Source organism: Paenibacillus puerhi, from assembly GCF_009846885.1.
GTDB lineage: Bacteria > Bacillota > Bacilli > Paenibacillales > NBRC-103111 > Paenibacillus_G > Paenibacillus_G puerhi.
Genome location: NZ_WUWM01000003.1, coordinates 57,672 through 173,014 on the forward strand (window position 1 = coordinate 57,672; position 115,343 = coordinate 173,014).

Below are 115,343 nucleotides of genomic sequence, written 5' to 3' on the forward strand. Positions count from 1 at the left end.
GATCCGAGGCCCAGCGCGGAAGCCGCGCTGCCTGTAACTGCGCCGATCGAGCTCGAGCTGCCAGTCAGACTGTTCGTAATGACAAGCTGGTTGTCAGCGTTGAAAGACGCCACTGCGTTGCCAGTGCCGAAAGCCGTATCCAGCTTGCTGTTCAGATCGTTCAGGAATGTTGTGCGATCGCCTGCATTAGTAAGATTATAGTTGCCGTCAGCCAATGTAATGTTTTTCGTGGCGCCGCCAACTGTCACGGACAGTTGATTGTTGCCCGAACCTTGAGTGCCTGTTGTGAACGACGTTCCGATAAGCGCAGCTGCGCCGCCGCCATCAATCGTGAACTGATCCGAAGAATCGGCAGTTGTGAACACAATATGGTTGTTGTTATCGAAGCCAACCGTGACGCTAGCGAAATCGCCGCCCAGCGCCTGGATTTTCGCTTGAATATCAGCAACAAAATCGGATGCGCCGTCAGTCCCGCCAGCGCTATAATCAGTTGTAGCCAGGCTGACCGTATGCGTTTGATTGTTCAGCGTAACCGTCAACAGGTTTTTCTCCGTACCTTGTACGTAATTCGCATTGCCTGCATCCAGACCGAGGGCAGCCGCTGCGGAACCGGAGATGCTAGTAATGGTGCTGGAGATGCCTTTTGCGTTGTTCGTCAGAACGAGCTTGTTACTGCCGTCGAACGTAGCGACCACGTTGCCTGTGCCGAAAGCTCCGCCCAGCTGTGTGTTCAGATCGGCCAAGAAAGCATTGCGTCCAACGGCACCCGTCATATCGTAATCGGCTGCGGTCAAGCTGATGGTTTGCGTAGTGCCGCCTACGGTCAGCGTGAGTTCGTTGTTAGGCGTGTCGGCACCAGATACGAGGTCAGAACCATCGCCAGCAGTGGACAAGTGATTCAGCGCATTACCGCCTGTGAGCGAGAAGGAATCAGTTGCGTCGTTTGTTTTGAACACAATTTTGTCGTTTGCATCAAAGCTTACCGTCACATTCGCGAAGGCGCCGCCCAGCGCCTGAATTTTCGTTTCAAGGTCAGCAACAAAATCGGCTGCACCTAGAGTCCCGCTTGAGGCGTAATCCTCTACGGTCAACGTAATCGTTTTAACAACGCCGTTGAGATTAATGGTGAGCTCGTTATCTCCCGCTGTTACGTTAGGGCCGGTACCTGCAGTAGCTGGAGTCGCATAAGCGATACTGGAGGTAATCGTTGCACCTTGTGTCGCAGCGGAAACAACACTAAAGTCCGCTCCCAAAGTTGCAGCAGCATTCACACCACCCGTAGCAATCGCGGACGTAACGGTAACATTCGGACCGCTGTTCGTTGTAGACGGGTTAGCGTAAGCCACGTTGCCTGTTACCGTGCCGCCGCCAACTGACGAGATGTTAACATTGCCAAGCGCAGAGCCTGTAGCCGATGCAGCCGTATTCGAATTCGTAATCAAAATATTGCCGGAGACTGCTCCGCCCGTAACATTGGAAGTGGACACCTTCTTTACGTTCAGTTCGCCTTTCAGCAGGCTCTTGGTGTTAAACTCCGTCGTATTGCCGATCCGGTTGATTTCGGAAGTCAATTGATTGATTTCCTCTTGAATCGCCTGACGATCTTCGGTGGAGTTCGTGCCGTTCGCCGATTGGGCTGCCAGCTCGCGCATACGCTGCAGGATAGAATGCGTCTCATTCAACGCGCCTTCTGCTGTTTGAATAAGGGAAATAGCATCTTGGGAGTTGCGCTGCGCCTGCTCCAGACCGCGGATTTGACCGCGCATTTTCTCGGAGATGGCGAGACCTGCCGCATCGTCACCCGCGCGGTTGATACGAAGACCCGAAGACAATTTCTCTAAAGATTTGCCTGTTGCTGCTGTGTTACCTGCTAATTGGCGGTGCGTGTTCAGTGCTGAAATGTTGTGGTTAATTCTCATTTCTCATTACCTCCATGTGGTGTATTAGGATGCCTATCCGTTTGCATCCTTTGAAGCGCATACTCTGTACTCACAAGTCATTGATGGATTGCGCGCTAATCCAAAACAACGATTTGTAAGTCAAACTGTTATCTTCCTTGATTACACCACTCGTCCTTAAGTGGCAGAGGCTTCGACCTTTATTGCCGGCCTAAGGCTATATTGTTTTCTTCCCATAATTCTCCGCGAACAATAGAAATATGCTTCGGTGCTTCAATCGCCAAGCGTAAATGGCCTTCATCGCTCTTAATGACCTTTACCATAATGTTGTTGTCGATCAGCACATATTCTCCGGGTTTTCTCCCTAACACGAGCATTAGCTCATCCCCTTATCCCGCATATTATATTGAAAAAAAAATGAGCAAACAGATCGCTGTCCTTCTTCCTCCTGAAGAATGACGGCGACTTATTTGCTCATCCTAAGTCTCGTTAATGATTTAATAACTTATTCAATTGTCAAAAAACGACGTGAAACAGCAAAAAGACGAATAAATAGGCATCAGTTTCAAATGTTCCTCCTTGAAACTACATGCGAATTTACTCGTCCATGAGTAATCGAATATGAGATTAATATATATATCGGCAATTGGTTTGAAATGTTTAGTCTTTTTTTGAAAATTTTTTTGAAAGTTGAACATACCTTCTTTGGCCGAATCGCTTACTTGTGCTTATTCTTGATTAAGCAATTCTCCGCGAATGATAGAGATATCCTTTGGAGCTTCAATAGCCAAGCGTAAGTGCCCCTCTTCGCTTTTAATTACCTTTATGATAATTTTTTCGTTGATCACAATGTATTGTCCGGGTTTTCTACCAACGACCAGCATCAGACCAACTCCTTACCGTGAAAGATCTTTATTTGATTTGAACAACTATTACGAGAATTATCATAATTCGTTGTATGCCTTTCCATAGAGTTTTCCCCCCTGATGTATGATAAACTTTATTGATTGTCCTACTTGTATACTATCATGGTAGATTAGCCCATTAATGAAACTCAAAGAAAACTTTAAGTTCGCGCTTAAGATAGTGGGGCTCCGGATTACCTTCGACCAGGCGGCTCTTTTATTATCCTGTGCCCTACCCCGTTCCGAATAAAAACTCGTCACAATACAGGAACATACGTTTGTGTTTACTGGGAGTTAATGGTATAGTTGATGTTAGAATATTATTGAAGGAGGAATTGCGGTGGCTGATCAGCAAAATAAAGGTTTGAACGAGTTCTCAGATTATTTACTTTGGGTCGAGAATCTGAAGGAAACCGCCCAAGACTTATGGCTGAAGCCTATATCTACTGGGAAATGGTCTCTTAGGGAGATTCTAGCCCACATTATGTATTGGGATAGAAACAGTTTGGAAATAATGGTTCCAAATATGTCAGAGGGGGCCAAATTATTCTTCGTAGACATCGAGAAATACAATCAAGAAGCCGCAGTATTTGCACAATCGTACAATTCCCTAGAAGTACTTATTGATGACCTCATTATGACGCGGAAACAGCTGCTCAGTCTGTTGGAGGAAAAATACAATAATGCTACGAAATTCACTATCGACAACCAAAACTATACCTATAAGAAGTTTGTAAATGTTTTCATACATCATGATGAACATCACAAGAAACAAATCGAAGCCTTCTTGCAGCAGGAAAATAGTGCAAAAGACCGCAGCAATTCAAAAGGAGTGAGCTGATTTGGTGCGTAAAGTATGATGTTTATTGTTTGCCGTGGTCATGTATTATTTGTCTCAAGTACACTGGGTCAAAATACTGAGGGTACATAATTAAAGGAGAGTTACAGTTGTCTGTACTCTCCTTTTGCTATTCATTCATGATTCTCAATTAGGTGCTAATTCGACCAATATACTTATGGGGGAGTCCGCTCCACCGTCTCCATCATCTGACACAATTGTAATCTCGTAACTTCCTTCCTGTTGTGGACTAAAAGTATCTTCTAACAAGAAGTTGTTTTCTTTGCTGGTGTGTCCTTCACTTACGATATTACTCTTATTCTTAGAGTAAATTATGAATGTCATTCCTCTCTTGTTTTTATCTGAGAAGACGTAGTGTATTTTTCTGTTATCTTTATTTGAATAACTAAATTCATAATGAGCTTCACCTTTATATTTGCCGCTCTCCGTTAGTTGCTCATCTTTTTGTAAAAGAATATTGGTTACAGTTGCTTCAATAACTTCAGTGGGTTGTTGTTTTTTTGAAATAAATTGAGATAACATAAAGATAATCACCATTAATAAAATACCACTTACAATCAATGCTTTTAATTTCATAATATTTTCTGAATCCTCCAGAAAGATGTTATATAAATAAATCTTACATTACCATGAGTGGATAAAAATGTATGGTAATAGACTTTATCACAGGACAAACAAGGACCGTAAAAAGCGTTGACTTTAAGTTGCACTTATTTTACAATCACACTTATTGCGATACTTATAATAAGTTAAGTTAAGCTATGGTAATAATCAGTAGGTCTAATGTTTTGGGGAAGGGATTTGATTATATTGTTCATTCAAAACACAATTCAAATAAAAAAAATGAACATTGAGATGATTAAGCAGCAATTAAAGTCCAATCCGCTTGTTACCAAAGCATCTATCGCCCAGGCAACAGGCCTCAGCGTGTCTACCTGTAATACGATTCTTAATGAGCTGGTAGCTGCAGGCGAGGTATTTGAAATGACACAGGAAGAATCGAGCGGCGGCAGACCTGCTATGCGATACAAGTATAATGCCGATTTTGGTTGTGTAGCCTGTTTGATGATGCTGACTGCAGGAGGAAGGAGCAGTATTGCATATCAAGTGGTCAACCTTTTGGGAGAGGTATCAGCGGCCGAAGAAATTGCCATGGATGTCATTGACCCGGAGGTCATTGAGCGTCTGCTTGACAAGCTGATTGCCGATTATCCGAATATGGCTGCCATCGGTATCGGCATTCCTGGGGTTGTTCATCAAGGGATCATCGGGGTATGCGATGTGGAGCAATTGGCCGGCCAACCTCTCGGCTTGCGGTTGGAACAGAAGTACAAGCTGCCGATTACGATTGAAAACGATATGAATATGACCGTATATGGCTTCTTCTATTCGCATATCGATGCGGATGCCGGATCGTACGCAGTTGTTACTTTTCCAAGAAACCACTATCCAGGTTCCGGCTTTATGATCAATGGTCGGGTGCTGTCCGGCAGCACGACCTTTGGCGGCGAGGTGTCTTTCCTGCCATTTGGTATGTCGCGTGAAGAGCAGCTGCGCAAGCTGCATACCGAAGAAGGCTTCATACAGCTGGCTGTACACACACTTGTTTCCATTATCGCGATTGTCAACCCTGCTACCATTGCGATTACAGGCGATTTGCCGAGGGAGGCGCAGCTGAAGCAGCTGCGTCAGGGCTGTCAGGAGTATATTCCTGCCGAGCATATGCCCGTTCTATTTGTCAAAAATAATACGAGCGACGAGTACATGGGTGGATTGATACAAGCTACGTTGGACAGCTTGAGCTTCAAGTCAATTTACACGCAATAAGAGTAGTCTCAACGATACTAGAGGTAGGAGCAAATACATCATGGGAAAAAGAAGTGCCACATGGAATAAGCCATATATTTTACAATTGGCCGTTATCTTTATCGGTTTTATCATTTTTGGTTTTTCGGAGAATATCAAGGGACCAGCTATCCCTCGTATTCAGTTTGAATTTTCGTTGAGTGAAGCCCAGCTAGGTTCCTTGCTGTCGTTGAACGCACTGGGCTATTTGATCGCGTGCTCCTTTACCGCTTTTTTAACCCGCTTATGGGGGATCAAGCGTGTTATGGTGATAGCTTTTGGATCCATGGCGTTGTCTGGCATATTCATTTACTTGTCGCAGCAGTATACGATGTTTTCTGCATCCTATTTTTTAATGTACATTGGCAATGGCATGCTGGAGATTGGCCTGGCGGTTTTGGGCGCGCGCATTTTTGTCAAAAACACGGGGATGATGATGAATTTGAGCCATGGCTTTTACGGGCTGAGCTCAGTTGTTGCACCGCTCGCTGCCGCTGGCCTGATGAAAGTACAAATTGGCGACTACCTGCTTGATTGGCGAGGAATGTATCTGGTTATGCTGCTGTTGTCGATAATCCCCATTATGTTTGCTTTAATCAGCCGGTTTCCGGGTGATGATATTAAGCAGGAGGATCGGCTTCCCTTCAAAACCTTGCTGAAGGATCCTGTTTTGTGGTTTTTGGTTTTTATTCTGACCTTTGGCGTAGTATCCGAGCTTGCAGTCGGAGGCTGGCTCGTCAACTTCCTAGAAAAGGCTTATGGATGGGAAACGGTTTCTGCATCCGGAATGCTGTCGGCTTTCTTCTTATGCTTTTCGTTTGGGCGCATTTTTCTAGGTATCATTACAGATAGAATCGGATATGTGTTGTCACTGGTGATTTTTTCCGCTATTTCGGCAATTTGTACCTTTATTGCGATATTTGGCGGTGAAAGTGTGGCTTATTTGTTTGCTGCTTCGGGAATTGGAATCGCGATGATTTATCCAACGGTCATGGCCTTTATTGCCAAAAGGTATCCGACGGGAAGTGATACCGCTGTTACCTTTACCGTGACAATGATGGGTGTGGGCAGCGTGATCGGCAACTATGTGATTGGGATTGTCAGCGAGCTGGTCAGACATTCTTCTGGTATGGATTCCTTTGAAGGTTTGCTGCGAGGCCTGCAGGCAGGCTATAGCGTAATTGGTCTTTGCGCAGCTTTATGCACCATAGCCGGAATGGTACTGCTGGTTTATTTGTCCAAACGTAAGGAGGTCATCTGAAGCAGTTCTGCAATCGGCTCGGTCCGCTTATTTTTTGATTGACTAGTAAAGCAATTTATCCATACAATGGATTTTGGGGCGGTCCATGCCAACGTAGAAGTTGATTTGCAGCAGAGATTAACGTGAAGAAGGGAAGCATTTATTAATGAGAACATGGATGAAACATGAAGATCCGAATAATAAGTACGGGGCAACTTTTACACTCGGCAACAGGGAAATCGTATTACCTCCTGGCGCAGTTATTTCCGTAACCAGAGGGGAGTTCTTCAATATTCCAAGGCTGATCATTAATGGGCTCATCAATCAACTTATTATGAAGGCAATGACAAAGAATGAAGATTTACTTTATGCGGAGCTTAGCGGCCAGATGCAAGGAGGAATTGGGCAAACGTTAACCGTGTGGAAAGACGGAAAGCGAATGAATCAATTTAGAACAAGCGGTTCGCACAATTTTGCGCGGAAATTTTTCAGTTGGGTTTTTTATAGCGGGAAGGTGCAGTCATACTTTTTGACATGGCCGCACGAGGGGGGCCTTCCGTCCTCGGAGGATATAACGAATTTCGTGAAAACGTACGGTCGGCATTTTGACGGTGGGAAATTAAAAAAGAAAGCAAACCCGCCTCAATTTAAACAAGATGCGTAAAAAACGGTAAAGCTGATACAAAGGGCGGTATAACATCAAAAGACAGGCCATCCACATTCTGGGTGGCCTTTAAACTTGCCGTTAGTAAAGCGTAGGTACTGGAGGACATGAAACAGCAGTGATTAAACTTGAGTTAAATCCATAAAACGTCCAATAAGCCCCATTCCATCGATAACCTGAAACCTCTCCATATTCAACCCGGGTTGGGTAAAACCAAAAGCTTTGCCCATTCCGTAACCAGAGATAAGTGTAGTTAAATAAGCAGTCAATGATATAGGAAACAGCTGGTTTTGGCGGGACGAAAGTTGGGGGCGGAGACTGTGGCATAAAGGTCATTTTCATTTCACTCCCTATACATGGTTAATTCCTTTGGAAGAAACCGAACTCAGCAGGATTGGTCGTCTTTTCCTAGATAGGATATGTAGGTGAATAACTAAATGAGTGTGCAGATGCCCAATTGTTGAATTGACTTATCCGAAATATTCCGCTAAATTTGGTATAATTTATAACAAGAAAGGAAGCGGGTTATGATTACCATTTATGATTGGTTTGGCTATGAATTGCCGATTAAAGAACGTTATCCGTTAATAAAAGAAGCCGGATTTGATGGCGTTTTATTATGGTGGAGTGAAGACTTTAATCGGAACGATTACCGCAACGGACCACAACTTGCGCGGGAAGCGGGTCTTTTTATAGAAAATATCCACGCGCCTATTAAAAACCAACACAGCCTCTGGCTTGACAATCTGGACGGTGAAGCCTTGGCCGATCGTTATTTGCAATGCGTTGCCGATTGCGCCGAATTTGAGATTCCAACCATGGTGGTCCACCTGCCCAAAGAAGACTATCCATATACCGCATTGGGACTGGATCGAATCAAGAGAATCACTGAAAAAGCTGAACAGCTTGGCGTCAATGTTGCCTTGGAGAATCTACGGAATCTTACCAATTTGGCATATGTGCTGGAGCAAGTGGATTCCCTGCGTATCGGGTTCTGTTATGACTGCGGACATCACTATCGCCACTATCCAGGCCTAGATTTGTTATCCATGTACGGTTCCCGGCTGATGGCCATACATTTACATGATAATAACGGAAGTCATGCCCAACACGGTTTACCCCTTGACGGCACGATTGATTGGTCTACAACCATGAGGAAAATTGCGGAAACGGGTTATTCAGGCGCGATTGCAATAGAGGCTATGAATTGGGATTATGAGGATTTATCGGCTAAACAGTTTTTACATAAAGCGTTTGAGCGAGCAAAAAGGCTGGAAGCATTAGATTCTCTATCATCCATAAAAACGGAAATAAGCTGCAATAATCTTTGATATATGCGGCATAGCGTAATTGGCCTCATCTTATGAAACCGCTTTAAAAATGACCGCCATTTTAGATTTAGGCGGTCATTCCTGTCCACTCTTCCCATTCATTAATCGTTCCATGGACAGTACCCAAGCAATCCTAAACACCCCTTTCATCTACTTTAATAATCCGGCGACCCAATTATAGCATTCTCGCAGTTCATCATCAGTTACATATTCTGATCGATGCTCGAACATAATGTTGACTTCTTGATTCTCTTGGTTCATTATTCGCAAATATTCTTCTATCGGCGCCCAGCCATCTTGTGGGTTTAGGCTGGGTAGAACGGGCTGGCGAGTTTTTAATATAGCGCCAGCAGCATTTATTTGAACATTTGACAAGTGAATGACCTTTGCATATTTGGCATACTGCTTGATGACTGATTTTGAATCAAAATTGTAAGTGCTCTTCTTGATAGATATATTTATTTAATGCGTCAAATTCTAAAACAGGAGTGAAGTTATATTCTTTGCCTTTGCAGGAAAGCCACTCAAATAAATCATCGCTCTTCTCTTGGAACGCATGATAAGAATATAAGCTCTCATATTCATATTCGCTTCGATCATCAAACCGCCAGCTGCTCCAATCGACTCTGTCGTCTAAAATAACAGGCTTAGGATAGTGAAAAAGGATATAGCTCGGTTGTATGGGGGATAAATAATCCAGCTCTTGTTGAATAATAGTAAAGGCTTGTGCACGGGTTACCTCATCCATGGATAGGAAAAGTGCATCTCTTAATTTCGTAATCCCGGCTCTAAGCGGAAAGTGAATACCAATTCGGAATCCATCCTTTTTCGATTCCTGCAATAAGTTCACCGTGTCGTCCTCATGTCCAAATAGGCAGGCTTCCACCCCATAAAATCCGTTAACAAAATCTCGGTGATATTTGTTATAGTCGAAGGTACCGTACTGCCCAATCATAAATCTGTTCATCTTCATTTTTAACCCTTTATTCATTTTAAAGTACAAGGAGGATTAAAATGGCATTAGAACATGAGTTTTATCTCATTCCCTTTTTGATATGGATTCAGCTATTACGTTAAAACATATCTTTTCCTCCTGGAGAGACTTATTTCTGAACTCACCGACAGTATTAGAGCTTACAGGTGAATATGTTATGGTTACGGGTGAGGAACAATCGGGTTACTATGAAAAGCTAGTTTATAATCGAAATGAAATCATGAATCAATTTGAAAAGATAGTTTCATTTTCCGATAGATTGTCCGAAGGTAACTTTTATTTATACCATTGTGGAATTTAAAGCTTTGCTTTCGATTGACTTTTATTATGTTTAGAAAACTTAGCGAGGTGATGGGAATGGAGAACTTATATCTGAATACGGCTAAACTGTATGATGCTGATAATCGTGCGGTATTCTCTGCCGATATTCCCTTTTACCAGGAACGAGCAAATAGGCTTGGAGGTAAAACGCTTGAATTAGCATGTGGCACTGGGAGAATAACCATTCCGCTCGCCGAGAAAGGCATCCACATATGGGGTTTGGATTATTCAAGCAGTATGTTGGAAGTTCTGGAAGCCAAGGTGAGTAAGCTATCTGAGGAATCGCAACAAAACATACATTCCCTACTTGGCGACATGACAGATTTTACATTGTCCGAACAGTTCAAGCTTATCTTTATTCCTTTTCGTAGCTTCCAGTCTTTAGAAAATGACGAAGAGGCTTTACAGTGTCTCTCTTGCGTTCACCGCCATTTGGAGGATGATGGGCAGTTCATAATTAACGTATTTAAGCCCATAAAAGAGATTGGCGAATGGTGGATAAACCGTAATGAACACTTAGATTTTGAATCCACCCTAGAGGGCGGCGAAAAGGTTAGAAGACATTCCATTAAGAAGGCTTATGACTTACAAAAACGTCTGCTATTTACGGATTTTATATACCGCCTGTACAAGAATGACGGAATAATTGAGGAATACCATGACAGTATTAGACTCAGGTACTTCTATGGGGATGACATAAGGAAACTAATTACTTCTTCGGGATTCACGATAAAGGAAGAGTATGGTTGGTATGACGGAACTCCTGTTAATGAAGGTAACGAATATATTTTTGTTTGCAGTAAAGCTTGATTGTATTCCCCACCCCTACGGGGTGGGCTCTTTTTTTCCAGGTGTCCGACCTACTCGGCTCTCCTTTGCCGTTATCATGCTGCTCACTATACTACGCTTTTTGCGAATCTATCATGTACACCCACCCGATCAGTCCGCTTAAGACAAAACCAAACGCATGCAGCGATCCGTAAATCGGGATGAAATCGAGTATGGTTAAGGAAAACATGTTTTTCAGCAAAGGATAGAACATGGAGAGAACGACAATTGAGTAAAAAGCCATGCAAGAAAGGATTAAAAAGAAGGCTGACTTGTTGGGCACTGAATTTTTCTTCAAATAAGCTAGGAGATATGTGGTGTAAATCGCAATGTTACATGCGAACAAGGTGACGCCTATGTACTCCAGCGGCTTCGAGAAAATAATACCGACAGCGATTAGTATGGGTCCGACGATATCGAAGGCGACGACCCAGGGATACCAGCTTTTCTTCGTCATGATCCGTCCCAGTACACCGATAAAAATCGGAACAATCGCAGAAGAGAAATGAAAGTGTACTGAACTCAGGGCGTGCGTTGCGGGATTAGCGCGGAAAAGGTCGATTTGGTATTGATATAGGACGAACCATATGCCTCCGATAAAAAAGTAAACGAGCCCCGCACCAATCGCTATTTCCGCTAACCTTCCCCTATGATTCACAATAAGAGTCAGGCCGTAGATGCAGAGCAGTAATGTGAACAGCAGCCATCCCAGGGAAAGGGCTCCTGGTATTGCCGTGCTTTCCAGCCCTAACGCCTTGCTGCTAATGACGGAGACTAAGGCAAAAAGCGCCGCGGGAAATTGAAGCAGCCTAATGGCGGCAAAAATGATCCGTTGATGGTTATTTTGTTCATCATATCTCAATAGTATTATCACGAGAGGTACAATGACGAGTGCGGCAAACAGAAGAAATTTCTCGACAAGATTGAATAAAAAGTAATCTTGAAGAAATATAAGGATGATGAGGATTCCACCGAAAATCACTGGTACTGCCATTCATGAATGTTCCTTTCTACCTGTTCTAGCAAAGCATCGTATGAAGGAAAAGACTTTTAAATAAAAAGTGTACCATTTGAAATCAGAATCTAGCAACTGCCGGGCCGCAATCCTCATTTATTAGTAAAAATAATGCATTTTATTGGAAAGACTAATCCCCCCTCCTACCCTATACGTGGTAAGCTCTAATTAATCCAAGTTTTAACACATGAATAATGTAAATTGATCTTCTGGGGGCGATTACATGCTTTTATCTGAACGATTGCCATTGGCAGCAAGTTTGTATCCCGAAGCGCCAGCGCTCATACGTCATGGTCAGCTGCTAACTTACGGGGAACTCTATCACCTTGCTAAACAGCTCAGTTACGCTCTGTATTCCGAAGGTCTCAGGCCCGGTGATCGACTCGCCCTTCTAGGCGATCCTGATCCCAAACTTGTTCTAATGCTCTATGCTGCGGTTGAAATCGGTGCAATCCCGCTCGTTCCATCCCCTTTGCTCACTGCAATGGAGATCGCAGCCATTCTTGAAGATGCGGAACCGAAGATCTTGATCCATGACAAGCGTTATGCCGATTTCGCTAACTCCACGGTACAGCTTCTCTCTAATCCTCCGAAAATGTTAACAACCGATGAAGGTTCTACGGCTTCCACATCGCTGAGTTCTCTTTTACGGAAGGATATTACCCCACCTCCAACCGGTGCTTGCAAACGAAGTGCAGACGATACAGCCGTTCTGATCTATACAGGCGGAACAACGGGCAGACCGAAGGGAGTCATGCATTCTCATCGCGGCATGTCAGCCTGGAATCAATTTACTCCCTTGGCCGGATTCGGTTATGATCAGGGACGTCGTGTGCTGGTACTCAACATATCGCATCTTGTTGGACAGTTTCAGCTGTGGGCAACCATCGCTGCTGGAGGCTGTCTGGTGTTTCTGGACGAGTATCCGGCAAGCGTCCACCGCATCCTTGAGGCAGTGGAACGGGACCGGATTACGCATCTCAGCACGGTCGGCAAGCTGCTTCGTGACCTTACACGCGAAGCAGCAGCAGCTGGCTCAGATATGACAAGCCTGAAGGTGATCGGTTGTGGAGGCTCCATCATGGCGCCGGAAACTTTGCGAGAATCGATTGTTCAATTTTCAGGAGCGTTGGTCGTCAACAACTATTCGCAAGCGGAATGCGGAATGTCTATCAGCCGATTATTTCCCATCCATCATCTCAATGATCTGACGCGTCTTCGATCCGTAGGCCGCCCTGCCGATCTAGCTACCCAAGGAGAGCTGGCCTTTCAAGTTCGGATTATTGACGAGGAAGGCCGGGAGGCGGAAATCAACGAGCCCGGTGAAATCATTGTTCGTGGTGCGCAAACTATGACCGGGTATTGGCGCCAACCGGGGACGTCTAACGAAGCGATGTTGGGCGGCTGGCTCCGGACCGGAGATGTCGGTTGTCTGGATGCCGATGGCTATCTTTATGTATTGGATCGACTGAAGGACATGGTTATCGTAGGCGGCTCCAACGTATACTGTGCCGAAGTGGAGCAGGTGATCTCAACTCATGAGATCGTTAGTGATTCGACGGTGATCGGACTCCCCCTGCCCTGCGAAGGCGAGAAGCTTGTCGCTTGCGTCGTTCTGCGGGACGGAGGCAGCCTGACTTTGGAACAACTGCAGGCATTTTGCGAACCGGCTCTCGCCAGGCATAAATGGCCAACCCAGCTGTTCATCCTAGATTCTTTGCCTCGAACGGTCGTGGATAAGGTAGACAAAAAGCAGCTGCGCAAGCAATTATCCAATCAAGCTGCCGTGCAATCTGAATAGCTGTCGAACTCGTGTCGGTCATTTTCAATATGTTGAACAGGTCAAAGGACCATGTATGGAGAAGTACTATGGAGTAGTTGAAATCACGTCGACAGGAGAGTTACTAATGGGAAATACGGATAAGTTTGAGATGATAGCTAACATGTATGACACTCCGGAAAGAATCCATATTGCAAAGGTATCGTCAGATGCCATTCGTAGCTATTTAGTTGACGCTAAGGATAAGCATGCTATTGATTTTGGTTGTGGAACTGGTCTTGTCGGATTGAATTTGTTAGACGATTTTCATTCTATACTATTTCTGGACACATCCCAAAACATGATTAATCAAATCAAGCAAAAAATTACGGATTTAAATATTCAGAATGCAGATACATGTGTCTTTGATTTTGAACAGGAAAGCCTGTCGGATTTTCATACTGACTATATTTTCATGGCTCAGGTTCTGCTTCATATTCATGATGTTGAATCCTTGCTATCCAGGTTATTTCATGTTCTGAATGAAGGCGGACATTTACTAATCGTAGATTTTAATAAAAATGAGAACATAGTCTCGGATCTCGTTCATAACGGATTTCATCAAGTAGAGCTGACTGACACGATGACGAAGATAGGGTTTAGGGATATTCAATCCAAAACTTTTTATTCTGGAAGTAACCTATTCATGGGACAGGATGCATCTATGTTTGTTCTTGATTGTCGGAAGTAAACTCATATCGGAGGATGAATGCGGTGACCATTCGGATTTATTCCATTGATGAACAAGCTTCAGGTCAATTTGATGAAGGTAAGATTACGGAGCAAAAACCGATCGGGTTTCCCGGGGAAGGGTCAGCCGTTGATCGTGTTGGAACGTTGTTTTATTGGGCGTGGTTTCGCACAAAGGAAGAAGGCAATCTCCCTATGCACCCCCATCGCGGATTTGAGATCTTGTCTTATTTGTTAGCGGGCTCTGTTCATCATCGGGATACGCTTGGGAATGAGCGATCGATCCAAGCGGGTGGTTTGCAGCTCATGCAAACAGGCAGCGGGGTTCAGCATGCCGAAACGTACGGGAAGGAAACCTCCGGGTTTCAAATCTGGTTCGAACCCTTTATGGGCGAAGCGAACTATGCCACGCCAACTTATGTGGATTATGAAGACCGGGATTTCCCTGTTCAAATCCGAAACAAGGCAAGAATCAAAACCATTGTAGGTCCAGGCTCCCCGGTTCAAATGGTAGCAGACGCTCAGATGTGGGATCTTATACTTCCTGCGGGGCAGTCCTTTGAGCATGAGATTCCCGAAGGATATTCTATTGCGGGGCTTACTGTAGAGGGTGAGTCCACTTGGCAATTCGAGATCCATACGTATCAAGTAAGCGCCCATGAGTTCACAGTCTGCGCAGCGGAAAAGACGCAAACCTTGCATATCCAGTCCAAAGAACGGGCGGATTCACGGATCATCCTCATTCAAGTTCCTAGCGTCCTCCCATATCCCTCCTATAAAGAAGTCAAAGTTCGCTTATAACTTGAATTTAAGCGGAACCGATTGAAGACATGGTGTAACATGTTACCGAGACGGAGAAGGGGTCATCCGTTACGGATCCTAAAACTTGCCATTACAGATAGCGCGGAGAACCGTATCACCGCTGAGTATAACGTTTTTGTCGTTATTCTCATCAGCATGTTGATTGGGCACTTAGAACTTGAACTCGATGCTCTTTAAAGTCTTATCCGGGTTGAGATTGATGCGCTCGATCAGCGACTCCAGAAGCTACTTTTTAAGCTGTACGTCAGCGTTTTCCATGAGCATATCGAAGTTTCGAGAATTAGGAGAATCTCATTTGCATCATATGACGTGTTCAGCGCTTTTGCGAGCTCAAGTTCCATTTGTGCGAGTTTAGGCGTTAACTCTTCCAGCATTAAATCGATTTCTTTCTTAAAATCTCTATACCCTTCGATGGTGATTTGTTCCAAGATTTTCTTGTTTCTAAGTTCAGGCAGCTTGGTTTTAAGTTTTTGGATTTGTTTTTCCGTTTCCATGATCTATTTTTCAAGTAACTTTGTATCAATGTTGCTTTCAGAATTTAACTCTTGGATGATATCTTCAATGATTTTTCGATTGGTGACGATATTTTTGATACGTGCTAACACTGTATGTTCCAGCGCTTTTGCTCTTATCAAATTTGGATTGCAGCCTCGAATATTCTTGTAAACGCTGCAAGTGTAGTAGCGGCCGTGATTGTCATTGTTTTTGCGTTGTCCTGTGGGCTGAAAATTCATCCTGCCGCCGCATTCAGGCAGGAAGCAGTCCGGACAGCAAATGCGGATTCGACGGTATTCTTCGCGTTGCTCTGCGGTTGCTGCGCAGGATTTCATGCGCTTTACCAAATAGGTCTTTACTGATGATCGGATCGTGTTTCCCTTGCACCAAAATGTACTCCTGTTGCTTCTCTCGCTTTTTTCTGACCTCATGATGTTTGGTTTTTCTGTATCGAATGCAGCCTTTGTAAGCCGGATTTTCAAGAATAGTCAGGATTGCGGTATGCGTGAACGGTTTGCTGTTCTTTGTTTTCAAAATCAAGAAACCCCAGATCATTCAGCCACTTGCCCTGAATTCTGATCTGAGGTATTTGTCGGTTATTCACGAATGCGCTGGAGACGGTCAGGAATCGCATCTTCTTGTCTATCGTCATGCGCACGTTTTCCTTTTCTCTTCTCGAAGCGCCTGCACCTTATTAAATAATTGCTTGGATACGATTGCCGGAATCGAAAGCTTTCACCTGAATTTGATTCTTTTCTTTCTTGCCGTCATAGGTGAGTACGCCGATATAGGCTCTATTTCGCAACATGTAGCATAACGAAGTCCTTGACCCAATTTTAGTCGTATCAGAGCTTCCAGAATCGTCTCCAGACTGTTTTTGCAGCGAACTAATATATATTGCAATATAACCATAGCTCTTGCCCTCAGCGTACATCAGGATCATCTGACGAACGAGCTTTACTTTCTTTTCGATTACCGTAAATTGTCCATCTGTTATGGTGTAGCGGAAAGGAATTTTTCCACCTGCATACTTGCCTGATTTTGCCGTGACGATGCGGCTAGAACGAGTTCTTTCGTTGATCAAGTCGCGCTCAAATTCCGCAAAGCTGCCAAGCATTTGAAGCGTGAGCATACCTTGCGTTGAGGTGTCGAAGCTTTCAGACACGCTTATGAATGCAATATCGTGCGGTTGCAGGTCGTCTTCGATCATGATGAGGAAATTTTTGAGATGACGGTGAATGCGATCTGATTGGAAGACGATAATCGCGTCAATCTCATTGCTTTTGTCTTGCGCAAACTCAAGCATTTTCGCATATTCGACTCTTTTGTCAATCTTCGAACCGGACTTTGCTTCATCGACAAACATTTCTTTAAATTTCCAATCTTGGCTGGTACAATAGGCATAGATTCGCTTCTTCTGTTCTGCTACTGAAGTGTTGTCTTTTGGGGAGTCGGAACTAATGCGAACGTAGCCAACGACTGATTTGATGAACTGTTTTATGCGCTAACCTCCTCTAAGTAAATTCCATAAAAATCCGTGTGGACATTTTACTGAGCGGGAGATTATTTGTACATTGAATTGCTAATTGGACAACACTTATATTGCCTTCAAGGAGTTTGAGTAGTGAAAAAAGAAGAACTGCTAGACATATTAACTCATGATAGAAAAACACCTATAAAGTTAAGAAGAAGGGCTATATTAAAGAGGGTATTTGCATTTTTAGCCGTCGGACTGGGTCTGCTGCTAATCATTTCGCTTATTAAATTTCTTGTTTTGGGAGTAACCTTGCAAAGCTCGAAGATGAACTATCGGGAGTTTCTCTTAATAGTTGGGTGGTTTATTTCGATTATCGGCTTAATTATATCGGACAGCTACAATCCACTAACCAAAATCAAGGGGTTCAACAACCAATTTTTTGTGCTAATTGAGTTGGTTATTTCTGAAATTGAAAGCAAAAAAAGGACTCGTTTTAACTTGAATGAATTAATTATGCTGTTCAAAAGATATTTACACAACATGAATGATCATGCAAAATCCCTCTATATTTTTGAAAGCAGCGACATTTCTTCAGTAACATCCAGACTCTCTAATATCCCATACAGTAAGTTTCACAGTTTAATTGATAACAACCAAGAGCAAATATTGGCCTTTTTTAAATCTTTGAATAGCCAGTACGAAAACAAAATTAACGATCGGGCAGTCGTAGAGAAGGAGTATGCCATACTACTGGATTATATAAATCAGATCAATAATTATACACCCGTTAATCCAGATAAGATGAAATGGATTTCTGAAATATTTGAATTTTTAAAAAGAAAGAAAAAAGGCATATTAATTTCGCTAATTGTGTTTTTTGCAATAGTTGGAATTTTACTTGATTTGCTGGGAGTAAGTGATTTGAAATATGTCAAATATTTTGCATACATCACCGGGGCTATTGGTTTAATTTTGTCAGTACTATCATCCAAAGATAAAGAGTAGGCGTCTAACTAATTACAATTACTTGGACAAATATGACTGCGCGGCGCAGGAATGGCGTGGACTTTGAACAGACCGTTGCAATTGTCATTCATCCTTCTTCTTCTTTTCACTCTGCCAAACAAAAATGATATTACAAGTAGTCATTAAAAAAGTGACTACTTGTAGTATCATTTTTGAATAAGCTATGCAATTAAAATAGATGGCCGCTGAATCCCCGAATGCTATTCTTCTGCAATTTCCACTTCGATCATTCTGCCAACTAGATCGTTCATTTCGCTGTTCAATAAAAGCAGCTTGTGCAATTCGTCTTCGGTCAGAGCTGTGATGCCCTGCTTTTGTAGTAGCTGATCTTTCTCCTTGACGCTCCTGACATACTGGCTGATTAGCTCATTTCGTGAGTCATCCACTATGTTCAACTCCCTTCCTTCAATTAATGAAGCAGATTTTACTGCGCTGCATGCTGAAAAGTATACAGCGACTTGAGGTGGAGGGGGCGGGTCTGGTAGGCTGATGCCCGGCGCGAGAGGTGTCCATGACATGAACACAATCAAGCCGATCAGAAGTGCCAGACTTAGCATAATCACGTTATAAAACACAACCGGATGCGTTTATGCCTGACCCCGCAATGAGGGCAAAACACGAACCGTCAAACCTTCATCAAGATCGCAGCGGAGATCATCAAGGATGCGTTAGCTAATCAACAAGCAGGAGCCAAGACAAAAGCAAAACAAGGGGAGCGATAAGCCCCTTTTTGACTAAGCGTGCTACTAACATGTTAACGAATCCTATGTTATGCTAGAGAAATATGAAGTAATATTATGGAAGTTCGCAAATAACCCAAATAATCCTTCGTAATTCAAAGGAGATAAGTTGATGAAACGATATAGAGTTATTGGAATGGCTTTCGATTCTCGAGCAATGATTCTAAACACTGAGATCAAAGATGATTGGACAGAAGACATAAAGTTACAGTGGCAGCAAAATAAAAATACAATAACAGAAGGTGTTCAGTACCAATATGGAAATCATAATTTCCAAAATAAATTAGAGAACTTCAAAGAGTTCGGACCGATTCCATTTTCAATTATCGCTTACCATAATAAGTTTTTCGATCAAATTAGAAACGCTTATGTAGTTGGTTCATACTATCCTGCACTTACTGCAACTTGTTCATTAGGTGAAAGAATATTAAATCACCTGATCATAACACTGAGAGATGATTTTAGAAAAACACCGCAATATAAAGATGTTTACTCCAAAAACTCCTTCGATAATTGGGACAGGGCAATAAAAATATTAAACGAGTGGAATGTATTGCTACCGGATGTGATTTCTCTATTTCATCAGCTAAAGGATCTAAGAAATTTTTCAATTCATTTTAATCCTAATACAGAAGCCGAAGATAAAAAATACGCGCTTAATGGTATTCAAATACTAAAAAGAATTATTGAACTTCAATTTGGAATTGGTGGACAACCATTAAGGCCATGGTTTATTAATACGATTCCAGGTGCATTCTATGTGACTAAGGAAGCTGAAGAATGGCCATTTGTCAAAAGAGTCATTTTACCAAGTTGTGTTCAAGTGGGCTATAAACATAGACTTGAGATATCTGGAAATTTATTTAAGGTAATTGACGATAATCAGTATGACGATAAAGAAATCAGTGATGATGAGTTTAAAGATTTGTTAGCTGTAGCGACTTGATGAAGAGAACAATGTGCCGTATTCACGCTTCGGGCTTACTCGTACGCCTTCGATGCAGCGGATAGTCCCTCAGGGGTTTATGAATGTGAGGACGTTAAAAGAGTTTTTCGAGGAAAAGCTTATATCAACAGAATTGGTAATTGTGATAATAAAAACAATTTGAGAGGAGCAATTTTGTGGAGCATAGCAAGCTTTCTGATCATACATTCAAAAAAGGGAAATTTATTACCCCATGGAATGAGTTGTTGACGGAAATTACACGAGAGAACTCTTGGTACCATGGAAGGTTGCCAGAGTATCTATGGTTAGCTTTAATTATTAAGTTTTATGGAAGAGATGAAGGGTTGTCAAAATGCAACATTATTCTAAAAAAAATAAAAGAACAAGCCCCTGCATTAACTACCCCAAGATTTTCAAAAATACTTGAACTGGATACTGATAAACAAACTGAAGTATTTAATTATATTTCAACGGTTATAACTGCTCGAGTACTAGCACCATTGACGGCTATTTTTACTTATACTAGCTATCCAATATTCTCCTCGAAATTTCATTCCTCTATTTCAGTTGAGGAAAGAATTGCAACGATAAACAGCTTAATGAAGGAGACTAGCGATCATCAAACACACCTCTCAACAGATGTACGTTTTATCGTACTTTACTTTCATTTAATGTCGGGAAAATTACAAATGCCAAGAGAAGAGCTGGAAGTGCTCTTGAAGTATCCTCAATTATCCCATGAAGATGAACTGATGAGAAGAATTCGACCAATGGTACGTTCATTGGAAATGATGTTACTAGAGTTTGAACCTTTTGATGCGAGATATCTAGATATATTTTGGGAGGCTGTTAGTAGAATGAGTGATTGCGAGTTGTTTTATATTAAAATTTCCGACGATCTTCCCGACACACAGGATTATATGAAGCAGATCAAAGTAATACTAGAGTACTATACGGATTTGCTAACTTCAGCGAATCCACTTGATAATAAAATGCTGGTGTTATTAGGAATTACCACTTATTCCTATAAAAGGTTGATGGAGTTAGTTGATCATGAACTCTTCAATACAATTTCAGGGAGAAGTATTGTACGCACTCTAATAGAGGATTGTATTATGATGAAATATCTACTAAAGCATGAAGCATCGCACAGTGATATATGGACTGAATATCAGTATTATGGAATTGGCCAATACAAGCTGATTGTAGAAAGGTACAGACAATCGGGTAAGGAGTTACCTAACAGTCATGTTGCTTATAATTACATGGATATTTTAGTTGGTGAATATAAAAACAAAGAGTCTATCGACATGGACACTACATATTTTGACAAACAAAATATCAGGGGGAAAGCTATTAGTGTGGATGAAAAAGAACTCTTTGATTTTTATTATGATTATGATTCAGCGTTTGAACATGGGCTCTGGGGAGCGATTCGCGAAAGTTCCTTAATAAAGTGCAATACACCTTCGCATCAGTATCATTGTGTTCCAGATATCGAAAATAATCAGATATTAAATAGCGTTTGGCATGATTGTGTTAAGATTATGAATAATACTCTTGGTATTCTAGAGGATGTGTTTGGACTCCCTCCACATTTATCGAAAGGTGTAAAGGAATATGAGCAATAACATATTAATTGATGAGTTGCATCGTATTCAAATTGAATATAAGAGTGTTTTGGAGACCGCATTAACAAACATCTATAAAAAAGAATCCAGCGCCGTTATAGATGAAATCGGGGTATTTTGGGAGCGAAATAAGAAAGTTGTTCAGTGTATTTTGCGGTATCTATTTCCTCCATATGAGGGATATGTCTTTACTTCGGCAACGATTCTGGACTTAGATGATAGTGAGCATTACCCATTTATATCACTAGGTAAGTTTCATTTCTGGGATGATCCCATATATAAGTATGTAACGATGCTTCAAAGTACAGAAATAAATAAAGAATTTGATCAAAAAATGAGAAAACAGATAATATCTACAATTGGAGATAATATAAAGATTGTCGATCAAGCATTTGGGGTTATCTACATTTTGCCAATTCGATTGGTTACGGAATCCAATCAGCTAGCTCATAAAGCCGCTACACAGGCCTTTTTTAGTTTGTTTAAAGATGAACTTGATTTTACAACTTATAAAAACAATTTTAAAACAATAAATGATGTAAAGAACGGGTTATTAGCTGGTGTAGAAAAGAGTATTATTTTAACAGAAGCTGAAGAAACAACACTAGATCTTGAAACCCGATTCAAAAATTACAAGGAGACAACAGTTATACCATTATCTCCTGAAGCTACAGATGCAGAAATTTTTTGGTTTGCTGTATATAGTTATTTGTTACAGGCATTCGATACGATACTTGTTAGCATAGAACATAAATTGGTTCCATATATCAGGTATGAAGTAGCTTTTAAATATTTAGTAAAAATCTCTGGAAATTTTGGTGACAACGAGGAACTGTCAGATATGTTGCTTAAATGTGTTGTAGCCCATCTTTTACATCATACCTTTGACAAACAAATAATAGAAGATATTGATTTTAAAGAATACTATAGGTCAGTTCAAAGTTACGATATTGAAAATAAAATATTTGGAGGCCTAAAACAAAAAAAACTTAATTTCGCTGATTTATCACTAAGGGATTTAACAGTAGTAATTGATAATGCTTTTGAATGTTTTTTTACTTGGTTTCATAAAGGACGAATTACACCATGATCTAGGCAACCAGTGATTCTGGGGGTAAACAATACGTTACTGTTTATGGTTGCAGGAGAAAGAAAAGACAATTATCTACATTTGAGTGAAAATAAATAATAAACTAAATATTATTTGGGAGGTATCTTTATACCGAGATATAATATTGCATACATTAGGGAACAAGGTATTGATCTCATTATTATTCCTCTTAACGATTCATTCAGATTTATGAATCGGACTGACCAACAGCAGATCATTTCTGAACTTCAATTGAGGGCTTCTAATGCTGGTCTAAGGGGAACGGTTGTACCTGTATGGGATAACGGTAACGGGCGTATGGCATTTATCGCTCCGGAAAAATGGCATCCATTTTTCAGAAGTATTAGTTTGCAATTTGTTATTTCCAATATTAACCGCGAACTACATTGGTAAACCTCCCAAAATATTTCAAGGAATAATTATTAGAGACTAGGCAGGAGAACGGTTCAGTTTATGGCGGATTTTTAGATGAATTGCTAAATCAGTTTGCTCCGGAGTAAATCAAAAAAGCAGCTCAAGTAGCTGCTTTTTTGATCTATACAACAAACCGCACTTCAAATTTCTCCAAAACGTTATACTGAGACGCAATACGATGAAGCGTGCCATAAGTAAGCTCATCGGCGTTTTCAGAAGCTTCGAAGAGCAATTGAATGCCCTACGTGACTTCTTTCTTGTAGCTTATCGGAGCGAATGATGGTGACTTGATCCTTCATTTCTTAACCAAGCCATGAAACCAGCTTGAGAATTTTCCCCTTACTAGCTTCTCGGAGGGAACTCGTTTTCCATTAATAACAATGGCTGGAAGCGAGGTAATTCCATACTCACTTCGTTTTAAATCCATGTCCGCTTTCGAACCTGTGTCGTTAGCGTCATGAACGAGAATGGAACACCTCGAACAAGCATATTCCTTCACGCGTTCGACCATGTCATCTTCGTTTAAACTGCTGTCTATAAAAATTTCTATGGTTTTACCCATGGCTACCTCATCTCCTTTATTTTAGTTAGAACGGGACATTCCTGTTTCGGCAGCGGAAGCGACTGAACCGGCATTAGGGTCACTTGCTCCAATAACGATTTAAAGCTCTCTAATTGAGCGATTCTTTCTTCAATCTCGTTTACTTTGGCTGTTGCGAATGTGTACATTTCCTTTGATGGATAATAGTCCTGTTGATTAAATAAAGCTAATAGATGTCTGATCTCGTTAAGGGTGAACCCGATGCTCTGGGCTTTCTTAATAAAAATCACATCGTCAACTGCGGATTCCGGAAACATCCGGTATCCCGATTCGTTTCTATCTGGTTTCGCTAGCAATCCTCGTCTCTCATAATATTTTACCGTCTCCACATTCACCTTGGACGCCCTCGCAACCTGACTTATGGTAAGCCCCTTCATGGTATTAGCCTCCTTGCTGTTTATTCTATATCCGGTACTATACTACCGGGTCAATAGGTTTTATAAAAATCCGAGGACGGCACCTACATTCCGCTTCCCTACAGAATAAATAATACTACTTGAATTTCCCATTAACGAGAGGTAAGATTGTGACAACAAATGAACTGTGTGTTACTGGCGTAAACATGGATGACCATGAGGGAGCACACAGATATCTGCCGTACGCCTGGGCAAAGTATTTGATCTTTCGATCAAATGCTTTTTTTTGTATTCAAAAACTCTGGAGAGGTTAGGTGTTTCTGAAATGAAAATGGCGTACATTTTGTTTGACCAAATGACAACTTTGGATTTTGTCGGCTTCTATGAAGCCGTAACATGGATGGGGATTCTAGGGGCGAAAGAAAAGGTAACGTGGGATTTCTGTTCCAATAAAGAGGAGGTCACGGATGACCGCGGATTGACCATCAAAATTAATCATGTTTATCCGGATTTATCCGGCTATGACCTGATCTTTTTACCCGGAGGACTTTCGACCAGACAGCTCAGATTCAACACAGAGTTTATCTCATGGATTCAAACTGCACGCAATGTTGAATATAAAGCTTCTGTTTGCACCGGGTCCTTACTTCTGGGAGCCGCTGGGTTTTTGAACGGAAGAAAGGCAACCACTAATCCCTCTGCGTATGAGCTTCTGGCCCCCTACTGTTCAGAAGTAGTGAAAGAGCGATTTGTACGGGATGGAAACGTATTTACGGGCGGAGGAGTTTCGGCTTCCATTGACCTGGGTTTATATCTAGTTGAATCCCTAACGAATACAGAGGTTGTTCGGCAAGTTCAAGAAAAGATGGTGTACCCTTACTATAGTCCGAGAGGATGAGAAAGATATGCAGATTCGTCCGCTTGAAAAAGATCATCGCCATCAGGTTATGAATGTAATGGCTGAGCATCCTCTTCAATTTCCCGAATTCATCATTAGAAAATATCCTGCACGCTGGGACGCTTATTTAAGTAATGAGGAGGAGGACAATCAAAACTGCGGATATTTTGTGATGTTGGACGAAAATGAACATATTATCGGGCATGCTGGATACCTCTTTAATGATGAGGTAAATCTTTATGAGATTGTCGGCGTGGTCGTCAAGAAGGACCAGAAAAGACGAGGGATAGGAAAAGCTTTAATCAAAGCAGTCTGTAAAAAAATATCGGAATGCGGCGGAGACAAGGTTATTCTTTATACGCTTGGTCATGTGGACAACCAAGACACGTTAATTTTCTATAATAGCATAGGGTTTGAGCAAATAAGCGATGAGAAAGACTATTATTTTCCCGGCTTTCATCGAGTTACTTTTATTAAAGTGCGGCACGGTTGTTAAAAAAAGGCTGTCTCAGAAGGTCATCAAGCGACCTTTGAGAGACAGCCCTTTTTCATAAGAGAAACTCTGCTGCAGTCTTTCTCATCCTCCGCTGCAGCCTCAGTTAAGCGGGATCGCTCCCGAGCAGCACCTTCTCGAAGAACCGCTCGCCGCCTACCTGTCCCCCCTTCAGCACCAGCTCCAGCCCCTCGAATCTGGCATCGGTCGAATACGCCGTGACCAAAGGAGCGCCCGGATCCAGCGCCGCCTTGCAGGCGAGCGCGTAAATGCCGAGCTCGCGCGTAATATAGCCGGAGGTGTCCCCTCCGGCGATCAGCACGCGCGTCAGCCCCGCCTCCGCGACCAGCTCGCGGGTCAGCGCGCCAAGCGCCCGGCCGAGCAGACGACTGCTGTCCTCGGCCTGGAGTCCTTGCTCCGCAAGCACTTCGCGGAGCAGAGCAATGCTGGCGTCGCCCGGACCCGACGCCGAGTACAGCACGACGCTGCGCCCGCTGGCAAGCAGCGCGCAAGCTTCTTCCCGCAGCTGTGCAAGGGCTGCGGGCGCTTTGTCCGGGTGTACCAGCTCCCCAGCGGGTACCCGGACAAGTGCAAAGCCCGCTTCGGCTGCGCGCCCGATCTGCTTCTCGGTAATCGGGGAGCAGCTCCCCGATACGACCAGCAGCCGCTCCGCCGGTGCCGCCTGCAGCGGCTTCGGTGCGGCATCCGGCAGCAGGCCGTTCTGTCGCCAGCAAGCGGTCAGCGCGTATTCGACGCCCGACGAGCCGACGACAAACAAGCTGCCCTCGCTATCCGCTGCGGCTTCCCAGATCAGGCGGCCAGCCGTCTGCAGCCTTGGCTCGTCGAGCACATCGAAGAGCAGCCCGTCGGGACGCTCGGCCTCAAGGATGGCGGCCAAGCGCTGCCGAACAGCTTCGTACGGGCCGTCCAGCGCCCTGATATCCAGCAGCGATACGCTGAGCGGCGTCTGCTTGGCCAAGTGCAGGCGCAGGTCGGCTTCGTCCATCGGCGTAACCGGATGACGCGACATCGTGGGATGACGGTCGAGCCGGTACACGTCCTCGCTCCCCGCAGCAAAGTGATTGCCGAACAAGGTATATCTGCGCAGGTAAGGAACGCCAGCCAGCACCGGCACATAGGGGCTGCCGCCGAACACCTCGCGGCCGAGCTCCATCGCCTTGCCTATGCTGCCTGCTGCAGGAGAAGAATCGAAGGTGGAGCATACCTTGTAATGCACCACAGCAGCCCCGGCGGTCTTCAGCGTCTCGAAAATCGGCCGCAGCTCCCGCTCCATGCGCTCCGGCGAAAGGGAACGGCTGATTCCTGCTACGCCAAAGCAGGAGACGTCGCGGAACCGGCCTTCCAGCAGCTCCCGGGTGGGAGGCTCCAGGAACAGCACAGCGGACAGCCCTGCCAGAAACAACGACTCCAGCACATCGGTCGAGCCGGTAAAGTCGTCGCCATAGTAGCAGAGCAGCCTGCCGCCGCCCTGTCCCTCGCGTCCTTGCTCCGCGCGATCCAGCATCGATGCCGTTCTGCCCATAGCCTGCTCAGCCCTTTCCATATTTCCCGATCGCTCGCAGCAGCTCCGGATGATCGGCCGCATAGACGTCGAGCGGAATGCCTTGCACCGCGGCCTCCCAGCCCTGCTGCATGCTTGCGAATCCGGCTGCCGGGCCATCCGGGTGCGCAAGCATCCCTCCGCCCGCGAGATGCATGACATCGACGGAGCGTAGGGCCTCATAAGTAGGAGCCGCTGTTCCCGCCCACTGCATGGAGGAGACGACCGGCATCGTCTGATAGCCGCCAAGCAGCGGAGCCGTGCAAGCCTCCATCGACCGGATGACCGACTCGTTGCTTTCGTAGAACTTGCTGTTCAGCCCGTTCACGTGAAGCTGATCCGCACCCGCCAGACGGCACAACTTCTGGAAGGCGGTAAATTCCATGCCGAGTAACGGACTTCGGGTCAACATCCCCCACTGATTGCGGTGGGCGTGGATCGGCACTTCGCTGAATGTATTCAGATAGGCCAGACCGCTGAGCCCGATGCTCATCACGCTGACCATCACGCAGCTGCCGCCCGCCTTCACGACCGTATCATGATTGCGACGCAGCTCGTCGATATCCCCGGTGATGTTGAACGCATACATCAGCTTCTTGCCGGTCTTATCCGCCGCCCGCTCCACCGCTTCCATCACCGCCTGAACCTTGGCCGCAAGCGGAGCAAAAGGCGGATTCCCGTTCAGCTCGTCGTCCTTAATAAAGTCCATCCCGGCCAAGGCCAGCTTCATCACGAGCTCCGACAGCTGCTCCGGCGTCAAGCCTATGCTCGGCTTAACGATGGTGCCCAGGATAGGGCGGCCGGTAACCCCCGTCAGCCTTCTTGTTCCCTCGATCCCGAACTTCGGTCCGGGGTAGAGGGCTCCGAAGGCTTCCGGGAGCTCAAGGTCCAGCAGCCGCAAGCCCGACAGCTCCTGCAGCTCATACAGATTCCCCGCTACCGCCGAGAGCAGATTCGGGATCGAAGGGCCGAAGTTATGCAGCGGGAAGGATACCCGGACGACCCCCCTGCGGAATTTCCCGTCGTGACGGGCTGGCGGCTTCGATCCGGGCAAGGACGGCTCCCCCGCTTCGCCAAGAGCCTCGATGCCCTCGACTCTGGCACCATAGCGCTCCTTCAACTCATCCGTTTCGCCCGGAACGGCTGTGAACGTCCCCGTGGATTGCTCGCCCGCGATGACGGCCGCCGCATGCTCCAGCGTATAGGGCGTTTCCACCAGGTAAGACGCGATGACCCGCTCTTCGCTCATCCCGTTTCCCCCTTGCCTTGCGCGGCTGAAGGGGCCGAGGTGGCGGAGACGGCGGTGGCTGTCCGCTCTTGCTCTTCCAATACCGCCTTGACCGCCTCAACGCCCATTCTCGGCGATGACAAGACAGGCTTGCCGGTCGCCTCCCTCAGCTTAGCCTCCATCCTCGCCATGGACCCCTGCGCCAGCACCAGCACATCCGCCTCTTCGGCTATCCGCTGAGCGGTTTCCAGCAGGATCCGGTCATGTCCAGCCGGATTCCCGGATACCAGCTCATCGAAGGCTCCTTCGGCCAGCCCGCTCAGCAGGGTGACTTCCCGCCCGGCCAGCCCGGCCTGCCTGCGTACCAGCCTCATCGTCGGCTCCAGTGTAGACGAAAGCGTCGCCAGCACCCCGATCCGCTCATAGCCCGCCGCCGCAGCCGCGGTCATCGCGTCGTCGATCTTGACGATCGGCACGCCGATAAAGCGGCGCGCCTCGTCTGCGATCTCGCCGACGGAGGAGCAGGTATTCAAAATGACATCGGCTCCAATCTCCTCCGCATGATGAAAATATTGAACCAGCCGGCGCGCCACCCCGGGCGGAACTTCACCGGCGCGCACGACATCGCCGATCAGGCTGTCGTCGATGATATTCACCAGCCTGCAATCCGGCAGCAGCTCCTGGACAATAGCTTTCAAAGGCTCGGCCAGGCCTTGCCCTGTAAATACGGCAACGATCGTTTTCATCTTCCGCCTCCTCCGAATATCCTCATGCCTTCTTCCAAACCTTAACCCTACCAGACAAACTCGCGCTCCAGCCGGCGGTAATCGCCTTCCCGCATCGGCGCCGTGTCATACACCTTGCGGTCGCTGTACAGCGGCTTCTTGGTCCCCTTCGGAGTGATATTCACCACATCGTCGCCCCGCCATTCCGTTTCGAACGTTTGGCCGACGGCATTTTCCAGCGTTTTGCGGAAGCTAAGCGGGAAGGTGACCGTGATGGTCTCGCCCGCCTGGGCTGCCCCAAGCAGCAGGAAATGCTTGTGAACCCAGCGGCTCGGCTCGCTCCCCTTGCCTTCGGTCACTTCGCCGTTCAGCTCGCGGACGAAGCGGATTTTCGTAAATCCGGCCCATTCGGGAATACGGATCTGAAGCCGCTGCACATCCTGGCGGACATGGATAACGACCTTGCCCTCATGAGGCAGGTAGCTGCTGACGTCGAGCCATTTGGAGCCGCGGTTCAGCAGGAAGTTGATGCTGACCGTGCCGTTTTTCTCCGTTACGCTGTTGCTCCAGCCCATAAACAAACCGCGCGTCCCCGAGCCCAGGCAGCAAAGCTGCAGATCGCTCGTGTGCCCGCGCCCTTCATTGACATCGCAGATAAAATCATTGGGCGCAGAATAGCCGGCGAAGGAGCCTCTCGTTCGCTGGGCGACCTTATAGAACGATTTATTGAGTGGGATGTCCTGAGACTTGTCATCCGACTCCTCCACCCAATCCAGATCAAGCAGCTGCGATTCGGTCAGGTGGTTGCGCAGGAACCGTTCCACGACGCCCCAATACTCGACGTAGCCGCTTTGGGCGAGCGAAATGCCGCAAGCGATCAGGTCGACGAGCGAGCACGTCTCATGCTCATAGGCTTGCTCGTGCAGATCGCCCGGCGTCCAGCCGAAGGCGGTGCATTTGGTCAGCGCCCAGTCGTAGCATTTCTTGACCCAGGCGATCATGGCCGCATCGCCCGTAAACATGCCGAACCGGGCGATCGCGTCCAGCGTGCCGAGCCGAGTATGGAAGTGGCCGCTCCGGTAGGCCAGGGAATCGTTGAAGCTGCCGTCCGGGTTGAATACTCCGCTGCGCTCCATGATCATCGCCGTGAAAAACTGGCACAGCTCGAAGGCATCCTCATTGCCGGTCAGCTCATGATACTTGAGCAGAGGCATCACCAGACGGCCGCAGAAGGCGGCGGGGTCGGGCGCCAGCCGCAGCTGGATGCCGTTGGCCGATGGCCAGCCCGTCTCCTTGTATTCCGACGCCGGATAATACCAGACATCCCGCTCCTTGACCGCGATCCGCTTCAAGGCGGCGACGTGGCGGTCGGCCGCTTCCTTGACTAGCGGATTGCGCGACTCCATATACCAGGTGGTCAGGGATAAAATAACCGCGCGCTGGTCGATCAGATTCGCATTGGGCTCCCAGTTGCGGGTCGGATTGACCTGCCGATAGCTCATTCCGTCCTCCTTGAAGAAGGAAAGCAGGTTCTTGCGGTAATGCTCCTCAACATCCTCGCCGTACGTTTCCCCCGACATATGCCGGGCCAAAATAAGTCCGTCGATCATCCGCCCGTGGGAGGAGCCGTAATCCCAGTCCCCATGGGTCATGAAGGCGGGCTTGTGCATCAAATCCGCGTTAAAGAAAGGAATATACTGATGGTCCCGGTCCGCCATGCCGATCATTGCATTGATGGCGTGTCCGGCCCGCTCCTCCAGCATCAGGGTATCGGGTATAAGACGTTTTTCCATGTGCTATCGCTCCTTAGGTTTCGTATTCCGCCACGCCGGCTGCGCTGCGGTATTCGCCGATCGTCATGCCGGTGCGTTTTTTGAAAATTTGACTGAAGTACCGGTAATCCTCATAGCCGACCTTTTGCGCGATTTCATAATTTTTATAGCCCGGCAGCCGGAGCCATTCCTTGGCCTTGTTAATGCGGTAGTCGGTCATGTAGTCAACGAAATTTTGGCCGGTCGTCTTCTTGAACAAGCGGCTCAGGTAGTCCGTGTTCATATAGTGGCTTCCGGCGATCTGCTGCAGGGACAACGGCTGCGCGTAGTGCGATTCGATCAGCTGGCGGATCTCGCGCACGACCTTCTCTCCCTGCTTCTCGCAGGAACGGCCATAGAAGGCAAGTACGCGGGGGATGATCTCTTCCGCAAAAATCCGCTTCACGGAAGCGGCATCGTGACGGACTTCGATCATGCCTGTGTACACCGTGGAGCTGCCGCCGCATATGTCCTGCAGCAGGGTATGCTTGGCTCTCAGCTGCTTGTCGATCGAATGAACCAGCAAAAACGCGCTGCGCTGCAAGTCATCCACGGTCACCGTATCCGCGCTAAGCACGGCAAACAGCCGTTCGAACTCCCTCCACGCCAGATCCCCGCCTCCCATCTGCAAGGAGAGCAGGAACGCATTCTCCAGCTCCTGCGGGTAGTCCCGGGCGGAAGGCGGCTTCTTCCGGTCTGCGGACAGCAGGCTTGCCGATTCGCCGAGCCGGCGGCTTTTGAGCGCAGCCTGAGCTTCGAGATACATCGGGCGCAGACGCAGTCCGCCTGGCTTTCTCCGGCTCACGCCGAAGCTGTATGTCCCGCTGCCCGCCTGCTTGAATACCTGCTGGAGCGTCTGATTCAACCGGTCCAGCTCCTCCTGCCGGAAGCTCGCGGCGTTCAAGGCCAGTACGATCTCGCGGGAGGCGTCTGGCGCGGAGGCAAGCATGTACGTCCAAGCGCCGCCGAACAGAAACGGCCTGCTGCGATCAAGCTGGTCGCGCACAAGCCGGCTCAGACGCTGCGGCTCCAGACTCTCCCGGAAGGCGTCCTGCCGGCCGACAAGCATCAGCAGCTCTCCGCCGGTCCATTCCGGCGGCAGCTCGGCTTCCAGCGTCCCGCTATCGTCGGTCCAGTCCGCCTCGGACCGATACACCGCACGCTGCAGCCAGTCCTCCTGCCGCTCCGCCTGCTCCCTCCGGAGGGCCGACTCCCTGCGCTGCAGCTCGGCCTCCGCCTTCTCCAGCACCGCGTACAGCTCATCCTTCTTAACCGGCTTCAGCAAATATTCGTACGCGTTATGACGAATCGCTTCCTTCGTATATTCAAAATCGGAATATCCGCTCACCACGATCGTAAGCATCCCGGGGAGTTCGCGGTTCAGCATGCCGATCAATTGCTTGCCGTCCAAGCCCGGCATCCGCATGTCCAGGAAAAGCAGATCCGGCTTCTCCGCCATCGCCAGAGCGTAGGCTTCATGTCCGTCTCCCGCTTCTCCGACCAGCTTGAAGTCGAAGCGCTCCCAGGGGATCGATTGAATCAGACCCTTGCGAATCCATTTTTCATCATCGACGACGACGACTTTTCTCATCCGCGCTTCCTCCCTTCAAGCTCAGCCCTTCATCGAGCCGGCCGTCAATCCGTCTATAATGTACCTTTGCAGAAATAAATACAGGATCAAAACCGGAGCCACGACGACGACCATAAACGCGAACACGACTCCCCAGTTCGTGCTGTACATCGTGACGAAGTTAAAGATTTGCAGCACAATCGTCCACTTGGTGCTGTCGGTCATCAGGTAGAAGGGTCCGAAGAAATCATTCCACACCGACACCATCACGACGATGGTAACCGTGACGAGCACCGTGATGATCAAGGGCAGGATGATCTGCGTATACAGACGGAAGTAGCTACACCCCTCCAGCAGCGCGGCCTCGTCCAGCTCCCGCGGGATCGACTTCATGAAGCCCACGAGCAGGAATACGGCGAACGGCAGCAGCACGGCCGTGTAATACATGACCAGACTGAAGTAGCTGCCCCGGATATGAAGATCGCCCATCAGCTTGATCGTCGGCACGATCGACACCGGCACGATCAGCCCCATGATGAACATATAGTAAGCCCCGCGCAGAAAGCGACTGTCGCGCCGCTGGATGATAAACGCCGCCATCGAGGCGAACAGATTCACGCAGACGACGACGCAGCCCGAGATCAGGAAGCTGTTCATGAATCCGCGCATAATGTTGGCTTGACCGAAAATATCCTTGTAGTTCGACCACTGCCACTGCGAGGGCAAAGACAGGCCGAACAGCGCCGATTCCCGGATATCCTTGAATGAGTTGACGAAAATCATAAAGAACGGGATAAGAATCAGCAAAGCCAGCGCGATGGCCACCGCCTCCAGAAGGATGAGCCCTTTTCCTTTATTCATAGCTCAACCTCCCGCTTCTTCATCTTCATCAGAACGGGCACCCCGACCGCCGTGACGAGAACGAACAGGACGACGTTAACGGCTGTCGCGTAGCCGAACTCCCCGGAGCTGAACATGCTGCGGATGTACGTGTAGAACACTTCGGTCGTATACCCCGGTCCGCCCTCCGTCAGCACCATCACCATCTCGAATACCTTCATCGAACCGATCAGCGAAAGCAGCACATTCACGGTAAACGCAGGCGCCAGCAGCGGGAATACGATGTGCCGGAAGCGGCTCCAATAGTTCGCCCCGTCCATGGACGAGCTTTCGATGAGATCCTTGGAGATGAACTGCAGACCGGCCAGATACACGACCATGGAGAACCCGGCTACCCGCCAAATATCGGTGACGATGATGGAAAATAACGCGAGCCTCGGATCGTTCAGCCAATCGCCCGCCAGTCCTCCGAGCCCTGCTGCATGCAGCGCGACATTGACAATCCCATGCTCGGGGTGGTAGATCGCGCGGAAGATATACCCGATCACGATCGGAGCGATCACATACGGCATGAAAAAGATCATGCGCAGTACATTGCGCAGTCGAAGCGCTTCATTCATCACGAGCGCTAGCCCGAGTCCCGTTACGTTCTGCAGAACAGTCACCGCTGCGGCGAAAACCAGCGTATTTTGAAGCGCCGTCCGCAAGCGTGGCTCCTGGAAGAGCGCCGTATAATTGTCGAAGCCGATAAATCGGATATCCTTCGCATTGATGTTCCAATCGGTAAAGCTGTAGTAGAACCCGATGAGGGTCGGGGTTATAAAAAACAGCAGGAACACAGCCAACGCGGGAAACGAGAAGTAGAGCGGATATTTATGATTTCCCATGCCCTTCACCTCCTGTGCGTATCGTGCCGACCGAAGCCTTGAGACTCCGGCCGGCCCTGCGCTCCCTTATTCGAAACCGGTTAACCGTTTGGACTTGCCGTCTTTTTTATAGTTCGCGTCGAATTCCTTCAGAGCCGCATTGACATCTCCGCTGATGAAAAACGTTTGCAGCGTTTTTTGGAAATCGGCAAAGGTCGGCGTCAGCCGGTTTTGAATATTGATCTTGGCCTTGTTCGCATCGATCATCGCTTTGACGGATTCCTGTACGGAATACAGCTCGCTCTTCGCATCCTTGAAGATCGGAATGCCGGGCGCCGCCTGGTAATACAGGTTGACCATCTCCGGGGTGATCATGAACTTGATCAGCTCGATCGCTTCCTTGGCGTTCTTCGCTTTTGCCGGGACCATCAGCTGATTGGGCGGCGTGATGAGCGCCGTGCCCGCATCGCCTGCGGCAGGGAACGGGAAGACGCCGAGCTGGTTCTTCACGAACTCCTTGCCGAATTTCTTCTCAAGCTGCGGGATAATCCCGTCCAGCATGAAGGCCATGGCTACCTTGCCCTCGCCCATCTTGTTCTGCAGCTCATCATAGGTGCCCGCCATAATATTATCCTGATACAAGCCCAGATCCTTCAGTTCCTTCTGCTTGACGAACAGGTCCTTGACCTCGGGAATATCAGCGAGATTCAGCTGGTTCTGCTCCAGCTTCAGCACGCCCTCGTCCTTGATCGCCGGGTCCACCTGCGAAACCCAGCCCGTGAGATAAAAGACCTGCGCAGGCCAGCCGTCCTTCACGCCTTCATAGAAAGGAGTCACGCCGGCGGCTTTGATTTTCTTGGCAATCTCGATCAGATCGGCATAGTTTTTCGGCGGCTGCACCCCAGCCTTGCTGAATACTTCCTTATTGTAGAACACCCCCATCGTACCGGTTGCGCCGAACGGAACCCCATAAATTTTCTTGTCCGGGGTCGTCTGGAACTCCTTCATCGAGGGGATGATCCGGTCCCATACCGCGCTATCGCCGCTCCACTCGTGGAGCGTTTCTTCCGCTCTCAGCTTGACGTTCTGCTTGGTGCCCGGCTGCATCAGGAACAGATCCGGGAAGTCGCCTGTGGAGAAGCGGGTTTTCATCATATTGTCAAAATCACCGCCCGGCAGCGCCTGAAGCTCCACCTTATTACCGGTTTTTTTCTGATACTCCTCGAAAATTTTGGTAAAGGGCGCCGTATCCACCGTATTGGCGATCACAAACGTCAAAGTGACGGGATCCTTGGCTTTGGCCGGAGCAGCCGGAGCGGCAGACTCCGCAGGCGCTTTCGTTTCGGGCGCGGACGCCGGAGCGCTGGAGCCGCCCCCGCCGTCTGTGCCGCAAGCGGCCAAGGCTGCCGCCGTCAAGCAAACGGTAATCGTGGAGAAAACGTTTCTTTTCGTTCTCATCTTGTGTAACCCTCCTTTAGAAATCGCTTACAAGTTGATTATATGAAAACGCTTACCGTCTCTCTATTCACGATTTCGACTCTTCATGTGGAGATTTCCGACTTATCCGGGTAGGGGGATAAGAAGCGAGATCGCCGTCCCTGCTCCGGGCTCGCTTGCGATTTCGAAGCGGAACCGGTCCCGGAAGCGGATCGTATAGCGAGCGTACACATTCCGAATTCCTATCCCTCCCTCCTCCGCAGAGAAGGCGGTGTCCTCGTTGAACACGGACTCATTCAGCCGCTCGCGCAAGCTGCGCAGACGCTCCGCGTCGATCCCTACGCCGTCGTCGCTGATCGTGAGCCGCATATGTCCGCCCTCGGTAGTAGCGCTCACGCGGAGCCGGCACCGTCCCAGCTTCGGCTCGATCCCGTGGAAAACGGCGTTCTCGACCAGCGGCTGAAGCGTCATTTTCAGGACCGTAACGCTCAATAAAGCTTCCTCGATCTCCCGTTCGTAGGTGATCTTATCCTCGAAGCGGATGCTCTGAATGCTCATATACGCCTCGATTTGCTCGAGCTCTTCCCGGAGCGTGACGACCGAGCTCGTATTCTTGATGTTGTAGCGGAACATATCCGCCAGAGACTGGGCCATATCGCCGATCTTCCCGGCCTCGTAATAGTCGGCCATCGCCTTGATGCTGTCCAGCGTGTTGTACAGAAAATGCGGATTGATCTGCGAGTGAAGCATGGCCAGCTCCACCTGCTGCAGCTTGATTTGATTGATATATTTGGACTCGATCAGCTGTTGCAGTTCATCCTGCATATCATTGAAATTCGAAGCGATCAGCCCGATCTCATCCTGCCTTGTTACGGCGACGCGAACGGAAAAATCCCCCCGCTTCACGCGGTTGATCGTTTTATAAAGCACAAGAATCGGATTGGTCAGGCTGCGGCCGAACAGCACGGATATGAAGAAGGTAACCATAAAGGCGATAAGCGCAGTAAGCAGCGTCGCCGTTTTGATTTGGTCAAGCGGTCCGAAAATATCCTTCTTCGGCATGATAAGTACGATCTTCCAATTGGAATAGTCCGAACGGGTGTAAGTCACCAGTTGACTGTCTTGTTCGCCCTCCAGCCATAGCTTCCCGTTATGGTTCGTGAGCTGAGAAAGAAGTCCGGTCTCGGCTGCGGCCTCCCGCGCTCCGGGCGAAGCGTAGATCGGACGGTTGTTCTCGTCGAGAATAAGCAGCCTGCTGTTCGCCGAGAGGCTGTCGTTCTGGCCGACGCTGTCGAACAGCGCCGTATTGTATTCAACTCGAACGACTATATAATAGTCGGGATTGGCAAAGTCACGGATCAAAATCGATGAGGCATAAGCGGCCGCCTCGTTCTTGCCGGCTTGTCCCCCCTCAGGCGGACTGCTGAAATAAACGCGGCCGTCGCTCGCGACCGTACGCTGGAACCACTCCGACTCCCTTACCTCCCGGGATGTCCAGGGGGCTTGGTTATCGGAGGAGTTCATCAGATCGCCGTTGCTGAAATAAATCTGAAACCGGATAAAGTCCCGAATTGGCGTAATATTAAAGCTTTTCAAATACAAATCGCCCAGCTTCCGCCGAAATACGAACCGTTCCTGATCGTCCATCGTCGGATAGGCATTGATGCCGTCGATATACTCCTGCGAATAGTAAGGAGCCAGCAGCAGGTTGCGCTTATTTTGGAAATCATTGTCCATGTTGTTCTCGATTTGTCTGACGATCTGAAGACTCGAGGTTTCCACGCGTTCGGACATCGAGCGATAGGAAATGTAGAAGGAGATCGTTCCGACAAGCGCGATGCACAGCAAGATGATGACCAGGTAGCTGAGCAGCAGCATCGTCCGGATTCGGGTAAAGAATGCCCAGCCCTTCATGCCTATTCCCTTGACCAAACGAACTCCCTGCATGGCGACCACCCGCCCTTCCCCCTAGATACCATACAACCGGACGCGGAAGGCCGCTGCGCCTCCAATCGCGCATGCGGCCCCTTCCGGTCCGGCCTGTGTAGATGTGTAGATGTGCAGATGCTTACCCCTGCTCGGGGGCCAGCTCGCCCTCAAACTCATATTCGCCGCTGCCGATGCGGAATACGCCGGCCTGCTGCGTCTGCTCCAGCAGCCGCCATCCGCTGCCGAGCGGCGCTGCCGCTTCGCCGTTCTCTGCCGGAAGGCTTCCATCGATACGGATGCTGCTTCCCGGAACATGGACCGTCGCCGTCGTATTGGCCGGTATACGCACCCGCAGGCTTAGCTTGCCCTGCGGTGATAGCTCCCAGGCTGCGGCAATCGTGCCGTAGAGAGATTCGTACTCCGCCTGCACCCGGGTAAGACCGCCTCCCGGCTGCGGGCGGATGACAGCGTGACGGAAGCCCGGCTCGGCCGGATCGGCGTCGATCCCTGCCATATACCGGAACATCCACTCGCCGACCGAGCCCAGCGAATAGTGATTGAAGGAGTTCATCGACGGTGTCTGGAAGCCTTGCTCCTCGGTCCAGCCGTCCCAGCGCTCCCAGATCGTCGTCGCGCCATGCTTGATCGAGTACATCCAGGATGGAAACGCCTCCTGCCTCAGCAAGCGGTACGCGACATCGAGTCGGCCATGCTCAGTCAAGGCCGGAAGCAGGTAGCCTACGCCGAGGAAGCCCGTCGACAGCCGGTCGCCGCGCCGCTCGATATCGGCGGTCAGATGGCCGAGCGCTTGCGAGATCTGCTTCCCGGTGAGCAGCCCGAACTGCAGCGCCAGCACGTACACGGTCTGCGTATCGCCGTGGATGCGGCCTTCCCCGTCCACGAAGGCGCCGCGGAAGGCCTCGGCAATATCCGCAAACAGCGAGCGATAGCGGGCCTCATCGTCAGCCTTGCCGAGCACGCCTGCAATCTGCGCCAGCAGCTTCGTGCTGTAGGCGAAGTAAGCCGTAGCCAGCACTTCATTGGGCGTGTCCGCGTCGATCGACAGCCAGTCGCCGTAATTGGCGTAGTCCGGCCGCACCAGTCCGTCAGAGTTCGCCTTCAGATAATGCACCCAGCGCACCATCGCTTCATAATGCGTGGACAGTATGCGCATGTCTCCATACATCAGATAAAGCGTCCACGGGATGACCATCCCCGCGTCTCCCCAGCCGGCATTATCCGGGGCAAACCAGTTCAGCCGGGTGCTCCACATTTTATGACGGATCCAGCCCCCGTCCGGCGCTACGTCCGTGAAGGCGCCCGACGGCTGCTGCGCATCGATCATATCCCACATGTATTTGCTGAAAAACCGCGATACATCCATATTGTAGGAGGCCGTCCGCGCGAAGATCTGCGCATCTCCCGTCCAGCCCAGCCGCTCGTCGCGCTGAGGACAGTCCGTCGGTACGGACAGGAAGTTGCCGCGCTGCCCCCATGTAATGTTCGAATAGAGCTTGTTCACCATCTCGTCGGAGGTGATCAGCCTGCCTGTTTCCGGGGTATCCGAATGGACAACCTTGCCGGTCACCGTCTCCAGATCCGGCTCGCCCGGGAATCCGATCAGCTCCACGTAGCGGAAGCCGTGAAACGTAAAATGGGGGTCGTAGCGCTCCTCGCCGTCCCCTTTCAGAACATAATGGTTCTGCTGCACGGCGACGCGCAGATTATCCAGGTACAGCGAGCCGTCCGGGTTCAGCATCTCCGCGTGGCTCAGCGTAACGCGCGTTCCCCGGTCGCCCTTTACCCGAAGCTCGGTCCAGCCGACCATGTTCTGCCCCATATCGTAGATGTAGGTGCCTTGCTCCGTTTTGGTTATCGAGATGGGCTTAAGCGTCTGGGTAATGCGGATCGGCGGCTCCATCGCCGCCACGAGAAGTCCGTTGTAGCCTGGCCGAACGTCCGGCGATTGCCATCCGGCATCGTCATAATCCGGCTGATCCCAGCCCGTAAGCTCCAGACGGGCGTCGTACGTCTCGCCCTTGATCATATCCGAGTAAACGATCGGACCCGAAGCCGTTCTCCAGGAAGCATCGGTGCATACGCGCTCCCGGGCTCCGTCTTCGTAGTCGATATGAAGCTGCATCAGGAAAAACGGCCGCTCGCCGTATACCTTATCCCCGAGAAAGCCGACCGTACCGGAATACCAGCCGTCGCCCAGTATAACGCCTATGGCATTGCCGCCTTCCCGCAGCAGCTCCGTCACGTCGAAGGTCGATACCTGGACGCGCCGGTCATAGTCCGTCCAGCCTGGAGCAAAGCGGTCGCCGACCGGCTGGCCGTTCACCCGCAGCTCGAACAAGCCGAGCGCGGTAGCATAGGCGGTGGCGCGCCGGATCGGGCGGCCGACCGTGAACTCCCGGCGGAAAAACGGCGAAGGCTGCATCTCTGCCTCCGGTTCCGCTTTGCGCCCGATCCAGACAGCCTTCCACTCGTCTCGCGTCAGCAGCCCCATCGTCCAGTAAGCGCATTCACTCCATGCCGAGACACGGTCCTGCGCATCCCAGACGCGCACCTTCCAGAAGTAGCAGCCCTCCGATTCCAGCGGTTCTCCATCGTACTCCACCTGAACCGACTGAGAAGAGCTCACCTTGCCCGTATCCCACATGTCGGCCATATCCCCGTCCAGCCGCTCGCGCGAGGAGGCTACCATCACTTGATAGGCCGACTGTGCGGCTCCCCTCTCCGCCGACTCCAGCTTCCAGAACAGGCGAGGTCTAAGCTCGTCAAGGCCGAGCGGGTTGGTCATATATTCCGTCATGCAGGCTTTCACTCGAATGGTCATGTTGAGACCTCCATTAGGCTATAGTCATACAATTCTCTAAGCAGCTTGCGGAATCCTTCGCGGCAAATCCCGCATTTCTTGCGATATCCTGTCAGTAACGCAAACACCCGGCTTCCGGATTCCGACTTCCGGCTACCGCTGGCGGTGGTTAACAGCTGGCCGGACCGGATACGGGCGTCAGGCTCAGTCCGAGCTTCATCGGCTGCGCCGGAAGCAGGTATCGCTCCAGCGTAGGCGCGTAGCCGCAGCTGTGATTGCCCAGACCGCTCTGAGCGGCGTCGACGCGCACGATCGTCCTCTCCTGCCGCATAAGCTTATGGACATGCGTCGCGCTCGCCAGGTCTTCCGTCGCATAATGGCTTACGCCTACCTGCAGGAGCGAGGTTCCGCGGATCCGCAGCCCCCGTCCCGCCGCGTCCGTCACTTGAGCCCAGCGGACATCGGCCTTGCTTCCATTTTCCTGCGGCTTGATGTAGGGGACGAACTGCTCCTGTACGGTGCCGCTGTAGATGCCCAGTTTGCCGCTTTCCTTACGATCCGCGTAGCATTCATGCGGCCCGCGGCCGAACCAGGCGAATCGGTCGAAGGCTGCCGGCATCGACAGCTCCAGCCCGAATCTTGGCAGAGGAGGTAGCCCTTCCTTCCGCTTCGGCTCTATGGCCGCTTCAATGTGCAGCTCGCCGAGACGGTTGACGGTATAGCTGAGCTTCACTTCAAACGCCGCCGGTTCGCCGCGGGCTCCCAGGATGCCTTCTACGGCGATCTGGACTTGATCGTCATCCCGCTCCTCGATGCTCAAGCTTCGCCAATCGGCCATCAAGCGGTCGTAGCCGGCCTTGCGCCATTCCTTGGCGGTATGGACGTCATTGTCGACGGGAGCCCGCCATAGACTGATCCTCGGTCCGTCCGCCAGCAGCTCCTCGCCCTGCACCCGCCAGGATGTGAGCGTTTCCCCTGCTCTGCTGAAGCAAAGCTCGAACCTATCGCCGCGGATCTCTATCCCGCTGGCGGTTTCGGCTACTTGCAAAGGCGCAGGCTTACGAGCCTGCCCTTCTGACAGAGCCGCCCCTGCCTCCTCCGCTGCCTCCGCCTGCACATGGCCGATAGACGCATCGGTCCAAGCGACCTCATGCCCCTCCCCTGCCCACAACGCGGCCGAGCGCAGGACGAAGCGCACATGGACGCCGTATTCAGCCGGCGCATCCAGCAGCTCCCGCGAGAACGGGATGCGGATCTCCTCCTCTTCGCCGGCCGGCGTCTCTAGCTGCTCCAGCTCTCCCCGCTGCAGGACGGCTCCGTCGCGCATCAGCTGCCATTCTCCCCTGAGGTGGGCCAGCGTCGAGAAGTCGTACCGGTTCTTGACCAGGAATCGTCCCTCAGCGGCCTGCAGGACCTCCAGCTTGACAGGCTCGATAACCTTTTTATATTCCAGAATAGATGCCTTCAGGCTGCGGTCGGGAAACAGCAGGCCATCCAAGCAAAAATGTCCGCTGTGCGGCTCCTCGCCGAAATCCCCTCCATACGCATACCCCGTCTGGCCATCCTCATCGGTACGAAGAATTCCTTGATCGGCCCACTCCCAGATGAGACCCCCGAGCAGCCTCGGGTAGCGGTAAACCGCTTCCCAGTATTCCTGAAGGTTGCCCGTCGAATTCCCCATCGCATGTCCGAACTCGCACATCAGGTACGGACGGGAATCCGATTTGCGGCCCTCCTCAATCAGCATCTCGACCGAAGGGTACATGCTGCTGACCACATCGACGACCGGCGCATCGTACGCGCGTTCATAATGGATCGGCCGCGTCGGATCGGCCTGGCGGATCCAGGCCGCCATCGCATCATGATGGGGCCCGTAGCCCGATTCGTTGCCCAGCGACCACATGATGACGGAGGGATGGTTTTTATCCCGTTCCACCATACGCCTCGCTCTCTGCAAGTAAGCCTCCCGCCAGTCGGGATGCCGCGACAGGTAGCTCTCATCGCCTACAAAGTGAAACCCGTGCGTCTCCAGATCCGCCTCGGCTATCGCATAAAGCCCATAGCGGTCGCACAGCTCCAGCCATCTCCTGTCGTTCGGATAATGCGATAGCCGCACCGCATTGATGTTATGCCGCTTCATCAGCACGATGTCCCGCTCCATCGACTCCGGTGTGGTTACGTAGCCCAGCTCGGGATCGAACTCATTGCGGTTCACTCCTTTGATCGTGATCGCTCTGCCGTTGACAAGCAGCTGTCCGGCCTCGATCCGAATATCGCGGAAGCCTACATCGGTCCGCACAACCACATCGGGATTGCCCTCCCGATCGCTGAGAGTCAGCAGAAGCGTGTATAAATAGGGCGTCTCGGCGGTCCACAGCTCGGGGCTGTCTACTGCCTCCGAGAACTGGATCTCGATCTCCCCGTTGTTCTGCTCCCAAGTTCGCTGGGGAAGAAGCCGCTGGCGCTCCAACAGAACGCGGCCCTGTTCATCGAGCAGCGTCAAGTCCAGACGGTAGGTCCCGTTTGCGGGCGCACGCGCCGAGCCGGCCAATCGTACTGCGACATCCAGCTCCGCCCGTTCATAGCTTCCCGCAAACGGTGTCCGCACCCGATAATCCTGAATAAACACCGCTGGCAGCGCAGCCACGTAGACATCCCGGAAGATGCCGCTTAGCCGCCATTTGTCCTGACTTTCCAGATAGCTGCCGTCGCACCACTGGTAGACGCGAACGGCCAGCGTATTTTCCCCCGGCTGCACATAATCCGTAATCGAAAACTCGGTATGATAGTGGCTGCCTTGGCTGTATCCTACCGCATGCCCGTTGATCCATACATGATAGGCCGCATCCACGCCCTCGAAGACGAGCCGGATCTCGCGGGACTCCCAGCTCTCGGGCAGCGAGAAGCTTCTCCTGTAGCAGCCGATCGGCGTATGCTGCGGCACGTGAGGCGGATCGATCGGAAACGGATACGGGCAGCTGCTGTAGTGAGGACGCCCATAGCCTTGCAGCTGCCAGTTGGAAGGAACCGGGATGAGCGGCCACTCCGATGTGCTGTATGCAGGTTCCATGAACAGTTCGGTAGCGATCAGCGGGGAATCGGCGTAAAGAAAGGACCAGTCCCCATTCAATAACTGAAAGAACGGAGAAGCTTCCCTCTCTCCTTTAAGCGCCTGCTCCCGGTTGGCGAATGGAATCCGGCTTGCACTCGGCGGTTCGGCATTCACTTCCAGCACGTTCAGATTACGCCAGTCCGAGCTTGGATCGATCGTCCCCTGCTTGTTTATTGCCGCGGTGTCCCAATCTTCCAGCGGCCTACGTTCCTGAGCGAACATCTCCACCACACCCTTTTAGACCGTAATCGCTTTCATAATGATCTTGCAGCTTGCCTTGCCTGAACGATTCTTGCCTTCAGCATAAAAAAATACGGTCGTGGCGGCAATGGAAAAAACCGACCTCCGGTGTTAAGGTTTTTGATCTAGCCGTGTACAGCCTCTCTCGCGGAAGAGAAGAGCCGCTGATATGTGCAAAAAGCCCCCCGAACACTCAAGTTTCGGGAGGCTATTGGCTTTTAATCGGGGAAGCCGCGGAGCGGGCTCTTACATCTTGGCTAGTGTACGACCGTCTCCGCAGCGGCATCGGTCCCTTCCTGATAGGCGTACGTATTCGATCGGACCACAATCTTTTCCTTGGAGTCCTTGACAACGACCTCCACCTTGCACGGAAGCTGCCCCAGCAGCTCCGGCTTCACGATAGCGGTCAGCTGTCCGGCAGCGTTTCTTTCCGTATGCACCGGCTGCCCGTTGATGTGCACGATGCCCAGAGCCGGAAGGTTTCGGCCTTCCACCGTAACTAAACGGTCCGCGCCGGAAGGCTCCAGCTTGACGTGATCGACCTCAAGCCGGCCGGTTCCGATGACATAATTCGGATCCTTGATTGACAGTTGTCGTTCCTTATAAGCATACTGCTTGCCGAACATAATGTCGTATTGCAGCCTCTCGTAGCCTTTCAGTTTTTCCTCGGAAATCCCCATCTGCGCATACATGTTCTTGGGAGGGATGACAGGCGTCGTCTGAGCCAGCTGATTCAAATAATCGGTATAATAGCTTCCTTCCCGCTCTGCCAGCTTCAGTACATACGGTCCGAGGAATGAAGGACTCATGTCCAGCTTATCCTGATGGGCCGGCAAGTAGTTGTTCCACACGAGCAGAGGGACCCGGTACATTTTATTCGTAAAGTCCGGATCGTTCGGCAGCAGGTACCCGCTGTCCCGGTAAGCCTGATAGTCGTCGCCAAGACTTGGCAGATGATCGCCGAAGAAAACGATGATCGTCGGCTCGTCGCTCTTCTCATAATGCGTTACGAGGCTTTTCAGCATATTGTCGGCGCCGGTCAGTCCTTGGGCCAAAGTCTCAAACATCCCCTTGGACTCGCCGGTTACACCGGTCACTTCGATCGTATTCTCTTTAAACTTTCCCGGGTAATAATGATAATGATTTTCCATCGTATTGGCAAAGATAAAGTCAGAGCCTGCCGATGCTTGGCTCGCCTGAATAATCTGCTTGGCTACGCCCCGGTCGGCCAAATACGGCCCCTCGTAATCCGGCTCGAAAAATTCCTGGGAAATATATTTCTGAAACCCGAAATTGTTATATACGCTCTTGCTGTTGTAGAACCAGCTATGAAACGGATTGATGGCTGTCGAGGCATAGCCCTGGCGAGTCAAGATGCTGGCCAGCGAATCGACGCCCTTATCGATATATTGGTTATAAGGCGTAGAGCCCTGCGGCAGAAAACGCATCGAGTTTCCGGTCAGCACCTCGAACTCCACATTAGCCGTCCCCCCGCCATATTGCGGAGACAGCATCGTACCGCTGGAATACTTGGCGGCCAGCTCGTGATAGAACGGCAGCGGGTCGCGGCTGAAGGTCAGCCCCTTCACCTGGGTGGGGTCCCAGAACGACTCGCTCAGCACGACGATAATATTCGGCTTCATATCGCCCGCCTTGGTAACGGCCGGAACGGCGGATGACGCCAAGGCAAGGATCGATTTTTCATCGTAGCCGCCGGGCTCATCGAGGAATAAATACTTGATATTCATAACGGTTGTCAGCAGAAAGCCGTTCGTTCTTACATTTTCCGTCTGATCCCAGGCAATATTTTGCACGTTGACAAGCTTCTTTAGATTAATAGCGCCGTCGTTATAGATAACAACCAGCAGCAGGGCCGACGCCAGCCCCATCGTAATGCGATGCTTCCAGCCCAGGCGGAGCATGATCCGCGGCAGCTTGTAGAGCAGCAGAATACTGATGACGATAAACGCGACGAAGCCCGAGATGATCGTAAAATTGAAAATTCCGCCGAGATATTGCGTCATATCCTGTGTCTCGCTCGTTAGAAGCAGGTCCCAAGGAAGGAACGGAACGCCCAAAATACTAAGCTTAACCCCGCTTACCAGCCCAAAGCCCAGACAGACGCTTGAAACGAGCCAGAACGAGATGCGTACGCTGGCCGTGATGGCCGTCAACAGCAGCAGCAGTCCCAGGACGAGAAGCGCATTCAAACCAAGTACCGGAATCGCGGTAAAGGTCCAGCCGAAGGATTCTCCCCATTGTCCGCGGCTGAGCACCTCTACCAGAAAAACAATCCATACGGCCCACAGCAACAAAGGCAGACGTCTGGCCGTCCTGCGACCATAGTTGAGCAACGCAAGCTGCAATTCTCCCATGTATATTCCCCACAGTTTTCTTTATTAATTTCTTGTAAACACTGCACTAGTATAGCATACTTTAGGCCGGACTTCTTTATCAAGCTTTGTCTTTTTCACGAAGTAAATAATGGGCCGTTTTCTATCGGTTCGCTATGCGAAAACAACAAAAAGGCAGTCCTTCCTCCCATCGTCCACATCGGAGGAGTGACTGCCCTTAAGGTCCTATTCTTCTATCGCGCGAAGTCTAACGCTAAAGCTAATAAAATCGCCGGTTTCCGTCGGCGCATGGAGACCGACATGCATCAGGCGGTCCCCCCGGACAGCCTCGCCGGTCGTCTGTTGCAGGTACGTGTACTCGGGATTCAGGCCTTTCAGCTTCAAGCGGCGTAAAGGGGCATTGGGTTCGGCGAGCACCCGGAAATAGTAGACCACCGCTTCCTTGCGATCCTCTGAGACGAACATCCAAGCGGTCTCATTGCCAAGGAACGGACTCTTCAGCCGGAATAGATCCCCATTCTGCACAAGCGAGCGGATTTCCTTATACTCGGCCACCTGCCGCTTAATCATGTCCTTCTCCTCTTGCGCCAGCTTGGTCAAGTCCAGCTCATAGCCAAAATTACCGGACATGGCTACATCTCCACGCGTGGTGAGCGAGGTGATTCGCCCGACTTGATGATTCGGGACGGCCGAAACATGCGCCCCCATGGAGCTGACTGGGTATACGATACTGGTGCCGTACTGGATTTTTAACCGCTCCACGGCATCTGTATCATCACTCGTCCATGTCTGCGGCATGTAGTAAAGCATGCCGGGGTCGAAACGTCCGCCGCCGCCAGAGCAGCTTTCGAACAGAATATGGGGAAATGCGGCCGTCAGCCGCTCCAGCAGCTCATATAGGCCCAGTATATACCGGTGAGCAATCTCCATCTGGCGATCTGCGGCCAATGCGGCCGAGCCAATTTCGGTCATGTTGCGGTTCATATCCCATTTCACGTAGGCGACCGGCACCTGCTTGAGTATGCTGCTTAAGGCTTCAAAGATATAGTCACGAACGTCTGCCCGCGAGTAGTCCAGGACAAGCTGAGAACGCGCCTCCGTCCGGCGACGTCCCGGCACATGCAGGCACCAATCCGGATGAGTCTGGTATAAAACACTTTCCGGCGACACCATCTCCGGTTCTACCCAAAGGCCGAACTGAAGCCCCAGCCGATTCACGCGTTGCGCCAAATCCTCTAGCCCTCCTGGTAGTTTGGCACGGTCCACGGTCCAATCACCCAGCGAGGTGGTATCGTCATCGCGCTTGCCAAACCAACCGTCATCAAGCACAAACAGTTCAATACCGAGCTCTGAGCCTTCGCTGGCAATGGCTTCGATTTTCTCCGCATCGAAATCAAAGTAGGTCGCCTCCCAGTTGTTCACCAGGATCGGCCGTTCCTTATCCCGGTGCACGCCCCGGCAGAGCCGCTTCCGGTAGAGCCGGTGGTACGTACGCGACATCCCCCCGAGGCCTTCATCCGAATAGACGAGCACCGCCTCCGGCGTCTGGAAGGCTTCCCCGGAAGACAGCTCCCATGCGAAATCAAAGGGATTTAGTCCGATGGACACGCGCGTCGTATCGAATTGATCGACTTCTGCCGCCGCAGCAAAGTTCCCGCTGTACACGAGACTGAAGCCGTATACCTCACCTTGTTCTTCATTCGTTGCAGGGCGAAGCAGCGCCATAAACGGGTTATGCTGGTGGCTGCTGGCCCCCCTTCGGCTCTCGATGCTGATGCAGCCCGGACCCAGCTCACGTCTTTGAATATGACGCTCCCTCGTCCATGCCCCAGACAAGTGCAAGCATTCGTAATCCGAATCGGCAAAATCAACACTTGCGCTGAGTCCTCGCAGCAGCTTTAACGGCTGTCCCCCTTCATTTATAAACCGGACGGAGCGTGCAATCGCATTAAACTGCTCAAATATCGTATAGCTGAGCACAGCCTTCAAACCGCTATAGGGATCTGCCAGTTCCAGCTCGAGCGTTTGAGCTTCTTTGTCAGACTCGACGTAAACAGCTGGAAGCCCCTCCAGAGGAGGCTTTCCCGCAGTGATCCGATGGCCGCTATACTTTAATTCCGTGATTCTGCTCCCGTCCGCAAGCTGAACATGATACGCCGGATTGCGAAAGTCGCTTGTCCCATACTGAGGATATTCCTGCGGCAACGTATCAAGCGAGATACTCCGGTCCTCGGCTACCGGATTGGGGGAAAACGAGCAGCGCTCGACTCGCATCAGGAGGTTACTCAGGTTTCCCCGCTCATCCAGCCGCTTTCCCCAATAGGCATGGGCCGGATAGCCTTTAACCAACTGAATCATATAACTCATATCCTGCGACTGCAGGTGAAAAAGCTGTTCTTGCTCGTTGTAAAAAATAGCCATGATCGTTCTCTCCTTAAGATTTCAATGCGCCTCGAAGGACGCCGCTAATGATCCAACGCTGCGCGATCAGATACACCAACACCATGGGGCTTAGCGCCATGAGATAAGAAGCAAAGGCGTAATTGTATTGAACGCTGAATTGGGATTGGAAAATATATTGCGCAAGCGGAAGTGTCGCCATTGTCGGTTTGCTTAAAATAATGAACGGCAGCAGAAAGTCGTTCCACGCCCAGATGCAGGTCAAGATGCCTACCGTAGCGTTGATCGGGCTAAGCAAAGGGAATATGACCCGCCAAAAGGTGCTCCACACCGAGGCGCCGTCCATCATTGCGGCTTCCTCAAGCTCGGCGGGAATGCTCTTCAAATAACCGACATACAGGAACATGTTGAATGAAATGCCGTACACCACGTACAGGACAATCAACCCAAACTGATTGTTCATCCCGAGTGCGGACATTTCTTTGACTAACGGAAGCATGATAATGGGAAATGGAACAAACAGCGCGCTGACAAAATAGTAGTAGAGCGACCTGAACAGCCGTTTATCCATGTTCCTTGCCACCGCATACGCAACCATTGAGTTCGTCAGCAGCGTGAAGATGAGCGAGCAGATGGTAATGACGGCGCTATTTCGAAACACATGGAAAAAGTTAGTCATCCGGATAGCTTCGGAAAAGTTACTCCACTGCCAGACGCGAGGCAGGGCGAATACGGATTCAGCGAGCTCCTGCGGGCTTTTCACGGCTATCATAACCGTTAAATAAAGCGGTAGAATAACAACTATAGAGCCCAGAGCGATCAATAGCGTAACGAGCCAATTCGTTTGTTCACGCTTCACTACAAGCTCGTCTCCCTTCTTTGCAACACCTTAAGCTGAAATACCGAGATCAACACGATGATGATAAAATAAATGACCGAGTTGGCCGACTGATAGGCGAAAGACCCGCCTTGAAAGCCATCGGAATAGATGAGAAAAGAGATCGACATGGTCGCTTTAGCTGGACCGCCGCCGGTCATGGCTACAATTTGATCGAACACCATTAGAAAGTTCTTCATCGCCAGCACCATGTTGATGGTGAAAAATGGGGCGATCATAGGAAACGTTATATGCCAGAATTCCTTCCATTTATTAGCTCCATCAAGACTTGATGCTTCATACAGGTCTGCCGGTATAGTTTGCAGTCCCGCTAAATACAAGATGATGTTAAAGGCTGTCGCCTGCCAAACCGTGACAAGCACGATCCCGATCCACGCGGTTTCCACACGTCCCAATATATTGAAAGCCAGGCTGTCTGCTCCTAAATTCTTCATCAGATCCGGGATGATATTCGAAAAGAAGTAGTTAAAAATAAAGGCAATGATCAGCATGCTCAAAATATTCGGCAAAAAGTATATGGCTCGAAACGCGTTCTTTAGCTTGATCCTTGCATGTAAACCCATGGCCACCAACAGGCTGATCGCATTCACGATGATCGTAGTAAGTATGGCAAATCGAAAAGTAAACCAGTAGGCGCCGTACACTTCCGCATCCTTAATGACATTCAAATAATTTTTGAAGCCTACAAATTTATAGCTTGGAGCTAAGCCGTTCCAATTTGTAAAGCTATAAAAGATACCCATTATGACGGGGAGTGTATGGAAGGAGAAAAACAGCACCGTGGCAGGAATCACCATAAGGTAAAAAGCCGTCATTTTTTTGTTCACTGGAAGACTCCCTTTATGAGAGAAGGGAATGAACTGGAGGCTTTCATTCCCGTCTTCTCCATCTTTATTTTCTGCTTTGCGCCTTATCCCAATCATTATCCATACTCTTCAGTACGGATGGAATGTCCTTCTTGGCCACCAGTTCCTGTAACAGCTGATCCAGCTTCAGGTTGCTTGGAATATAGTGATCGATGAAGTCGGCTACTTGCCCTTTTTCAAAGTATGGCGCTAAATCTGCAACCGACGGATCGTCTTGCGTCACTCCTTTAATGGCTGAGAACGTGTTGACACCCTTCGCATATTCCTTTGCTTGTTCAGGCTCCAGCAGGAAATCAATGAATTTCTTCGCTTCTTCCGGATATTTGGTCTTCGCAGAAATCGAGAGCAACTGGTCTACGCCGGAGACGAGCATATTTTTGCCGGGGTCGTTAGTCGCAGGGTAAGGGAAAACGCCCAGCTCTATGTTCGGGTTTGCCTTTTTGATTTCGGCAATTGCCCAAACGCCTTGGGCATACATGACCGATTCACCCTTCGCGAATGCCACATTGCCGTCATTATAGCCCTTCTCGAACAGATCCTTCTGGCCGAAGGATATTAGCTGGAGCAGCTTCTCGGATGCTTCCTTATAGTTGCTGCTGTAGGTGACCTGGCCGTCTCTATGCTTCTTATAAAAATCATCGCCCTGGGTGCTCGCAGCCAACGCGTTATACGCAGGCAGCGTAGTCCATGCATCTTTAAACGTAAAATAAAATGGCAGCTTACCCGCATCTTGAATTTTCTTGTTAAGCGCTATGAATTCGTCCCAGGTCGCCGGAACCGTCAGGTTTAGCTCCTTAAACAGCGTTTTGTTATAGATCACGCCGTTCGCGTTAACACCGTAAGGAATCGCATACGTCTTGTCCGTCTCCGCAATATCCTGAAGCGTCTTTATATACGCTGGCGGTATGTTAGCAAGCTGAGGCGCGTTCGTCAGATCCATCAGGACGCCGGACTGAACCAGGACGGCATAGACGTTGTCGCCGCCGTTGGCGATAATATCCGGCACCTCGCCTGCCGCAACCTTCGTTTTCAGAGCAGTGGAAGCATCCGGCGGGTTGTCTTGAATAATCTTTATATTCGGATTTTTCTGCTCGAACTTGGCGATCAGCTGATCGAACGTGTTTCGAGCTTCCGGCTTGTACTGAAGAAACTGCAGCTCTACGTTTCCTTTTGCCGCTGCCCCCGCCTTGTCCGTCACTTGCTTATCATTGCCGTTTGTGCTGCAACCGCTCAGCATGGAGATCGCTAACAACGATGCCGCCGTAAATTGATAGACATTTTTCAAGATACCTATCCCCTTTAAGGTTTTTAATTGAAACTCATCTTGGTTTGTCTTACAATAAGAAGTGAATTGTTTTTTCTTGTGCCCCTCTGGCCTATTGGCCGGGGGCTTTTTTTTCTCTCTTGTCCGCTGCCGGCAAAGCTTTGCCTTCCCTAACGCCTTTTCCTACCGTGTTACTATCTCTGATCATGTCTCACCCCCTTTACAGAGTTTCTTGGGCAAACAAATCTCTTATCGCGAGCTTTGGCGAACGATCAATTCCGTTTCAATGACGGATTGCACCGCCGTTTCCCTGCCCTCCAGACGTTCCATCAGCAGCTGGACGGCTGTTCGGCCGATTTGCTCGGGAAACACGCGGACGGTCGAGAGAGGCGGGTTAACGAAGGAGGCTACCTCGATATCGTCGAAGCCCACGATGGCCATCTCCTCCGGCACCTTGACGTTGCTTTCGATAAGGGCGCGTACAGCGCCGATCGCCATGGGATCGCTCCCGATAAAGCAAGCCGTCGGTCTTTCTGATTGAGACAGCAGCTCCTTCATTTTCAAATATCCATTCACCGTTCCCCAATCCTCGGTAAAAATCCAGTCAGGGTTATAAAGTCCCTTTGTTTGTAGCAATTGCTCAAAATGCACCTGCCTGGCTTCGGCTATCACTTGCTGCCTCGTTGGGGAGCCCAGTTTATAAAGGTATTCGCGCCCCGAGATCATGCCAATCCGCTCATGACCTCCAGCGATCAAATGATCTAACACATCCTCCATCGCCTGTCTAAAGTGGATGCGCACGGTGTCATATCCCCTTGTCTCCAGCTGGTGATTAACTAACACGATAGCTTTTCGGTTGGGATAAATGTTAGACACTTCTTCGATATCAACGGACCCAATGATAATAAGTCCGTCCATGTGCTGAAAGGTATGACTTTCCACATCGGTACCTCTAATCGTCTTTCCAATAGGAATACCAAGCTCTTCACAGCGCTGCTCAATACTCAAGCGAACCTTGGAGAAATAGGGGTCTTCATTTTCTGTGTCGGGCGAAGTCAGGAACAGAAGGCCGATTTGCTTGCTAGCCAGCTCGGTTTCATATTTAACCCGCTTGGTACGGTTCGGTTTATATTCAAGCATTTCTGCGATTTGAAAGATGCGTTCTCTCGTTTCTGCACTGACCGATAGGCTTGGGTCGTTATTCAATACCCGGGAGACGGTAGCCGAGGAAACATTTGCATGCTTAGCGATTTCTTTGATGGTTGCCACAACCTCAACACCTTTAGTTAATATTTTTACTAATATATTTTAGATTATAACAAGGTCATTTTATAGATGCAAGCCCTTTCATCTTATTTTTTGGATGAATACACATAATCGCTTGTACGACATAGACATTTTCAAAGGAAACCTATGCATTCAGATACCTGTAAAAGAATGAATGTCTGATTTCTTTAGTAAATATTTTACTAAAACTGCACAAGCTCGTATCGCGAATAACGTGTGAAATCAACAAAAAAATGGCTTTGATGTGACTGGTTCACCTCCTTCTGACCATAGAGAAAGGTGATAGCCCAGAACATCAAGCCATTTTATGTGACGAACTCAGGATTCCGGCTCCTGCTCATAGCTGTGCTCCTGATCCATAGCTGCTTCTTCCACGACCATCTGAAGGTCATACATATTCATACAATGTAAATAGTAATCGCTTTGGATCGCCTTTGCTTGCGCTAATTGCTTCATATACCTTGGGGAGCTGTCTGGATGCGCCTCTTCGTCAAAGAGCAGCAACATCCCGTCCGAATTGCGGATCAGAAATGTATTTAACTGGGTAAACTGCCATGGCCCCCTGTATACTTCTTTAGATGCCGAATCTACAAAGTCGGCTTGTTTAATAATTCGATTGAAGTATTCCTGCTTCTCTTCGTTCCATTTTTCTTGTATCGATAGAAAGGGAGTAATGACAGCCAGCTTAACGTCCGGATAATCACTCTTAAGCTTTAAAACCACTTCCCCGGCCCATAATTCTACTCCCCATTGTCCCGTGATAATAACCCACTCCAGCCCTTCCTCTATCAAAGGGATTAGCTTCTTCTCAATTGCCTTTTGGATATAGGTTACGGCTATGTTCTTATTAGAAAAAATACCAATTTCACTTGCCTTATATCCCGAAATGATAAGTCTTTTCATAGCCCACTTACCTGCCTTACTATCTTTTTACACCATACTTAATTAATATACCTTATCCGAACAACAAAAACCACGAACTTAGGCCCTCCTGATTCCACTGGAAACCAGAAGGGCCCGCCGAAGAAATGCCTTCGTCCTTACATCGACTTCTTACGCCCGATCATCAGAAATGCTCCGGCCGCGATCAGCACGATCGCTACGATCGGACCGCCGGACGAAAGCCGGCTCAGGATCGACCCGAGCGTGAAGACGGCGAAGAAGATGATCGACAGCGCGCCCAGGATGTTGATCGGAATCAATAATCCTCTTTGGCGCCCGCCGAACCAGTACAGCTCGAAAAGCCCTATCGCTACCGCCAGTATGAATCCCGGCCACATGAACGCCCAAGCGTCAAACAAGGTCGCGATCTGACACACGACACCCGCTGTGAAAAGGATCCCTCCCGGAACCAGCAGCCCGACTCCTCTTCTTCTTGTCACCGAGAAATACATCCAGTGAAAGAATAGCCCGAGCGGTATGAGGAACATGCTGGGCCAATAGTACTCGAACAGCGTACCGACTCCGAACGTCTCCCCTCGGGTCAAGAACATGCTCGCTCCCAGTAAAACCAATGCGGCTCCCGCCAATACCTGTTTATTCATCCATAATCTCTCCTATGTAAGGTTACTCACTGGCTTCACTTTACCACAGGGTCCGAGCCACTGTCCCCCTTCTCCGGTAAAGATTCGATGCTGGACTTTGGTCCAGTTCCCCGCAGCCCCCATTTTCCCCTTGATTTCGACAAATTCTGTCAATTTTCACCCGTTTACAAGACCAGTCGCCAGCGGGGATAATGAAGACAAGCCCTTTACACTTAAAGCGAGGAGCGTGAGTATCGATGTCCAAGAAAGTTTTGCTGCTTACTGGCGACGCCGCAGAGGTACTTGAGGTGTATTATCCTTATTATCGGCTGCTGGAGGAAGGCTATGAAGCCGTCATTGCCGCCCCCGCCAAAAAAGTGCTGCATACCGTCGTACACGACTTCATCGATGGCTGGGAGACCTACACCGAGAAGCCGGCCCATCTCCTGCAGGCCCATGTGGCTTTTGCCGACGTCGATCCATCCGAGTATGACGGCCTGATTATTCCGGGCGGAAGAGCGCCCGAGTATATCCGCTCGGATGCGAATGTGCCGCGTATTCTCCGTCATTTCCTGGAGGCGGACAAGCCGGTGGGCGCCATCTGCCACGCCGCTCAGGTATTCGCTTCGCTGAAGGATACCAGCTTCTTTGAAGGCCGCACGCTGACTGCCTACACCGCTTGTCGTCTAGACGTGGAGCAGCTTGGCGCCACCTACGCAACAAATCCTCTGCATGTCGACGGCAAGCTGGTTTCGGGCCACGCCTGGCCGGACCTTCCGGGTTTCATGCGTGAGTTTCTGAAGCTGCTGCGCTGAGCAACATCCGGCAGCCATTCTTCTAGCAAATCAAAAGCTCGCTCCCCGATCCGCCTGCAAGCGGACAGAGGAGCGAGCTTTCTTGTTAGCAGCCTCCACACGGAAGGGAGTCTCTCCTGTCCCTACCAGCCGGTCAGGCTAAGCCCGTATCCAAGCAAGCCTCCTAGCGCAAGTCCCCCGATGACTTCAAGCGCCGAGTGGCCCATGCTCACGCGCAGCTTTCGACCCTCGGGCCTCAAGCCATTCAGCGCTTCCGCATGGCGGCCGACATGCCGCCTTAGACCGGTCGCATCGATGATGACGATGAAGACCACGGCCACGCCGAGTCCGAACGCGGCGCTATCGAACCCTTCGCCAAACCCGATCAGCGCGGCTGTCGTCGCTACGATCGTTGTATGCGTGCTTGGGAAGCCCCCGTTGCCGATGCGCTCCCTAGCGTTGCCATACCGCAGATGATTGATCGCGAATTTGAGCGATCCGGCTACCAGCCAGCCGATGAGCGGCGCTAAAGCATACACAAGCCATCCTCCTTCTATTCCATACTCTCCGTGCAGTACGATCCTATCGTATAATAAAAGCGCTGCGGCTGTCCGCACAGCTCCTCCCGCGACACCAGTTCGTAAGGAATGCCATACGTTTGGAGCCTGTACTCAATGGAGGAAATCCCCTCGGTGAGCACCCGCAGCGGAGCTTCCTCCGCGGCCTGAAGGCTCTCATATTGCTCGTGAATCATGAGGCTCTTGAACATTTGACGGGCTGCGCTGATGCCTCCTGCGCCCGTCGCATTGACCAGGGCTACCAGCAGAAGGGCCCAAGCCCCTATCCGAAGCAAGCGACGCATTGACAAGGCTGCCGTCACGACGAGTACAAGCGGCAGCAGCCAGAGCTGGGGCACATATCGGGCCCACCAGCACTCGGGATTGATGAATACGGTCGCCAGCAGCGCGGCCGCTATCCATGCGCCGGCTGCCGTCCGGCGCGGGTCCAGCGCCAGCATAAGCGCGCCAAGCCCCATCGAGCCAATAAACAACCATAGCGTCAACGGCCCGAAGCCCCCTGTGCGGGTGTCCACCTCCATCTTCAGGAACGCCCCAAGTCCCGGCTTCCATATCGAAGCCCGCCTCGACTCCCAGGGGGTAATCGGGTCTTCCGTCTTGGCCGTATAAGACAGAATGAATTTCTCTAAACGGTTCTTCCCGATGAAGTCGGCGGGGGAATTAAGGGTCATAATATCGAGCTTTCCCGGCCCTGCGAGGGGATAAAGCGGATGCCCATGACTGATCCAATTCGTTAGGTAAGGATTGTACCCGAACACAGCAACTGCCGCGATACCCACAGCTCCAAGGAAAAGGAGCGGCGCCTTAAGACGGCTGTCCGGACTCCAAAGCTGCTTCCACCGCTTCTGCCCGCCGGATGACCTTTCTGGGCGTTTCAGCTCGAGCAATGCCAGGTACCCGAGGAAAAACAGACAGATAAGTCCGGCATAAGCAATAACCGTAAACTTGATATTGATCAGCAACACGATGCATACTGACGAGCTCGCCAGCGCCCTGCGATCAGCCTGCAGGGCGTAATAGCCAAGCGAGGCCAGGAGCGTCAGCAGCAAGCTGCCGATCAATCCGTCATTGTAGTGAGTGAACAATTGGATCAGGGTCACCGGATTGCAGGCAGCCGCGGCTGCCACCAGCCAAGCAATCGCCGGAAGTCCTCTCAGCGAGAGGGCTGCTCCGTCTGTCGCTTGATTCCTCCGCCCTTCCATCCGCTCGAGCAGGCGGCATAGAAAAGCAAACGCAGACAGAAAGGATGCGCAGATGGCGATCAGATTGAGCGACTTCCCCGTATCCGTCATCCCCGATAATAGCCCGGCGGACGCCCCTGTCAGCCAAGCGGCCTTCGGATAATGCATGACCCAGAGCGAATCGTCAAATCGAGGCTCGTACAACGGGTTCCAGCCGTGCTGCAGACTCCAGATCGCCAGTTGATGGTAACCCTGGCCATCGAAGGAGGAATCATATACCCAGCCATTCAGAAGGACGGACGCCACTGTAAGACAAAGGGCCAACAGGGCCGGGAGCAACGGACGCCATCCGGCTCTATGCGTCATCCACGCAACAACAGCCCCGAAGATAAGAAGGATGAGCAAGGCCAGAGGCCAGGGGCCTATAGGCAGCCGCAGAGCCAGCAGAAGCAGCATGGAGGAATAAGCGGCGCCCTGCAGGCCCAGCAGAAAAAACGACGTGTTCAGCGCAAAGGCCGCTCGCCGGGAAAGCCCCGAGTGCAGACTATTTGGCAAGGACAATCACCCCCGCCACGATAAGCATCATACCGCCTACCTTGGGGAGGGTGACGGCTTCCTTGAATAACAGCACGGAGACGACAAACACGAGGACATAGCCTGCAGCCACCATGGGGTAAGCCTGGGACAGCGGCAGACGGGACAATGCGAATATCCATGCTACAGCCGATAAGCCGTAACAGGCCAAGCCCCCGAGTATGTAGGGCTGTGTAAACATCATGATGAGCTTGCCCAGCAAGCCTTCGGCGTCGGCGACGGAGATTTTTGTCGTCCCCAGCTTCATCAGCACCTGCCCGGCCGCGCCAAGGACGACAGACATGACCACGTACAAATAAGCATGCATTCTGTATTCAACCCCGCTCTCTCTTGTCAGTTCCACACGCCAAGTATAATAATGACAGCTGCCCCGAACAGCACGACGGTCGTCAATATTCCTTTATCCTCAAACAGCAGCGCATCCGGCTTCCCCCCCTTGCCCAGAACATGAATCAGATATAAATATCTGAAAATGCCATAGAGCACGAATGGAATCGTCCACATCAAATAAACCGTCCGTCCGGACATAAAGGTAAAAAGCGAATAGCACATGATGCAAAGCGTCGTCACGATGCCTGACATCTGATTCAATAACGGCTCCGAATAATGCTCGAGCACTTGACGATGCGAAGCCTTGCTGCTCTCCAGCAGAAGCAGCTCATGCCTGCGTTTGCCGATTGCAAGGAACAGGGACAACAGGAACACGCACAGGAGAAACCACGGGGTAAAGCTTACCCCGATCACCAGACCGCCGCCAATCGCCCGGATAACAAAGCCGGAAGCGATAATCATCAGATCAAGAATGACGACATGCTTAAGCTTGAGCGAATACGCGATATTCAGGACGCCGTACAGCGAGAGTACAAGCCCGAATAGCACTTGCTGGATAAAAGCCGCACTGAGCGACAGGATCAGCAGGAAAACTCCGAACGCGAGCGCCGTCTGCGGATTCAATCTTCCGGAGGCCATCGGCCTCTTGCGCTTCTCCGGATGATGCCGGTCAGCCTCCCGGTCCATATAATCGTTAAAAATATATACGCAGCCGGATACAAGGCAAAATAAAATAAAAGCTTGCACATTGGCCTGCAGACTCCATAGCTGGACGCGGTCAACGGAAAATATGAGTGCGCTGAAAACCAGCAAATTTTTACTCCACTGCTTCGGTCTTAGCTGAAGAAAAAGCAGCTTCATCGTTTCCATAGTCGAAGGGACTGCAGACTCTCTCTGTTTGGCCTGCACAGAAGATGGACGGGAGGACATAAGCTCGGGCACGCTCCTTTAAGCAAGCCGGCTTCCTATTCCGGCCGGGTAAGGCACAGAAAAAAAGCCAAGCCGTAATCGTAATGCGTTGGATGTTACTCATGGCCATGATTCTTAATAACGGGAAATACTGGAAAAAGGTTGCGGATTTCTTACAAGTTACTGTTTAAACTGGTTGTTTTAGTAAAACATTTCGGTATAACTATACCATTAGCTGTAAAAAGCTGACCATGTTCTGCATGTTATGTTTTTGTAAACGACGTTTTGATTTTGCTTATTGACAGAGTGCCTAGCTTCAACTTAAAATATATTAAACACATGGGAAATATCGGATTAAATTCCAAGCTTCCTATCGGTTGACCAGTTCTCTGGAAACCAAGCTGTGCGTGTTCCTGTCCGGGACATCTGCGGCTTGGTTCTTTTTTTCTCCGTACCCTACTTCAGTAAAGCGGGTGAAGGCATGATCGCGGTCTCTAATCTTACGAAAACTTTCCGAACGGGCCATCAAACGACGACCGTACTGGATCGCATCCATCTCCAGGTGAACCAAGGAGACATCTTCGGCATCATCGGCTTCAGCGGGGCCGGCAAATCCACCCTCATCCGCTGCCTCAACCGGCTGGAGGAGCCGGACTCCGGGCGCATCGAGATCGGCGGCAGCGTTATAACGGATCTGAACGAACGGGAGCTTCGCCTCGCCCGGCGGAAGATCGGCATGATTTTTCAGCAGTTCAACCTGCTGGATGCCAAGACTGTTTTCCAGAATATCGCGTTTCCTCTGGAGGTCGCGGGTCATTCCAAGGCCTTCGTCCGGGAGCGCGTCCGGGACATTCTCGATCTCGTGAAGCTGAGCGACAAGGAAGACAGCTATCCTTCGCAGCTGAGCGGGGGACAAAAGCAGCGGGTAGGGATTGCCCGGGCGCTTGCCAATGAGCCGGATGTGCTGCTCAGCGACGAAGCGACGTCCGCTCTCGATCCGCAAACCACGTATGCCATTCTTGAGCTCCTGAAGGACATCAACCGGCAGCTGAATCTGACCATTGTGCTGATCACCCATGAGCTTGATGTCCTGCAGCACATATGCCGCCATATGGCGGTATTGGAGAATGGACGGATCGTCGAGACCGGTACGGTCGACAAATTCTTCCTGCAGCCTGAGAGCGATACCGCCCGGCGATTCGTCAGCATCGTCGACCGTTACCGGCAAAAGCGTCAGGTGCTGGAGGGAGCGGGGGCCGGCATATGAGAGACGACCTTCCCGAATTGCTGAGAGAAGGGCTGATCGAGACGCTGTATATGGTGTTCTGGTCCTCCCTCTTCGCTCTCGTGCTCGGCATAGCGCTCGGTATACTGCTGGTTGTGACGGACAGGGGACATATTTGGGAGGCTCCCTTTCTGCACAAGACCGTCGGAACACTGATCAACTGCGTACGATCGCTGCCGTTTATTATTTTGATCGTGCTGCTGCTGCCCTTATCCCGCCTGATCGTCGGAACGACGCTTGGGCCGACAGCGGCTATCGTTTCCCTGTCCATCGGAGCGGCTCCGTTCCTTGGCCGGGTGATCGAGAACTCCTTGAAGGAGGTCAGCCATGGCAAAATTGAAGCGGCTTTGTCCATCGGGGCTTCCCCGTGGACGATCATCTTCCGCGTGCTCATCCCCGAAGCGCTGCCGGCGTTAATCCGCGGCATCACGATCGCGATCATCGCCATTACGGAATTTACGGCGGTAGCCGGCGCGATCGGCGCCGGAGGACTCGGCAGCCTCGCTATCCGCTTCGGCTACCAGCGTTTTCGAGTGGATGTCCTGTTCGCCACCGTCATCCTCATCATTGCACTGGTTGCGCTGATTCAATGGTCGGGCGATTCGATCGCCAGAGCGATCCGGCGCAAACGATTCAAGCCGGAGTAAGAGCACCGTTCGCCGGTCCGTCGTCAGTCGGCATTGTCGGCTGTCGGCTGTCGGCACCTTGCCGGTTAGCCGGTGTATAACCAAGCTTCAAGCTATACCTAACTTATATTCGGGAGTGTTGTCATGATGAGAAAACGTTCAGCAAGCACCTTATTGTCCGCCCTGGTTTTGTTCGCCGCACTCGCTTCGGCGTGCGGCACAGCACCTGCCTCCGGCTCAGGCGGTGAGCAGGCCTCTGCGCCCACGTCCGGCGAAGCGAAGAAGGAGACGACCCTGAAGATCGGAGCTGCGGCAGTCCCGCACGCCGAGATTCTGAACCAGGTGAAGCCCAAGCTGAAGGAGCAAGGCGTGAATCTGGAGATCGTCGTCTTCGATGACGAGGGGCAGCTTAATCCGGCGCTCAAGGACAAGAAGATCGACGCCAACTATTTTCAGCACGTCCCCTATCTGGATTCGGTCAAGAAGGAGAAAGGCTACGACTTCGCCGTTACCACCAAGGTCCACGTCGAGCCGATCGGGTTCTATTCGAGCAAGGTGAAGTCCAAGGATGAGCTCAAGGACGGCGCCAGCATTGGGATTCCGAACAATCCGTCCAACGAGTATCGGGCGCTGGTGCTGCTTGAGCAGCAAGGGCTGATCAAGCTCAAGAGCGGTCTGACGACCTATGAGGCGACTCCCAAGGATATCGTGGAGAATCCGAAAAACCTGAAGTTCGTCGAAGCCGATTCCGCTACACTCCCGAGAGCCCTGCCCGATCTGGACGGCGCTATCATCAATACGAATCTGGTGCTGGAGGCGAAGCTGGATCCGAAGAGCGCCTTGTTCCGCGAGGATGCCAATTCACCGTACGCGAACGTCATCGTCGTACGCAAGGGAGAAGAAAGCCGCGATGAAGTCAAAAAGCTGGACGCCGCCTTGAAGACGGCCGAAGTGAAGAAATTTATTACGGACAAATACGGAGTGGCCGTCGTACCGGCATTTTAATGATTAACCAAACCTGAGGAGGAACTGAAGATGAGCGAAGAAAGAGCCTATGAGTTGGATACGCTGGCTGTCCACGGAGGACAGCAGATCGACCCGACGACCCAGTCGCGGGCTGTGCCGATCTATCAAACGACTTCCTACGGCTTCCGCGATACCGAGCATGCCGCCAGCCTGTTCGCGCTGAAGGAATTCGGCAACATCTATACGCGAGTGAACAATCCGACCAGCGACGTGCTGGAGCAGCGGGTTGCCGCACTGGAAGGCGGGGTAGGCGCGCTATCCGTCGCTTCCGGGCAAGCGGCTATCACCTATTCGATATTGAACATCGCCTCGGCCGGCGATGAGATTGTGTCCTCAGCGAGCCTGTACGGAGGAACCTATAATCTGTTTGCGCAATCGCTGCCGAAGCTGGGCATCAAGGTTATCTTCGTCGACCCGTCCGACCCGGAGAATTTCCGGAGAGTACTGACGGATAAAACTAAGGCTATTTTTGGTGAAACCATCGGCAATCCCAGGGGCGATGTCCTGGATATCGAGGCGGTCGCCGCCATCGCCCACGGTCATGGCATTCCACTTATCGTCGACAATACGTTCCCCAGCCCCTATCTGCTGCGTCCGATCGAGCATGGGGCGGATATCGTCGTTCACTCGGCGACCAAATTCATCGGCGGTCACGGCACTACGATCGGCGGGATCATCGTGGACGGAGGCAAGTTCGATTGGGCGGCGAGCGGCAAGTTTAGCGGACTGACCGAAGCCGACCCGAGCTATAACGGGATCGTGTATACGGAAGCGTTCGGCCCTGCCGCCTATATCATCAAAGCCCGCGTGCAGCTGCTGCGGGATCTCGGCTCGGCGCTCTCCCCCTTCAATTCGTTCCTGCTCTTGCAGGGACTCGAAACGCTGCATCTGCGGCTGGAGCGGCACAGCTCCAACGCCTTGGCGATTGCCCGTTTCCTGGAGCAGCACGAGGCAGTCGAATCCGTCGGTTACCCCGGCCTGGAGAGCCACCCCTCCTACGCGCTGGCTCAGAAATACTTGCCGGACGGACAGGGCGCAATCCTGACCTTCGAGATCAAGGGAGGGCTAGACGCCGGTAAAAAGCTGATTCACAGCGTCAAGCTATTCTCCCATTTGGCCAATGTCGGCGATTCCAAGTCGCTGATCATCCACCCGGCTAGCACGACGCATGCCCAGCTGAAGGAAGAGGAGCAGCTGGCGGCAGGCGTTACGCCGGGCCTGATCCGGCTGTCGATCGGCACCGAATCGCTGCGGGACATCCGCTATGATCTGGAGCAGGCGATTGCCGCCAGCCAGGCTTAATATTCAATGTTGTCAGCTTCACCAGCGAGCAGCCGGCCTGATTCAAGGTCGGCTGCTCGCTATTTTTTTCATTTGTTGCCTATCAGGCTGGCCGATGTTGGGATGTAAGCCGTTTTGTTGTACAATAGAGATATACCTAGCGAGAGGAAACGATGAGGTGGACCACTTCGAGCAAGAGCTGCATAGCGACAACCAGGAACAATTGACCGAGGGGGCTGCCCCTGCCTATAAGTCATGCGCTCAGTGCCATGAGGACAAGCCTCTTACCGAGTTTCTACGCCGCAGTGGAAGACGCGGAGGAAAGTCGGCACGCCGCGGTACATGCCGGGCATGCCGGAAGCTGAGGAAGCAGGAGAGCCTGCTGACTGAAGAAACGCTTGATTACGCGGAGTCTGAAGCGCCGGATGTCTATCCCGTGGATATGCCGGAGGTCTCGATCCCGACCGGCGAGTCTACGGAAGACCGCCCCAAGAAGCGCAGGCGTCGCAGAAGACGCAAGAAACCAGTCGTTCTTCCTGTTCTGTCTAACGAAGAAGCGGATGATGAAGCCCCGCCGCCGCCGCCCAAAATACGCATCAAGCGGCCTTTGCCGCTTCCGCCCCCTAGACCGAAGGGGCCGGACGCTTCTGTTCTTCGGCCTAACCGTGACGGAATTCTGTGGATGCGCGGCCGTACCGACAAGGGACGGCGCTGGCAGCAGGAGACCGATCTGGAGACAGCGGTCAACCTGGTTACCGAGCATGCGGCCATCGTCGTCAACAAGCATACTGTAAGACGTATTTACAGCAACAAAACGTTTCGTCTGTTTATTTTGACCCGGGACCGGTATACCTGTCACTTCTGCGGAGAGTATGGCGATACGATCGATCATATCGTTCCGAGGGCTAAGGGTGGGCATACGACACCTGTGAATTGCGTGTGCGCGTGCAATGAATGCAACCAGATGAAAGCCGACCAGAACTGGGAGGATTTTATCGACTCCGATCCTATCCTCTTGGAGGAGCCGCTTGCTCTCTATGAACAAGACCAACTTCCACGCGGCGAATCGGATGAAGTCTAACCCGCTCTTCCGGCGCACCCGCACGGACAGCAGCAACACCCGGCATTCATTTGGCAGCGCAACGCCATCCACAAGCGTATAAAAAAGGTGATCATTCTACTGGTCGTACAGGAGAATGATCACCACAAGAGGTATGGAAATCCCGCTATCTCCCCGTACTTAGAGACTGTCCTCATTTTCATCGAATTAGTACATCAAAGAAACTTCTTGCAATTCTCTATGATGATCGATAAATTGCTTCAATCGAGTTACGGTATCCTTGTGCTTGGGAATCGGCGCTATGCGGCTCAGCCATATCCATCTAAGACATGCCATCATCTCAAAATTATAGATTTCTTTAGCATCTAAAGGAATTCGATTCGTATAAGTCTTAACAAACGCTTCATAACATCTCGGGCCGCTGTACAGCAGGATCAGGAAGCTAGCCCAAGCAAAATCATAACGACTATCCCCTAATTGGGCATTCGTCCAATCAATGACTGTGAATTTTCCTTCATACTCCAAAATATTCCCCAGATTAAAGTCTCCGTGGATGAAACGGTCTGTCCGGATTTCGATATCGCCAACAATATTATGCAGCACTGCCGCTATGTCCGTATGGGCTGATAATTCAGGAAAAAAGTAATTCACGAAGTCATCGAATTGGGGCACGAGCCCTTTAAGTAAACGAACATCAGCACTATGAATGCTAGCCAGTAAATGAGCAACAGTCTGCGCGCTGCCGGCCTCAAGATCAAAAGGCAAGGGCTTGCCGTCATAACTGGTAAGAAGGACAAACTCCCCCTTCGAATTGCGCCCCCATGCATATGGCTTGGACACGGAATGCCCCATCTCACGAAGCTTCTCTAACAAATGATACTGCTTCGCTACATCGGGGGGATTTCTTTTATTCCAAAGCTTCAGTGCGAATCCGATATCCAGCTTCGTCGACCAAACCTTGTATACCGTCGCCTCCATTCCCGCATCGATTGCTGCGATCTCCAGATCATGCGTGTTCAACAGCCTGTCAACTTCGCTGGATTTGTACTGCCAATTCATCGTAGTAAGTCCCATTGTCAAGGTATCCTTCATCCTTTACCGTTCAATCTTATGGCGTGCTGTTCCTTTATGAAGTCTGGTTCCCGCTTACTCGCCGCGAATTAAGCGGAAGCCCTGATCGGGCCCAAAGCCGCTCGCGTCGAATTTGCCCCGGAAAGATAATTCGTTGTTGCTGACGTCGCCGATCCAGCCGCCGCCCTTCACAACCCGGAAAAAGCCAGCACCGCTATCCTGGCCTTCGTACCAGTCCCAGCACCATTCCCTTACATTGCCTGACATATCGTATAATCCTAGCTCGTTAGGTTTCTTGATCCCGACAGATTTAGTTTTATTATGGTTACTTTCTATTTTAGGCCAATTCCAGTCTCCTGTTAAGTACTGATCTCCAGCATTTTTCCAATACCATGCTATGTCATCGGCATTATTGCTTCCGCTGTATGTGTAGCTCGCGCTCATCTGGCCTCCGCCGGCCGCATATTCCCACTGTGTCAACCTCGCCATCCAGTAAAGCAGGCGAATGAAAACGTTTACCATATAAATTAAAGATTATACTGCAATTAATTTAGGATAAGTTGGAAATTTGCCTATCCGAATTAGTCGGGTCGGCTGTGATATTCAGGTGTTCTATACCACCTATAAAAGTCATGCTGAGAGGATAGCAAAATGAGTTTTTGCATGCGAAAAAGCACCGAGCGGCTTAGCCCCGATGCTTGTATGCTATGTTATAGGATGTCAGGTCCTTCTAGAACCCACTTTCAAACATGATTAATCTTTGATTTCCCACTGTGGATTCCAAACAATTTCCCACAAATGCCCATCCGGATCTTGAAAGTAGCCTGAATACCCTCCCCAAAAAGTATCGTGTCCCGGAACTGTTATAGATGCCCCTGCTATCCGTGCTTGCTCCATAACCCGATCAACTTCTTCTTTGCTGCTCACATTGTGGCCTAAAGTAAACTCAGTGGGACTTGGCAAGGTTTTATTGAGTTTTGTATCATAAGCTATACTTTCCCGAGGCCAGATCGCGAGTCTTAAACCTTCCTGCAAGTCAAAAAAGGCAACAGCTCCATGTTCAAATTCAGTACCTACAATTCCTTCTGTCTGTAAACCCAACCCATCTCTATAAAATTGAAGAGCTCTCTCCAAATCATCTACACCTAAAGTAATAACAGTAACCCTTGCTTTCATAAAAATCACATCCCTTAGCTTGTTTCTAAACAAATCTCATACTTTCCTTGCCCGTACTTTGGACTGACCGAGTAAGCCCCGATACATGAATGCTATGTAATTAGACGTCAGTGTCCTTTTCGAGTTACTTAACGACATTATTTAAGTTCTTTATTAGTATTAATTCCATGGGTTCATTCTCAAGTAATAAACATCCGGCATCCCTATAACCAAGTTTTCTATAAAAATGTTGAGCCTCTTCATTTGAAAGGGTTGAGGTCATAACAAGCTCAAATCCCTTTAATTTCATCAATTTTTCCCAATAAAGAACGACTTGTTTCCCAATCCCTGCCCCTCTATATCTCTCATCGATCCATATCATATTCATAAATGGCGTATTGTCCCAGAAGAAGCCATATCTCATCCAACCTATTTCCTTACCGGATTCCCGAATAATAAATATTTCATTTGCATTAATTTTCGATTGGATAAGTGCCTTATTTATATGTTTATCTCTTGTTAAAATGAATTCATAATCTGATTCAATCGCAAAATCAATCTTCAATGTTGATCCCCCAATATAATCCTCTTCACTAATATCTTCTTTGCTAAAAATTTGCGCTGACTCCTATAACGCTCTTGAATTCACGACGTCCCACCACCTTAAGTGACCGCAGTGATATCTGATTGATCGGCCATCTTCGAAAATATTTACTCAGTCTCTTATTAACTGTTCTTCAAAGTTCAAGATGTGACTTACGTTATGTATTCCCTCTACTCTCGAAAAACCCATGCTTATATATAATTTTTCAGCGATTGGATTTTCAGTATATAAGGTCAATTTCTTGAAATGCTGTTTCGCTTCATCCACTATTGTAAGTAACAATTGTTTCCCAACACCATTACCTCTGCACTTAGATAAAACATAAAAACGTCTTACTCGACCAACATCTATTTGATCGAGGTAGGGATCAATATTCAATCCACATATTCCAATAACCATATCTTCTTCCCTAGCTACATACAACGATTCCCCAGGCCTGTCAAATCTGTTATTTCCGCTATATTCATCCATGAAAATCTGACCAAATCTATGCCCCTCTGTCTTACTATCCTCAATTAACCTAATAATCTGATTCTGTTTAAGTGAAGTCACTCTTTCAATGATCATCGAGTATTCCCCCTCATTACCTGTTTTTGCTGATCTTTCATCGAACGTTTTTGCATTCATAACGTCGAGAACCTTAAGGCCCGAAGGGCCGGGTGGCTCTGCCACTCAGGTTCGCTAGATGTGTCCGTCTGATTCCATTAGATTCGTATTTGTTTTAATTTTATGATGAATCTATCCATCTTCTTTTTTATGATGCTTCTGTTATCCGGCTTCAACTCTAGGTTGCTCTCATTTGCAATTTGTGTAATGACTTCTTCAAGTTTTAAGTGATCTGTGTGAATATGTTTATGGAACATTTCCTTAGATAAAGCGGAAATACATCTGTCTATTTGCTTAGCCGGCCATGAGTTTTCATTATCTCCTCTGGATTTCAAGCGCTTTAATAATGTTTCTCGGTTTGCGAGTAAAGTAAAGTGATTGACCTCAATTCCATTTGCCCTCAACTTATTGACGATTTCTTTAAAATACTGGGGATTCGTTATCGTCATAGGAACAATAATAATTCCGGAATATTCTTTACTTATGGTCTGAAGAATTGAAAAGTTAATTTCCCGCCATATTTCATGATCTTGAAAATCGTCCTTCAATATTTGTCTTGGTGCATTTTTTCTAATAAAGTATCCAACATTCTCAGGATCAAAAACAAACGAATTTGGAATTCTTCTATTCAATTCGTAAGATACTGTTGACTTTCCGGATCCAAATGCACCATTAACCCAAAGGATCAATTGTTTTCGCCTCTTTTTTGTTTTAAATATCACTGCAATGCCCTATTCCTGAATTCCAGATTTTCAATAACTCCAACTATTATAACACAATATGGAAAACTATCAGGTGACTCGCACGTCCAAATACGCAAAAACCTCTAAAACCAAAGGTCTTAGAGGTCACATCTTTCTCGATCTCCCAATCTATACTACTTCTAGAAGGAATGCTTCACTTGATCATGCGTCCAACAAAACGTTCATACCATGCCCACGGCACGACCGCCCTGGTGAACAGTGCGAGAGATGAGCCCTTCCCCAGCGGATAGCGGAAACGAGGTTTCCTGAGGCCTACAATTTGGACGATTCGATCGGCGACCTCTTGGGGATCAGGCGCATTTTCTGCCGACTTTCTGGTAATACGAAGCGTCCGTTCTAGCAGGGAGCGGTAAGCGGAAGCTTCCGGCGCGTGTATGGTATCGAACCCTTTCTGCCAGATAGCCGTCCGGTAAGCCCCAGGCTCCAAAAGTACGACATGGACGCCGAACGGCTTCATCTCCAGACGAAGCGACTCACTGAAGCCCTCCACCGCGAATTTGGATACGGCATAGGCCCCATAGCCCGGAAAAGCAAATCTGCCGCTCATGCTGCCGATGTTGATGATACACCCGCCGCCGCGCTCGCGCATCATCGGGAGCACCGCCTTGGTGACGGCCATCAGACCGAATACATTTGTCTCCAGCTGTCTGCGGAACGCCTCCATCGGAACGTCCTCGATAAAACCTCCGACTGCGAATCCGGCATTGTTCACCAGTACATCAATCCGTCCGTATCGGCTTCGAACATCACCGATCACAGCTTCGATAGCTGCCGGTTCCGTAACATCGAGCACAGCCGTTTCGATACGACCCTCCACGCCATCGCGCCGGGCGCGCTCCATCAGAGGCTCTGATGAGGCCGGATTCCTCAGCGTAGCCATAACCCGAAACCCTTTATGCGCCAAGGCTACTGAGGTCAACAGCCCGAACCCGCTGGAGGCTCCGGTTACAAGCGCCACTTTCTGTTCCCTGCTCACACAACGCTCCTCCTCTTCGTGTTGGCATTCTTCTTCCCAGTATGCTGGAAAAACGGCTCAACGTAAAGCCTCGTCCTTTCCGATCGCTGGACTGGACAAATAATCGTCATATATTTGCGAGCACTTTAGGAAAACCTATGTACAGATAGGCGTGAACACGGTATGATTTACTAATGCCAACTGAAGGCCTACTGCCCGGACCTGTGCATTTGTCGGTTGCTTGTCATCATTCGTTGCGCTTATTTTACCGCTTGTGCGGCATTCGATACTCCCTATACCCGAGGTAAACTCCTGCCGCGGCCAACCCCCCACTTGCTTTGCAAGCGGGTGATTGGTGGCGGCTAATGCGCGTGTACGGCGGCCTTCGCCTGGAGAACACGAAAGCCAGCCACAAAGCCCTTCTGCATGAATGATCAAGAAGCGGTTACTATAGAGAGCATACAAGGGAGGTGCGAGTAATGAACTTGGAGAAGCAGGAAGCTCCCAAGCCGGAATTGAAACCTACTGTGATTTGGAAATGTAAAGATGCTGCATGCAAGGCATGGGTCCGCGAAGAGTTTTGCCCGACTCCGTATCCCGAGTGTCCGCTATGCAAGGGACCTACGATTCGAAGCTACAAGCATCTGGCCGCGGTATCCCTGGCGAAAAAGCCTCGTAAGGCTAAGAAAACGACCTAATTCTGCATACAGGAGGCTATCTTATTCCATTACCGGAATAAGGTAACTCCTTTCCCTCCCTGTCCCACGCCCCCTAGCTCCTATTTGCATATTTCCCGCTATGCTAAGGTCCTTATTGTCTGCTATAATGTTCGGAGTTTGCATGCTCAGATGAGGATCAGGAAGGAAGGCATTATGCAACAAACCTACACATACTCACAAAAAATCAGGCAGCTGCTCTCCATTTTACTGCCCGTGCTCGTCACTCAGCTCACCATGTTCGCCATGAGCTTTTTCGATATTTTCATGTCCGGACATTATAGCTCCGTCGATTTGGCAGGCGTCGCTATAGGCACTAGCCTATGGATTCCCGTACAAACCGGCTTAGGCGGCATATTATTTGCCGTTACCCCTATGATCGCGCAGCATCTCGGGGCGAAAAAGGAGAACCGAGTCTCCTTTCAGGTCGTGCAGGCTTTATTTTTAGCTACTACTATTTCAATCGTCGTCATTGCCGTCGGAGCTCTGGCGGTGAACCCCGTCCTCAATCTGATGAATCTGGAGCCCGCGGTGCACTCCATCGCTTTGCGCTATCTGGGGGTCATGGCCTTTGGCGTGCCGGCCTTCTTTTTGTATACCGTGCTTCGCTGCTTCTTCGACGGGTTGGGGCAGACGCGGATCAGCATGATGATCTCCCTGCTCTCGCTTCCTGTTAATGGACTTCTAAATTATGTATTTATCTATGGAAAATTCGGCGCTCCAGAGCTTGGCGGAGTCGGTACCGGAGTAGCCACAGCCGCGACCTATTGGCTGATGCTCGCTATTGCTGTAGGATTCACCGTAGCACATAAGCCGTTTTCCGTCTTCGGCATCCTGAGCCGCGTGTACCCGGTATCGTTCCCGGCCTGGAAGGAGCTGCTGGGCATCGGGATTCCGATCGGCTTCGCTATCTTCTTCGAAACCAGTATTTTCTCGGCCGTTACGATGCTGATGAGCCAGTTCAATACGATTACGATCGCTGCTCATCAGGCGGCCATTAATTTCGCTTCCTTTCTCTATATGGTCCCTTTGAGTATTTCGATGGGGTTGACTATTGTAGTAGGCTTCGAGGTAGGGGCCGGCCGATTCAAGGATGCCCGGCTGTATGGGTTCCTCGGTATCGGGCTGGCCATCGCTATGGCGGCCCTGTGTACCGTTGCACTGCTCTTGTTCGACAAGCAGATTGCCGGACTATATACCCGGGAGACCGCCGTGCTGGAGCTGACCCGGCATTTTCTCGCTTATGCGATATTCTTCCAGCTGGCAGACGCCATCGCCGCACCGATCCAGGGCGTGCTTCGCGGCTACAAGGACGTAAACGTCACTTTCTTTATCGCGCTGCTGTCCTATTGGGTCATCGGCCTGCCGCTTGGCTACGCGCTTGCCCGATTTACCACCCTCGGTCCATTCGGCTTCTGGGTTGGCTTGATCATAGGGCTGGCCGCTGGAGCCATCGGGCTGTATGCAAGACTTTCCCATATCCAGAGACGACTGGCGAAAACCGTTTTCGCTTAACAGAATATCTATTCCTCGCTCGATGCTGCCGAGTCTGCCGACCTGCACAGAAACAAATAAAACCGCTGTCCCAACTAACCGGGACAGCGGTTGTTCGCGTTACGGATTGATGAAGCTCAGCGATTTCAAGAGTCGGTGGATCATCGCGGCGCATTGACCGCGGTCCGCCGGCAGGCCAGTTGAATAGCTTTCCATAGCTATAACCAGACTTCTATACCAGTGACCGGGCCCCTTGTTCCACTATTTCACATCCAAAGCCCAATTCCCCCGCCGAAACACCGGCTCCCACGTGCCGTCCGGCAGCTCTCCATCGATGTCGAGCTCGGCGGATCCGACCATAAAATCGACATGCGTCAGGCTGACGTTCGCGCCGCGCTTCAGCAGCTCCTCTTGCGTCAGGGACGTCCCATTTTCGATCGTAAACGGATAGGCGCTGCCCAGAGCAAAATGACAGGAGGCATTTTCATCAATCCCCGTATTATAAAAAACGCGATTCAGATTGGAAATCGGTGAATCATGGGGGACGAGCGCAATTTCACCCAAATACCGGGCTCCTTCGTCCGTGTCCAGCAGATCGCGAAGATATTCGGCACCGGCTGCCGCCGTAAAATCGACCACTCGGCCTTCCTGGAAGGTCAGGCTGAACCCCTTGACGAGTCTACCGTTCAGATTGAGCGGCTTCGTGCTGGCAACCGTGCCGTTAACGCCGGTCCGTTTCGGCATGGAGTACACTTCCTCGGTAGGCATGTTCGCGACGAAATAAATGCCTTGATCGTCGGTAGTTCCTCCGCCATGCCAGATATGGCCCTCGGGAAGCTCCACGATCAGATCCGTACCGGGCGCCTTGTAATGAAACCGGCGGAACTTCTTCTCGTTCAGCACGCCCTTTACTTGGATCAGCGTCTGGATATGCTCCTGCCAAGCGGCGATCGGATCGTCTCTATCCGCACGCGTCATGGTGAAGATCGTTTCCCACATGGCGCTCACCCGCTCTTCTTCCGGCAGATCGGCGAAAACCTTGTTCGCCCAGGCCCGGGTCGGAGCCTTGACCAGGCACCAGCAGAACTTCTTGTTGCGCACATAGCCCTGGAATTTTTTCCGGGCCAAGGCAGCCGCTTTCGTCGCTCTCGTCACCTTCTGCGGGTCAATCCCTTGGTACAGCTCCGGATCAGGCACCTTAATATTAAGCAGCGCCCCTCCTCCTTCAGCCAGCTGCTCCATCATCGAAGCCGTCCAGGCCGGGTAATAGTCGAAGGATTCATCCGGTGCGTACTTGAACCGCGCTTTCGTCACTTCCTCGTCATCCCACTGCACCTGAACGTACCTGGCCCCCGCTTCGTAAGCCTTCCTGACGACCTTCCGGGTGAATTCGGCCGCTTCCAGCGGAGACTCGACGAACAGCACCTGCCCGGGCTGAACATTCACCCCGATACGAACGACCAGCTCTGCGTATTTATCCAACCTTTGGTCAAATAGATCCATGTGAACTTCCCCTCTTTCCTCGACTTATGTAGAGATAAGCCCGATAGCTTTATTATAAACCTGCTATATCTTCTAGTCCAAGCATTCGGCTTGCACGCCGTCAACGTTGCCCCGCCTTCCCGGCAAAATGAACATAGGACCTGACCCCGTTCAGGCCAGATCCTTATTCCGGGTTATCCGAAAAGAAGAAAGCAGACGATCCTCCTTCCCCACCCCTTATTCCCTGATTCTGGGCAAAAATCTGTAAGGGACTATGAGCGATCAGTCGTCGTTTTCCGCACTTGCGCCTGCACTTGCGCCTGCACCCGCGCCCGTTTCCCTTGCCGGCTTATGCTCAAGCACTCGAAATGTCCCCGTGCCAAATGTACACAAGGCCCCTTTGTCGTCATACACATGACCCTGAGCGGTGATCAGCTTGCGCGAGCTGTGTACGATCTCGGCCGTCACCTTAAGCGCCCCCTGCTCGACAGGCGCTACATAATGCAGATGCAGATTCGTCGTTACGACCGTGTCTTGCGGTCTGGCGGCCATCGCGACAAGGCCCATCGCCGAATCAAGCAGCGTCGCGCTCACTCCTCCATGCAGGATGCCGAGCGTATTCAGGTGATGGGGCTGAACCTCCAGCGCAACCTCGACACGCTCCGCGGATAGCGTCCGCAGCTCCGCTCCGATATGCGTCCAGAAGGTGCCAACAGCCGATTGCTCCATTCCCGCCAGAGAGACCGGTACTTCATTCTCCATCCTTCATCCTCCAATGCCGCCGGGCAAGCCTACTCCTGTCCGATCATAACCGTGCCGCTCCGCTACAAGACTGGTCCTGGTTCGAAGCGTCCGCTGTTGAATCAGCTCTTCGGCTAAGCCTCAAATCCTCCGCTGCTCCGCTTCCTCCTCGGCCAGCTTGCGGCGCAGCACCTTGCCCACGATCGTCTTGGGCAGACTGTCGCGGAATTCATAGATGCGCGGCACCTTGTACGCAGCCAGCCGTTCCTTGCACCAGGCCTTGAGCGCCTCGGCATCGCCTGAAGCGCCGGGCCGCAGGACGATGTATGCCTTGACCGTTTCGCCCCGGTACGGATCGACGGCCCCGGCCACGACAGCCTCCGCGATATCCGGGTGCTCGAACAGCACCTCCTCGACCTCCCGCGGATAAATATTGTAGCCGCCGGCGATGATCAGGTCCTTGCGCCGGTCCAGGATATAAAAATAACCGTCCTCATCCATTGTCGCCAAATCTCCGGTATATAACCACCCGTCCTTCAATACCGCCGCCGTCTCCACCGGGTTATTCCAATACCCCTTCATCACCTGAGGCCCCCGGATAATCAGTTCGCCAATCTCGCGGGCCGGCAGCTCTTCTCCCGTATCGGGGTTCACCACGCGGCTCTCCGTGTCCGGTAGCGGGATGCCGATGGAGCCAGGCTTGCGCTTCTCCCAAATATTATTGGCGTGCGTCACGGGGGAGGCCTCGGTCAACCCATAACCTTCGATCAGCTTGCCGCCCGTCATCCGTTCGAATTCCACCTGCACCTCATGAGGCAGCGAAGCCGCCCCGCTGATACAGAATTTGATCGATGACAGGTCATACCACTGCACATCGGGATGATGGATCAAGGAGATATACATCGTCGGTGCGCCCGGGAAAATAGTCGGCCTCAGCCGATGAATCGCCTTCAACACTTGATTGACCTCGAAGCGCGGGAGCAGAATGAGCGTTCCGCCCAGATACATCGACTGATTCATCAGCACCGTCATGCCGAACACATGAAAGAAAGGCAGGCCGGCCAAATACTTCTCCTCGGCAGGTGCAGACCGGTAAGCCCACAGTCTGCTCTGAATCGTATTGGCGGTCAGGTTGTAATGCGTCAGCATGACCCCTTTGGCCGTGCCCGTCGTTCCTCCCGTATATTGGATCAGAGCCAGATCCCGCTCAGCCTCGACCTGGCTGGACACCGGCTCCGAAGGCGATTCCCGCAGCAGCTTAAGCAAAGAAAGGACAGTGGAGCTATAAGCGACATCCCGCTTCTGGCCATCCCTCTTCGCCTTGAGCGGGTACAGCCATTTTTGGGGAAACGGCAAATAATCCTGAATGGAGGTTACGAGCACGTGCCGGACGACGGTCAGCGGAACGACCTTCATCACCCGTTCGAATAACAGATCAAGCGTAACCAATATTCGGGAACCGGAATCCTGCAGCTGATGCTCCAATTCTCGGGGCATATAGAGCGGATTGGTCATGACGACGATGCCTCCGGCAAGCAGGGAGCCGTAATAAGCGATGACCGCCTGCGGACAGTTGGGCAGCATGACCGCGATCCGCTCTCCGGGCCGTACGCCGAGACGCTGCAAGGCATGCGCGAACCGATAAGCGCTATCCAGCAGCTCGCGGTAAGCTACCTTGCGTCCGAGGAAATGCAAGGCGGTACGCTCCGGATATAAGGCGGCGGCCTGCACCAGAAAGTCGGCCACATTTTGCCTCGGATAGTCGTAAGTCTCCGGTACTTCAGCGGGATAATGTCTTAACCATGGCTTGCTGGACATGTCGACCACCCCTTGCCTGATGTCTGGTACCCGTTGATGCCCTTCTTATATAAGTTGAACGAAAGAATCGTATTCATGGCAGTGGACCGTGCGTGAACAACATACTCCGCCCCTTGACCGGCAAGGCGAACGAGAAGTCCATGCGCTTAGATCCTCAGGCGTCTTACACCACATAGCCCTCCGCTCCAATAACCCTCGCCGCGATGCTTCGCCTGAGCGCTACTGCGTTGACCTCCTGCCTGCGGGTCAGCTTCTTCAAGAGCGAAAGCTGGGTGCGGAGCGAGTCGCCCTCCTCCATGGCGGCCAGCGATTCCCTGGCCCAGCGTTCGAGCTGCGCGAAGGTATCGTGGACGAACACGGTCGTCATCTCGGCGGCATGCCTTCCTCTTTCCTCGCCGGACGCGGCTATCCGCTTTTTCGTCCGCAGCAGGGCGCTTTCCATCGCGTACACCGAGATCAGCATATCCGCCAGGCGGCTCAAAAGCTCTTGCTCCTCCTCCAGCTGCAGCTGATACTTCTGAACGGCCTGGGCCCCCGCCAGCAAAAATATCTTTTTCGCCATCGCGACCAGATGCGTCTCCTGCCCCAGCGCCCCTTCGAAGGACTGAGGCGGAATCAGCGACAGCAGCTCCGCCTGCAGCCCCATCGCCCTCTGCAGCAGCGGCAGCTCGCCCTTCATCGCGCGCTTGATCAACGTGCCCGGGATCAACAGCCGGTTGATTTCATTCGTCCCTTCAAAAATCCGGTTAATTCTGGAGTCGCGATAGATGCGCTCGATCCGGTAGTCCCGGATATACCCGTACCCGCCATGAATTTGGACGCCCTCGTCTGCGACGAAATCAAGCGTTTCCGACCCGAACACCTTGTTCACGGAGCATTCCAGCGCATATTCGGCGATCGCCTTGGCCGACGCATAGCCGTCATGACCAGCTCCGGGATTGACCTCGGACAACCCTTCGTCGAACAGACCGGCGGTGCGGTAGACCATGCTCTCCAGCACATAGGTGCGGATATTCATCTCGGCAAGCTTGCTGGCAATCAAGGGAAAGGAGGAGATTCGGCGTCCGAACTGCTCCCGTTCATTGGCATATCGGGCCGCGAAGCCGAGCGCGTCCTTGCAGCCCCCGACACAGCCCGCAGCCAGCTTGAACCTGCCGATGTTCAAGATATTGAATGCTATCAGATGCCCCTTGCCCGCCTCCCACAGCAGATTTTCGGCGGGCACTCGCACCTCCTCCAAAATAAGCGGACACGTCGAGGAGCCCTGGATGCCCATCTTCTCCTCCTCCGGCCCGATGCTGACCCCCTCCATCGTCCGCTCGACGATAAAGGTGCTGAACCCCTTGCCGTCCACCTTGGCATACACGATAAACAAATCCGCGAAGCCTGCATTGGTAATGAACTGCTTCGTGCCGTTCAGCGTATAGGAGGCGCCGTCCTCGGAGAGCTGCGCTGTTGTCCTCGCACCCAGCGCATCCGAGCCCGAGGCGGGCTCCGTCAGGCAGTAAGCGGCAATCCGCTCGCCGCTTGCAAGCGCCGGCAAATACTTGCGCTTCTGGTCCTCGCTGCCGAAGTAAACGATAGGCAGCGTGCCGATGCCGACATGCGCCCCGACGGTCAATGCGAACGACGAAGCCTTGGACAGCTTCTCCGTAATAAGCGTGGAGCCCAGCTTATCGAGGCCGAGTCCCCCGTACGCCTCCGGCACATCCGCCCCTAGCAGGCCCAGCTCGCCCGCCTTGCGAAGCAGCTTAACCGAAAGCTCATAGCTGAGCGCCTCAAGCTCTTCGTCATGAGGAGCTACCTCGCCCTCGATAAACTCCTCCGTCGTTCGGGCAATCATCCGGTGCTCTTCGCTGTAATCCTCCGGCGTGACGACGCCGTGAAAGTCGGCATCCTCCAGAATAAAGCTTCCCCCGATCGTTTTGCCCATTCCTCATCCTCTCCTTTTGGCTAGTTGCCTACCCGCCTATCCGCCGTGAACCTCGAACACCCCGGCCGCGCCCATCCCCCCGCCGATGCACATAGAGACGACCCCGATCCCGCCTCCCCGGCGGCGCAGCTCATGGATCAGCGTTGCAGTCAGCTTCGTTCCCGTGCAGCCGAGCGGGTGGCCGAGCGCTATCGCTCCTCCGTTGACATTCACCTTGGCTTCATCCAGCCCGAGCTCCCGGATAATAGACAAGCACTGCGAGGCGAACGCTTCATTGATCTCGAACAGATCGATGTCAGCGACCGACAAGCCCGCCTGCCTCAGCGCTTTGGGGATCGCTTCCACCGGGCCGACTCCCATCATCTCCGGCTCGACGCCGGCCAGCGCGAACGACCGGAACGTCGCCAGCGGCTTCAGACCGAGCGCCTGGGCCCGTTCCCCGCTCATCAGTACGGCGGCGGCGGCTCCGTCGCTCATCTGCGATGAATTGCCCGCCGTTACCGTCCCTCCCAGCTTGAACGCCGGGCGCAGACGGCTTAGCACCTCGGCCGTCGTATCCGCGCGCACGCCCTCATCCTGCTCCACAATCGAAGCACAGGCTTGCACGGCCCCATGCTCGTTCATCTGCTTCCACTCTGTATGCACCGGTACGATCTCGCTACGGAACCTCCCCTCCCGGATCGCAGCCGCCGCTTTCCGGTGCGAGCTTGCCGCGAAGCGGTCCTGCTCCTCGCGGGTGATGCCGTAGCGCAAGGCTACCTCTTCGGCCGTATGGCCCATGCCGATATAGACCTGAGGCATCGTTTCGACGATCCTCGGATGCGGCGATACCTTGAAGCCCGTCATCGGCACGTGGCTCATGCTCTCCACCCCGCCTGCGATCAGCACATCGGCCGCTCCGACCCGAATGCGTTCCGCCGCGAACGCGAGAGATTGCAGGCCCGACGCGCAGAACCGGTTGATCGTAAGCGCCGGCACAGCGACGGGGAAACCCGCATACAGCGACATGATCCGGGCGAAGTTCAAGCCCTGCTCGCCTTCGGGCATCGCACAGCCGATCAGGATATCCTCGACGTCCGCCTTACGCAGGCCGGGCGTCCGTTCGACGACGGCTTCCAGCACGGCCTTGCCGAGGTCCTCGGCCCGGGTCTGAGCGAAGCCGCCCTTCTTCGCCTTGCCGACCGGGGTCCGGACGATCGATACGATGACCGCTTGTTTCATAGTAAATCCACCTCGCTTCCGATTAGTCCGCTCAAGAAACCGGCCCGGCGCACTAGTCCGTATGAGCTCCCGTGCCGTTCAGTCGATATGGAGAAGCACGCCACGAGCCTCAGTTGCGGAGCGCCTTTCCCTTGGCCAGCATATGCTGCATCCGGGCTTGGGTCTTCGGTTCGCCGCACAAGCTGAGAAACGCTTCCCGCTCCAGATCGAGCAAATACTGCTCGCTCACGAGCGATCCGGCAGGCACGTCGCCTCCGGCCAGCACATGAGCAAGCTTGCCTGCGATCTTCAGGTCGTGATCGCTGATGTATCCCCCCCGCCTCATCGCATAAGCGCCTAGCTGAAGCACGGCCTTGCCTTCCGCGCCGACGACGCGTATCTTCTCCTCGGGGATCGGCTCGTAGCCGCCCTTCACGAGGCCGAGCACGGCGTTTTTAGCTTCGTAAATCCGGTGATCCGAATTCATCACGACCCGGTCGCCCGGCTGGAAGAGGCCGAGTGCGAATGCCTCATGAGCGCTTGTCGACACCTTGGCCATGCCCACGGTCTCGAAGGCCAGATTGATGGCGGGCTGGATATCCGCCCCTGCCAAGCGGGCCGCCCCCCGGCTGCTGCGCAGCGCCAGCTCCTTGCAGCCGCCTCCTGCCGGGATCAGTCCGACGCCCGCCTCGACGAGTCCGTAGTACGTCTCGGCGGCGGCGACGATGCGATCGGCCGGCATGCAGGCCTCGACGCCTCCCCCCAGCGTCATCCGATGCGGAGCCGCTACGACCGGCTTTTCAAAGCGCTTCAGCTGCAGCATGGTGTTCTGAAACAGACGAATAATATGATCGATTTCATCCCATTCCTCGTCCTGCGCTTCCATCAGCAGAAGCATCAGATTGGCGCCGACGCAGAAGTTCCGGCCCTGGTTAGCGATGACAAGACCTTCATAGCGACGGCGAACCTCATCCAGACTGCGCTGGATCATCGTCAGGATGTCAGCTCCGATGGCATTGCTCGGCGAATGAAACTCCAGGCACGCCACCCCGTCTCCCAAATCGAGCAGACTCGCTCCGGGATTCGACAGAACCACTTGCTTGCGCTCCTTCAACGCAGCAAGCGAGATGTGCCCCGGCTCCTCCTCCGCCTGCTTGTATGCTCCCCCGCTCACGTAGAACGTCTGGCCCTCTTGCTTGCGATAGAACGAGGTATGGCCTTCGGCGATCCATTCCTTCACCCATGCCGGAACGTCCGTCCCCTCCGCTTCCATCCGCTGTACGGAACGAACCAGCCCTATCGCATCCCACAGCTCGAACGGCCCCAGCTCCCAATTAAAGCCCCACTTCATCGCATCGTCGATCTCGCGGATCGTATCCGCGATCTCTCCGAGCTTATCGGCGGCGTACACAAGCACCGGCTTGAGTACACGCCAGGCAAAGTCCGAATACCGGTCGCCTGCCGACAGGAGCGCCTTGGTCTTTTCCCCCGCACCCTTCGCAAGCTTTGCCGCCTCCAGAGAAGCAGAGCCGGGCTTCCGGGCCGTTTCGTACTGCATCGTGTTCAGATTCAGCGCCCATATTTCGCTGCCGCCCGCGCCCTTCTTCTTCAGGTAAAAGCCTTGGCCCGACTTTTCGCCGAGCCAGCCTCTCGCCACCAGATCGTCCAGCACCCGGGGCAGCCTGAACCTCTCGCGCTCCGCCTCATCCTCCATATGGTCAGCCACATTGCCCGCAACATGCAGGAAGGTATCCAGACCGACCAGATCCAATGTGCGAAACGTCGCGCTTCGAGGGCGTCCCATGGCGGGACCTGTGATCGCATCGGCCTCTTCTACGGTAAGGCCCTGGGCCTGCATTTCCTGCAGCGTAACAAGCAGCCCGTACGTGCCGATCCGGTTGGCAATAAAGTTGGGCGTATCCTTGGCAAGCACGACTCCCTTCCCGAGCCGGCGCTCGCAGAATTGCTTCATTCGGGCGATGACTGCCGCGTCGGTCAGCTTGCCGGGCACTAGCTCCAGCAGCTTCATATATCGTGGAGGATTGAAAAAATGAGTGCCGAGAAAGTGGCTCTTGAACGCCTCGCTGCAATGCTCCGACATCGCATCAATGGAGAGGCCGGACGTGTTGGAGCTCACAATGATGCCGGGCACCCAGTACTCCTCGAGCCTAGAGAGCAGCTGTCTTTTCACTTCCAGCTTCTCGACGATCACCTCGATGACCCAGTCCGTTTCGGAGATCAGAGGGAGATGATCGTCCAGATTGCCCGGCGTGATCCTTTGGGCGAAGGCCTCGTCATAGAAAGGCGAGGGCTTCGCCTTCTTCATGGACTCGACCGCTTGGACGGCAAGCCGGTTGCGGACGGAGGGGTGCTGCAGAGAGAAGCCCCGGGCCGTCTCGTCTGCTGCAAGCTGATCGGGAACCCTATCCAGCAGCAGACAGGGTATCCCAGCGTTAGCCAGATGAGCTGCAATGCCTGCGCCCATGACACCGGCGCCGATGACGGCAGCTTTGCGAATTTGCCTTTGTCCATCCATCATCTTCCTTACCTCCCCTTTCCGAATACGGACTGCTCCAGCAGCTCCGCGATATCTCGCGCCTGAACGCGCTCCTGAACCTCCTTCTGCTTCGTTCCGTCCTCCAGCATCGTCAGACAGTACGGACAGGCGCTGCTGATGACCGTCGGTTCTGTCGCCAGCGCCTGCTCGGTACGCGCGACATTGATGCGCTTGACCCCGGCCTCCTCCATCCACATCATGCCTCCCCCCGCGCCGCAGCACATCGCATTGTCCCGGGATCGCTCCATTTCCACCAGCTCCACGCCCGGTATGGCCCGCAGCACATCGCGGGGCTGGTCATACACACCGTTGTACCGTCCGAGGTAGCAGGAATCATGGTACGTGATGCGTTCGCTCACGCGATGCCGGGGCTTCAGCCGTCCTTCCCGAATAAGCCGGTCCAGCAGCTCGCTATGATGCAGGACCTCCACCCCCTCCATCCCGAAGTCCGGATATTCATGCTTGAGCGTATTGTACGTATGCGGACAGGCCGTCACGATCCGCTTGACGCCGTAGCGTTCGAACGCCGCTATGTTATCCGCGCACAGCTGCTGGAACAGCAGCTCGTTGCCCAGTCTGCGCGGCGTATCGCCCGAAGCTTTCTCCTCGCTGCCGAGAATGGCGAAGCTGACGCCGGCCTCGCCCAGCAGCCGGACGAAGGCTCGGGATACTTTGCGGCTCCTCAAATCATAGGAGCCCATCGAGCCGACGAAGAACAAGTAGTCGAAGTCCGGGTTCTCCCGGACCGTCGGCACGGGTATGCCGCCGAGCTCCGCTGTCCAGCGGCTCCGTTCGCTGCGGCTGATCCCCCAAGGGTTGCCTTGCCGCTCGATATTCTGAAGCGCCCGCTGCGCTTCATGCGGCATGCTGCCCTGCATCAGCACCAGATGACGGCGCAGATCGATGATCTTGTCGACATGCTCGTTCCCGACCGGGCATTGCTCCTCGCAGCTGCGGCAAGTCGTGCAGGACCAGATCTCTTCTTCGGTGATGACGCCGCCGATCAGCTGAACCTGTTCGACGGCTGTGCCGTCCGAAGCGGGCTGCCAGGCCGCTTCCTGCCAGTTCATTGTGGGGCCTATGTCCGTTATGGTAGCGAAGGGCGGCGGGGACGAGGCTTCTTCCGTGGACTTAGCCGAGGATAGGTGCGCCGAAGGGGATGCAGAGGATAATGCGAGTGCGTGCATCTGATGAATTTTCGGAGGCGAATGAGGGAGAAAGCCGGGCACCCACGGAGATTTGGACGTTATCGCCGCCCCCTTTTCCAGCAAATGGTCACGGAGCTTGGAGATCAGATGCATCGGCGAAAGCGCCTTGCCCGTCCCCGAGGCGGGACATGCATTCGTACATCGTCCGCACTCGACGCAGGCGTAGAAATCGAGCATTTGCTTCTGCGTAAAGTCCTCTATGCGACCCGCTCCGAACGATTCTGCCGTTTCATCCTCCAGATCGAGCTTCCTCAGCCGTCCCGCCGGTTCCTTGCGCCTCAGCCAAAGGTTAATCGGCGCCGTGATGATATGAAAATGCTTGGACTGAGGCACATAGACGAGAAAGGCAAGCAGAATCAGCAGATGCGCCCACCATGCCGCATAGAAGGCGACCGCGGCGATGCCGCCGGACATGAAGGTCCCGAACCCGCCGGCGAGCACTGAGGAGATGGGAGCGTAGCGGCTTGCGGGGAGCCCCAGCCACAGCCGCTCGAAGCCCAGAGACAGCAGCACGGACAGCATAAGTAAGAAGATGAACCAGACGACGATACTAGGCTTCCAGCCTCTTTTCAATCTCGGCAGCTTCTCGCCATAACGGCGGTAGGTCGCATACGCCATCGCCGCCAGCACGAGCAGCACAGTTATTTCCTGAAGAAAGCCGAAGGTCTCGTAGGCGGGGATGGGAAGCGGACGCCCGCCTGTCAGTCCCTTGACGATCAAGTCTGCGGCACCGAGCTGCAGCAGGATGAATCCGTAGAAGATGACCGCATGCATCACCCCGCTGCGCTTATCCTTCAGCAGCTTCGTCTGTCCGAATACTTCGGCTAAAAAGGACGCAAGCCTTTCTTCATGGCGTCGCTTGAAGTCCGCCGGCGCCCCCAGCTTCATATACAAGTAGCGGTGAACCACAGCTTTCCCGAACAAATAAACTCCGTATCCGGTTACACCCGCGAACAGAAGCGCATGAAAAAGCGACAGGTTCATGGCTCCATCCCTCCTTCCTTTACGCTTGCATCACGATCGATAAGCGTACGCTTGCGTTCGTGCTGTACCCGCGCGAGCGCCCGCAACAAACACACATAAAATGAGAAACAGCGCAATAGGTTGGCATTAAGGCACCGCGGAGCGCAATGAAGCGGTTACGCCATCGGTACGATTCATTTATATTTCGGAAGTACGAAAGATATCCTTACTTCATTGCCAGCGTCGCAAGTATTCGTTGGCCGCTAGGGTCCCATGCCGGGATGCCGATGGGTAGACTTGCTGCACAGCGTCAGGAAAGTTATTCGCAAGGGAGGCCATAGAGATGAACATCATCGTACTGGCGAAGCAAACCTTGGATACCGAGGAAAGGATACTCATCAAGGACGGCAAGGTGGCGGAGGACGGCGCCAAGTTTATTCTTAACCCGTACGACGAGTATGCCGTGGAGGAGGCGATCCGGCAGAAGGAGAAGAACGGAGGTCGCATCACCGTCCTGTCTGTCGGACCGGAGCGCAGCGCGGAAGCTCTGCGGACAGCGCTCGCGATGGGGGCAGACGAGGCGGCACTCATCTCGGATGAAGGGCTTACGGACGAATACGGCGTATCCCTCGCGCTGGCCGCTTATGTGAGGCAGCATGGCTGCGATCTGCTGCTGGGCGGGAGCTTCTCCGTCGACAACGGCGCGGGTCAGGTTGCTGTGAGGGTGGCCGGGCTGCTCGGCATTCCTCATACGTCCTCCATCACTCGTCTGGAGATCGACGGCGGCCGGGCCGTCGTCCTGCGCGACGCCGAAGGGGACAGCGAGACAGTCGAGGTCGTTCTGCCGGCTTTATTCACCGCCCAGCAAGGTCTGAATGACCCTCGCTATCCGTCGCTGCCGGGCATCATGAAGGCCAAGAAGAAGCCCTTCCGCTGCTTGCAGCTGGCAGATCTCGGCCTCAGCGAAGCGGATGTCGCTCCCCGGACGGAAAGAACCTCGCTCTCCCTTCCGCCGGATCGTCCCGCCGGCAGACGTCTATCCGGCGAGCCGAAGCAGCAAGCGGCGCAGCTGGTCCGGCTGCTGCAGACCGAGGGGAAGCTATGGTGAATGGCTAGCGCGCGTCCATCGGGATCGCATTACTTTGAATTATGCACGCGCAGGAAGGGAGGAGTTCCATGTGGGACGTACGTATTTGGTCATAGGGGAAATTCGGGGAGGCAAGCTCCGTCAGACGACAAAAGAGATCATCGGGGCGGCTCGACTGGCCAAGGAGGATGGAGACCGGATCGTCGCCGTATTGCTCGGCTATGAGGTGAACGCCTTTGCTGCCGAGGCGGCCCGCTTAGGGGTGGATCAGGTAGTGGTGGCCGATCGCCCGGCGCTTGCGCATTATAACCCCGAAACTTACATACCCGTGCTGACCTCCATCCTTCAGGAGACCGCGCCCTATGCGGTCTTCTTCGGCCACACGGCGGCAGGCCGCGACTTGGCGCCTCAAGCGGCGGCACTGCTCGGGGCGGGGCAGGTCTCGGACGTCATATCACTCGAAAAGGACGGAGGGGACCTGCTCTTTACCCGCCCCCTGTACGCGGGCAAGGCATTTGAGAAAAAAAGATTTCTGCATGGGCCGCTTATCGTAACCTTCCGGCCCAATAATATTCCCGGTGCCGAACCGATAGACGGCGACGGGGCGGAAATTGTCGAGGCGACATGGACTGCGCCGGATCCGGCTTCGTCCTCCGATGGGAGCGCTCTTCGCTCCATCGTCAAGTCCGTCGTCCGGAACGCCTCGGACAGGATCGATCTGACCGAGGCCCGCATCGTCGTCTCCGGCGGGCGCGGCGTCAAAAGCGCAGAAGGCTTCGCGCCGTTGCGGGAGCTCGCCGCGCTGTTGAATGCAGCCGTAGGCGCATCGCGCGGCGCTTGCGATGCGGGCTACTGCGACTATGCGCTGCAGATCGGACAGACCGGCAAGGTCGTCACGCCGGAGCTGTACATCGCCTGCGGCATCAGCGGGGCAATCCAGCATCTGGCCGGGATGAGCCAATCCCGGATAATCATCGCCATCAACAAGGATCCCGAGGCGCCGATCTTCCAGGTCGCCGACTTCGGGATCGTCGGCGACCTGTTCGAGATCGTGCCGCTGTTGACGGAGGAGCTGCGGGAAGCTTTGGCATAATACGTGCACGCGCTCTAACCAAACCCCTCTAAAGCGGCGAAACTGTACTAGTGGATAGACGAAAAACCCGCCTGGACTAGCGCGAAATCACGCTAGTCCAGGCGGGTTTTCTTTTCCGGAAGTCCGGACCGTCAGCCGGCCCGCCCTCCATTCTGTTTAATTGGGATTAGAACGAGCTCAGCTTGGCCGATTCCCAATCCGCCAGGAAGCGCTCGATACCGCTATCCGTCAGCGGGTGCTTGATCATCGACTCGATGACCTTGTATGGAACAGTCGCGATATGCGAACCATGCAGAGCCGCTTCGATCACGTGAGCGGAGTGGCGCACGCTAGCGGAAATAATTTCGGACTCGATGTTATGCGTTTGGAAAATTTGCGCGATTTCCTTGATCAGGTTCAGGCCGATCTGGTTAATATCGTCCAAACGTCCGATGAACGGAGATACGTAGGTTGCGCCAGCACGTGCAGCCAGCAGCGCTTGCGTCGAGCTGAAGATCAGCGTAACGTTCGTTTTGATGCCGAGCTCGCTGAAAATTTTCGTAGCCTTAAGACCGTCAGCGGTCATAGGCAGCTTGATGACGACGCCTTCGCCGAGCTTCGCCAGCTTCTTGCCTTGCTCGACCATTTCGTCAGCCTTCAGGGAAATAACTTCGGCACTAATCGGCAGGTTGCCGACGATGGAGATGATTTCCTTTACCGTTTCGAAGAAGTCGCGCCCTTCTTTAGCGATCAGCGACGGGTTCGTCGTTACGCCTGCAATAACGCCCAGCTCGTGAGCCTTGCGAATTTCTTCCACATTTGCCGTATCGATAAACAGTTTCATAGTCAATCCCTGCCTTTTCTTTGTTTGGTTGGATTAAGCGAAATAACGATCCTTGATCTGTTGTACAATAGCTTCTGTTGTAAATCCATACTCGCGGATGACCTTGTCAGCCTTGGCCGATGCGCCGAACTTGCGGATGCCGACAACGAATCCGTCTCCGTTCAACACTTCGTCCCAGCCGGACGGGTAGGTCATCTCGATGACGACCTTGGCCTTCACCTGCGGAAGGACGACCGAGTGGCGGTAAGCCTCTTCCTGCTGCTCGAACAGCTCGCGGCTCGGGACACTGACGACGCGGGCATGAATGTTTTCTTCTGCCAGCTTCTTCTGTACATCCAGGGCCAGAGCAACCTCCGAGCCGGTCGCGATCAGCTGGACATCCGGCGTTTCGCTGCCGCCGGCATCAAGCACGTAGCCGCCGCGTCCGATGTTGGCGAAAGCCAGCTCCGACGTGCCCGGCAACACCGGCAGATTCTGCCGGGTCAGGGCAAGTACGAACGGCCCTTGCTTCGCCTGAACCGCATATTCCCAAGCTGCAGCCGTCTCGTTGGCATCCGCGGGGCGGAACAGCGTTAGATCCGGGATCATCCGCAGCGAAGGAATCTGCTCGATCGGCTGGTGCGTCGGGCCGTCTTCGCCGACCGCGATGCTGTCGTGAGTGAATACGTACACCACGGGCAGCTTCATCAGAGCCGACAGACGGATCGCACCACGCAGATAATCGCTGAACACGAGGAACGTGCCGCCGAACGCCTTCACGCCGCCATGAAGCAGCATGCCGTTGAGCGCTGCGCCCATCGCGAATTCACGAACGCCGAACCAGATGTTGCGTCCCGCATAGTTGCTGGCATCAAATGCCGGTGCCCCGTTGATCATCGTCATGTTGGAGCTTGCCAGGTCAGCCGAACCGCCCAGCAACAGCGGATTCGCTGCTGCCAGTGCATTGATCGCCTGACCGGATGCGGTCCGAGTGGAGATAGGCGCGTGATCTGCCGCATAACGAGGCAGGCCTGCGTTCCAGCCCTCAGGCAATTCTCCCTGCATAGCACGCTCGAACTCGGCAGCGAGCTCCGGATAAGCCGCGCGGTAACCGGCAAGCAGCTCCAGCCATGCTTGCTCCTTCTTGGCTCCTTGCTCCTTCAGCTCGGCGAAGTGCGCCAGCACCTCATCCGGCACGTAGAAGTCCGGCTCAGCCGGCCAGTTCAGCGCCTGCTTCGTCAAGGCAACCTCTTCCTTGCCGAGCGGGCTGCCGTGCGTGCCGCCGCTGCCACCCTTGCCAGCCTTGTTCGGGCTGCCATAACCGATCGTCGTCTTGATCTCGATCAGCGTCGGACGCTCGGTGTCGGCCTTGGCCAGCGCGATCGCTTCCGCCACTGCATCGACGTCGTTCTCCTCGTCCACACGCAGGTACTGCCAGCCGTAAGACTCGAAGCGGCTCTGTACCCGTTCGGAGAACGACATGCTCAGCTCCCCGTCCAGGGAAATATCGTTCGAATCATACAACACGACCAGCTTGCCCAGCTTCAGGTGTCCGGCCAGCGAAGCCGCCTCGGAGGAGATGCCTTCCATCAGGTCGCCGTCGCCGCAGATCGCATACGTATGGTGGTCGACGACCGGGTAGCCCTCCCGGTTGTACACGGCAGCCATGTGAGCTTCCGCCATCGCCATGCCGACTGCCATCGCCACGCCCTGACCGAGAGGTCCGGTCGTCGCTTCGACACCGACGGTATGGCCGAATTCCGGATGCCCCGGAGTCAGGCTGCCCCATTGACGGAACTGCTTGATATCGTCCAGCGTCAGTCCGTAGCCGCTCAGATAAAGCAAGCTGTAGAGCAGCATCGAGCCATGTCCGGCCGACAGCACGAACCGGTCGCGGTCTGCCCACTGGGCATGCCCCGGATTATGTTTCAGGCGGCGGGCCCATAGCGCATAGGCCATCGGAGCCGCACCCATCGGCATGCCGGGATGACCCATATTGGCCTTCTCCACGGCGTCGATCGTCAGCGTCCGGATCGTATTGATGCTCAAGCTCTCGACGTCAGCTATTGTAGTCGTCTTCAATCTTACCAGCCCCCATTCCAGAAATAACAGTTTCTTTTCTTCAATACCTTCTATTATAATGAAAGAGTTTCCATTGATATAATTGATAGTTTCAATATTAGATATAGAAGGTGTCTATATGATAAGTCTGGAATTGTATAAAGTTTTTTATTTGACCGCCAAGCTCGGCAGCTTGTCCAAGGCCGCCAAAGCGCTGTACATTACCCAGCCGAGCGTGACGCATGCGATCAAGCAGCTGGAGCAGCAGCTTGAGCTTCCCCTATTCGCCCGCACCTCCAAAGGAGTGGAGCTGACGAAGGAGGGGGCGGTGCTGCTCCCTTATATTGAACAGGCCTACAATTTTATCTCGCTCGCGGAGGAAAAGCTGAAGGAGCTCAAGAACATTGCCGGAGGGGAAATTAAGATCGGGGGCAGCGACTCGCTGTGCAAGCATTACCTGCTTCCGTTTCTGGAGTCGTTCCATGCGGACTATCCGAATGTACAGATCAATCTCGTGCACGGCACGACGCCAGAGATCGTCAAGGAGCTGAAGGACGGCAAGATCGACATCGGCATTGTCCGGATGCCGCTCAACGACAGCCAACTGATCGTGCGGCAAGGCATCACCCTGCAGGACTGCTTCGTGACCGGTGTGAAATACCGGGAGCTCGCCGAGCATACGGTATCGATGGAACGTCTGCTGGAGCATCCGATTATCCTGTTCACCCGCAACAGCAGCTCGCGCAACTTCATCACCCGGCTGTTCCGCGAGCGGGGCTTCGACCTGCATCCCGATATCGAGCTCGGGAGCGTCGATCTGCTGATCCAGTTCGCCAAAATCGGCTTCGGCATTTCCTTCGTCACCCGCGAGTTTGTCGCTAGCGAGCTTGAGGAGGGCACCCTGTTCGAGGTCAAGCTGGACCTGCCCATTCCATCGGCCCAAATCGGCATCATTACCTTGAAAAACATGCCGCTGTCGCAAGCCGCCTCCGCCTTCGTGCGCAGGCTTGAGATTGAAGGCGGAGCGTGACTAATTGCAATAACTGAGGTTGTCGATTCATTGTGAGTAACTGAGTTGACACGTTCTGCTTTCGCTAACGGACCTCAGAGTCTCTATTTGCAGCATTTTCGCGATATTGAAAATCTAACGGACTCAGATGACGCTATTTGGTGCATTTCCGCCCATTCTATGCGGTTTTGACGTAAGTAAGGTCGTCTGTGTCCGTACAATTTGAACAGGCCCCATTTTTGTGAAATAGCGACTGTGGTGTCCGTTACGTTCAGCCTTTACTTAACTGCGCTGCCGTCCACAATGAATCGACAGCCTCATAACTGTAACATAGCAATCCAAAAGAAACTATTCTATTCATCATATATTATCATAAGCATCAAACATATATTATTGCAGTTAGAAAGGAGTAAGGCATGGCAAATATCGAGCACTTGCAAACCGTACATGTTCCAGCGTCGAAGGTGTATGAAACGTTAACCACCGCTGAAGGTCTGTCGGAAATATGGACCAATGAACTCATTATTCATAATCAGATTGGCTCTATTAATGAATTTCGATTTGGCAGCAATGACATAACTAAGATGAGAATAGAGGAATTGATCGCTAATAAAAAAGTCGTTTGGCAGTGTATAGATTCAGATCCAGAATGGATTGGCACGATGATTTCCTTTGATATTCAAGAGAAGAACGGGAAGTCTTATATTACATTGCGTCATATGAACTGGAAAGAAGTAACGCCATTTTATCGCTCCTGTAACTACAACTGGGCTATTTTCCTTTATAGTCTCAAATCTTATTGCGAAGATGGCGAAGGTCTCCCCTATCATAAACGTAAGTTTTAATAAGTTAAGTTATACTGCTCATTCCACTAATTCATGTTAGTAGACAGGCCTCACTCCCCATTCCAGGTCGGAAAAAATGCCAAAGTGCAGGTTTTCTCACATAAATTGCTTTCCTAGGGGAAAAGCCTGAAATCATGCAGGAATTTTTGCGATTTTTCTCTGAACAACGGGTTAAGCGAAAAATAGATGCACGTTTGCAGGAGTTTTGCTCGGTGGTCAACTATAAGAATCAAAAGATGTACACCTGCAGGTTTTTACGCACATGATGGATTTTGCCGATGAAGATTGAGCCAATGTTACCATCTTAAGTTCAACCCATGTAGATCCTTTTGATAGATAATTGCTCTTCCTTCAATAGGAGTACCGGGTGAAGGTGCCTTAGCACGTTACAAGTAAAGCCAACACTGCTACCAAACCGATAGACAATACTTTAAAATTAATATTCATGTACTTTTCTCCTCCAATATCCTATGGTATATTTACCATGTATTGTAAGATGCAATTTATGAGGTGAAAAAATGAGAACAATTTTAAGTTCAGGAATTTGTATGATGATTGCTGGAAGTTTAATTTTTAATGCTGGATGTTCGAACCAAAAATCGTTTGCTGAGAAGAGTTCAGTTAACACGACTGACCAAAATTCTATTCAATCAAATTCGCAAAGTGGAGCTGAAAAATTCATATTTGATTATTATAAGAGTGTTTCTGAAAACAAAGGAGAAGTGACTTACAGTCTTTTAGACGAAGAAAGCTTACTACCTAAAGACAAGTTTATAGAAAGTGTTAATAATGCTAAATTAAGTGACATAAAAATTGACCACTCAGAAAAACTAGCTGATTTATCTTACAAAGTTTATGTTAATTACAAAATGGATCAGAACTTTTATGAAAAAGTTCCTATTACAGCCAACTTTAAAAATGGAAAGTGGGTTGTATTTCTGAACAATAATCCCGATCAAGCTGAAACAATACAGCCAAAAAACAATAGTAAATAGCAGTTAACAAACGCAGCTGGCCCCATCGATTTACGCTCGCAGGACAAAGTCTCCCTTGGTCAACCGAGTTCTGTTCCATGCGACTTTGTCCTGGTCTTTTCCTTCACTTATCCAAACATGCGGGATTTTGGCATCCTGCCGGCGGATAAAAAAAAGCAATGAAAAGAGATGATTCTCCTCTCATTGCTTTCATTCCAGTTGCTAGACCCGATCAGTCCAGCCGTACACATCCCGGACAATCCCCCGCTGAATGCCGGTTATCGTATCGTAGAACTTCCCGGACAGCTCGCCGACCTGTCCCCCGTTGATCTTGTAAAGCTGCCCGTTCCAGCGGATGCCCCCTATCGGGGAAATGACGGCTGCCGTCCCGGTACCGAACGCCTCCGTCAGCGTTCCGTCCGAGGCTGCCTGGATCAGCTCGTCGATCGGCAGCTGCCGGGCCGTGCAAGGAACGTCCCAATCCTCCAGCAGCTCCAGCACCGCTCCGCGCGTCACCCCTTCGAGTATCGAGCCATTGAGCGCCGGTGTGTACACCTGTTCGCCGATTCGGAAAAAGACGTTCATACTCCCGACTTCCTCGACGTATTTGCGCTCCAGCGCATCCAGCCACAGCACCTGCGAGCAGCCGGATTCCCGTGCAGCGGCTTGCGCCTTCAGACTTCCCGCGTAGTTCGCCGCCGCCTTGATCGAGCCGGTCCCTCCCCTTACCGCGCGGACGTCATGGGCCTCCACCTGAATATCGACAGGCTTCAGACCCTCCTCGAAGTAAGCTCCGACCGGCGATAACACGATAGCGAATAAATAACGTGACGAAGGCCTGACGCCGAACGAGGCTTCCGTCGCGATGACAAACGGACGTATGTACAAGGAGGTGCCTTCCTCTCCAGGTATCCATTCTTCATCCACGCGGACCAGCGCCTTGACCGCTTCGATAAAGACGTCGTTGTCCAGCAGCGGCATGCTCATCCGCTCAAGCGAACGGCGCAGCCGTTCTGCATTGCGCCCCGGCAGGAACAGCTGTACTTGGCCGTCCTCTCTCCTATAAGCCTTCATCCCCTCAAATACCGCCTGTCCGTAATGAAATACCATCGAGGCAGGATCGAGGGTTAGCGGAGCGTAAGGGACGATTCGGGGGTCATGCCAGCCTTGGCCGGCCGTATAATCCATAAGAAACATATGATCGGTAAAAATTTGGCCGAAGCCGAGCTTCTTCGCATCCGGCTTATTTCCCGGGGTGCCGGTCAGCTCAATCCGTACGTTTGGCATCATGGTAGAGACTCCACCTTTCAGGCTCCTGCGAGCCTACCTTATTCTCTCTACTGTAAAGGAAGCCCATTCATTGATCAATCCTGTATTTTCGATTAAAATCATAGATATGATCTATTGATTAGAGAAGGATGAGCCCTGATGGAGCATAGATTACTCGAATACTTCCTTGCCGTCTGCCAAGAGCTGCATTTTACGAAAGCTGCCGAGAAGCTGGGGATTAGCCAGCCGACGCTCAGCCACCAGATTGCCTTGCTGGAGCAGCGGATCGGGACGCCTTTGTTTCTGCGTTTGGGCAAAAAAATTTTTATTTCGGAAGCCGGCGAAATTTTGTACAAGCATACCTTGAATGCGTTTCATGAGCTGGAGCAGGCCCAGCTTGCCATCGATGAGCTGCGCGGGTTGAAGCGCGGTCATCTGCGGATCGGCTGCTCGGGCAACCACCTGCTGACCTCTTCTCTGATCAGCTTCCATGAAGCGTATCCCGGTATCGAGCTGTCCGTGACGGAGCTCGCGACCGAGGAAACCTGCGAAGGTCTTCTATCCAACCGGCTCGACATCGGCGTCGTCTTCCTGCCGATCAAGGATGAGCATCTCCAGAGCATCCCGCTGTTTCACGAGACGCTGCAGCTTATCGTATCCTCCCGGCACGAGCTGTTCGGCGCCCGTTCCGTGAAGCTGGCCGAGCTGCAGAGGCAGCCCGTCGTCCTGCTCCAGCCCAAATTCCTCGTCCGGCAAATGATCGACGCCTATTGTCAGGAAGCCGGATTTTCCCTGCGGCCGCTGGTCGAGGTCTCTACCCTCGACTCGCTGCTTGAGCTGGCCAGACGCGGAATTGGCGGAGCCGTGCTTCCGGCCTCTTATATGGAGCAGCTGCAAGACGACCGGGTCCATGCGCTGGAGATCACAGACCCGGTCCCCGGGAAGAGCATCGGCATCGTTTACCGCAAAGACATTTACATGGGGGCCGTCATGTCCGCCTTCATCCGGCATCTTGCCGATCAGCTTGGGCCTAGCCGCTTCTCATAGCAGACGCTGGACGGGCATTCCGCATACTCGCCGAAGCTCGGGATCGGGTAATAGCCCTGCTTGATATAGAAGCGAATGGCCGCCTGCTGCGGCTCCCCCGCCTCCAGCCTCATACAGCTGTGCCCCTGCTCCCGAGCCTGCTGCTCCAGCCGCAGCAATATCGCTTCGGCGATGCCCTGCCGCCGATAGTCAGGATGCACATAAAATCGTTTCAGCTCGGCGCTTTCCCCGTCAAGCGGCCGGAACGCTCCGCAGCCCACCGCTTGCCCGTCCGCGTAAGCGACGGAGAACCTGACCTCGCTCAGCGAGGGATCGCCGAAGTCCACGCCGAAAACCTCCTCGGCCGGATAAAGCTCCAGCAAATACTCATCCAGCTCCCCGATCAATAGCCTCAGCTCCGGCGTCTCGGGCGGCACGCTGCGAATCTCAATAGTCCCCATAACTTTCGCTCCCTTGGCCGTTTATTGCTTAATGAACCGGTCCTTCTCCCACTTATACACGCTCTCTACCTGAACGCCCTTGGAGTTATCGTAATAGCCGATCCGAAACGAGTCCGTTCCCGTCTTCTCGAGCGGAATCGAATAGGTTCCTTCCCCGCTGCTGATAAACAGCTCGCTTGCCGGCTGCAAACCAAGTTCCTGGATGCACCGTTCCGCTTGATTTAACGTAAACATCCGGTACGTGTAGCCGTTGCTGGAAGCATACTGACCGATAACGAAATCAAGATCCCCGTCTCCATTATAATCGTCCGTATGAATCTGAAACTCTCTGTTGAACGTCAAGCTTTCGTCCCGGAAGGACGAGTTCAGACTGATGCCATGCAGCTCATTTCCCGATTCATCGAACCATTGGAGCCGGAACTCGCCTTCCCAGTTTTTCCCCATAAAGGGTCCGGGTGTGATCCAATCCTCGAAATACCGGCCTTCCACCAGGGAAACGCCAAGCTTCTTCCCGTCCGGCAGCTCGCTGCGCGCCACCGTCATCGGTCCTTGAACTTCAATGACCGGCTTGTGCGCCGACACGTCGATCTCGGGTGCAGCTGCCTTTACGGCAATTCCCTGACCGGGCTGACTGTTCGCGCAGCCGGCCAATAGCAAGGTGAAGATGATGAGAACTGTCGGATAGTTGACCATTCGTCTCTCCTCCTAGTTCGTTATGGGGGATGCTCAGGTACAAATTCGGCCTTTCCTGGCCAAATTCCTGCGCGCGGCGGCCCTATATTTTCCACTTGGATTCGCTAAGGCTATATAGATAGCAAGGATTATGAAGACCCAATATCGAATAAGAAAAATAGGTTAGTGTCCAACAGAATTGAGGGATTATAAAATGATCAAAAAAATGACGCACTCAAATCTATGTGATTTTAACAAGTCGAATGAAGGCTTCCTTGTTTCAGGGCGGATTGTCCCTAAGTATGAAAACGACAATTGGACATATACGGAAGAGGTATTTTCTAAACCATACTTTAAGCAATATGAGGATGAAGATATCGACTCCACTTATGTGGAGGATACAGGAAAAGCTGTTTTTTTTATATTATGTTGATAATACGTGCATTGGACAGATCAGGCTTCGTTCTAATTGGAATGGTTATGCTCTTGTCGAAGACATGGGGGTATCCACAAACTGGAGACAACAAGGAATTGGAACCAAATTGTTAGATCAAGCTGTACAGTGGGCAAAACAAAATAATCAGAATGGTCTTATGCTTGAAACGCAGGATGTCAATGTAACGGCTTGCCGTTTTTATGCAAGAAACAACTTTGTCATCGGTGGGGTTGATAGTATGCTCTATTCAACATGTCCTACCGCTCATGAAAAGGCAATCTTTTGGTAGGATGATGCAGTAATAGAACCTTTATTCAAATATATGAAGAAAGAAGAATTGAATCGTAAAAAAATCTTCTTCGTTAAAAGAAGTCCTAAAGAAACATTTCTTTTTCTGCCTACTTTATTGTCTTTTTTTAAAAAATATGGTAAAAAACATAAAAAGAGGCGCTTCCATCGCTAGGAAGCACCCCACAAATTAAATGACAAACGAAATAATTCAAGTGTCCGGCTTGCAATTGAAACTTTGGAAACATAGTTGAATATATGATTTATGCTCCTGGCGTTGGAGTGGCTCTGAATGCATTTACAGTCTTGTCCATAACAACCTGTGCATCACTTCCCGAATCCAGAATCGTATTCTGAAGCGATTCTTTTTCTACCAATACTGTTGTTACGGTAAGCGGCTCTGATGCTTCGGTAGTCAACAAAGCGTCTACTTGCGCAGAGAAACAAGAATCACTTGTCTTGGCATGAACCTCCGTGGCAACAACATGATTATTAGAAATATAATTTCCATTACCCGAAACAATACGTATGATTACAGGTGTTGCACCTACCGGCTTGATGTTCTGGGTATTAATTCCTTCAGAAAAGTGATTAGCAATTACAGAATTATTATTGCCACTGATATATAGGAGACCATACAAATCATCTAAACCATTGTCTATTCCCAGAAAAGGAGTCCAAGGTTCATGGTCACGTAAAAAGTGATTTGAAGAAACCAAGTTTTCCGAACAATTTTCCCTGAATACCACCATTCCTGGATAAAATGAATGAAGTCTATTATTTGTGATACTGGAACGTGTCACACCATCAAAAAAGATACTGCTCGCGCCTCGTGGAAAAATATTATTCGCTGTAATCAAAAGTCCACCATAATTTTGAGCGTAAATTGAATATCCTTTAAAACCCGCTCCTATCAAGTTATCGGTTATTTTTGAAGCCTGTCCCCAACCTCGTAGCTCTATACAGTTACCACATTCAGCTATGAAATTATCATGTATAGTCAGTGCATCTGCATGATAAATAGTAATTCCATGCTCTAAATACACAAACCCCATGCCTGTTATCCGAAATGAGTCACAAGCACTTGTAACATAAATACCCGTTTTCCCGTTAGTGTATGTGTTTTCCGGATTTGTTTCTCCTGAACCATCTTCAATAAAATGCAAACCATCAATACAAAAGTCAGAAAACTCTACCGAACTTATTCGGGGACTTCCACTTCGTTCCACATAAAATGCAGCTCCTTTATATTCCTCGTCATTTTCTTCTAGGGGAATATCTACGAGTATGCGACTTCCTCCCGGCCACAATTCATGCAAATCTGCCCATTCATTCTCAGAAGTATTAAAACGAATACTCGAAGATGTAAACCCGTGTCCAGAACCCATAATTTTAAGATAACTGATGTCTATAACTACTTGACTGCCAAGATGATAATCTCCCGGTGGAATATAGATAACCGCACCCGGCTTTCCGCCTTTATTCACATCAGTATCCGTTTGCCTACTTTTAATATCTGCTATAATGCTGTTGATTACCTCACCAATATCCTCATACGGATTACCGACAGGCCACTCTGTTACGTCGTAATAATTTTTACTAGCCATAAATAAATTCTCCTATCAAATTAACGTGTTTGTTCATAAACTACTTACGAATTCGTGCTTTTCCTGCCTACGAAAACTGCGCTTGCAGAGCCTAGCCGACGCTTCCTTACGGCAGCTTCAAGATCCACGAATGAATGAACTATCCTTTGAAGAACGTTTCGGTTTATTTGTATAGTAGACGCAGCTATCCCTTCTCTCACCATACAGAGTGAAGTTGCCATATATCAAGAGAAATGAGTTCCACCTTATCTCCGAGGCTAAAAAGTTTCAAGTTTGTACTGTACGGATTGGGATATATGTTATTGGTCATTGTCGTGCGACCTTCATCCGCAAATATTTCAACAACGCAAGTATCTACGTAGATATGCAGCCTTAATGTATCCTTATCAGCAGATTCCAGTTTACATTTTCGAATCCCCTGACTCCATCCGTCCGATCTGTTTCTATCAAATTGAAGTTCTCCGGTCTTAGGCGAATAAGAGAGTACCGTCTCCTCGTTGCCGTCATCCGACACCCGCATTTTGAAGCCGAATTCCTCCGCGTGGCAATTTTTCAGATTGAATTCTGCCACAATCTCTAAACTATCCCCGTTTATCGATCGGGGAAGCGCTTGTATTTCCCCTTCAATCGCCGTACGGTCAAGATGGAAATGTTCCCCCCGTAACGCCTTTAATTCTTCAACTGGAAGAAATCTCAAATGTCCGTCCTCGTCCATTTCTACAGTTCTTGGAATGGACATCGCGCCGCACCAATTGTTTTCAAAAGTGGGACCGAAATTTTGAAACCACGGCATCCAATCCCAAGCGTTTAACCAACCTACGATAATTCTTCTTCCTTTTGAATCAAGGAGGGACTGGGGGGCATAATATTCGAATCCGCAATCAACTTCTCCGCAATAATCCCAGGTAAATCTTCCGGTGTAATAGTCAAATTCACCTGATAAATAAATCGCTTTCTTCTCACCCATTCCCATTGGAGAAAACATCAGTATATGACGATCACCGAGTCGAAATAAATCGGGACACTCCCACATAGTGCCCATCGTACCATCGCTCTCGGCCACCACACCGACATATTCCCATGCGATCAGGTCATTTGATCGAAATAGTAAAGCCCTTCCTTTCCCATCTTTACTTGAACCTACGATCATGTACCATTTATCTTGATGTTTCCATACTTTGGGATCCCTGAAATCTGCGGAACTTTCTTCCGGCGGAGCCGAGATTACCGGATTCCCAATATATTTTTGAAATGTCACACCGTCATTACTCGTAGCTAAACATTGAGTTTGTACAACGCGCCCCTCTTTCATTACTGTGCCGGTATAAATTAACGTCAATATCCCATTATGATCAACGGCGCTTCCGGAAAAACATCCGCCTTTTTCGTCAAGGTCATAGCTTTCACTGGGTGCCAATGCAATTGGAAGGTGTTCCCAATGGACCAAATCTTTACTTATGGCATGCCCCCAATGCATAGCCCCCCACTGTGCGGAGTAAGGGTGATGCTGATAAAACATATGGTATTCTCCGCGATAATAGATAAGTCCGTTAGGATCATTTAGCCAATATGCAGGGGCCATAAAATGATAGTGTAAGCGCATGGGATCTTTGGCCACCTGATCTTTCATATTTGCTACGGATTGTTCGGCTTTGGCCAACATGTACTTATGATAAGTGTTATGATCGTATTGCAATACGGTTTCCTCCCCTAAAATATGTCTCTATGAATTCAACTCATTCTTTTACAGCACCCATGGTCATTCCGCGAACGATGTAATTCTGCATGAAAAATGAAAACAGCATAACAGGCAGACTAAATAATGTTGCCGCCGCCGTCATAGGTCCCAGGTCCAAATTGTACGCGGTTAAAAACTCCGATATTCCTACAGGAACCGTTTTGGCAGAAGTGCTTGTGAACAGCAGCCCGAATAAAAAATCATTCCAAGACAGCATAAAACTAAATATTGCTGTCGTTGCCAGTCCCGGCAGCGAAATTGGCAAAATAATGCGGATAAAAGCCCCTAACATCCCGCATCCGTCTACACGTGCAGATTCATCTAACTCTTTAGGCAGGCTCTCGAAAAAACCGAGCATCATCCAAATGACAAAAGGGATGTTGATACTTGTATAAATCAATGTTAAAGCCAGTTTGGTGTCCATTAAGCCTACTTCACCGATAATGCGGTACAAAGGTATGGCAACGCTGATAAGCGGAATCAACCGAACGCCTAGAGTGAATACCAGGAACAAATTCCCCAGCTTGGATGAAAATCTTGTTAATCCGTATGAAGCCAAAGAGCCCAGTAAAACGCTTAACAGCGTAGCGAAAGTAGCGGTTACCAAACTGTTGCCAAAATATTTGCCTATTGATAAATGATTAAACATGGCAAAGTAGTTGTCCATTGTAAATTGGGACGGAAAAAATGCAGGGGTAGACGATATGACTTCTCTCGGCGGCTTAAATGAACTAAGCATCAAATAAAGATATGGAAATAAAAACAGGCACAAAAAGCCGCATGTCAGGATCAGATAGAAAAAATGGCTAAGTCTGATTTTCTGTCTCAATATGGGTCCTATGTGCTTCTGTTTAATGGAATTTGCAATCACGTCGGTTATCCCCTTCCCGTTAAGCTGCTTTCTTGGCCGGACTCCAGAAATGTTTCATAAAGATGGAACAAATCCCCAGTAAGATAATCATGAAGATAATGGCCATGGCGCTTGAATACCCTTCCTGATTGTACCTGGCAATCGCTTTGTAAATGACGGTGCTGACCAGAGAAGAAGCGTTGTTCGGACCTCCTTGGGTCATGACCCAGATAATATCAAAGGATCTTGCGGCATCAATCATTCGAATAGCAACAGCCACAAGAATCACGGGTTTTAAGCTCGGCAGCGTAATATGCCAGAAGCTCTGAGCCTTATTCGCCCCGTCGATGCGTGCCGCTTCATACAAGCTCTCCGGAATCCCCTGAATACCTGCCAATAACACCAGCATCATAAAGGGAGTCGTCAGCCATATATCGGCAAACATACAGGACAATAATGCGTATTTGCTGTCGGATAACCACAGAATGCTTTGAGGTGTTGATATTAATCCGAGCTTATACAGAAAGCTGTTCAGAATACCGAACTGGTCGTTCAACATGAACTTCCAGATCAACCCTGCAACCAACGGTGAAATCATAAGAGGGCTTAAAAGCAGAGTGCGAATGTAATTGCTGCCTTTGAATCCAGTGCTTAACAAGAGGGCCAGAACCATTCCCAACAACAGTTCAACGGTTACGGCTCCGATGACAAATTGAACCGTGTTCAGTAATGACCGATAGAAGGTTTCTGATGTCAATGCGTTGCTGTAATGTTCGAAGCCGACAAAACCGTAGGGCTGATCGTCTTCCAAAAAACTATTTTTGAATAACAGAAACATCGGGTAAACATAGAACAAGATCATAAAAACTGCGGCCGGCAAGAAAAATACTATGGATAGCCTGCGATCCTTTTTAGTCATCGTACTTCACCCTTTAACAAGTATTGAAATGAAGCAGAGGATAAGCGATCCTATCCTCTGCTGTTACGGCATTCGATTGCCTTATCCTCTTACTTGCCTTGAATTTCATTAATGCTCGCCGCCGCTTTAGTTAATGCAGATTGCGGCGATTCCGTTCCCGACAGAGCTGCCTGGATAGCCGAAACAAGAGCTTCGCCTTCGATCTGATTCCAGCGGGCCAAAATCGGACGGTTTTGGGTCTGAGGGGCTTCCAATGTAGTTTGCAGTGCATTAAGGTGCGCATATTCCGGCCGCTTGCTATACTTTTCAAACACCGATTTGCGCGCAGCCACTCCCAATGCCTCCATGAAAAGCTCGTTTTTCTCATAAACGAACTGCACATATTGTTTGGCGATATCCTTCTGCTTCGAAGAGTCCGGTATGACTTGATACCAGGGACCAGGTATTACGCCTATTCCGGCATCTCCCCCTATCATAGGCGCTACTCCAACCTTTCCGGCCACCTTCGACTTCGCTGGATCATTGGACGGTACGTAGAAATGTCCCCATGCAAGCATCATAGCCAATTTGCCGTTCCAGAACATTTCGGAGGTTTCGGAGGAGGCCATATTCAATGCGCCTTCAGGTGCGGATTTATCCTTGTTCAAAATTGTTGTCAGAAAATCCAACGCTTTCACGTAGGGCTCCGTGTTGACCAAGGCTTTATTGTCCTTGCCGACGACCATAGGTTTTGCCCCCGCTTGAGCCGCATGATCCAACCAGCTGGCGACAGAATCGCCGTTATTCATCCCGAACACACTTGTGCCGTACATATCCTTGACACCATCGTTATTGGTATCGCGGGTAAAGAATTTGGCTACGTCTCTGTACTGTTGCCAATTTGCAGGCGGCTTCAAGTCATAGCCATATTCGGCCTTGAAAGCTTCCTGTTCCTTGGGATCATTAAATAAATCGGATCGGTACAAAAGCACCTTCGAGTTCGTCCATACCGGCATGCCAAGAACTTCACCGTCTACCGTGCCGCCATCGATCAAGTTGGGGAATAGATCTTTCTTCACGTTATCCGACATCAAATCACCCATCGAAGTCAAACCTTTTGCCAAAGCGGGGAACCACAAAATATCAATTGTTGCAACATCATAGGAACCTTTGTTAGCACGTATATCCGCATTCAATTTGTCATAAACACCGATATAAGGGACAGTCTCGATCTTTACCTCATAACCGGTCTTCTGCTTAAATTCTTCCGCCGTTTGTGTCGCAACCGTGTTAGCCGGACTTCCGCCCTCCACCAATACAGTCAAGGACTTGCCAGTGGAGTTGGCGGTATCGCTCTTTGCACTTTCTGCCGGTTTGGGTGCTTCCGATTTACCGGCATTGCTTGAACAACCGGCCAAAACCGTCGACAAAACCATACAACCAGCAAGAATACCAGACCATAGTTTCCCTTGCACTTTCATGAAGCGTTACCCCCTCAGTAAAATATTGTATCCCCTATTCAAATACAGATCATGATGCTATAATAGCGGTCCCACAAACCGTGCTCCGGCCATCTGCGAGGCAATCTCTTTTCCACAGGCGGGAGTTCAGGTTGAGGCTTGTGAGCCATGTTCAATCGTGACTTTAATCGATTTCTTGAAGCGAACGGGATCTTCGATGTGGAACCGGTACAAGCTCCACTTGCTGACTAATGAAATGCCGTGATAAGGAGCGTATACGATATCGGATTGGTGCACGATTTTTTCGCAGGGTTCTCAAGGTTCCATTGTGCATGGAAGCGGCCCACATCATCGGTTAAGGGCTCATCCGTCAATTCGTAATCAATGTAATAGAAGAGGTTCTCGATTCTGGATTCGCTTTCATTAATGATCTTAAGAACGGCACCGTTACCGAAGGGCATCGGAAAGTAGCTGTTCATCGTGGCTGCAAACGGCCCCTTTGGACCCCTTTTTTCACCCATGCCCATGCTTAATGGCAATGACACGTATTGTTACCACGTAGCATGCCCGATTCCGAAGAAATCACCGAGAGGCACATTATCTTCCCCATCCCAATACATCTCAATGATCAACTTGCGCAAATATTGCGGGGCGTGGCAGCGTGTAGTCAACCAAATATGTTTTAAACATCCTGCACCCTTGATATCGGCGATAATACATGTTTCCCCGGTTTAACCACTTAAAGTCCCGGTTTCCCCCCCGTGCGATCCCAGCTTGATTCACATAGACTGCGAGCATCTTTGATAAATGGTAATCCGCCTAATGGCTGTTTTGTTGCCAAACGTTCATGTCCTGTTCCTCCTGTAAGTTCATGATGGCATTGCTTTTATTATCAAAAATTTCGGATCAGTGGAAGCGCTTCACTCATCACATGTATATGTTATAATACATTTATGGTTTTGTATTTAGGAAGGATTATTGATTATTTGTCATATATTGCTTTGAAAAAAATATTCAGAATGGAAAAACGTGATATGAACATTCAACAATTGTCGCCGTACATCCGGATAGCAATGGATAGTTATATCCCCTTCCCTTGGTATTTAGAGGAGAGAGTTTTATTTGACTATGAGTTACTTTACGTTAAGGAAGGCAGAATACAAGTAACCATCGAGAATGATGTTTTTATCGGAGAACCGGGGGACCTCTTTCTTTTTCGTCCAAAGCAACGACACTCTATTAAAAAGTTAGGAACATCATTAGTACGACAACCTCATTTGCATTTTGATTTGTTCTATAAGGAGGATAGTCCGGATGTGAAGGTTTCCTTTAAAAAACTTGAAGATATGACTGCGGATGAAATGAAATGGTTTCGAAACGACGATCTTGATCAAATTACCCCTCGGATTCCCAGTCATCTACGGTTAAGGAATACCTTGGTTATCGAAAGAATTATCTTTGAAATCATAAAAGAATTTCAAATGACGTTACCCTTTTATGAAACGAATATAAAAGGATTGTTTTTGCAATTATTAAATGTACTTATGCGTGAAAACTACTGGAACTGTAATCCACATCTAGTAACCAATATGGGAGAAATGGAGCAGCTGCGGATCTACTTGAAGCACAATATCGACCGAAAGGTAGCCTTAGATGAACTTTCCAAAATTTCGGGAATTAGCAAATACTATATGATTTCATTATTCAAACAATCATTCGGGATGAGCCCAATTCAATATCATCTTTTACAAAGAATAGAAAAAGCGAAAGAAATGATTCAATTCACTAATGAACCGTTAATGCTCATTGCCGAAAGTATCGGCTTTCCGGATATTCATTCCTTTAGTAAAGCCTTTAAAAAAATAGATGGGGTTAATCCTTCCTTTTATCGTAAAAAGAAAAACTATAAACATGAACATGAAGATTAGAATTATTCACTGCATTCACCTGGAGAGCCTAACAAGAGGATGGTCTTAAATTTATGAATTAAGGGTGTTTCAGGGATATGTTTCCAGCAACTTTGGGGTAAATGAGGATTGTTGATGAAGAGGACGGGGCTTGTCTAATGGCAAGCGTCGATAAGCGATCTCAGCTGCTCGTTGTCGCCGAAGTGCGGATCCACCTTTGTATAATCATAAGTGTCGTATTTATGATTGGAAGGCGCGGAAAAAACAGGCGTGAAGTAGATCGCTGTGATGCCTAGCTCTACGAGATAGTTCAGATGGTCCATCACGCCCTGCAAGTCCCCGCCGAAGAAATTCGTCTCTGTGGGTGGGGCGCCCCACTCCTCCACCCCCTCGGGATTGATCCGAGGATTGCCATTGGCAAAGCGGTCCACGATAATCTGGTAGAACACCGCTTCCTTGGCCCATTCCGGCACTTTGAATAGATCGACCTCATGATGGTATGGAAAATCGTAATACCCCTCGACGGGATCGGGTAAGCGTACGCCCAATTGTTGCGGGTACCATGATACATGCTCTCTCTGTTCATAGCTTCACCCTCCCATGAAGAATTAGGCTTCGATCTTAGCGAGAGGCTCTACGGCCGGACCTTCGATAACTTCTCCTTTATAGTCGAATCTCGAGCCGTGGCAAGGGCAATCCCATGTTCGTTCGCCGTTGTTCCAATTCAGCTCGCAGCCCATATGGGTGCAGGTGGTGTCTACCAAATGAAGCACGCCGTCAGTGTCCCTGTAAGCGCCTGCGCGTTTACCGTCCACTTGCACAACCGCGCCTTCGTCGTGTCCCAGCTTATCGGCTTCGATGCTTCCGGACTCCAATTTTCCTTTGATCAGATGTTTGGCCACATCCGCATTTTCCTTGATCAGGTTCTTGATGCCCGGGTCGACCTTGAAGCGCGAGGGCGAATACAAATCGCTGTACGGATTGGGCCGGCCAAGCAATTGGTCCCTAAGCAGCAGCGCGGCTGTCGTTCCGTTGGTCATTCCCCATTTGCGGAAGCCGGTGGCCACCCAAACGTTGGAGTGACGGGACGTGATCGGGCCGACGTAGGGAACTTTATCCACCGTCACCAAGTCCTGCGCGGACCAGCGGTAAGGAATAGCCTCGATGCCGAGCGTCTGCTTGCCGAACTGCTCAAGCTTCTTGTAATACTCTTCCGTCTGCTCTCCCTGCCCCGTTTTGTGGGATTCGCCTGCGATCAATACCATGGACTCGCCGTTGATCGTGACCGACCGGAGCGATCGTTTCGGCTCGTCCACGCTTAGATACATGCCTCCCGGAAAGGGGGATGTAGGCTTCACGGCAAGAATATACGAGCGCTCTGCATGAAGGCGTGCGAAATAAAGCCCCCGCCCGTCGTAGAAAGGATAATGGGAGCAGGCTATAACATGACGGCACGTAATCCGCTTGCCCTCCATCGTAGAGAGCACCGGCCGCTCGCCTTCCTCCAGCTTGCCATCGATTCGAGTGCGCTCGTAAATCAAGCCGCCTGCGCTCACGACCTGCTCGACCAAGCCATTCGTATAGGCCAAGGGATGATACTGCGCCTGGCCGGGCAGCTTCAGTCCACTGTATACCTTCATGGGCAGATCGATACGTTCTACCAATTCCATAGGGATCCCAAGCTTCTGGCAGGCCTCATGCTCCTTTCTGATCTGCTTGTCGCCCTCGGAAGTCTGGGCATACAAATACGCATCTTCCTCCTGCCATTCGCAATCGATCCGAAGGTCGGCTGCCGTGCGCCGCATAAACTCCAGAGCTTCCGAGTTGGCCTGGTAGTAATGCTTCGCCTGGTCGGCGCCGAACTTCTCCAGTAACTCGTCGTAGATCAGGTCATGCTGAGCGGTAACCTTCGCCGTCGTGTGTCCTGTAGTCCCGCGAAGAATTTCGCCCGCTTCCAGAAGAGCGACACGATGGCCCTCCGAGGTGAGCAGATAAGCAAGCGTTAGGCCGGTGAGTCCTGCGCCAACGATGGCATAATCCACCTCGATGTCCTCATTCAACGCCGGGAAGGAACGGGGACGAGCCGATTCGATCCAATAGGAATTTGGAAACTGTGGCATAGAACGATCCCCGACAAAAGAACCAGTGTGCATACATGTTGCTCCTTTAACCCTGATATTGGCACTTCTCTTGTCTAGACTTACCACCTCGGGGCTAAGCTAAACCATGACGGTTATGAAATGAACAAAATATCCGGCGAAGACGTTCGCCTCGAACGAAATAGGGCTGTCCCCAAGCATCTGCATGCTTTGAGACAGCCCTCGCTTGCCGGCTATGTTCGGGAGCGGGCTAAGCCTCCACCAGTTCCCGTTTAATCTGCAGCGGCGGCGGTATGAGCCACCCTTTGTCCTTGCTCATCCGCAAAATTTTCAACCCCAAGGCCGCCTTGGTCGCATGATACTTTCCGAACAGCATGCCGATATCCTCCCGGATAGCTTTGCCCATGATCTGACTGCATGCCACGAGTCCTGCAGCACAATCGGCACCTAACATCGCAGCTATTTCCTGATCCGTGAATCGGGCTCCAGCCGGAATATCCTCCAGCTTGGCTTCGGGCCTCTCCGGAAGAGACGGAGCCGGTGCAATCCCGTTGGAGAGAAGGATGGCGTCGCATTCGCTGACCTCAAGCTCCGCTTGATCGATCAGATTGCCCAATATTTTTTTGAGCTCATGGTCTCCTGCATGGTACTGATTTGCCCGATATCCCGAAATACTGCCCTTTGCCGCCATCGAGAACTGCCAGAGGTCATAGATCTCGCCGTAATGCATCGGTTCATTTTTGGAATTCCCGTCTAGAATACCCAATCTGTTCATCTCCTCATGGTCTTGTATCAACTGGATGCGCATGTATAGATTGGGCAGTCAACAGACGATTTATTCCTGGTAGGCGGCTGGAAAAATGCTAGTAAAGATCATAGCTAAGCTTGCCCGGCCAGCAGGGCCAGCACTTCTTCTTTGTCCGGCAGCGCGCCGACCGCTCCCTTGCGGGTCGTCGTCAGCGCCGCGGCCGCATTGGCGAAGTGAAGAATCTGCCGGATGTCGTCCGATCCGATCGCATCGGCCTGGAGTCCGCGCTTATGGAGCTGGTACAGCAGCGCGCCGACAAAGGCATCTCCCGCTCCGGTCGTATCGGCTACGGATACCGGATGGCCCGCTGCATGGATGCTTTCGCTTCGCGTATACCATACGGCTCCCTCAGCCCCCTTCGTATAGACGACATGACGCACGTCGCCGGCAAACAACGAGGCGATCGAGTCCTCTTCATGCTCCAGCCCCGTAATAAACGATAGCTCTTCATCGCTGATCTTGACCAGCTGAGCTTCAGGCAGAAATTCGAGGATCGTCTGCCTGCAGGCCTCTGGACTAGGCCATAGCGGAAGTCTCACATTCGGATCGAAGCTGACAAGTCCCCCGGCTTGACGGACTGCCCGAATCGCGGCGCGATGAGCCTCCTTCACCGGGGCATCGATCAGGTCTACCGAACAGAAGTGCAGGATATCGCCCGAAGTAAAGTCGATCTCCGCTACCTCCTGCGCCGTCAGCAGCATATCTGCGCTCGGATTGCGATAGAAGGAAAAGTCCCGGTTGCCGTCGCTGCTCAAGCTTACGAAGGCGAGCCCCGTTCCCGCCTCGCTCGTCCGCCTCACATGACGCACATCTACTTGCAGCCCGGCCAGCGTCTCAATAAGGAAATCACCGAACGCATCAATGCCCAGCTTCCCGATGAACCCGCTGCTTCCCCCAAGCTTCGCAACCGCACAGGCTACGTTGAACGGAGCGCCGCCTGCAGCCTTCTCGAACCCGGTTACATCCTTAAGAGGCACCCCTTTATCCGCCGGTATAAAATCAATCAAAGCTTCGCCAATCGTATAGACGCTTCCCATTCACGGTTCCTCCCTGTTCTCTGTCAAGTATAGAATAACCCGAAGCATGCCATTCTACCCGAGTATAGCCGCTTTCCGATTCATATGTCAATCGTTTAACACACAGCCTGAAGCTCCGCCGGTTCACCATAGCGGATAATGGAATCCAAGTAAAGGCTGCCGCATCTCTACGTGGTTTAAAAATGAGCTATGAAAATCCAAAGCCTTTGCATATAATTGAAATAATTCCCATTAAAGGAGGTAGATGCATGGAATGGTTCGAGGATTTTCATGAAGAGATGATCGCCGTATTCACCGAAGCGGAAACGATGGTCGCCCGCTTCCCCCAGCCCTACAACGCCATGGGACAGCACTATCTGGACAAGTTCACCGTGCTTAAGGAGGCGAGCAGCAAGAACTATATTTGCTATCTGCTTCCCTTCTGGCTGAGCGATCTCACGGGGCTGTCTCCCGCGTTCAATAGAAGGCTTTCGCTGGGCAGCGTATTCGGCATGCTGTACTACTTCATCCTCGATGATCTGATGGATTCGCCGAGACCGGACTGCAGGGACAAGCTTCCGCTCGCGCATTTTTTTCATTATGAGTTTCTGACGGTTTTCCGCGAGCTGTTCCCGGACGCCGGCTCTCCGCTATGGTTGCATTACAGAGACTACGACGCCCAGTGGGCAGAGGCGATGAGCCGGGAGACCGACCATGCCTACATGCAGGCCCGTCCCTTAACGCTCGCGCACAAGGCCGCGCCAGTCAAGCTGACCGCTTCGGCTGCCCTGCTTCTCGCTGATCGGGCCGACCTGCGGGAAGTGGTGAACAGCTGCATAGATGAGGTGCTTGTGTTGCTGCAGCTGGCTGACGATTGGTCCGACTGGGAGGAGGATCTGCAGGAAGGCTCGTACAACTCGCTTATTGCGCTGGCGGCCGATTCCCCCGGAGAGGAACGGGGTGAGCTGAGCAGAGAACGCATTCGCAAGCTGATCTATGATCGCGATCTGCCCCAGAGATATGTACACCTGGCCCGAAGCCGGTATCAGCAGGCCATTCCGCTGCTGGCGGAGCTGCCCTATCTGCAGCATTTTAGTCGTTTTCTGCTGGACGGACTTGCGAGGGATGCCGCGCATATTCAAGAAGAACAAAAAAAAATGGAATCGGGCGGATTATTTTATTATTTATCTAAAAATTCACAAAACTACTAGATTTTTATAGAATAACATGATATATTTTATTTGGGATAAATACCCAAATATGTGTGCAGGGGTGACTAGTAATGATGACGCCAGAAGAGTTGAAGTACAAGATCATTCGCATGACATGGGAAGACGAAGGTTTTAAAGCCAGACTGTTAGCTAACCCCAAAGCAGCAGTTAAGGAAACGTTCGGCATTGACATCCCGGAAAGCTTCAACGTTCAGGTTTTGGCGGAAACGGACACCCAGTTTTATTTGGTTCTCCCGAAGGAGCCTTCTACCGTTCTGGTAGGCGGCAACAACGAGCCTAGAGCAGGCTGGTAAGTCTACGTTTTTTAGAGAAGGGCATGCCTGTGCCCTTCTTTTTCCAATTTTTCTCAAGCTCGCAGGTGCCCCCTCTGCGGGGAGCAGCTACTACAGCCTAGCCGCGCCCCCATCTCTATGGCTCAGACCGATTCCGCCAATGCCGGAAAAGTCAGAATCACCTCTGTTCCCTTGCCCTTCTCGCTTTTGAATTGTATCGTTCCCTGCATCACCTCGATAATCCGGAAAGTGACCATCAAGCCGAGTCCGGTTCCTTTCGTTTTTGTTGAAAAATACGGCTCTCCCAGCCTTGCCACCTCTGACGCGTCCATGCCTTCTCCCGTATCCCTTATATGTATGCAAGCCAGCTGCTTATTTTCGTAACCCCAGATCTCGATTTTCCCCGGCGACTGCATTGCCTCTATACTGTTTTTGATCAGGTTGATCAGAACCTGCTTGAACTTGGAGGAGTTTCCGCGGATATACAGATGCTGAGGAACTTCGACTTCGATCTCGCATCCGTTCATTCGCGCCAGCGGAATGATGATGCCTCCGATCTGCTTCAGCTCGCTCTGCACATGGAGGCTGACGAAGTTATCCATCTGCGGCTTGGCGAACGTGAGGAAGTCGGTGATGATGTCCGAGGCGCGGTCCAGCTCCGATATGGCCAGGCTCATATATTCCCTTTCCTGATCCGTTACTTTTAGAGATAGTAGCTGGAGAAACCCCCGCGTCACTTGAAGCGGATTGCGGACCTCATGAGCGATAGACGCAGCCAGCTCGCTGATCACCTCCAGCTTGTCCGAGCGCTGCAGCTGGTTATTGTACAGCTCCACTTCCTTCGAATAATTCATGATCTGCTCGTAATAATCAGCCAGTCTCCTGCCCATGATCACGATCAGCGAAATAACAAAAAAGCAGATTCCCCACTTCCACAGCATCAGCTCATAATTGCCCTGGGTTATATAAAAATTCGCCATGTCCCCGATGACCGACGAGGCAAGAAGCAAAGCGCCGAAAGCGAATATGCGGGCGTCGCGGTTGCCCCTTCGCGCATAGAAAATCGTGGAAAGGGAGAGCAGGATGAACTGAACAATAGCCATCAGCCCGATCGCCGTCGCCGAAATAAAGTAATATAAGTCGAAATAGACATTGGGCTGCGTAAGGTTGATGATCAGGAAAACAAACGCAATCAAGGAGTAGCCGACCTGGATATACCGCCAGATGCGGATGGAGCTTTTATAGCCGCTGCCCATGATTTTCTCGAAGAAGTACGTCACCGCAGGCAGGATGGCGAATAAGGCCAGATCGAAGAAGCAGGACAGAAGGGTGCCGTATCTTTCGTACTTGGCATAGGTGTACGAAGAATAAGTAATAAACAGAATGCCTGTCAGAAATACGATAGCCGTGAGCAGCAGCCAGGAGGAAGCCGCCTGGGTCCGCAGCAGAAAGATCGAACAGCACAGCATCGTAATGGCAATAAAGACAAAGGAGCTGCCGATAATCACGCTTTCGATATTCTCGTCAAACCGGTCCCTCAGCTGGCTATCCTCGCCGAACAGGACGGCTTCGCTCAAGCCGATTTGTTTCTTGGGAGAATCCAGCCATATGTATAAGGTCTGCCCCATGTCTTCGTGCGTAATCGGAAGCAGCACATTGTTGGTATCGAAGGAATGGTTCCTTATGGATTCATAGATAAGCTTATCCGTTACATAAATTCGGATGCTTTGGGCGTAGACATGGTTCATCAGCAAGACGGGATGACTGGCTTCAAAATGCGGAATTTGAAATTTCAACCACATCGGTTGCTTCAGCGCCGGGTCATGAGGAATCCGGTCCCGAATCGACTCTTGGATCCATTGACCGGATGCTTGAACATCAGCCAGACGGAGCTCCGAAGAGTCTCCGTCCGCCAGATGGAGCTTCCACTCCGATAAGCTGACAGCCGAAATAGAGTTATCAAGCAACCGCACCTGATTCAGCACGAACCCTATGGACATAATCCCTAGAATGGTAATGATAAATATGAATCCTCCCCGTTTTCCCATAAAACACCCCTAGAGTTGGTATGTACATAGGATTCGACAGCATTCCCTCATTCCCCTTCTATTTTTTAGGAGATAACGTTAACGTTCTCCATATTCATCCAAACAAAAACACGCTTTACCGCAGTCCGTCTGCAGGCAAAGCGTGTCTAAGTCTTATCTTTCAATCCGCAAGCCGACCCGGCGTTGCCATCCTACCAGAACAGCTCGCCCTGCTCGAGCAGCAAGGAAAGCCCTTCCGCGAAGTAATAATCGCCATAGATCAAGGGCACGTCGATATTTTTCCCTTCCGGGAAATGACTGGTACCGTGCGTGACGAGTCCTTCCTCCCGCTCATCCTCCCAAGCCCCGTAACGGGTGTAGAGAGAGTGAAGAATACGCTCCCCCGCTTGGCGGTAAAGCGTGGCCTCCTGTCCGCCGACCTGCTTGGAGAGGAGCAGCAGACCGCAGGCCGCGCAAGCGCCGGCTGACGAATCTCGGTAAGCCGCAACTCCCTCCGGCAGCCGGAAATCCCAATGCGGCACATGATCTTCCGGCAGATTAGCCAAAAAGAAATGAGCTGCCCGCTTCGCCGCATGCAGATAGCTGTCGTCGCCCGTGTAGTTGTAGCTAAGGCTCATCCCGTAGATCGCCCAAGCCGTTCCGCGCGACCAGGCCGAGTCCGGCGCATAGCCTTGACCGCCTTCGACACGCAGCTGCTCGCCTGTCGCGGGGTCGAATACGACGATATGGTTAACCGATCCGTCCGGGCGGATGAAATGCTCCAGCGCCGTATCCGCATGGCGGACCGCAATATGCTTGAAGCGCGGATCTCCGGATTCATTCGACGCCCAGTACAGCAGCGGCAAATTCATCAGGCAATCGATAATCGCCCAGCCGGCATTCTGCTCGCCTTCGCGCCACGGATTCCAGGCGCGAATATAATTGCCCTGCACGTTGAAGCGCGCAGCTAGCAGGTTCGCGGCTAGCAGCGCCCGCCGCCTGGAGTCGGGAGCCTCGCCGGCTCCCAGCAGCTTGTACCGGGCGACGCTGGTGAGCGTCCACATGAAGCCGATATCATGATCGAGCTTGTAGTAGTCCGCCATTACCTGATCCAGCTGACGCTCGCAGGACTCCGCCAGTCCGCGAAGCGCTTCGTCCTTCGTGCTGCGGTATACGAGCCACAGCAGCCCCGGCCAGAACCCCGCCGTCCACCAGGACGCGGGCTCAAGCTGATATTGCCCGCCTACGCTGGCATGCGGGTATCCGTCCCCGATCCGCTTGCTCGTTCTGGTTACTTTCCTTACCGTCTTGTCCCATGCTTCCTGCGCCCAGCCTGCCTGCAGTGTCATCCTCAACACTCCTTAAGTCTCAAATCTTCCTAAATCTAACTCTTAATCTGCGAATGAAAAAACCAGCTTGACCGTCTCCGTCCGCGCAGGATGTCCCACCGCGAAATCCAATGCGTAGCAGGCCGTCTTGCGGCCAAAATGATCGATATGCTCCAGCTCCGCGGCTGTCCAGCTTAACCGGCTTTCGTCGAACCGGATCTCGAGCCGGGCCTCTCCTCCGTCGATCCGGACAAGTCCGGGCCCTAAGCCCTCTGGCTTGTACCAGCTTATGAAGCGCTCCACCACCGATATCGGCTGCCCGGTAAACTCGAATGCATCCTCAAGCTCCAGCATCGGCTCGTCCGTCTTCGACCAGACGAAGCGGCGTTCCAGCCGGGCCAAGCCTTCATAAGCGTAGGCTGCGGACAGCTCGATAGCGAATACATCCTGCGTGTCCGTTGACGTTCTCTCCACAAGCACCGCACATGCAGACCTGCCGGCCTGCTGCAGCCTTCCGTCCACGATGGGCACGGAGTGGCCCTGCGACCCGTTGCACAATATCCCGTACCGCCCGCTGCCGAAGTAGTCGCGCGAGTACTGCCCGCTTCCCAGATCGGTCAGCAGCATGACGCCGCCTGCGCCGAGCATGAACTGGCCGATATCGTTATGATTATGCGGCTCTGCGTTATGCCCGCCCTTCGCGGCGAACACGTAGCTGCCCGATGGGCAGCGATGCCGCGATACGAGCCATTGCGCATCCGGCAAATAGTACGAGGCGCCCGCCCATGGAGCGCCCTGCTCCTCTCCGCGAACCCATAGCAGATTCCGCAGGGCAGGAGCCCACCGCCGGCAATGATCCTCCGTATAGGCGGACCGTAATCCGGCCTCCGGCACCTCCATCCCGGGATACAAGGCTTGCAGATAATGGCTGAGTCCCAGGAAAACGCCTGCTTCCGGCACGGAGTCCGAGAAATTAACGACCTTCCTTCCATCCAGAAAGCACTTCTGCTGAAACATCGCGATTTCCTTCACCTTTGCCGAGTCGAACAGATCGATCTGTCCGCCCGTGCGCAGCTTGAGCAGATCGGCGAAATACACGTAGAAGCCGAACCCGTACTGCCAGTAGGCATATCCTTCCGTGCACGCCCCATCCGCCTCGAAGCCGAGCAGGTAGTGATCCAGCGCTTTCAGGCAGCGCTCCAGCACAGCTGCAAGCTCTTCGCCGCCTGGCAGCGAGTAGATCGCAGCCGCCCCGATGGACCCCGCGCATACCGCCGCCCAGTTGTGGGTTTCCGTCTCCCACTTGTAGGCCGCCCCGGTCAGGAACGGCTCCAGCACACGCCTGCGCACCTCCTGCTGTACGCGTCTGCGCAGCAGAGGCGGCAGACGGTCGCCCGTCAAAGCGGCTATTTCGCATAAAGCGAATGCCGTCTCCGCCGCGAACAGATCGACGGTGGGCTGCTCGCCGGTTCCACTTGCCCTTATCCCGCTCTGCAGCTCCGCGCCTCCGGGGGCCAGATGCGCGCTCAGGCACCACGTATACTCATTGCAGACGGACCACACGGCATCCGCAAGCGCGTCCGCGTAGTCTTGACGCTCCGGCTCCAGCCAGCACATCAGCCCAAACGTAGCAAGCGCATTCCTGCGACGAAAATACGTACGATCGTATTCGCTCCGGGAGCCCTTTTCCTCAAATAAACGAAAAAGCGAATAGGTCAGCTCCGGCATAGGCTCCTTCAGCAGAACCTCCGCTTCCCCGCGAATTTCTCCGATCAACGGCTCATGGGCCGCCGATCCCAGCAGCCGCGCACGCGCCTGTTCGGGTGTCTCCCCCGGAAACAACAGCCGGGATGCTTCAAAGCCTTCCGTCACCAGCTTGCTTCGAATCAAGCTCGCCTCCATATCGTTCTCTCCTCGTATCGCTATCTCTCTGCCTCTTCCAGAATAAGCACGCCATAGGCTTCCAGCTCCGCGTTGTCTCCTGCTGCGAAGGTCCGCCCAGTCAGCAGATCCCGATTAGCGCCATCTATACGTACGCCAGCCGGGCGCGCATTATGATTGAGAGCGAACGTATAACGCTTCCCTTCCTTATGGCGCTGCGTCACCTCTATGCCCGCCTCCGCCTCCAGCGGCGCCTCTAGTCCGCTGCGCTCGCAAAGCGTACGGACGAAGTCCGCCAAGAAGCGATCTTCCGCATCGGTCGCCACATAGTACGCCCGGCCTTCGCCATACGTATTCTCCGTCAGCGCCGGCATTCCTGCGTAGAAATCATCCCCATAGACGGCAAGCGCCCTCGCGCCCTCGAGATGCAGCAGCTCGCACAGCATGCCGCAGCTATACTCGCCGGCGACCTTGCCGAACGGCTCGCTTGCCACCAGCCGGTTCTTCAGCTCAGGAGGCAGGCTGTCGATCTCCTCGACCCAGATCCCCAGCAGCTTGCGCAGATGGCCCGGATAGCCGCCCAGCGTGACCCGGTCGTTCTCGTCCACAATCCCGCTGAAGAACGTCGTCACGAACACGCCTCCCGCCTTCACGAACGCCTCGATCCGCTCGGCTACCCCCGGCTTCAGCATATACAGCACGGGAGCGACGACCAGCTTATAGCCGGAGAAGTCGCTGAGGGGACTGATCACATCCATGCCGACGTTCAGCTCGTAGAAGGCTTTGTACATCTTCTGGGCCTGCTTGGCGTAATCCAGATCTACGTTCGGTCCGCTCGTGATCTCCACAGCGTTCCAGGTATCGATATCGAACAACAGAGCCGCTTCGTGGCGGAGCCGGGAATCGATCAGCGTATCGCCCAGTTCCCGCAGCTCCGCGCCCAGCTGAGCGCACTCGCGGAACACGCGCGTCTCCTCGTGACCGACATGTTCGATGACCGCGCCGTGATACTTCTCGCAGGCGCCGAAGGAACGGCGCAGCTGGAAGAACATCACCGTGTCCGCTCCGCGGGCTACGGCTTGATAGCTCCAGAGACGCATCACGCCCGGACGCTT

The 115,343-nt window shown here is 51.5% G+C and carries 99 protein-coding genes, 4 pseudogenes and 1 riboswitch (2 of these 104 cut by a window edge); of the genes and pseudogenes, 33 read left to right on the forward strand and 70 right to left on the reverse strand.

All coding sequences use genetic code 11. The features are described 5' to 3' along the window. From GSF01_RS30305 to GSF01_RS03725, 3 genes are all read right to left on the reverse strand, one after another. On the reverse strand, window positions 1–1,919 hold the 5' portion of the coding sequence (locus GSF01_RS30305) for a flagellin N-terminal helical domain-containing protein (protein WP_407945739.1). It extends 808 nt beyond the left edge of the window; the window shows 1,919 of its 2,727 coding nt (coding positions 1–1,919); the start codon lies at window positions 1,917–1,919; its stop codon lies beyond the left edge, outside the window. Window positions 1,920–2,098: 179 nt separating this feature from the next. Further along, a complete protein-coding gene (locus tag GSF01_RS03720; RefSeq protein ID WP_159881680.1) occupies window positions 2,099–2,275 on the reverse strand; it encodes a carbon storage regulator in 177 nt (58 codons plus the stop codon). A 351-nt stretch (window positions 2,276–2,626) separates the two neighbouring features. Then, complete coding sequence (locus GSF01_RS03725; protein ID WP_159881681.1) at window positions 2,627–2,782, reverse strand: carbon storage regulator; 156 nt, start codon at window positions 2,780–2,782, stop codon at window positions 2,627–2,629. A 361-nt stretch (window positions 2,783–3,143) separates the two neighbouring features. Here GSF01_RS03725 and GSF01_RS03730 point away from each other — a divergent pair, with 361 nt between their 5' ends. Continuing rightward, window positions 3,144–3,644 (forward strand): DinB family protein, encoded by a 501-nt coding sequence (locus GSF01_RS03730; RefSeq protein WP_159881682.1) that lies wholly within the window; start codon window positions 3,144–3,146, stop codon window positions 3,642–3,644. A 144-nt stretch (window positions 3,645–3,788) separates the two neighbouring features. Here GSF01_RS03730 and GSF01_RS03735 read toward each other — a convergent pair whose 3' ends face one another. Beyond that, window positions 3,789–4,238: a hypothetical protein gene (locus tag GSF01_RS03735; protein ID WP_159881683.1), complete on the reverse strand. Its 450-nt coding sequence runs from the start codon at window positions 4,236–4,238 to the stop codon at window positions 3,789–3,791. A 279-nt stretch (window positions 4,239–4,517) separates the two neighbouring features. Between GSF01_RS03735 and GSF01_RS03740 the strand changes: the two genes are divergently transcribed. The 4 genes from GSF01_RS03740 to GSF01_RS03755 all read left to right on the forward strand — a co-directional run bounded on the left by GSF01_RS03740 (window position 4,518) and on the right by GSF01_RS03755 (window position 8,742). Beyond that, complete coding sequence (locus GSF01_RS03740) at window positions 4,518–5,489, forward strand: ROK family transcriptional regulator (protein WP_235941256.1); 972 nt, start codon at window positions 4,518–4,520, stop codon at window positions 5,487–5,489. A gap of 40 nt (window positions 5,490–5,529) precedes the next feature. Further along, entirely contained in the window at window positions 5,530–6,768 is a 1,239-nt protein-coding gene (locus GSF01_RS03745; protein ID WP_159881685.1) for an MFS transporter, read from the forward strand. A 145-nt stretch (window positions 6,769–6,913) separates the two neighbouring features. Beyond that, window positions 6,914–7,411 (forward strand): hypothetical protein, encoded by a 498-nt coding sequence (locus tag GSF01_RS03750; protein ID WP_159881686.1) that lies wholly within the window; start codon window positions 6,914–6,916, stop codon window positions 7,409–7,411. A 527-nt stretch (window positions 7,412–7,938) separates the two neighbouring features. Continuing rightward, window positions 7,939–8,742, forward strand: coding sequence for a sugar phosphate isomerase/epimerase family protein (locus tag GSF01_RS03755; protein WP_159881687.1), 804 nt, complete (start codon window positions 7,939–7,941; stop codon window positions 8,740–8,742). A 424-nt stretch (window positions 8,743–9,166) separates the two neighbouring features. Here GSF01_RS03755 and GSF01_RS03760 read toward each other — a convergent pair whose 3' ends face one another. Beyond that, entirely contained in the window at window positions 9,167–9,709 is a 543-nt protein-coding gene (locus tag GSF01_RS03760) for a hypothetical protein (protein ID WP_328803634.1), read from the reverse strand. 384 nt (window positions 9,710–10,093) lie between these two features. Between GSF01_RS03760 and GSF01_RS03765 the strand changes: the two genes are divergently transcribed. Further along, window positions 10,094–10,867 carry a class I SAM-dependent methyltransferase gene (locus GSF01_RS03765; protein WP_159881688.1) on the forward strand — a complete coding sequence of 258 codons (774 nt, stop codon included), beginning with the start codon at window positions 10,094–10,096 and terminating at the stop codon, window positions 10,865–10,867. Window positions 10,868–10,958: 91 nt separating this feature from the next. Here GSF01_RS03765 and GSF01_RS03770 read toward each other — a convergent pair whose 3' ends face one another. Beyond that, entirely contained in the window at window positions 10,959–11,879 is a 921-nt protein-coding gene (locus GSF01_RS03770; protein ID WP_159881689.1) for a YndJ family transporter, read from the reverse strand. A 244-nt stretch (window positions 11,880–12,123) separates the two neighbouring features. Here GSF01_RS03770 and GSF01_RS03775 point away from each other — a divergent pair, with 244 nt between their 5' ends. The 3 genes from GSF01_RS03775 to GSF01_RS03785 all read left to right on the forward strand — a co-directional run bounded on the left by GSF01_RS03775 (window position 12,124) and on the right by GSF01_RS03785 (window position 15,210). Next, window positions 12,124–13,701 carry a class I adenylate-forming enzyme family protein gene (locus GSF01_RS03775; RefSeq protein WP_159881690.1) on the forward strand — a complete coding sequence of 526 codons (1,578 nt, stop codon included), beginning with the start codon at window positions 12,124–12,126 and terminating at the stop codon, window positions 13,699–13,701. A 106-nt stretch (window positions 13,702–13,807) separates the two neighbouring features. Continuing rightward, window positions 13,808–14,410, forward strand: coding sequence for a class I SAM-dependent methyltransferase (locus tag GSF01_RS03780; RefSeq protein ID WP_159881691.1), 603 nt, complete (start codon window positions 13,808–13,810; stop codon window positions 14,408–14,410). A gap of 23 nt (window positions 14,411–14,433) precedes the next feature. Then, the gene (locus GSF01_RS03785; protein ID WP_159881692.1) at window positions 14,434–15,210 is read left to right on the forward strand and encodes a pirin family protein; all 777 of its coding nucleotides are present in this window, start codon (window positions 14,434–14,436) and stop codon (window positions 15,208–15,210) included. Between the two features lie 230 nt (window positions 15,211–15,440). On the opposite strand, the gene GSF01_RS03790 is transcribed toward GSF01_RS03785, so the two are convergent. From GSF01_RS03790 to GSF01_RS03805, 4 genes are all read right to left on the reverse strand, one after another. Beyond that, a complete protein-coding gene (locus GSF01_RS03790) occupies window positions 15,441–15,725 on the reverse strand; it encodes a hypothetical protein (protein ID WP_159881693.1) in 285 nt (94 codons plus the stop codon). Between the two features lie 3 nt (window positions 15,726–15,728). Next, window positions 15,729–16,061: a zinc ribbon domain-containing protein gene (locus tag GSF01_RS03795; RefSeq protein WP_328803635.1), complete on the reverse strand. Its 333-nt coding sequence runs from the start codon at window positions 16,059–16,061 to the stop codon at window positions 15,729–15,731. Further along, window positions 15,979–16,260 carry a recombinase family protein gene (locus GSF01_RS03800; protein WP_159881695.1) on the reverse strand — a complete coding sequence of 94 codons (282 nt, stop codon included), beginning with the start codon at window positions 16,258–16,260 and terminating at the stop codon, window positions 15,979–15,981. The genes GSF01_RS03795 and GSF01_RS03800 overlap by 83 nt, the downstream gene beginning before the upstream one ends. A 160-nt stretch (window positions 16,261–16,420) precedes the next feature. Further along, window positions 16,421–17,227: a recombinase family protein gene (locus GSF01_RS03805; protein WP_328803640.1), complete on the reverse strand. Its 807-nt coding sequence runs from the start codon at window positions 17,225–17,227 to the stop codon at window positions 16,421–16,423. Window positions 17,228–17,350: 123 nt separating this feature from the next. On the opposite strand from GSF01_RS03805, the gene GSF01_RS03810 reads away from it, so the two are divergent. Then, entirely contained in the window at window positions 17,351–18,208 is an 858-nt protein-coding gene (locus tag GSF01_RS03810; protein WP_159881697.1) for a hypothetical protein, read from the forward strand. A gap of 221 nt (window positions 18,209–18,429) precedes the next feature. On the opposite strand, the gene GSF01_RS03815 is transcribed toward GSF01_RS03810, so the two are convergent. After that, on the reverse strand, window positions 18,430–18,615 hold the full coding sequence (locus GSF01_RS03815) for a hypothetical protein (RefSeq protein ID WP_159881698.1): 186 nt from the start codon (window positions 18,613–18,615) through the stop codon (window positions 18,430–18,432). A gap of 466 nt (window positions 18,616–19,081) precedes the next feature. On the opposite strand from GSF01_RS03815, the gene GSF01_RS03820 reads away from it, so the two are divergent. The 3 genes from GSF01_RS03820 to GSF01_RS03830 all read left to right on the forward strand — a co-directional run bounded on the left by GSF01_RS03820 (window position 19,082) and on the right by GSF01_RS03830 (window position 22,636). Next, the gene (locus GSF01_RS03820; protein WP_159881699.1) at window positions 19,082–19,915 is read left to right on the forward strand and encodes a hypothetical protein; all 834 of its coding nucleotides are present in this window, start codon (window positions 19,082–19,084) and stop codon (window positions 19,913–19,915) included. Between the two features lie 176 nt (window positions 19,916–20,091). Beyond that, window positions 20,092–21,546 (forward strand): DUF5677 domain-containing protein, encoded by a 1,455-nt coding sequence (locus tag GSF01_RS03825; protein ID WP_159881700.1) that lies wholly within the window; start codon window positions 20,092–20,094, stop codon window positions 21,544–21,546. Beyond that, window positions 21,536–22,636 carry a hypothetical protein gene (locus GSF01_RS03830; RefSeq protein ID WP_159881701.1) on the forward strand — a complete coding sequence of 367 codons (1,101 nt, stop codon included), beginning with the start codon at window positions 21,536–21,538 and terminating at the stop codon, window positions 22,634–22,636. The genes GSF01_RS03825 and GSF01_RS03830 overlap by 11 nt, the downstream gene beginning before the upstream one ends. A gap of 730 nt (window positions 22,637–23,366) precedes the next feature. Here the strand turns inward: GSF01_RS03830 and GSF01_RS03835 are convergent. Then, window positions 23,367–23,633, reverse strand: coding sequence for a thioredoxin domain-containing protein (locus tag GSF01_RS03835; RefSeq protein WP_159881702.1), 267 nt, complete (start codon window positions 23,631–23,633; stop codon window positions 23,367–23,369). A 2-nt stretch (window positions 23,634–23,635) separates the two neighbouring features. Continuing rightward, window positions 23,636–24,049, reverse strand: a complete 414-nt coding sequence (locus tag GSF01_RS03840) for a heavy metal-responsive transcriptional regulator (protein WP_159881703.1) — start codon at window positions 24,047–24,049, stop codon at window positions 23,636–23,638. A 160-nt stretch (window positions 24,050–24,209) separates the two neighbouring features. After that, window positions 24,210–24,288, forward strand: a riboswitch (ZMP/ZTP riboswitch). A gap of 65 nt (window positions 24,289–24,353) precedes the next feature. Between GSF01_RS03840 and GSF01_RS03845 the strand changes: the two genes are divergently transcribed. After that, window positions 24,354–24,926, forward strand: a complete 573-nt coding sequence (locus tag GSF01_RS03845) for a DJ-1/PfpI family protein (RefSeq protein ID WP_159881704.1) — start codon at window positions 24,354–24,356, stop codon at window positions 24,924–24,926. A gap of 7 nt (window positions 24,927–24,933) precedes the next feature. After that, window positions 24,934–25,422, forward strand: coding sequence for a GNAT family N-acetyltransferase (locus GSF01_RS03850; protein ID WP_159881705.1), 489 nt, complete (start codon window positions 24,934–24,936; stop codon window positions 25,420–25,422). A gap of 103 nt (window positions 25,423–25,525) precedes the next feature. Here GSF01_RS03850 and GSF01_RS03855 read toward each other — a convergent pair whose 3' ends face one another. The 19 genes from GSF01_RS03855 to GSF01_RS03945 all read right to left on the reverse strand — a co-directional run bounded on the left by GSF01_RS03855 (window position 25,526) and on the right by GSF01_RS03945 (window position 54,172). Continuing rightward, complete coding sequence (locus tag GSF01_RS03855; protein WP_235941259.1) at window positions 25,526–26,962, reverse strand: four-carbon acid sugar kinase family protein; 1,437 nt, start codon at window positions 26,960–26,962, stop codon at window positions 25,526–25,528. 7 nt (window positions 26,963–26,969) lie between these two features. Beyond that, entirely contained in the window at window positions 26,970–28,229 is a 1,260-nt protein-coding gene (locus GSF01_RS03860; RefSeq protein ID WP_159881706.1) for a ribulose-bisphosphate carboxylase large subunit family protein, read from the reverse strand. Continuing rightward, a complete protein-coding gene (locus GSF01_RS03865; protein ID WP_159881707.1) occupies window positions 28,226–28,954 on the reverse strand; it encodes an aspartate/glutamate racemase family protein in 729 nt (242 codons plus the stop codon). Before GSF01_RS03865 ends, GSF01_RS03860 begins: the two co-directional genes overlap by 4 nt. A gap of 47 nt (window positions 28,955–29,001) precedes the next feature. After that, window positions 29,002–30,726, reverse strand: coding sequence for a hypothetical protein (locus GSF01_RS03870; protein ID WP_159881708.1), 1,725 nt, complete (start codon window positions 30,724–30,726; stop codon window positions 29,002–29,004). Window positions 30,727–30,739: 13 nt separating this feature from the next. Then, window positions 30,740–32,335: a response regulator gene (locus GSF01_RS03875; protein WP_159881709.1), complete on the reverse strand. Its 1,596-nt coding sequence runs from the start codon at window positions 32,333–32,335 to the stop codon at window positions 30,740–30,742. A 21-nt stretch (window positions 32,336–32,356) separates the two neighbouring features. Further along, a complete protein-coding gene (locus GSF01_RS03880) occupies window positions 32,357–33,175 on the reverse strand; it encodes a carbohydrate ABC transporter permease (RefSeq protein WP_159881710.1) in 819 nt (272 codons plus the stop codon). Further along, complete coding sequence (locus GSF01_RS03885; RefSeq protein WP_159881711.1) at window positions 33,172–34,041, reverse strand: carbohydrate ABC transporter permease; 870 nt, start codon at window positions 34,039–34,041, stop codon at window positions 33,172–33,174. Before GSF01_RS03885 ends, GSF01_RS03880 begins: the two co-directional genes overlap by 4 nt. A 66-nt stretch (window positions 34,042–34,107) precedes the next feature. Beyond that, complete coding sequence (locus GSF01_RS03890; RefSeq protein WP_159881712.1) at window positions 34,108–35,478, reverse strand: ABC transporter substrate-binding protein; 1,371 nt, start codon at window positions 35,476–35,478, stop codon at window positions 34,108–34,110. Between the two features lie 102 nt (window positions 35,479–35,580). Then, window positions 35,581–37,404: a cache domain-containing sensor histidine kinase gene (locus tag GSF01_RS03895; RefSeq protein WP_235941283.1), complete on the reverse strand. Its 1,824-nt coding sequence runs from the start codon at window positions 37,402–37,404 to the stop codon at window positions 35,581–35,583. A gap of 121 nt (window positions 37,405–37,525) precedes the next feature. Then, complete coding sequence (locus GSF01_RS03900) at window positions 37,526–40,228, reverse strand: glycoside hydrolase family 78 protein (protein WP_159881714.1); 2,703 nt, start codon at window positions 40,226–40,228, stop codon at window positions 37,526–37,528. Window positions 40,229–40,376: 148 nt separating this feature from the next. Then, window positions 40,377–43,541 (reverse strand): glycoside hydrolase family 2 TIM barrel-domain containing protein, encoded by a 3,165-nt coding sequence (locus GSF01_RS03905; RefSeq protein ID WP_159881715.1) that lies wholly within the window; start codon window positions 43,539–43,541, stop codon window positions 40,377–40,379. Window positions 43,542–43,816: 275 nt separating this feature from the next. After that, window positions 43,817–45,934, reverse strand: coding sequence for an LTA synthase family protein (locus GSF01_RS03910; protein ID WP_159881716.1), 2,118 nt, complete (start codon window positions 45,932–45,934; stop codon window positions 43,817–43,819). Between the two features lie 204 nt (window positions 45,935–46,138). Further along, a complete protein-coding gene (locus GSF01_RS03915; RefSeq protein ID WP_159881717.1) occupies window positions 46,139–48,334 on the reverse strand; it encodes an alpha-galactosidase in 2,196 nt (731 codons plus the stop codon). A 13-nt stretch (window positions 48,335–48,347) separates the two neighbouring features. Continuing rightward, window positions 48,348–49,172, reverse strand: a complete 825-nt coding sequence (locus tag GSF01_RS03920) for a carbohydrate ABC transporter permease (RefSeq protein WP_235941261.1) — start codon at window positions 49,170–49,172, stop codon at window positions 48,348–48,350. Next, the gene (locus tag GSF01_RS03925) at window positions 49,172–50,038 is read right to left on the reverse strand and encodes a carbohydrate ABC transporter permease (RefSeq protein WP_159881718.1); all 867 of its coding nucleotides are present in this window, start codon (window positions 50,036–50,038) and stop codon (window positions 49,172–49,174) included. The genes GSF01_RS03920 and GSF01_RS03925 overlap by 1 nt, the downstream gene beginning before the upstream one ends. Before the next feature lie 64 nt (window positions 50,039–50,102). Further along, a complete protein-coding gene (locus GSF01_RS03930; RefSeq protein ID WP_159881719.1) occupies window positions 50,103–51,362 on the reverse strand; it encodes an ABC transporter substrate-binding protein in 1,260 nt (419 codons plus the stop codon). Between the two features lie 228 nt (window positions 51,363–51,590). Next, window positions 51,591–52,610: a LacI family DNA-binding transcriptional regulator gene (locus tag GSF01_RS03935; protein WP_159881720.1), complete on the reverse strand. Its 1,020-nt coding sequence runs from the start codon at window positions 52,608–52,610 to the stop codon at window positions 51,591–51,593. Between the two features lie 336 nt (window positions 52,611–52,946). Next, window positions 52,947–53,531 carry a DUF1273 domain-containing protein gene (locus GSF01_RS03940; protein ID WP_159881721.1) on the reverse strand — a complete coding sequence of 195 codons (585 nt, stop codon included), beginning with the start codon at window positions 53,529–53,531 and terminating at the stop codon, window positions 52,947–52,949. A gap of 137 nt (window positions 53,532–53,668) precedes the next feature. Further along, window positions 53,669–54,172, reverse strand: coding sequence for a hypothetical protein (locus GSF01_RS03945; protein WP_159881722.1), 504 nt, complete (start codon window positions 54,170–54,172; stop codon window positions 53,669–53,671). Between the two features lie 236 nt (window positions 54,173–54,408). Here GSF01_RS03945 and GSF01_RS03950 point away from each other — a divergent pair, with 236 nt between their 5' ends. Next, window positions 54,409–54,966 carry a DJ-1/PfpI family protein gene (locus GSF01_RS03950; RefSeq protein ID WP_159881723.1) on the forward strand — a complete coding sequence of 186 codons (558 nt, stop codon included), beginning with the start codon at window positions 54,409–54,411 and terminating at the stop codon, window positions 54,964–54,966. Between the two features lie 122 nt (window positions 54,967–55,088). On the opposite strand, the gene GSF01_RS03955 is transcribed toward GSF01_RS03950, so the two are convergent. The 4 genes from GSF01_RS03955 to GSF01_RS03970 are packed head-to-tail and all read right to left on the reverse strand — an operon-like array spanning window position 55,089 to window position 58,558. After that, window positions 55,089–55,484 carry a divergent PAP2 family protein gene (locus tag GSF01_RS03955; RefSeq protein ID WP_235941263.1) on the reverse strand — a complete coding sequence of 132 codons (396 nt, stop codon included), beginning with the start codon at window positions 55,482–55,484 and terminating at the stop codon, window positions 55,089–55,091. Between the two features lie 14 nt (window positions 55,485–55,498). After that, entirely contained in the window at window positions 55,499–57,259 is a 1,761-nt protein-coding gene (locus GSF01_RS03960) for a hypothetical protein (protein WP_159881724.1), read from the reverse strand. Then, window positions 57,249–57,605: a DMT family transporter gene (locus tag GSF01_RS03965; protein WP_159881725.1), complete on the reverse strand. Its 357-nt coding sequence runs from the start codon at window positions 57,603–57,605 to the stop codon at window positions 57,249–57,251. Before GSF01_RS03965 ends, GSF01_RS03960 begins: the two co-directional genes overlap by 11 nt. A gap of 26 nt (window positions 57,606–57,631) precedes the next feature. Then, on the reverse strand, window positions 57,632–58,558 hold the full coding sequence (locus GSF01_RS03970) for a decaprenyl-phosphate phosphoribosyltransferase (RefSeq protein WP_159881726.1): 927 nt from the start codon (window positions 58,556–58,558) through the stop codon (window positions 57,632–57,634). A 460-nt stretch (window positions 58,559–59,018) separates the two neighbouring features. Here GSF01_RS03970 and GSF01_RS03975 point away from each other — a divergent pair, with 460 nt between their 5' ends. From GSF01_RS03975 to GSF01_RS03995, 5 genes are all read left to right on the forward strand, one after another. After that, window positions 59,019–59,804: a methionine ABC transporter ATP-binding protein gene (locus GSF01_RS03975; protein ID WP_159881844.1), complete on the forward strand. Its 786-nt coding sequence runs from the start codon at window positions 59,019–59,021 to the stop codon at window positions 59,802–59,804. Then, window positions 59,801–60,469: a methionine ABC transporter permease gene (locus tag GSF01_RS03980; RefSeq protein WP_159881727.1), complete on the forward strand. Its 669-nt coding sequence runs from the start codon at window positions 59,801–59,803 to the stop codon at window positions 60,467–60,469. Before GSF01_RS03975 ends, GSF01_RS03980 begins: the two co-directional genes overlap by 4 nt. 123 nt (window positions 60,470–60,592) lie before the next feature. Beyond that, window positions 60,593–61,453, forward strand: a complete 861-nt coding sequence (locus GSF01_RS03985; protein ID WP_159881728.1) for a MetQ/NlpA family ABC transporter substrate-binding protein — start codon at window positions 60,593–60,595, stop codon at window positions 61,451–61,453. A 30-nt stretch (window positions 61,454–61,483) separates the two neighbouring features. Beyond that, a complete protein-coding gene (locus tag GSF01_RS03990; RefSeq protein WP_159881729.1) occupies window positions 61,484–62,776 on the forward strand; it encodes a homocysteine synthase in 1,293 nt (430 codons plus the stop codon). A 157-nt stretch (window positions 62,777–62,933) separates the two neighbouring features. Next, complete coding sequence (locus GSF01_RS03995; RefSeq protein WP_235941265.1) at window positions 62,934–63,836, forward strand: HNH endonuclease; 903 nt, start codon at window positions 62,934–62,936, stop codon at window positions 63,834–63,836. Between the two features lie 186 nt (window positions 63,837–64,022). Here the strand turns inward: GSF01_RS03995 and GSF01_RS04000 are convergent, their stop codons facing one another. From GSF01_RS04000 to GSF01_RS04030, 7 genes and pseudogenes are all read right to left on the reverse strand, one after another. Beyond that, entirely contained in the window at window positions 64,023–64,907 is an 885-nt protein-coding gene (locus GSF01_RS04000) for a phosphotransferase family protein (protein ID WP_159881731.1), read from the reverse strand. 54 nt (window positions 64,908–64,961) lie between these two features. Continuing rightward, window positions 64,962–65,360 (reverse strand): annotated as a pseudogene (locus tag GSF01_RS04005) (SUMF1/EgtB/PvdO family nonheme iron enzyme); the annotation flags it as partial. A gap of 279 nt (window positions 65,361–65,639) precedes the next feature. After that, window positions 65,640–66,062: a VOC family protein gene (locus GSF01_RS04010; protein ID WP_159881845.1), complete on the reverse strand. Its 423-nt coding sequence runs from the start codon at window positions 66,060–66,062 to the stop codon at window positions 65,640–65,642. A 124-nt stretch (window positions 66,063–66,186) separates the two neighbouring features. After that, the gene (locus tag GSF01_RS04015; RefSeq protein WP_159881733.1) at window positions 66,187–66,606 is read right to left on the reverse strand and encodes a GNAT family N-acetyltransferase; all 420 of its coding nucleotides are present in this window, start codon (window positions 66,604–66,606) and stop codon (window positions 66,187–66,189) included. A 150-nt stretch (window positions 66,607–66,756) separates the two neighbouring features. Further along, window positions 66,757–67,272 carry a GNAT family N-acetyltransferase gene (locus GSF01_RS04020; protein ID WP_159881734.1) on the reverse strand — a complete coding sequence of 172 codons (516 nt, stop codon included), beginning with the start codon at window positions 67,270–67,272 and terminating at the stop codon, window positions 66,757–66,759. A gap of 77 nt (window positions 67,273–67,349) precedes the next feature. Further along, window positions 67,350–67,973, reverse strand: a complete 624-nt coding sequence (locus GSF01_RS04025; RefSeq protein ID WP_159881735.1) for an AAA family ATPase — start codon at window positions 67,971–67,973, stop codon at window positions 67,350–67,352. 175 nt (window positions 67,974–68,148) lie between these two features. Further along, complete coding sequence (locus GSF01_RS04030; RefSeq protein WP_159881736.1) at window positions 68,149–68,991, reverse strand: SDR family oxidoreductase; 843 nt, start codon at window positions 68,989–68,991, stop codon at window positions 68,149–68,151. A 458-nt stretch (window positions 68,992–69,449) separates the two neighbouring features. On the opposite strand from GSF01_RS04030, the gene GSF01_RS04035 reads away from it, so the two are divergent. Further along, the gene (locus GSF01_RS04035) at window positions 69,450–69,668 is read left to right on the forward strand and encodes a cold-inducible protein YdjO-related protein (protein ID WP_159881737.1); all 219 of its coding nucleotides are present in this window, start codon (window positions 69,450–69,452) and stop codon (window positions 69,666–69,668) included. A gap of 174 nt (window positions 69,669–69,842) precedes the next feature. Then, on the forward strand, window positions 69,843–71,201 hold the full coding sequence (locus GSF01_RS04040; RefSeq protein ID WP_159881738.1) for an MATE family efflux transporter: 1,359 nt from the start codon (window positions 69,843–69,845) through the stop codon (window positions 71,199–71,201). A gap of 240 nt (window positions 71,202–71,441) precedes the next feature. On the opposite strand, the gene GSF01_RS04045 is transcribed toward GSF01_RS04040, so the two are convergent. The 7 genes from GSF01_RS04045 to GSF01_RS04075 form a co-directional block, all read right to left on the reverse strand. Continuing rightward, window positions 71,442–72,683, reverse strand: a complete 1,242-nt coding sequence (locus GSF01_RS04045; protein ID WP_159881739.1) for an aminopeptidase — start codon at window positions 72,681–72,683, stop codon at window positions 71,442–71,444. A 261-nt stretch (window positions 72,684–72,944) separates the two neighbouring features. Beyond that, a complete protein-coding gene (locus GSF01_RS04050) occupies window positions 72,945–73,424 on the reverse strand; it encodes a PaaI family thioesterase (protein ID WP_159881740.1) in 480 nt (159 codons plus the stop codon). Window positions 73,425–73,544: 120 nt separating this feature from the next. Continuing rightward, window positions 73,545–75,221: an AMP-binding protein gene (locus GSF01_RS04055; RefSeq protein WP_159881741.1), complete on the reverse strand. Its 1,677-nt coding sequence runs from the start codon at window positions 75,219–75,221 to the stop codon at window positions 73,545–73,547. Between the two features lie 163 nt (window positions 75,222–75,384). Then, complete coding sequence (locus tag GSF01_RS04060; RefSeq protein WP_159881742.1) at window positions 75,385–77,154, reverse strand: acyl-CoA dehydrogenase family protein; 1,770 nt, start codon at window positions 77,152–77,154, stop codon at window positions 75,385–75,387. A gap of 36 nt (window positions 77,155–77,190) precedes the next feature. Further along, window positions 77,191–78,375 (reverse strand): acetyl-CoA C-acyltransferase, encoded by a 1,185-nt coding sequence (locus GSF01_RS04065; RefSeq protein WP_159881743.1) that lies wholly within the window; start codon window positions 78,373–78,375, stop codon window positions 77,191–77,193. 109 nt (window positions 78,376–78,484) lie between these two features. Then, window positions 78,485–80,893 (reverse strand): 3-hydroxyacyl-CoA dehydrogenase/enoyl-CoA hydratase family protein, encoded by a 2,409-nt coding sequence (locus GSF01_RS04070; protein WP_235941268.1) that lies wholly within the window; start codon window positions 80,891–80,893, stop codon window positions 78,485–78,487. Between the two features lie 5 nt (window positions 80,894–80,898). Further along, a complete protein-coding gene (locus tag GSF01_RS04075; protein WP_159881744.1) occupies window positions 80,899–83,103 on the reverse strand; it encodes a (Fe-S)-binding protein in 2,205 nt (734 codons plus the stop codon). Window positions 83,104–83,425: 322 nt separating this feature from the next. On the opposite strand from GSF01_RS04075, the gene GSF01_RS04080 reads away from it, so the two are divergent. After that, window positions 83,426–84,190, forward strand: a complete 765-nt coding sequence (locus GSF01_RS04080; protein ID WP_159881745.1) for an electron transfer flavoprotein subunit beta/FixA family protein — start codon at window positions 83,426–83,428, stop codon at window positions 84,188–84,190. A 70-nt stretch (window positions 84,191–84,260) separates the two neighbouring features. After that, complete coding sequence (locus GSF01_RS04085; RefSeq protein ID WP_159881746.1) at window positions 84,261–85,262, forward strand: electron transfer flavoprotein subunit alpha/FixB family protein; 1,002 nt, start codon at window positions 84,261–84,263, stop codon at window positions 85,260–85,262. 166 nt (window positions 85,263–85,428) lie between these two features. Here GSF01_RS04085 and fsa read toward each other — a convergent pair whose 3' ends face one another. Together fsa and tkt are read right to left on the reverse strand one after the other, a co-directional pair. Next, window positions 85,429–86,085, reverse strand: coding sequence for a fructose-6-phosphate aldolase (fsa, locus tag GSF01_RS04090; protein WP_159881747.1), 657 nt, complete (start codon window positions 86,083–86,085; stop codon window positions 85,429–85,431). A 33-nt stretch (window positions 86,086–86,118) separates the two neighbouring features. Further along, a complete protein-coding gene (gene tkt, locus GSF01_RS04095; RefSeq protein ID WP_235941270.1) occupies window positions 86,119–88,146 on the reverse strand; it encodes a transketolase in 2,028 nt (675 codons plus the stop codon). 118 nt (window positions 88,147–88,264) lie between these two features. On the opposite strand from tkt, the gene GSF01_RS04100 reads away from it, so the two are divergent. From GSF01_RS04100 to GSF01_RS04110, 3 genes are all read left to right on the forward strand, one after another. Beyond that, entirely contained in the window at window positions 88,265–89,155 is an 891-nt protein-coding gene (locus GSF01_RS04100) for a LysR family transcriptional regulator (RefSeq protein ID WP_159881748.1), read from the forward strand. 395 nt (window positions 89,156–89,550) lie between these two features. Continuing rightward, the gene (locus GSF01_RS04105; RefSeq protein WP_159881749.1) at window positions 89,551–89,979 is read left to right on the forward strand and encodes an SRPBCC family protein; all 429 of its coding nucleotides are present in this window, start codon (window positions 89,551–89,553) and stop codon (window positions 89,977–89,979) included. Window positions 89,980–90,497: 518 nt separating this feature from the next. After that, window positions 90,498–90,974, forward strand: coding sequence for a hypothetical protein (locus tag GSF01_RS04110; RefSeq protein ID WP_159881750.1), 477 nt, complete (start codon window positions 90,498–90,500; stop codon window positions 90,972–90,974). 201 nt (window positions 90,975–91,175) lie between these two features. Here the strand turns inward: GSF01_RS04110 and GSF01_RS04115 are convergent, their stop codons facing one another. Then, window positions 91,176–92,243, reverse strand: coding sequence for a branched-chain amino acid aminotransferase (locus GSF01_RS04115; protein WP_159881751.1), 1,068 nt, complete (start codon window positions 92,241–92,243; stop codon window positions 91,176–91,178). A gap of 138 nt (window positions 92,244–92,381) precedes the next feature. Here GSF01_RS04115 and GSF01_RS04120 point away from each other — a divergent pair, with 138 nt between their 5' ends. Continuing rightward, window positions 92,382–93,269 carry a LysR substrate-binding domain-containing protein gene (locus GSF01_RS04120; protein WP_159881752.1) on the forward strand — a complete coding sequence of 296 codons (888 nt, stop codon included), beginning with the start codon at window positions 92,382–92,384 and terminating at the stop codon, window positions 93,267–93,269. Here the strand turns inward: GSF01_RS04120 and GSF01_RS04125 are convergent. Together GSF01_RS04125 and GSF01_RS04130 are read right to left on the reverse strand one after the other, a co-directional pair. Beyond that, complete coding sequence (locus GSF01_RS04125; RefSeq protein WP_159881753.1) at window positions 93,242–93,709, reverse strand: GNAT family N-acetyltransferase; 468 nt, start codon at window positions 93,707–93,709, stop codon at window positions 93,242–93,244. The two genes, GSF01_RS04120 and GSF01_RS04125, sit on opposite strands and share 28 nt — an antisense overlap. 21 nt (window positions 93,710–93,730) lie before the next feature. Beyond that, window positions 93,731–94,402 (reverse strand): hypothetical protein, encoded by a 672-nt coding sequence (locus GSF01_RS04130; RefSeq protein WP_159881754.1) that lies wholly within the window; start codon window positions 94,400–94,402, stop codon window positions 93,731–93,733. A 193-nt stretch (window positions 94,403–94,595) separates the two neighbouring features. Here GSF01_RS04130 and GSF01_RS04135 point away from each other — a divergent pair. After that, a pseudogene (locus GSF01_RS04135) lies at window positions 94,596–95,106 on the forward strand (GNAT family N-acetyltransferase). A gap of 262 nt (window positions 95,107–95,368) precedes the next feature. Here the strand turns inward: GSF01_RS04135 and GSF01_RS04140 are convergent. The 7 genes and pseudogenes from GSF01_RS04140 to GSF01_RS29245 form a co-directional block, all read right to left on the reverse strand. After that, window positions 95,369–96,712, reverse strand: coding sequence for a NosD domain-containing protein (locus GSF01_RS04140; RefSeq protein ID WP_159881755.1), 1,344 nt, complete (start codon window positions 96,710–96,712; stop codon window positions 95,369–95,371). A 196-nt stretch (window positions 96,713–96,908) separates the two neighbouring features. Beyond that, window positions 96,909–98,408, reverse strand: a complete 1,500-nt coding sequence (locus GSF01_RS04150) for a glycoside hydrolase family 32 protein (protein WP_235941272.1) — start codon at window positions 98,406–98,408, stop codon at window positions 96,909–96,911. A gap of 40 nt (window positions 98,409–98,448) precedes the next feature. Beyond that, a complete protein-coding gene (locus tag GSF01_RS04155) occupies window positions 98,449–99,321 on the reverse strand; it encodes a carbohydrate ABC transporter permease (RefSeq protein WP_235941274.1) in 873 nt (290 codons plus the stop codon). A gap of 19 nt (window positions 99,322–99,340) precedes the next feature. Further along, window positions 99,341–100,219 carry a carbohydrate ABC transporter permease gene (locus tag GSF01_RS04160; RefSeq protein ID WP_159881756.1) on the reverse strand — a complete coding sequence of 293 codons (879 nt, stop codon included), beginning with the start codon at window positions 100,217–100,219 and terminating at the stop codon, window positions 99,341–99,343. An 89-nt stretch (window positions 100,220–100,308) separates the two neighbouring features. Beyond that, entirely contained in the window at window positions 100,309–101,679 is a 1,371-nt protein-coding gene (locus GSF01_RS04165) for an ABC transporter substrate-binding protein (protein WP_159881757.1), read from the reverse strand. Between the two features lie 126 nt (window positions 101,680–101,805). Next, a complete protein-coding gene (locus GSF01_RS30310) occupies window positions 101,806–101,955 on the reverse strand; it encodes a DUF2961 domain-containing protein (RefSeq protein ID WP_201305313.1) in 150 nt (49 codons plus the stop codon). After that, a pseudogene (locus GSF01_RS29245) lies at window positions 101,907–102,329 on the reverse strand (DUF2961 domain-containing protein). Before GSF01_RS29245 ends, GSF01_RS30310 begins: the two are co-directional and overlap by 49 nt. 363 nt (window positions 102,330–102,692) lie before the next feature. On the opposite strand from GSF01_RS29245, the gene GSF01_RS04175 reads away from it, so the two are divergent. Next, a complete protein-coding gene (locus tag GSF01_RS04175; RefSeq protein WP_159881758.1) occupies window positions 102,693–103,586 on the forward strand; it encodes a helix-turn-helix domain-containing protein in 894 nt (297 codons plus the stop codon). A 137-nt stretch (window positions 103,587–103,723) separates the two neighbouring features. Here GSF01_RS04175 and GSF01_RS04180 read toward each other — a convergent pair. The 4 genes and pseudogenes from GSF01_RS04180 to GSF01_RS04195 all read right to left on the reverse strand — a co-directional run. Beyond that, a pseudogene (locus GSF01_RS04180) lies at window positions 103,724–104,098 on the reverse strand (alpha-amylase family glycosyl hydrolase); the annotation flags it as partial. Between the two features lie 75 nt (window positions 104,099–104,173). Next, window positions 104,174–105,685, reverse strand: a complete 1,512-nt coding sequence (locus tag GSF01_RS04185) for an FAD-dependent oxidoreductase (RefSeq protein ID WP_159881760.1) — start codon at window positions 105,683–105,685, stop codon at window positions 104,174–104,176. 229 nt (window positions 105,686–105,914) lie between these two features. Continuing rightward, entirely contained in the window at window positions 105,915–106,430 is a 516-nt protein-coding gene (locus tag GSF01_RS04190) for a DUF3231 family protein (protein ID WP_159881761.1), read from the reverse strand. 113 nt (window positions 106,431–106,543) lie between these two features. Next, window positions 106,544–107,509 carry a PfkB family carbohydrate kinase gene (locus GSF01_RS04195; protein ID WP_159881762.1) on the reverse strand — a complete coding sequence of 322 codons (966 nt, stop codon included), beginning with the start codon at window positions 107,507–107,509 and terminating at the stop codon, window positions 106,544–106,546. A 248-nt stretch (window positions 107,510–107,757) separates the two neighbouring features. Between GSF01_RS04195 and GSF01_RS04200 the strand changes: the two genes are divergently transcribed. Beyond that, window positions 107,758–108,699, forward strand: coding sequence for a hypothetical protein (locus GSF01_RS04200; protein WP_159881763.1), 942 nt, complete (start codon window positions 107,758–107,760; stop codon window positions 108,697–108,699). A gap of 71 nt (window positions 108,700–108,770) precedes the next feature. Beyond that, window positions 108,771–109,013: an NHLP leader peptide family RiPP precursor gene (locus tag GSF01_RS04205; RefSeq protein ID WP_159881764.1), complete on the forward strand. Its 243-nt coding sequence runs from the start codon at window positions 108,771–108,773 to the stop codon at window positions 109,011–109,013. A 122-nt stretch (window positions 109,014–109,135) separates the two neighbouring features. On the opposite strand, the gene GSF01_RS04210 is transcribed toward GSF01_RS04205, so the two are convergent. The 4 genes from GSF01_RS04210 to GSF01_RS04225 all read right to left on the reverse strand — a co-directional run. Further along, window positions 109,136–111,040: a sensor histidine kinase gene (locus GSF01_RS04210; protein ID WP_159881765.1), complete on the reverse strand. Its 1,905-nt coding sequence runs from the start codon at window positions 111,038–111,040 to the stop codon at window positions 109,136–109,138. 191 nt (window positions 111,041–111,231) lie between these two features. Further along, on the reverse strand, window positions 111,232–112,368 hold the full coding sequence (locus GSF01_RS04215; RefSeq protein ID WP_159881766.1) for a glycoside hydrolase family 88 protein: 1,137 nt from the start codon (window positions 112,366–112,368) through the stop codon (window positions 111,232–111,234). Window positions 112,369–112,410: 42 nt separating this feature from the next. Then, window positions 112,411–114,249, reverse strand: coding sequence for a heparinase II/III family protein (locus GSF01_RS04220; RefSeq protein ID WP_159881767.1), 1,839 nt, complete (start codon window positions 114,247–114,249; stop codon window positions 112,411–112,413). 20 nt (window positions 114,250–114,269) lie between these two features. Continuing rightward, window positions 114,270–115,343, reverse strand: partial view of a beta-galactosidase gene (locus GSF01_RS04225; RefSeq protein ID WP_159881768.1) — the 3' portion only. It continues 951 nt past the right edge of the window; 1,074 of the gene's 2,025 nt are visible here — the last part of the coding sequence; its start codon lies off the right edge, out of view; it ends in the stop codon at window positions 114,270–114,272.

What these genes read in the sequence shown, in the direction of transcription:
- GSF01_RS03720 (WP_159881680.1), bottom strand. Translation starts at nt 2,275, where the DNA reads ATGCTCGTGTTAGGGAGAAAACCCGGAGAATATGTGCTGATCGACAAC.
- GSF01_RS03725 (WP_159881681.1), bottom strand. Translation starts at nt 2,782, where the DNA reads ATGCTGGTCGTTGGTAGAAAACCCGGACAATACATTGTGATCAACGAA.
- GSF01_RS03735 (WP_159881683.1), bottom strand. Translation starts at nt 4,238, where the DNA reads ATGAAATTAAAAGCATTGATTGTAAGTGGTATTTTATTAATGGTGATT.
- GSF01_RS03740 (WP_235941256.1), top strand. Translation starts at nt 4,518, where the DNA reads ATGATTAAGCAGCAATTAAAGTCCAATCCGCTTGTTACCAAAGCATCT.
- GSF01_RS03745 (WP_159881685.1), top strand. Translation starts at nt 5,530, where the DNA reads ATGGGAAAAAGAAGTGCCACATGGAATAAGCCATATATTTTACAATTG.
- GSF01_RS03750 (WP_159881686.1), top strand. Translation starts at nt 6,914, where the DNA reads ATGAGAACATGGATGAAACATGAAGATCCGAATAATAAGTACGGGGCA.
- GSF01_RS03755 (WP_159881687.1), top strand. Translation starts at nt 7,939, where the DNA reads ATGATTACCATTTATGATTGGTTTGGCTATGAATTGCCGATTAAAGAA.
- GSF01_RS03760 (WP_328803634.1), bottom strand. Translation starts at nt 9,709, where the DNA reads ATGAACAGATTTATGATTGGGCAGTACGGTACCTTCGACTATAACAAA.
- GSF01_RS03765 (WP_159881688.1), top strand. Translation starts at nt 10,094, where the DNA reads ATGGAGAACTTATATCTGAATACGGCTAAACTGTATGATGCTGATAAT.
- GSF01_RS03770 (WP_159881689.1), bottom strand. Translation starts at nt 11,879, where the DNA reads ATGGCAGTACCAGTGATTTTCGGTGGAATCCTCATCATCCTTATATTT.
- GSF01_RS03775 (WP_159881690.1), top strand. Translation starts at nt 12,124, where the DNA reads ATGCTTTTATCTGAACGATTGCCATTGGCAGCAAGTTTGTATCCCGAA.
- GSF01_RS03780 (WP_159881691.1), top strand. Translation starts at nt 13,808, where the DNA reads ATGGGAAATACGGATAAGTTTGAGATGATAGCTAACATGTATGACACT.
- GSF01_RS03790 (WP_159881693.1), bottom strand. Translation starts at nt 15,725, where the DNA reads ATGGAAACGGAAAAACAAATCCAAAAACTTAAAACCAAGCTGCCTGAA.
- GSF01_RS03795 (WP_328803635.1), bottom strand. Translation starts at nt 16,061, where the DNA reads ATGAAATCCTGCGCAGCAACCGCAGAGCAACGCGAAGAATACCGTCGA.
- GSF01_RS03820 (WP_159881699.1), top strand. Translation starts at nt 19,082, where the DNA reads ATGAAACGATATAGAGTTATTGGAATGGCTTTCGATTCTCGAGCAATG.
- GSF01_RS03830 (WP_159881701.1), top strand. Translation starts at nt 21,536, where the DNA reads ATGAGCAATAACATATTAATTGATGAGTTGCATCGTATTCAAATTGAA.
- GSF01_RS03835 (WP_159881702.1), bottom strand. Translation starts at nt 23,633, where the DNA reads ATGGGTAAAACCATAGAAATTTTTATAGACAGCAGTTTAAACGAAGAT.
- GSF01_RS03840 (WP_159881703.1), bottom strand. Translation starts at nt 24,049, where the DNA reads ATGAAGGGGCTTACCATAAGTCAGGTTGCGAGGGCGTCCAAGGTGAAT.
- GSF01_RS03845 (WP_159881704.1), top strand. Translation starts at nt 24,354, where the DNA reads ATGAAAATGGCGTACATTTTGTTTGACCAAATGACAACTTTGGATTTT.
- GSF01_RS03850 (WP_159881705.1), top strand. Translation starts at nt 24,934, where the DNA reads ATGCAGATTCGTCCGCTTGAAAAAGATCATCGCCATCAGGTTATGAAT.
- GSF01_RS03855 (WP_235941259.1), bottom strand. Translation starts at nt 26,962, where the DNA reads ATGGGCAGAACGGCATCGATGCTGGATCGCGCGGAGCAAGGACGCGAG.
- GSF01_RS03860 (WP_159881706.1), bottom strand. Translation starts at nt 28,229, where the DNA reads ATGAGCGAAGAGCGGGTCATCGCGTCTTACCTGGTGGAAACGCCCTAT.
- GSF01_RS03865 (WP_159881707.1), bottom strand. Translation starts at nt 28,954, where the DNA reads ATGAAAACGATCGTTGCCGTATTTACAGGGCAAGGCCTGGCCGAGCCT.
- GSF01_RS03870 (WP_159881708.1), bottom strand. Translation starts at nt 30,726, where the DNA reads ATGGAAAAACGTCTTATACCCGATACCCTGATGCTGGAGGAGCGGGCC.
- GSF01_RS03875 (WP_159881709.1), bottom strand. Translation starts at nt 32,335, where the DNA reads ATGAGAAAAGTCGTCGTCGTCGATGATGAAAAATGGATTCGCAAGGGT.
- GSF01_RS03880 (WP_159881710.1), bottom strand. Translation starts at nt 33,175, where the DNA reads ATGAATAAAGGAAAAGGGCTCATCCTTCTGGAGGCGGTGGCCATCGCG.
- GSF01_RS03885 (WP_159881711.1), bottom strand. Translation starts at nt 34,041, where the DNA reads ATGGGAAATCATAAATATCCGCTCTACTTCTCGTTTCCCGCGTTGGCT.
- GSF01_RS03890 (WP_159881712.1), bottom strand. Translation starts at nt 35,478, where the DNA reads ATGAGAACGAAAAGAAACGTTTTCTCCACGATTACCGTTTGCTTGACG.
- GSF01_RS03895 (WP_235941283.1), bottom strand. Translation starts at nt 37,404, where the DNA reads ATGCAGGGAGTTCGTTTGGTCAAGGGAATAGGCATGAAGGGCTGGGCA.
- GSF01_RS03900 (WP_159881714.1), bottom strand. Translation starts at nt 40,228, where the DNA reads ATGACCATTCGAGTGAAAGCCTGCATGACGGAATATATGACCAACCCG.
- GSF01_RS03905 (WP_159881715.1), bottom strand. Translation starts at nt 43,541, where the DNA reads ATGTTCGCTCAGGAACGTAGGCCGCTGGAAGATTGGGACACCGCGGCA.
- GSF01_RS03910 (WP_159881716.1), bottom strand. Translation starts at nt 45,934, where the DNA reads ATGGGAGAATTGCAGCTTGCGTTGCTCAACTATGGTCGCAGGACGGCC.
- GSF01_RS03915 (WP_159881717.1), bottom strand. Translation starts at nt 48,334, where the DNA reads ATGGCTATTTTTTACAACGAGCAAGAACAGCTTTTTCACCTGCAGTCG.
- GSF01_RS03940 (WP_159881721.1), bottom strand. Translation starts at nt 53,531, where the DNA reads ATGAAAAGACTTATCATTTCGGGATATAAGGCAAGTGAAATTGGTATT.
- GSF01_RS03945 (WP_159881722.1), bottom strand. Translation starts at nt 54,172, where the DNA reads ATGAATAAACAGGTATTGGCGGGAGCCGCATTGGTTTTACTGGGAGCG.
- GSF01_RS03950 (WP_159881723.1), top strand. Translation starts at nt 54,409, where the DNA reads ATGTCCAAGAAAGTTTTGCTGCTTACTGGCGACGCCGCAGAGGTACTT.
- GSF01_RS03965 (WP_159881725.1), bottom strand. Translation starts at nt 57,605, where the DNA reads ATGCATGCTTATTTGTACGTGGTCATGTCTGTCGTCCTTGGCGCGGCC.
- GSF01_RS03970 (WP_159881726.1), bottom strand. Translation starts at nt 58,558, where the DNA reads ATGTCCTCCCGTCCATCTTCTGTGCAGGCCAAACAGAGAGAGTCTGCA.
- GSF01_RS03975 (WP_159881844.1), top strand. Translation starts at nt 59,019, where the DNA reads ATGATCGCGGTCTCTAATCTTACGAAAACTTTCCGAACGGGCCATCAA.
- GSF01_RS03980 (WP_159881727.1), top strand. Translation starts at nt 59,801, where the DNA reads ATGAGAGACGACCTTCCCGAATTGCTGAGAGAAGGGCTGATCGAGACG.
- GSF01_RS03985 (WP_159881728.1), top strand. Translation starts at nt 60,593, where the DNA reads ATGATGAGAAAACGTTCAGCAAGCACCTTATTGTCCGCCCTGGTTTTG.
- GSF01_RS03990 (WP_159881729.1), top strand. Translation starts at nt 61,484, where the DNA reads ATGAGCGAAGAAAGAGCCTATGAGTTGGATACGCTGGCTGTCCACGGA.
- GSF01_RS04000 (WP_159881731.1), bottom strand. Translation starts at nt 64,907, where the DNA reads ATGAAGGATACCTTGACAATGGGACTTACTACGATGAATTGGCAGTAC.
- GSF01_RS04010 (WP_159881845.1), bottom strand. Translation starts at nt 66,062, where the DNA reads ATGAAAGCAAGGGTTACTGTTATTACTTTAGGTGTAGATGATTTGGAG.
- GSF01_RS04020 (WP_159881734.1), bottom strand. Translation starts at nt 67,272, where the DNA reads ATGAATGCAAAAACGTTCGATGAAAGATCAGCAAAAACAGGTAATGAG.
- GSF01_RS04035 (WP_159881737.1), top strand. Translation starts at nt 69,450, where the DNA reads ATGAACTTGGAGAAGCAGGAAGCTCCCAAGCCGGAATTGAAACCTACT.
- GSF01_RS04040 (WP_159881738.1), top strand. Translation starts at nt 69,843, where the DNA reads ATGCAACAAACCTACACATACTCACAAAAAATCAGGCAGCTGCTCTCC.
- GSF01_RS04045 (WP_159881739.1), bottom strand. Translation starts at nt 72,683, where the DNA reads ATGGATCTATTTGACCAAAGGTTGGATAAATACGCAGAGCTGGTCGTT.
- GSF01_RS04050 (WP_159881740.1), bottom strand. Translation starts at nt 73,424, where the DNA reads ATGGAGAATGAAGTACCGGTCTCTCTGGCGGGAATGGAGCAATCGGCT.
- GSF01_RS04055 (WP_159881741.1), bottom strand. Translation starts at nt 75,221, where the DNA reads ATGTCCAGCAAGCCATGGTTAAGACATTATCCCGCTGAAGTACCGGAG.
- GSF01_RS04060 (WP_159881742.1), bottom strand. Translation starts at nt 77,154, where the DNA reads ATGGGCAAAACGATCGGGGGAAGCTTTATTCTGGAGGATGCCGACTTT.
- GSF01_RS04065 (WP_159881743.1), bottom strand. Translation starts at nt 78,375, where the DNA reads ATGAAACAAGCGGTCATCGTATCGATCGTCCGGACCCCGGTCGGCAAG.
- GSF01_RS04070 (WP_235941268.1), bottom strand. Translation starts at nt 80,893, where the DNA reads ATGATGGATGGACAAAGGCAAATTCGCAAAGCTGCCGTCATCGGCGCC.
- GSF01_RS04075 (WP_159881744.1), bottom strand. Translation starts at nt 83,103, where the DNA reads ATGAACCTGTCGCTTTTTCATGCGCTTCTGTTCGCGGGTGTAACCGGA.
- GSF01_RS04080 (WP_159881745.1), top strand. Translation starts at nt 83,426, where the DNA reads ATGAACATCATCGTACTGGCGAAGCAAACCTTGGATACCGAGGAAAGG.
- fsa (WP_159881747.1), bottom strand. Translation starts at nt 86,085, where the DNA reads ATGAAACTGTTTATCGATACGGCAAATGTGGAAGAAATTCGCAAGGCT.
- GSF01_RS04100 (WP_159881748.1), top strand. Translation starts at nt 88,265, where the DNA reads ATGATAAGTCTGGAATTGTATAAAGTTTTTTATTTGACCGCCAAGCTC.
- GSF01_RS04105 (WP_159881749.1), top strand. Translation starts at nt 89,551, where the DNA reads ATGGCAAATATCGAGCACTTGCAAACCGTACATGTTCCAGCGTCGAAG.
- GSF01_RS04110 (WP_159881750.1), top strand. Translation starts at nt 90,498, where the DNA reads ATGAGAACAATTTTAAGTTCAGGAATTTGTATGATGATTGCTGGAAGT.
- GSF01_RS04115 (WP_159881751.1), bottom strand. Translation starts at nt 92,243, where the DNA reads ATGATGCCAAACGTACGGATTGAGCTGACCGGCACCCCGGGAAATAAG.
- GSF01_RS04120 (WP_159881752.1), top strand. Translation starts at nt 92,382, where the DNA reads ATGGAGCATAGATTACTCGAATACTTCCTTGCCGTCTGCCAAGAGCTG.
- GSF01_RS04125 (WP_159881753.1), bottom strand. Translation starts at nt 93,709, where the DNA reads ATGGGGACTATTGAGATTCGCAGCGTGCCGCCCGAGACGCCGGAGCTG.
- GSF01_RS04130 (WP_159881754.1), bottom strand. Translation starts at nt 94,402, where the DNA reads ATGGTCAACTATCCGACAGTTCTCATCATCTTCACCTTGCTATTGGCC.
- GSF01_RS04140 (WP_159881755.1), bottom strand. Translation starts at nt 96,712, where the DNA reads ATGGCTAGTAAAAATTATTACGACGTAACAGAGTGGCCTGTCGGTAAT.
- GSF01_RS04160 (WP_159881756.1), bottom strand. Translation starts at nt 100,219, where the DNA reads ATGACTAAAAAGGATCGCAGGCTATCCATAGTATTTTTCTTGCCGGCC.
- GSF01_RS04165 (WP_159881757.1), bottom strand. Translation starts at nt 101,679, where the DNA reads ATGAAAGTGCAAGGGAAACTATGGTCTGGTATTCTTGCTGGTTGTATG.
- GSF01_RS04175 (WP_159881758.1), top strand. Translation starts at nt 102,693, where the DNA reads ATGAACATTCAACAATTGTCGCCGTACATCCGGATAGCAATGGATAGT.
- GSF01_RS04185 (WP_159881760.1), bottom strand. Translation starts at nt 105,685, where the DNA reads ATGCCACAGTTTCCAAATTCCTATTGGATCGAATCGGCTCGTCCCCGT.
- GSF01_RS04195 (WP_159881762.1), bottom strand. Translation starts at nt 107,509, where the DNA reads ATGGGAAGCGTCTATACGATTGGCGAAGCTTTGATTGATTTTATACCG.
- GSF01_RS04200 (WP_159881763.1), top strand. Translation starts at nt 107,758, where the DNA reads ATGGAATGGTTCGAGGATTTTCATGAAGAGATGATCGCCGTATTCACC.
- GSF01_RS04205 (WP_159881764.1), top strand. Translation starts at nt 108,771, where the DNA reads ATGATGACGCCAGAAGAGTTGAAGTACAAGATCATTCGCATGACATGG.
- GSF01_RS04210 (WP_159881765.1), bottom strand. Translation starts at nt 111,040, where the DNA reads ATGGGAAAACGGGGAGGATTCATATTTATCATTACCATTCTAGGGATT.
- GSF01_RS04215 (WP_159881766.1), bottom strand. Translation starts at nt 112,368, where the DNA reads ATGACACTGCAGGCAGGCTGGGCGCAGGAAGCATGGGACAAGACGGTA.
- GSF01_RS04220 (WP_159881767.1), bottom strand. Translation starts at nt 114,249, where the DNA reads ATGGAGGCGAGCTTGATTCGAAGCAAGCTGGTGACGGAAGGCTTTGAA.